We start from the raw sequence: 111,231 nt of genomic DNA, 5'->3' as shown, positions 1-111,231 counted from the left end.
CGATGCGCACTGCAAGAAATCCTTCCTTGCGGCTGCGCTCGCTGACATGTTTGGCGCCGGAGCGCAGATTGTCTTCGGTGAGCACGTTGGCGACGATGCGCTGCATCGCCGCATCGCCTTCTTCGGGCACCAGCGAGCGCCAGCGCGCATAGCCGTCGCGCCGCAAGGCCTTGACCTTGGCCGAGGTCACCCGCAGCTGCAGCGCCACCATCGCGTTGGAACTGTTGCGCGAGATGGCGCCGTCGCGTTCGAGCAGCACGAAGATCAGCAATTCCAGGTCGCGCTTGGTCAGCGATTGGAATCCCTGCAGCAGGGTCAGGCGCAGGAATTCATTGCCAAACGCCGCTGCGTCCTTGAGTTCGATCGGTTGCATTGGGGGAGTTCTCCACGGGTGAACTGCAGGATGCCAGCACGCTGTTGCGCCGCCTGAGAACCGCTGCGATGCGCGCAGCAGTTTCAGTGTCCGGTTTCGCGTCCCGGGCGATCGGACCTGAACGTTTCAACTGCGCCGCGATCCTGCAGGGTCACGAACACCTGTTTTCCATCTTTGCCGCCGAACGCGACATTGCTGGCCTTGCGCCCTTTCAACGCCACCGTGCGCAGCAACTTGCCCTGCGGCGAGACCACCGCGATCTGCCCGGCATCGTAGCGGGCGATGTAGAGATTGCCGTCGGCATCGCAGCGCATGCCGTCCATGCCGAAATCGGGGAACGCGATCAGCAGGCGTTTGTTGCGCAGCCCGCCATCGACGCGGTCGTACACCCACACGTTTCGCGAGACGCTTTCGTTGACGTAGAGATGCTTGCCATCGGGGCTGACGTCCAGGCCGTTGGGCGTGGTCATGCCTGACTCCAGCAACTGCACGGCGCCATCGCCGCTGATGTGCCACAGGCGGCCGCTGTTGTCCTTCCAGTTCGGGTCGCTTGCATAGAAGCTGCCATCGGGTGCGACCGCCAGATCGTTGGGACCATCGGCCTCCGGTAGCGAGGCGAAGGTGCTCACCGCGCGCGTTTGCATGTTGACCTGCAGAATCTTGTGGCCGGTGTAATCGGCCACGTACATCACCCCATTGCGGAAGCGGATGCCGTTGCCGGTGCTGCCTTCTGGCAAGGTCACAAAGACCTCGGCCTTCGCGCTGCCGTCGGCGTGCAGGGCGATCCGTGCGATGGTGCCGTCCTTGCCCAGATTCACCGCGTAGATGGCGCCATCCGGTCCGGCTGCTGGGCCTTCGGCGTTGTGGGTGAATGCGCCATCGCCGATCAGGTCGCGCGCAACGAATGCCGCATCGGCCGCGGTCGCCGGCGAGCTGGACAACAGCAGCGCAAATGACAGCAGGTGCGGGCGGACAACAGCAATCATGCGACATGCTCCAGATGGGGTCGTTCGCAGTGTGCCAGAACGTGCGCACTGCGCATGGCGGCGATCACGCACGATCAAGTAAGGTGCCCGGGCAGCATTGGCCCAGTCCCGCGATGGAGGTTTTGCATGTCCGTGGAATCGATCACACGTCGTCGTTTGCTTACCGCTTTCGGTGGTGCAGGCGTCCTGCTCGCGGCACCTGCCTGGGCATTGCCGAAAAAGAAGCCTGGCAAGCCGCTCAATGTGGCACTGGTCGGACTGGGCAGCTATGCCAGCGAGCAACTCGCACCGGGCCTGGCATTGACCAAGCATTGCAAGCTGGCCGGTATCGTCACCGGCACCCCGGCGAAGATTCCGCAATGGCAGGCCAAGTACGGCATTGCCGATCGCAATGTCTACAACTACGAAACCTTCGATCGCATTGCCGACAACGATGAGATCGATGTGGTGTACATCGTCACCCCGACCTCGCTGCATGCGCCGCTGACCTTGCGCGCGGCGGCTGCCGGCAAGCATGTCTGGTGCGAAAAGCCGATGGCGATGCATGCCGGCGAATGCGAAGCCATGATCGCGGCATGCAAGCGCAACAAGGTGGCGCTGACGATCGGTTACCGCATGCAGCACGAGCCTAATACGCGCCGCCTGATTGCGATGGCAAGCGAAAAACCGTTCGGCGCACTGCAGCGTGTGCGTGCCGAGGCTGGTTACAGGGGATATCAGGGCACCAGCAAGGCCGATCGTCCGTGGCGTCTGCGCTCGCAATTCGGTGGTGGCGCGATGTACGACATGGGCGTGTATCCGCTCAATGCCGCACGCTACACGGTCGGTGCCGAGCCGTTGGCGGTGACCGCCAAGCGGTGGACCGATCGTCCCGACCTGTTCGACGAAGTCGACGAGCATATGGACTTCACCCTGGAATTTCCGAATGCGGTGCGCGCCGCATGCAAGACCAGCTTCGGCAAGAACATGAATGTGCTGCGCGCCGAATGCGAACGCGGCTGGTACGAGCTGGAGCCGTTCCAGAGTTATCAGGGCGTGACTGGCAAGGCCAGCGACGGGCGGTTGTTCGATGTCAAGGTGCAGCACCAGCAAGCGCTGCAAATGGACGAAGACGCGCTGGCAATCATCAACGGCACGCCGCTGCGTGCGCCCGGCGAGGAAGGTCTGCGCGACATCCGCATCGTCGATGCGATCTACCGCTCGGCGCGCGAGGGCAGCAAGCGGATCGTGCTGTGATCTTGGCCCGCTCCGGCGATCAGCGGTGCGGGCCGGCCAAGCGCGGCCAGTAAAACGACTGCGCATCCGTCAGGCAGGCGCAGCCGGCGCTTGGAATCGGTATGTACCACGCGTACACCTTGGTTCCTCGTTACTGCCCGCACCCGCCTGACGACTGCTCGGCCGCCAACCGCTTTAAGCTGAAGGCACAGGCTGACTCAAATCAGCTTGCCGCCATGACGCACGAGCAGCACAACATACGAGCAGAACGTGCAGTCCAATGTCATAGCGGCCCACGCAACTGCGCCGGACGGTCGCTACTGCGCGCCAGCACCCAGATCCTGCCACCGCTCGAGCAGCCGCTTCCCCGATTCCCCAATCCCGATTCCCGACTCCCGATTCCCGATTCCCCGCTCCTTAGAGCGGCTAACAAAACGACTTCGCGTTAGCCTACTGCAGGCCGGCTGATCTGCGGCCTGGCTGCAGGGCCCTTGCCCGCCCAGCGTCGCGGGACACGCTGCAAGTACGTCCTTGTAAGCTCTTACGCGGCATCCATGCCGCGTAAGGTCCCGCGACGCTGGGCGGGCAAGGACCAGTCGAGATGGTCGGCATGCATGGGTTTAAACACAGCAACCAGCGGAGTCTCTGGTGCGGTGTCCTCGCCGCTGGCGGGACCGTGTGGCGGCATGGATGCCGCCACCGAGCCTCCAGGGATGGATTCACGGCGTGTCCCGCGAGCGGTGAGGGCACCGCGCATTCGACCCACTCAGTGTTTGATCTGGACTTCTGACTGCATCCACCAAGATACGGCCGACAAAACCACTGCACTCACTGACAGGCGCTCGCTCGCCAGGTTTTGTTAGCTGCTCTTAATCCCGCATCGCCAGCACGGTGATCTCTTCGCGATCGTGATACAGCTGCTTGGCACGCACGATCAGCGATTTCTCGGCATGCTGTTCGAACAGGTCCAGGCACAAGCGGGTTTCGTCCCAGCGCTTTTTCATCGGCAGCTTGAGGTTGAAGATGGTATGGCGGCACCAGCCTTCGCGGATCCAGGTGGCCATGCGCTCGGCGACGCGGCGCGGTTGCTCGACCATGTCGCACACCATCCAGTCGAGCGGTTGCGCCGGTTTCCAGTGAAAGCCGTCGGCGCGCAGATGTTCGACCAGGCCGGTTTCCAGCACATGCTCGCGTAACGGGCCGTTGTCGACGCTGGTGACGTGCACATGCTGGCGGGTGAGTACCCAGGTCCAGCCGCCCGGTGCGGCACCCAGATCGGCTGCGCGCATGCCGGGCTTGACCAGCGTTTCGCGCTCTTCCGGTGTGAGCAGGGTGAGCAAGGCTTCGTCGAGCTTGAGCGCCGAGCGCGATGGCGCCTCCGGCAACAGCTTCAAACGCGGAATGCCCAACGGCCACGGCGCGCTGTCGGCACTGTCGGCCACTGCCAGCAAGGCATGGTCGCCATCGAGAAAGCAGATATGCAGACGTGCCTGGCGCGGCTGCGGTTTGTCAGTGAGCAGGCCGGCCTTGCGCAAGGCCGGACGCAAGGCGTTGCCGAAACTGCGTGCCAGCCCTGCCAGCGGCTTGCCAGCATCCGAATCCGGGTGCTCCACCCACAGGTCGCCGAAGCGTGGCTGCCCTTCCAGTGCTGCCAGGATCGGCGTGATGCGGTCCTTGGGGTCGATGCCCTTCAGTTCGGCAATCACCACCAATTTTTGCCGTGCAAAAATCAACTCGCGCCAGTGCAGCTTGGCCGCCAGTTGGGCGGCCTCCTCGCAGACGAACAGCACATGGCCGTCGTTGCGCTGCGTGCGTGCATAGCCGGCGATGCCGACGAATGCGGCGCGCGCGCTCAATTCTGCGGCTAGTTCCGGCTCGAAGCCCTGGCGGCAATAACACAGCAGGCCGCTCATTGCAGCGCCTGACGTGCAAGATCGATGCGTTGCAGATCAGTACTGGTCACCGCCGCCCTCGCCATAGTTGCGCAGCACGGCACAGGCCTGCTCGCGCTGCACGTCGCGCACCACCTCGATGCCACGACGGGTGAGTTCGCCCACCCAATCGGCAGGCAACGGGCCTTCGTCGAATTCGGTCAAGGCCATCACGTCTTCGGCGCGCGCGCCGATCAGCAGCCGGTCGATGCCTGCCCACACCGTGGCGCCATAGCATTGGCAACACGGCTGCGCGGAAGTAGCCAATGTGACCGGCGACAGTACGGCGTTCAAACGCGGCGTCTGCAGGCGCTGCTGCGCGAGCATGTAGGCCATGTTTTCCGCATGCGCCAGCGAGGTGGTCTGCGGCACCACGCGATTGACCGCTGCGGAGATGATGCGGTGGTCCGGGCCGAACACCACCGCACCGAACGGGCCGCCGCTGCGCTCCTGCACATTCATCCGCGCCAGCTCGATCGCCAGCGCCACCTTGTCTTCGTCGCTGGGATAGGCGCGGCTGTCGTCGACATGCGCGTGGATCCAGTCGGGCAGGGTGAGGTGGACTTGCGCGTTGAGCATCAGTGGACCATTTCTGTAGAGGGGGGAGCGGGGCGCAGTGTATCGGCCTGGGCGTCCTTTGCGGCACATTGCCCGGCCACGCACTGACAGGCGCTGATCTCGCGGAAGCCGCATACGCTCATCATGCCGCTGGCCTGGCACTGCGCCATCACGCCCTTGGGATCGGTAGCGCTGTCGACGTTGACGCAGGCCGGAAACGCGCCGCAGCAGTTGCCGACGTTCTTCACCGTGCAATCGGCATCGGTGCGACAGGTGGTGGTGACGGTGATCGGCTTGCCCGTCGCCGAGCCGGTCGCCGGAGGCGGCGTGGCCGCTTCGGTTGGTGGCGCGGCCACACAGCCGATCGAGACAAGACACGCCATCACCAACAGGCTGCTCAGACACCAGGACAAAAGACGGGACATGCGGCTGCTCCGATCAGGACATGTGAGCGGCCATGGTAAGCCCCTGATGCGCGGAGTGCGGCGAGGGACGGTGCGGTTATCGATGCTTCGCCTGGATCTCCGCGCTCTGGCTCAGGCACGTGGTGACTGGGCGATTGGGGACGGAGCGGTGGGCGAGTGGCTGGTCCGTGATTTGGCTGCAGTGCTTTTGCCCGTCCACCCTTGCGGGATACGCGATGAATCCATCCATGGGAGGCGCTGATGCGGCATCCATGCCGCATCAGGCCCGGCAACGGTGGGCGGGCAAGTGCCAGCCCGGAGTGTCGGTGTGCAGGGTTGCACGCAAGGCATGACTGGCATTGTTTTGCAGAGCGGTGCATTCGACCAGCTTCCCACCACAACGCGATCAACAGACCGGCTTTCAATGAAGCGACCAGTGGACGTTCTGGTGCGGTGTCCTCGCCCTCGCTACTGCTTCAGGCCAAACGTCTGCGGTTTAGGTGCCGGTCTATGCTCCTCGCCGCCACCGTTGGTGGTTCGGTGGACTGTCTTGCGGTTGTCGTCGCCGAGGTCACTTGGCTTCCGTATGCAGCGCTGCGCACCACAATACGCCGACCAGCAGGCAGGCGATGGCAGCCAACTCCAGCGGCGTGGGCAGGCGCATCTCCCAGGCAAAGCCGTACAGCAGAGCGAAAATCGTTTCGAACACGATCATCTGCCCGACCAGGGTCAGCGGTAGCGCGCGGCTGGCGCGGTTCCACAGCGCGTTGCCGATCACCGAGGCCAGGATGCCCAGTAGCAGTGAAATCCCCCAGAAACCGGCCCATGCGATCGGTGCATGGGTCGCGCTGCCGATCAGCGCGGCCGGCGCCAGCAGCAGCGCCACTGCGCCGGTGACCACGCCGGTCAGCAACGACCAGTCGCCGCCCGACAGGTCCGGGCGCCGCCGGAGCCAGCGTGCATTGGCGATGGAATAGGCCGACCATGACACCAATGCACCGCCCGCACACAGCAAACCGGCGATGCGGGTTAGGCGATCGCTGGCGTGTTGGCCGGTGTCGTGCTGCAAGGTATCCAGCGCGACCAGTACCACGCCGATCACGCACAACAGGCACGGCGGCGCCAGGCGCCGCAATTGCAGCGCGCCTGCGGCACGCGTGCCGATCACGGTGACCACGACCGGCAACAGGCCGATGATCAACGCAGTGGCCGCGCTGCCGGCCCACTGCACCGCACTGCCCAGCAACACGTAATAGATCAGGTTGCCCAGCAGGCTCAGGCGCACCAGCGCCCACCATTCCGCGCGACCCAGCCGCGCCGCGGTCTGGCGTGCACGTGGCGCCAACACCAGTGCGGCCACCGCGCCGTAGGACAGATAGCGCGCAACGGCCAGTTGCAGCGGCGTAAACGTCGCCAGCAACAAGGGTGCCAGGAACACCAGTCCCCATAAGGCGCCTGCGCCGATTCCACAGGCGGCGCCGACCATCAGGCGCTCACGCATCGTGCCGCTCCTTCATGCCGTGCAGCATGCAATGACATGCTGCAGCAGGCTCCGTTGCGTTTATGCATCAACTCCGAAGATATCCTGCTCTGACGTTCCCTGATGCAGTGCGTATCACAGACGCAGTGGCCATCAGCGCGGCGATGGCCGCATGCGCATCACTGCGGCCGTCCCGTAGCCGCAGCCGATGGCCAGCATCGGCTGCATCCCCGAGCTCACTTGGCCCAGGTGTCGCGCAGGGTCACGCTGCGATTGAACACCGGCGTGGCGGCGCTGTGGTCGCGGCGATCGGCGACGAAATAGCCGGTGCGCTCGAACTGGAACGATTGCTCGGGCACGGCCTGCGCTGCGCTCGGCTCCACATAGCCGCGCACGCTGCGCTTGGACTCGGGGTTGAGATAGTCGCGGTAGGTCTTGCCTTCGGACTCATCGTCGGGCTTTTCCACCGAGAACAGGCGGTCATACAGGCGGATTTCCGCTTCCACCGCATGCGCGGCGCTGACCCAGTGGATGGTGCCCTTGACCTTGCGATTGGCGCCTTCCATGCCCGGGCGCGATTCCGGATCCAGCCAGCCACGCAGCTCGACGATCTCGCCCGCAGCGTTCTTGATCACCTCGTCCACGCGCGCAATGCCGGCGCCGCGCAGGCGGATCTCGCCACCGGGCACCAGACGCTTCCAGCCCTTGGGCGGAACCTCGGCAAAATCCTCGCGATCGATCCACAGCTCGCGCGAGAACGGCACCTCGCGCGTCCCGAAGCTCTCGTCCTTGGGATGGTTGGAAAAACTCAGCGTTTCGCGATGGCCTTCCGGCAGATTGGTCAGCACCAGCTTGAGCGGGTCGATCACCGCCATGCGGCGTGCCGCAGCCGCATCCAGATCCTCGCGCAGGCAGCCTTCCAGCACCGAAAAATCGATCAGCGAGTTCTGCTTGCTGATGCCGACGCGGTCCACGAACAAGCGCATTGCCGCCGGCGTGTAGCCGCGCCGGCGCAGGCCCTGCAGCGTGTACATGCGCGGGTCGTCCCAGCCGTCCACCAGCCGCTCTTCCACCAGCGCGGTGAGCTTGCGCTTGCTCATCACCGTGTAGTTGATGTTCAGGCGCGAGAACTCGATCTGGCGCGGCTTGGCGGCCTCGCGTGGCAGGCCTTTGTCCAGCAGCGGCTGCAGCAGCTGCGGATGCCCGGCCAGGTCCACCTTGTCCACGCACCAGTCGTACAGCGGGCGGTGGTCTTCGAATTCCAGCGTGCACAACGAATGGGTGATGCCTTCCACCGCATCGCCCAGCGAATGCGCGAAGTCGTACATCGGGTAGATCGGCCAGGCGTTGCCGGTGTTCTGATGTTCGACATGCTTGATGCGGTACAGCGCCGGGTCGCGCAGGTTGATGTTGCCGCTGGCCATGTCGATCCTGGCGCGCAGCGTACGCGCGCCATCGGGGAATTCGCCGGCACGCATGCGCCGGAACAGATCCAGGTTTTCCTCGACGCTGCGTTCGCGGAACGGCGAATGGCGGCCGGGCTCGGTCAGCGTGCCGCGATACTCGCGTACCTGCTCGGCGGACAGATCGCAGACAAAGGCGTGACCGTCGCGGATCAGTTTCTCCGCAGCCAGGTAATACACCTCGAAATAGTCCGATGCGTGGCGCAGCTGCGCCCATTCAAAGCCCAGCCAGCGGACGTCGTCCTGGATGGCGACCACGAACTCGGGGTCTTCCTTGGCCGGGTTGGTGTCGTCCAGGCGCAGGTTGCACAGCCCGCCGAACTCGGCCGCCAGGCCGAAATCCAGGCAGATCGCCTTGGCGTGGCCGATGTGCAGGTAGCCGTTGGGCTCGGGCGGGAAGCGGGTGCGGATGACCGTGTGCTTGCCGCTGGCCAGATCCTCGCGGACGATCTGGCGGATGAAGTCTTTCTTCTCCGCCGGGGCGGTGGCGTCGGTGGCTAGGGTCTCGGACATGCGCGCATCAGCATTAGGTAAACCGCAAGTTTAGGCGGTGGCGCCGGTTTAGGGGTAGGCGGTGGCGGGCGTTGCGCGCTCGGCTGGTGCTTTTTACTGTGGATTGAAGCACCAGCAGGCCCTTTGGCCAGTGCCACCAACGCCATCCAGTGGTGCCACGGGCATCATCAAGGCAGCGATTGGCTGCAAAGTGTGACTGTCGGTGACGCGGTCGCGGCCTCGGTCGCGCCGGTGGGTGAGGTGGCGCTGTCAGCGCCCGATCGGCCACTGCTGGCGGTCGCCGGCCCCGACGCGTACGCTGCGCCGACCCTCTGCAGCGAGCAGCGCATGCCTTTGCCCCGCCTGGTGATTGGCGACAAGACCCTGTCCTCCTGGTCGTTGCGGCCGTGGCTGCTGCTGCGACACTTCCAGGTGCCGTTCGAAGAGATCGCGCTGCCGTTGGATACGCCGCAATTCCAGGCGCGCATCGCCGGTTATTCGCCGACCCGGCAGGTGCCGGCGCTGTGGGACGACACCCTGCATATCTGGGATTCGCTGGCGATCTGCGAATACGCCAACGAACGCTGGCTCGATGGGCGCGGCTGGCCGGCCGATCCGGCCGTGCGGGCGCAGGCGCGCGCTGCCGCAGCGGAGATGCATTCGGGCTTTGCCGCCCTGCGCAGCCAGCTGCCGATGAACCTGGCCCGTGTGCCCGGCCCCGCGCATTGGGACGCGGCGGCCGAGCGCGATATCACCCGCATCCAGGCGTTGTGGGCCAGCCTGCGTGCCGAGCATGGGCATGCGGGGCAGTTCCTGTGTGGCGATTTCGGCATTGTCGATGCGATGTTCGCCCCGGTTGCGTTGCGCTTTGCCAGCTATGGTGTGCCGTTGTTCGAGGCTGCTGGCGATTACCTGGCCGCACTGGATGCGCTGCCGGCACTGCGGGAGTGGAAGCAGGGCGCCGAGCGCGAACGTCTGGAGCGCGGCTGACATGCAGATCGCTTATCGCGCCAGTCACATCATCGACGCGCACCTGGCCAAACATGCGCTGGAAGATGCCGGCATCACCGCCTTCGTGTTTGGCGAGTCGCTATTGGGCGGTGCGGGGGGAATTGCCCGCGTTCGGCGTGCTGCAGGTCTGCGTGGCCGACCTGCACCTGAGCCGGGCGCAGGCGGTGCTTGCAGAGATCGGATTGTGTGGCGAGGTGACGCGGGCGGTGTGAGGTTTACAGCGGTTATCGGAACGTAGCGAGCGATTGTGTCTTCCGTTTTTGGGCTGCCCTTGGCGTCATCTGGAGAGCTTCTGGGCGCGTTGGTCGAGGGCGCGATGCCCTCACCGCTTGCGGGACACGCGGTGAATCCGTCCATGCGGGCCCCTGTGGCGGCATTCATGCCGCCACAGGGGCCCGCAAGCGGCGAGGACACCGCACCAGAACGTCCGTTGGTCGCTTCATTGAAAGCCGGTCTGTTGACCGCGTTGTGTTGGGAAGCTGGTCGGACGCACCGCTCTCCAACACATGGCATGTCATGTCATGCAATGCGTGCAAGCACAGCGACACGTTTTGCTGCTCCTTGCCCGCCCGCCGTGGCGGAACCTGATGCGGTATGGATGCCGCACAGGAGCCTGCAAGCAGGTACTTGCGGCGTCTCCCGCGGTGGTGGGCGCACAGGAACCCTGCAGCCATATCACGGACCGGCCGTTCGACACCCTAACCTTGCTGACGCCATCCTGGCGGCGCGGCATTCGGCGCGGCCAATGCACGCAGGCGTTTGAACAGGACGGTGGTTTCGGCCACGTTCCAGACCCGCAATGCGACCTCGAAGGTGTCCAGCGGCTTGGTCAAAAAATCCTTGGCGCCCAGGCCTAATGCGCGATGGCGCGCGCTGCGGCTGGGGTCGGCGGTGAGGACGATCACCGGCAGGAAGTGGCCGGGATCGGACAGCCGCGCCAGTTGTTCCAGCAGCGCGTAACCGTCCAGCTCCGGCATCTTCAGATCCAGCAGGATCAGATCCGGCGCGAATGCCGACACCAGCCCCATCACCCGCTGCGGGTCGGTGGTGGCGATGACCTGCTGGAAGCCTTCGCGCTGCAGCAGGTCTTCGAGTAGCCGCACGTTGGCCGGCTCGTCGTCGACGATGAGGATGCGGGAGCCGAGGATATCGTCGCGTGTCATGCCAGCAGCCTGTCGATCACCGTAAAGAATTCCGCCACGTCCAGCGGTTTGGTCAGATACGCGCGCACGCCCTGGTTGCCGACGCGCGCCAGCGTCGCCGTGGTGGCATCGGCGCTGATCACCACCACCGGCACTGAAGCCGTGGCTGGCTGCGCCTGCAACTCACGCAGCAATTCTTCGCCGCTGCCGTCGCTCAGATGCAGATCCAGCAGGATCAGATCCGGCACGCTTTGCTGCAGCGATGCGCGCGCCTGCGCCAGACTGGCCGCTTCCAGCAATTGCCATTGCGGGCGGCGTTCGCTGAGCGTGCGGATCAAGGCCTGGTTGGAGGGGTTGTCTTCGATGCTCAGCAACCGGCACACGCCGCTGCCAGCGTTATGCGGCTGCACGATGGTGCGTGCCGGTTCGCTGCGTTGCGGTTCGCCTTGCGGGAGCTCTATCCAGAAACGAGCGCCTTCAGGGCTGCTGTCCACGCCGATGCGCCCACCCATCGCCTCGATCAGCCGCTTGCTCAGTGCCAGGCCCAGACCGGTGCCTTCCACCGCCGAACGCTCCGCACCCAGTCGCTCGAACGGCGTGAACAGCCGCTCGATCTGCGCGGGCGTCAGGCCCGCGCCCTGGTCTGCCACCGTGATGCGTATCTGCTCGCCATCCGGCAGCGCGCTTACCTGCACCTGGCCGCCGGTGCGATTGAACTTGACCGCGTTCGACAGCAGGTTGAGCAATACCTGACGCAGCCGTTGCACGTCGGCGCGCACCGTCCACGGCCCGTCGATGGCGGCGGGCTGCAGCGCGATACCGTGCTTGTCCGCGTCGGGAGCGATCAGGCCCAAGGCCTCGTGGACGGCCGCACGCACCAGGATCGGTTCCGGGCTCAGATCCAGCTGGTCTGCTTCGATGCGCGCGATGTCCAGCAGCTCGGTGATGAGTCCCAACAAGTGCCGGCCGGCGCCGAGGATGTGCTGCAGATGGCGGCGGGGACCGGGTTCTGGCAGATCCATTTCCAGCACCTGCGCGTAGCCCAGAATCGCGTTGAGCGGCGTGCGGAGTTCGTGGCTGCTGCGCGACAGGAACTCGGTCTTTGCGCGGTTGGCGGTTTCCGCCTCGCGCCGCGCCAATTGCGCTTCGGCGGCACGTGCGGCAAGCAGTTCGCTGGCCTGCGCCAGGCGCTGACCGACCTGGCCCAGCTCATCGCCGGCACGCGGTTGCGGCGCCAACGGCAGGCCTTCGCCCAGCCGATCGGCGTTGGCGGCCAGGGTGCGCAGGCGCCCGGACAATGCCGAGGCGAACCACGCCACCGCAAAGACCGCGCCCAGCCCGCCAAGCATCGCCGCGCTCAAGGTGATGATGAGGTTGCGCTGACGCAATGCCTGCGCCTTGGCGGTACGGACCTGCAATTGCGCGGTTTCGTAATTGCGCAGTTCGCGCAGTTCGGCGCGCAGGATATCGAGCTTGTATTTGCCGTCCCACAGCTGGCGGATCTCTTCTTCGCGGCTCAGGTCCGGCGCCAGCAAACGGCGCCACCCCTGCATCTTTTCGGCGAACAAGGGCTTGATGCGCGCGTAACGCGCCGCCTGCCCGGGATCGGTGATGCGCTGCGACAGCCGGTCTGTCACCTGTTGCAGGCGCGGCTCGGCATCGCGATACGGGGTGAGGAACTCATCGCGGCGTACCAGCCGATAACCGCGCACGCCGGCGGCGGTTTCGGCCAGCAGCGCATGCGCTTCGTACAGATCGCTCAGCACTTCCAGCGTCTGCCGCACATCGTTTTCGGCAGCGATGTTCTGCCGCTCCACGCTGTAGATCGCCATCAGCGCGACCGCCAGCAGCAGCAATGGCAGGGTCACCACCGCCAGGCTCTTGCGGGTGATCGGCCAATCGTTCCAACGCACCGCCAATGCATTCATAACGCGAGTCCGGCTTGCACTGCGTACACCGCAGCCTGGGTGCGATCTTTTACCTCAAGTTTCTGCAGGATTCGCTCCACATGCACTTTCACCGTGCCGGGAGAAATCCCCAGTTCAGCTGCAAGCGTGGCATTGGTCAGCCCGCGCGGCAGCAACGACAGTACCTGTTTTTCGCGTTTGCTCAATGCGTTGAGGCGGTTGTCCTGCAGCGGTTTGCGGCGACGCGAGGCGAGCGGTCTGGCCGGCTCGGCCACCATCGCCGGCAGCAGCAATGCGAAAGCTTGCAGCGCCTGCACATCGTCGTTGCCGGGAGCGGGGCGGTTGTCGTTCCAGGCCACGCACAGCATGCCGTGGGTGCTGCCCAGCGCATGGATCGGCACCCTGGCCTCGCGGATATCGGCCGGGCGCGGTGGCAGCAGCCAGGCCGCTTCGTGGCTGTCGCCGGCCGCGCTGGCGCCAGGTGGCAGCGCCTGGCCTCGGCTGGCCAGCACCTGCACGCGTGGCCCGCGCTGCGCCAGCACCGCGCCATGTTCCAGGCCCAGCAGCAACAGCACGCGTCCCAGCACCGCATCGCAGGCCAGCTCCGGGGTCTGCGTCTGGCGCAGCGCCACCGCCGCTTCCCAGAGCGCCTGCCAGCGCGCGCTGTCGGACGCCTCGCGGCGTAGTGTCAAGCGCCAATCGCCAGCATTGGTAGGGGTTTCCATGGGTTCTATCTACGCCGATCAGCATATTTGAGTATATGCCACTCGGCAGAATTGTTGGGGCTGTCTGATTTCGATACTGAGCTCGCCCGATGAGGCACCCAACAACCACACGGAGATTCCCCATGCGTCGCACCCTCTTCTCTCTGTTCCTGGCCCTGGCCGCCACCCCGGCGCTGGCAGGTGGCGTGATGCACTACACCGACAAGGCCACGCTGCCGCCCAGCGGCGAAGCGCGCGAAGTCGCCGCGCTGTTCGATACCTGGAATGCCGCCCTGGCGACCGGCAACCCGCACAAGGTGGCCGACCTGTACGCCCCGGACGGCGTGTTGCTGCCGACGGTCTCCAACCAGGTGCGCGCCTCGCGCGAGCAGATCGAGCAATACTTCGAGATGTTCTTGACCAAGAAGCCGCAGGGCGTCGTCAACTACCGCACCGTGCGCCTGCTCGATGACGACAGCGCCGTGGACGCCGGCGTCTACACCTTCACGTTGACCGACAAGGACGGCAAGAAGAGCCAGGTGCAGGCGCGCTATTCCTTCGTCTACGAAAAGCGCGACGGCAAGTGGCTGATCATCAACCACCACAGCTCGGCGATGCCGGAAGTGGAGACCGCCACTGCGGCGGTGACCAAGAAGTAATGCGTTATTGGCCATAGCGGCTTGAAAGCCGCTATGGCCGGCGCCATCCAGCAGGCAATCCTCACGATTGCGGAGTTGCACCATGCTGGGAATCGGCGCCTTCAAGCAACGCATGCCACGTCCGGGCGAAGCATTACCGGGACGCGAGCAAGCGCTGCCGCTGCACAACACGCACCTGATCAACGGCCACCCGTTGCGCGGGGAGTTCACCGGGCTGGGCCAGGTGCAATTCGGGCTCGGCTGTTTCTGGGGCGCGGAACGCAAGTTCTGGAACGTGCCCGGGGTGTACACCACGGCGGTGGGCTATGCCGGCGGCGAAACGCCGAACGCCACGTATGGCGAGGTGTGCTCCGGGCAGACCGGTCATACCGAAGCGGTGTTGGTGGTTTTCGACGAACAGTCGGTGTCGTTCGCGCAATTGCTGCGCACGTTCTGGGAAAGCCACGACCCCACCCAGGGCATGCAGCAAGGGAACGACGTCGGCAGCCAATACCGCTCGGCGATCTATTGCACGACACAGGCGCACTACGAGGCTGCGCTCGCCAGCCGCGATGCGTACCAGCAGCAGCTGGATGCGGCCGGATATGGCGCCATCACCACGGAGATCCGTTTTCCGGCACCCACGTTCTACTACGCCGAAGACGAGCACCAGCAATATCTCGCCAAGCATCCCAATGGCTATTGCGGGCTTGGCGGAACGGGAGTGAGCTGCCCGATCGGGCTGGATGCCTGACGGAAAGGCGTGCCGGGTTGATGCGCTGGCATCCACGTGATCGTGGCGGCGCACCAACGGCAGACAGTGACCGGCAGCGTTATCACGATCAGGCAGCGCATGGGAGTGCATGCCAGGCAACTTGAATGGCGACGTTGGAGACAACGTCGCCATCTTTTTTCATGCGGCGTGCGCAACACGCGCCGGCGCTGCCGCGTATGGCTGAGAGACGAACTGGCTCAGCGAATCACTGCCATCGAGTCAGTGCAGCCAATCAGCTCGGCGTGCTTGAATCGGTTGGATCAGACGAACTCGCCAGCGAACATGCCGCGCAACTGGGCGAGCATGTCGGTGCGTTCCGGGTGCAGCACGCGCATGCAGGCCAGCGCAAAACCGACCGGACTGGTGCCGGGTGCGGTGATCACGCAATCGGCGGTCACGACCTTTTCGTGCCGGTATTGCGCAGCGCCCGCGTACGGCACCACGTGTTCCTGCAAGAAGGCCTGCGAGTTGCTGGTGTGCGCGCGTTCGTCCAGCAAGCCGGCATAGGCGAAGGCGATGGTGGCGCCGCAGATCGCTGCGACCGGACGCTGATGTTGCACGCGCTCGACCAACAGACCGCTCAGGCCTGGAATCTCGCCGGCTTGCCAGCGTTCGCTGCCGGGCAGGATCCACAGATCGGCCTCCAATGGCGCCAGATCCGAAAGTGCAAATTCCGGCACGATGCGCAGCCCACCGATCGACTTCACCGGCTGGCCGTCGATGCTGGCAATGGCGACCTGGTCGCCGAACCACTCGCGCGCCGCTGGCAGGACGACGCCAATTTCCCAATCGGCCACGCCGTCCGCCATCACCACTGCAATGTTTGCCATTGTCCGCTACGCCAGTTGAGGAACCCGGATTCTAGGCAGTGCGCGGGCGGCGATTGTGAGCGTATTGTGGAGAACGGTATCGAGCCGTGGGGCGGGAGCTCCACGGCATGCATGTCGGTCGGCAGGGTGATGCCATGCACGGCGCCAGCGCATCAGTGCTGGCGGGTGCCTATGCGCAGCACCGGACACGATGACCAGCGCAATCGTCGTGATGTGGCCTGGCAGCGTCGCGTCTCCATGGCCGCACGCGATGGCTGCGGTCATCGACGGAAACGACAACGCCCGCAGCGATCAGGCTGCAGGCGTTGGGATGACGCAACTGCGGTGTGGCAATCAGCCGGCGAGCTTGTCGGTGATGGTCTTGCGCAGTGCCTGCAGATCCTTGGCGAAGGCATCGATGCCGCTGGCCAGTTTTTCGGTGGCCATCGGATCTGCCGCCAGGTCGGTGGCGAAGCGGTCGCTGTCGATCGGGGTGATCTGCGCGTTGTCGGCTTGCGCGGGCGCCAGCTTGCGCGGCAGCTCGCCGTGTTCTGCGTCGAGCTTCTCCAGCAGGTCCGGCGAGATGGTCAGGCGATCGCAGCCGGCCAGCGCTTCGATCTGCGCGGTGGAGCGGAACGAGGCGCCCATCACCACGGTGGCCGAGCCACGCCGCTTGAACTCGTCGTAGACGGTGCGCACGAACACCACGCCCGGATCTTCGTCGATGCTGGCCGGGGTCTGGCCCTGGGCGACGTAGTAATCCAGGATGCGGCCCACGAACGGGGAAATCAGGAATACGCCGGCCTCTGCACAGGCCAGCGCCTGCGAACGGTTGAAGATCAGCGTGAGGTTGCAGTCGATGCCTTCGCGCTGCAGCTGGCGGGCCGCTTCGATGCCTTCCCAGGTGGCCGCGATCTTGATCAGGATCTTGTCCTTGGACACGCCACGCTCGGCGTACATCGCAATGAACTTGCGCGCCTTGGCGATGGTCGCCTGGGTGTCGTGCGCCAGGTCGGCATCGACCTCGGTGGAGACGCGGCCGGGGACCAGTTCGGCCAGCTTGACGCCCACGCCGATGGTGAGGCGGTCGGCCACTTCGTTGACGGTCGCGGTGCGGTCGTCGCCGCCGTGTTCGCGGCCCCAGGCCAGTTCGCGCTCGATCAGGTCGGCGTAGACCGGCAGGTCCAGCGCCTTCTTGACCAGCGTGGGATTGGTGGTGCAATCGACCGGCTTCAGACGCTTGATGGCGTCGTAGTCGCCGGTGTCGGCAACGACGACAGACAAGTCACGCAACTGGGCAAGTTTGGAAGCGGATGCAGTCATGCGGGTTCTCTCGAATCGTGGAACGGGTCGTGGATAAGACGCAGCGCGCTACGGTAGCGCGCCTGGCGTGGGAAGTCAGTCGGCGGCCAATGCATGTTGATCGTGCACGGCGCTCACGCGCAGACGCAGGTCGCGTCCGTCGGGCGTGCGCCAGTCGATGCTCTGGCCGACCGACAGGCCGAGCAGCGCACTGCCGACCGGTGCCAGCACCGAGATGCGACCATGTTGCACATCGGCCTCATGCGGATACACGAGGGTGAGCGTGTGCCGTTCGCCATGCAGCTCATCTTCGCAATCGATGCGGGAGTACATGGTGACGACATCGCCGGGAATCTGATCGGGCGGCACGACGCGTGCGCGGCCCAGTTCGTCACTCAGCGCGGCGGCAGCCGGGTGCTTGTTGAAGGCGGGGGATTCGAGCAACGCTTCAAGCCGGGCGAGGTCATGGCTGGAAACCAGAATGGACGGCGGCAAGCCGCTGTGGTGTGGCGAGGTCATGGCGATCTCCTTGACGAGTACGGCTCGCCGACATGGTGAGCTTCACTCATCAGATGAGGGCGCCGTTGCTTGATCGCAATGCGTGGCGAGATGACGCAGCGCATGGCATGTGTTGAGCGAGGCTGGCGCGGCACTGCGCGTGAGGGGCCGTGGCCACAGCAGCAGACAGGCGCGGCCATGCGTCAGTCCACTGCCGCGCGCGTCCGCGCTACAAGCGACGGGGTTGCAGTTCCCCTGCAGGCCAATGACGTCGCAGCTGCCGTGTGTTGCCAGATGCATCGCATCGTAACCATCAGCTAAACAAAAAACGACGCTCGCGCGCCGCTTATGTCCAGTAGCAGATGAGAAACACATTGCACGAAGCGACCGCAGCGGTGAAACGATTTCCCGATTCCCGATTCCCGATTCCCGATTCCCGAATCCTCAGGCCGCAACCGCCTTGGGGCCGTTGGTCGGCTGGTCCAGCGTAAACAGGCTGTCCGGCAATTCCTTGAACAGCTGTGACAACTGCTCCAGAAACGCAGTCATGGCCGAGCTGCGGCGCCAGGCCATCGCGATCCGGCGGCTGGGCTGCTTGTCTTCGCGGAAGCGGATCAGACGGATGTTCTCAGAGCGTGCCACCGGCGGCTGGACCGCCAACAGCGGCAACAAGGTCACACCGACATTGGCCGCCACCATCTGGCGCAGGGTTTCCAGGCTGGTGGCCTGAAATTCTGACTTTTCCAGCGCACCGGCGAGATGGCACACGTCCAGCGCCTGTTCGCGCAGGCAATGGCCATCTTCCAGCAACAACAACCGTTGGTCGGTCAGATCGTCCAGCGTCATGCTGTCGTGGCGCGATAGCGGGTGGCCTTCGGGCACCGCCAGCACGAAGGGCTCCTCGAACAGAAATTCGGCATGCAGCTGCTCGTCCTGCAACGGCAGCGCGAGCAGTGCGGCATCCAGGCGACCTTCGCGCAACTGGTGCGTGAGCTGGTCGCTTTTTTCCTCGACCAACAGCAGTTCCAGACGCGGGAAGCGCTCGCGGATACGCGGCACCACATGCGGCAACAGGTACGGCGCCAAGGTGGGAAAAATGCCCAGCCGCACAGTGCCGGCTTCCGGGTCCTGGCTACGCCGCGCGGCTTCCTTCATCTGTTCCACTTCGGCCACGATGCCGCGCGCGCGCATCGCGGCTTCGCGGCCGGCCGGGGTCAACATCACCTTGCGCGGCGCACGTTCCACCAACGGCACGCCGAGCTCGTCTTCCAGCTTCTTGATCTGGGTGGACAGGGTGGGCTGGCTGACGAAACACGCTGTGGCTGCACGACCGAAGTGCTTGTGGTCGGCAAGTGCTACCAGATATTTCAGGTCACGCAGATTCATGTGCAGCAGCCCTCGTTGCGGTGAAGGTTAACCACTGGAGCGTGGTGCGAGCTTGGCGCCCGGGCGTGGCCGTGCGCCGTGCGCTTACGCAGCTTCGGCCACGTTCTCTGCGCTGACCGGTGCGCTGGAGCGGATCAGGAAATCGAATGCGCTCAACGCGGCCTTGGAACCTTCGCCCATTGCGATCACGATCTGCTTGTACGGCACGGTGGTGGCGTCGCCTGCGGCGAACACACCCGGCACATCGGTCTGCCCACGGTCGTCGACGATGATTTCGCCGCGCGGCGACAACGCTACCGTTCCCTTGAGGAATTCGGTGTTGGGCAGCAGGCCGATCTGCACGAACACGCCTTCCAGATCGACGTGCTGGATGTCGCCGCCGGTGCGGTCCTTGTAGACCAGACCGGTGACTTTTTGCCCATCGCCGAGCACTTCGGTGGTCTGCGCGCTGGTGATGATGCGCACGTTGTGCAGGCTACGCAGCTTGCGTTGCAGCACTTCGTCGGCGCGTAGCTTGTCGTCGAATTCCACCAGCGTGACATGCGCCACGATGCCGGCCAGATCGATCGCCGCTTCCACGCCCGAATTGCCGCCGCCGATCACCGCCACGCGCTTGCCCTTGAACAGCGGGCCATCGCAATGCGGGCAATAGGCCACGCCCTTGTTCTTGTACTGATCTTCGCCCGGCACGTTCATCTGCCGCCAGCGGGCGCCGGTGGACAGGATCACGGTCTTGCTCTTGAGCGAGGCGCCATTGGCCAGCTTGATTTCGATCAGGCCATCGGCACCGGCCGGGAGCAGCTGCTCGGCGCGCTGCAGATTCATGATGTCCACTTCGTACTGGCGCACATGCTGTTCCAGTGCGGCGACCATCTTGGGGCCTTCGGTCTCCGGCACCGAAATGAAGTTTTCGATCGACATGGTGTCCAGCACCTGGCCACCGAAACGTTCGGCAGCCACGCCGGTGCGGATGCCCTTGCGTGCGGCATACACTGCCGCCGCCGAACCGGCCGGGCCGCCGCCGACCACCAGCACGTCGAAGGCGTCCTTGGCCGCGATCCTGGCGGCGTCGCGCTTGGTCGCATTGGTGTCGAGCTTGGCGACGATCTGCTCCAGCGTCATGCGGCCCTGGTCGAACAGCTCGCCGTTCAAGTAAACGGTGGGCACCGACATGATCTGGCGGGTTGCGACCTCGTCCTGGAACAGCGCACCGTCGATGGCGACGTGCTTGATGCGCGGGTTGAGCACGGCGGCCAGATTCAGCGCCTGCACCACGTCCGGGCAGTTCTGGCACGACAGCGAGAAATAGGTTTCGAACTGATAGTCGCCATCCAGGTGCTGCACCTGCTCGATCAGCTCGGCGGTGGCCTTGGACGGATGGCCGCCCACCTGCAGTAGCGCCAGCACCAGCGAGGTGAACTCGTGGCCCATCGGCAGGCCGGCAAAGCGCAGCGAGATGTCCTGGCCGGGCGTGGTCAGCGCGAACGACGGCTTGCGCTGGTTGTCGTCGCGGTGGATGTCCAGGCTGATCTTGTCCGACAGCAGCACCAGGTCTTCGAGCAGGTCGAGCATGTCGCGCGAACCGGTGCTCTCGTCGATCGAGGCATTGATCTGGATCGGCCGCGTGACCCGTTCCAGGTAGGCGGTCAGCTGGGTCTTGAGGTTGGCATCCAACATGGAAAACTCCTGGGAATGGGCAAGGGGAGGGCGTGACGTCGCTGCGGGAGGACAGCTCGCCGGGGAAGCGAAGGAGGTGAACCGCAGCCGGCGCGAGGTCGGGATGCGTGCTGGCGATGGCTGGCGTGCAGCCCGGCACCGGCTCCGGTTCACCCCCGGCCCAATGCTGGGCCGGAGATGCGCCGACCTGATGAAAGGTCGGAAGTAACAGTCGGTTTAGATCTTGCCGACCAGGTCCAGCGACGGAGCCAGGGTCTTGGCGCCTTCCTTCCACTTGGCCGGGCAGACCTGGCCAGGGTTGTTGGCGACGAACTGGGCGGCGGTCAGCTTGCGCAGCGTCTCGGTGACGTCGCGGGCGATCGAGTTGTCGTGGATCTCGAGGGTCTTGATGACGCCTTCCGGGTTGATGATGAAGGTGCCGCGCAGGGCCAGGCCTTCTTCTTCGATGTGCACGCCGAAGGCGCGGGTCAGCTGGTGGGTCGGGTCGCCGATCAACGGGAACTGCGACTTGCCGACGGCCGGCGAGGTCTCGTGCCACACCTTGTGCGAGAAGTGCGTATCGGTGGTGACGATGTACACCTCGGCGCCTGCCTTCTGGAACGCGGCATAGTTGTCGGCGGCGTCTTCCACTTCGGTCGGGCAGTTGAAGGTGAAGGCGGCCGGCATGAAGATCAGCACCGACCACTTGCCCTTCAGGCTGGCCTCGGTGACTTCGATGAAGTTGCCGTTGTGGTACGCATTCGCCTTGAACGGCTGGACCTGGGTGTTGATGAGAGACATTGAGTTTCCTCGTGCAATGAAAGGGGGGCGGGGGATGGAGCAGTCGCCATGGTAGGCAGGATCGATAGATTTCTCAAATCGATTGATGGAATTGAATAGATAGGCTTTGACTATCGACATCGTAGGTAGAATCTGCCTCTACGTGCTGGCCGTTCCATCTCCGATAATGGTCAGCCGATGTTTCGCACGAGTGAATGATCCGTATGAGCGACGATTCCGCCGGCATCCCGGCCGATCAGCTGCTGCGACTGGCGGCTACGCGGATCGACCGTCGCGATGCCGAGCCGCTGCTGCTGCACGCGCTGGGCCGCGACCGCGCCTGGTTGTTCGCGCATGGCCGCGATCCGGTCGTCGATTCCGTGGCGCAGGCGTTCGAGGTGCTGGTGCAGCGGCGCCAGGCGGGCGAGCCGGTGGCGTACCTGACCGGCAAGCGGGGGTTCTGGACGCTGGATCTGGCGGTCTCCACGGCCACGCTGATCCCGCGCGCCGATACCGAGGCGCTGGTCGAGTTGGCGCTTGAGCGCATCGATCACACGCCGGGCCGCCGTGTTGCCGATCTGGGGACCGGCAGCGGCGCCATCGCGCTGGCCATCGCCAGCGAGCGGCCGCAAGCGCAGGTGGTCGCCACCGATGCCAGTGCAGCGGCGCTGGCGGTGGCCCTGCACAACGCCCACAGCCATCAGCTGCACAATGTCGCGTGCCGGCTGGGCAGTTGGTTCGCACCCTTGAGCGGCGAGTGTTTCGATCTGATCGCCAGCAATCCGCCGTATATCGCTGCGCACGACCCGCATCTGGGCGAGGGCGATCTACGCTACGAGCCGGCCAGTGCGCTGGCTTCCGGCCCCGATGGATTGGACGACATCCGCCTGATCGTGACCGATGCGCCTGCGCATCTGCTGCCGGGCGGCTGGTTGCTGCTCGAACACGGTTGGGACCAGGGCGCGGCGGTGGCCGAACTGCTGGTGGCACGCGGCTTCGATGCGGTGGCCACGCATCAGGATCTGGAGCAGCGCGACCGGGTGACAGTGGGACGCTGGTCGCCCGCGACGCGCTGAGCGCGGGCGACACACCTGGCAAGCGCTCGCCAGCTGGGTGCGCACTGCGCACTCAGGACAGGGGGCATGCGCGGGATACCTGCCGTTTCCAGCGCCGACCGCACCGGCCAGGCGGAAAGCGCAGGAGTTTTGGTTGGTCGCTCCAAGCCCTCGCGCGTCCCAAGCCGTCGCGCATCGTCGTGCGCGTGCGCTCGGCCGATCACATGGGGTCGGCCGCGTGCGCCAGCTGGCTGCCGATACACTAGCGGTTTCCCGCAGGACCGACGCATGCGCACGCTCTATCCCGAGATCACCCCGTACGACCACGGCACCCTCCAGGTCGACGACCGCCACACCCTGTATTTCGAGCAGTGCGGCAATCCGCAGGGCAAGCCGGTGGTGATACTGCACGGCGGCCCCGGTGGCGGTTGCAACACCAAGATGCGGCGCTTCCACGATCCGGCCAAGTACCGCATCGTGCTGTTCGATCAGCGCGGCGCAGGCCGCTCCACCCCGCACGCCGATCTGGTGAACAACACCACCTGGGATCTGGTCGCCGATATCGAGCGGTTGCGCGCGCACCTGGGTATCGCGCGCTGGCAGGTGTTCGGCGGTAGCTGGGGCTCGACCTTGGCGCTGGCCTACGCGCAGACCCACCCGCAACAGGTCACCGAGCTGGTCCTGCGCGGCATCTTCCTGCTGCGGCGGTTCGAGTTGGAATGGTTCTATCAGCAAGGCGCCAGCCGCTTGTTCCCGGATGCCTGGGAGCATTACATCAGTGCGATTCCGCCGGTGGAACGCGCGGATCTGATGTCTGCCTTCCATCGCCGCCTCACCAGCGACGACGAAGCCACGCGTCTGGCCGCGGCCAAGGCGTGGAGCGTGTGGGAAGGCGCGACCAGCTTCCTGCATGTGGACGATGATTTCGTCACCGGGCATGAAGACGCACACTTCGCACTGGCGTTCGCGCGCATCGAGAACCACTACTTCGTCAACGGCGGTTTCTTCGAGGTCGAAGACCAGCTGCTGCGCGACGCGCACCGCATCGCCGATATCCCCGGTGTGATCGTGCAGGGGCGTTACGACGTGGTGTGCCCGGCGCAAAGCGCCTGGGATCTGCACAAGGCCTGGCCGAAGGCGCAGCTGCAGATCAGCCCGGCCGCCGGTCATTCGGCATTCGAGCCGGAAAACGTCGATGCGCTGGTGCGCGCGACCGACGGGTTTGCCTGAGCGACCACGTCAAGCGCAGCCGGGTCACGCGCCCGGCCGCACCAAGTGCCATGACCCTTGCGAGCGTGCCGGCGTGCGGCCAGGCGTGATCGGTAACGCTCCATCGCACGCCGGCTCGCTCCTGGCGTGATTGCCGTGTGGCTGCGTGTTTCAGTGCGCCAGCAGCGCTTGTGCCAGCGGCGGGAGCATGCGTGCCAATCGCCGGGCCCAGGCCAGCTGTCCTGCGGCATCGGCGATCAGGTCCTGGCGCAGTTCCAGTTCGACATGCAACAGTCCGCGGCCTTCGCCGTGGACCGGGATCGCGTAGTCGCTGGCGTCGCTGACCGCGTAGGGCTGGTTGTCGCCGACCACCAGGTCCGGCTCCTCGCGTAAGGCGTGCAGCAACCGATGCGCCAGCCGCGTGTCGCGGTGATACAGCACGCCGGCATGCCAGGGCCGTGCGTTGCCGGCCATGATCGGTGTGAAGCTGTGCATCGAGAGCAGCAGTGTCGGCTGATGGCGCGCCTGGCGTGCATCGAGTTCTGTAGCGATACGCGCGTGATACGGCGCGAAGATTTCATCGATGCGTTGTTGCCGATCAGTAGCCGTCAGCCCGAGATTGCCGGGAATCGATGTGCCGTCGCTGACCTCGGGCATCAGCGTGGCGGAAGCGTGCGGGCGATTGCAGTCGATCACCAGGCGCGAATAGGTCTGGGCGATGGCGAATGCATCCAGCGCATCGGCCAGCAACCGGGTGACCTCGGCAATGCCGATATCCCAGCCGATATGGCGGTCCAGTGCGTGCTGCGGCAAGCCGAGATTGTCCAGCCGCGCCGGCACGCGTTGACCGGCGTGGTCGGCGATCAGCAGCCACGGCGAGGCGGCCTGCGGGTTGAAGACGGTGAACGGTGCCGGATCGTCGGCGCCGAGCAGGCGCGGCGTGTTCGGTTCAACCACGCGGGGTGCCATCCAGTGCGTGATCGACCAGATACAGCCCGGCCCACAGCTTGGGGTCCATCTGGTAGCCCTCGGCCATCTTCTGCACCAGCCAGGCGCCGACCTGCGCGCGCGGGATTTCGTGCACGGTGATGTCCTCGCTGGCATCGCCGCCGCCTGCGCCCACCTTGCGCAGGCCGGTGGCACGCACGAAGGCGATCTTCTCGCTGCTGGCGCCGGCCGAGGTGGGGCCGATCATCAGCACTTCGGCGTGCTCGGCGGTCCAGCCGGTTTCTTCTTCCAGCTCGCGGATCGCCGACAGTTCGATCGACTCGTCGGCATGCACGTCGCCGACCAGGCCCGCCGGCATTTCGATGGTGCGCGCCTGCAGCGGCACGCGGAACTGTTCGACGAACAGCATCGCATCGTCCGGCGTCACCGCCACGATGATCGCGGCCAGGCCGCCGGCATGCACGCGCTCGGAATATTCCCAGGTGCCGCGCACGACCATGCGCTGGTACTTGCCTTCGTAGACCACGGTGGGTGAAGCGTCGTATCGGTTCATGGATGCAGGCCTTGTTCCAGGGAAACGGGAGTGCGTGGGGCCGGCGCGCCGCTGCACGCAGCCAGCAACCGGCGCCGGGTGAGCGGGCCGAAGCGCAGGCTCTCGCACAAGCCGGTGAGCATGTCCGTATCGGCCTGCGCGCGCGTGAAGCCTGTCGCGGTCAGTGCCAACGGTGCATCCAGCGCGATGGTGGTGAGCCGGCGCCACAGCAGCGCATGCTCGCGTTGTTCGCGTAGCCGCGCCGCCATCTGCGCGGCGCCGCGCAGCCGCAGGAACGGGACTTCATCGATGCGCTCCAGCAAGGCATCCAGGCTACCGAAATGCGCCAGCAACACCGCCGCCGATTTGGCGCCGATGCCGGTGACGCCGGGAATGTTGTCGATCGCATCGCCGCACAGCGCCAGGTAATCGGCGATCTGGTGGGCGTGCACGCCGTGGCGCGCCTTGACCCCGTCCATGCCCCAGCGCAGGTTGCGCGCGTAATCCCATTGCTCGTCGTGCTCGAACAGCAGCTGCGACAGATCCTTGTCGGCCGACACGATCACCCCGCGCAAGCCCTGCGCACGCGCGCCGTGCAGGGCGCTGCCGATCAGATCGTCGGCCTCGTACTCACGGTGGGCCAGCACGCTCAGGCCCAGCGCCGCGCATAGCGCCTTGCAGTGCGCGAACTGGCGCCGCAATGCATCCGGTGCCGGGGTGCGATTGCCCTTGTACGCCGGGTAGATCGCATGCCGAAAGCAGCTGTCCAAAGCCTCGTCGAAGGCGACGGTAATGTGCTGCGGGTCTTCGCGTTCGAGCAGGTCGAGCAGGAAGCGCGCAAAGCCGTGGACGGCATTGGTCGGCCAGCCTTGCGCATCCTGGAATTCGTCCGGGATCGAATGCCACGCGCGGAAGACATACAGGCTGGCATCGACCAGATACAGCGGTGTCGGGCGCTGGACCGGTGCTGCCGCCGTTGCCGACGCGACGCCAGGGCTGGGTGTGGTCACGGTGTCCAGTCGCGCAGCAGCGCTCGCGGATCGGGTCGTTCGCGCTCGGGCACCTGAATACGCGGCGTGCCGATATGGATGAAGCCGGCGATGCGCTCGTTCGGCTCCAGGCCCAGATAGCCGGTCACTGCCGGGTCGTAGGCCATCCAGGCGGTCAACCATTGCGCACCGAAGCCATGCGCCTGCGCCGCCTGCAGCAGCGCAAAACACACGCAGCCGGCGGTGAGCAGCTGCTCCTGCTCCGGTACCTTGTGCCCGGGACGCAGCGAGGCGATGACCACGATCACCAGCGGCGCATCGGCGAAGCGGTGGCGGTCTTTTTCCACCGCCGCCGGTGGGGCCAGCGGGTCGGCCGCCTGGGTCGTGTCGGCCAGGAAATCACCCAGTGCGTGACGTGCGTCGCCGCTGATGCGCAGGAAGCGGAACGGCACCAGTTTGCCGTGGTCGGGCACGCGCACCGCCGAGGTGAGCATGCGCAGCAAGGTGGCGTCGTCCGGCCCGGGTTCGCCGAGCTGTTTGGAAGGAACCGAGCGCCGGGCGTCCAGCGCCTGAAGTGAATACGGTGCGTGCATGATTCCGAATCGTGACGATAGAGAACTGCAATTATAGACGGGCTCTTCCCACGCTCTGAACGCGCTGGCCACGCCGAAGGCTTAACCCGCGCAGGCGTATAACGTGGGTTGGCAAGCTCCACCGCAGTGTTGCGGGCTAGGATGCTCGACTGATGCGCGAACCCTGGGTGGTCACGACAAAAGTGATAAATCCGTCACACTTAACGACTGAGCGAAGCGCCTACCATGCGAGAGCGGAATTTGGGGCCGCGTCTGTTTTTTCTCGTTTGAAAATTTTCACGCCTGCAGAGGCGGGGAGCCTTTGCGCATGACTTCTCAGCCCAGTCCGTCGGGACATCCGGGCCATGATCCACGCTTGCTCGAACAGGCGCACATTGCGTTCGTGCCTGCGATTGCGCAGGTGTTTGCAGCTGCAGTCGCACACTTCGATGATGTGCTGTTTGATCGTGCCGAATCGGCGGGCTCCTCGCAGTTGCTGTTCCTCGATGGCATGCGCGAATTGCGTCGCAAGCGCGACGAGGTGGTGACGCAGTTCCGGCAGCAGCTGGAAGATGGCTGGCAGGCTCTACTGTTGGGCGTGCCGTTATCGGCAGAAGTGGTGCTGGCCGGCGAAATGGGTACCGGTCCGCTGAGTCTGGTGCCCGAACACGTACTCGAATCGCGGCTGGCGGTGCGCAACCTCGCCTCGGTGCTGAAACGCGATTTCAAGCAGGTGCTGGCACGGGTGGATCGCCGCCTCGGCTGGATTGCCGGTGGCCTGGAACTGGTCGCCGACACCAATCCGATCGGACCGGAACATCTGGGTGTGGCGATTCACGAAGCCTTCGCCATCTGTGACCTGGCACCGGAAGTGCGCCTGGTCTTGATCAAGCTGTGCGAACGCGACCTGGCCGAGCCGATCGGCAGGCTGTACGCACGCCTGGACGAAACCCTGGCCAAGGCAGGTGTGATGCCGGAAATCTCGCAACCCAAACGCGCGCCGTCGCGCAGCGAAACGCCCGAGTTGGCCGCACAGGCCGATGCGCGCAGCGCGCACGCGGAGATGGGGGACGACGATCAGAACGATCAGTATGCTCCGGCGTGGGCCAACCGTTTTTTGGATCGTTGGGCGCACAGCCGCGGCCGCATGCAGGCCGCAGCGCAGCGTGGGCATGCCGACGGTGGCGCCAACGCAGAGGGCGATGCCGATCACCCGGGCGGCAGCCAGGGCATGCTGCTCGATGCGCTGCACGAACTGCTGCAGCAGACCCGCAACGTGCGCGACAGCGCAGCGTCTGCCGCGTCGGTGGCGGTTGGCCAGCAACGTCCGTTGAGCCAGCGCGAAATGATGTCGGTGCTGTCGCTGCTGCAGGCCACGCCGAGCACCACGCTGCAGGCGGCCATCGGCGATGACAACGAATCGCTGGCGCATCGGTTGAAGAACGAAGTGCTGTCCAGCGCCACGCGTCTGGGCGTGGATCCGGCCAGTGCGCGCCTGGATCCGATGGACGAGGATGCGATCGACCTGGTCGGCATGCTGTTCGATGTGATGCTGGACGAACGCGATCTGGAAAACCGCTCGCGCGAAACGATCGGCCGGCTGGTGGTGCCGTTCGTCAAGGTGGCGCTGCTGGATCGCAAGATGTTCGTGCAGAAGACCCACCCGGCGCGCAGGCTGCTCAATTCGCTGGCCGAAGCCTGCGAGGGCAACAACGGAGACAGCGCCGCCGAGCGCGTGCTGATGGGCAAGGTCGAAGAAATCGTCGACCGCCTGGTCGCCGAGTTCAACGAGAACCTGGCGATCTTCATGACCCTGGAAGAAGAGTTCCGCGATTTCCTGTCGCAGCATCGGCGTCGGGTGGAAATCGCCGAGCGGCGCGCCACCGAAACCCAGCGCGGCCAGGAAAAGCTCGAACTGGCACGCAGCCGCGCGCTGGCGGAGCTGGAGCAACGCGTGCTGGCCGGTACGCCCTTGCCCAGGGCCGTGGAGGATTTCCTGCGTCAGCCATGGCTGCATCATCTGACCATGGCGATCCTGCGCGATGGCGATGAGGGCCCTGGCACCGTCGAGGCGCTGGCGGTGGCCGACGGCGTGCTGGAAGAGCTGGCCGAGGCGCGTCGTCATATCGTCGGCAAGCCGTGGCTGCAGGTCTGGCAGCCGGCGCTGCACCGCGTGTTCGCCAGCGTCGGCCTGCATGGCGATGCGGTGGTGGTGGCGATCACTGCATTGCACGACACCTTGCAGGCGGTCGCCGAAGCGCGCCCGGAACTGGAAAAGGCCTTGCCGGAATTGCCGCAGGTCAACCTGCCGCCGCCCGCTGCCGAGAGCGTCAGTGTGGTGCTGGGCGCCGATGCGATGGCGCAGAGCATCGACAGTGCCGACACCGAACGCTTCCGCGCGATGGACATCGGCACCTGGCTGGATTTCGTCGACAAGGACGGCAAGGTGCAGGCCGGCAAGCTGTCGTGGGTGAGCCCGATCTCGCAGCGCCTGCTGTTCGTGAACCGACGCGGTGTGCGCTTCTGCGTCGCCTCGCCGGAAGAGCTGGCGGTGATGGTGCGTCTGGGCCGCCTGCGCGAGCACATCAACGATGGTGCCTTCGACAGCGCGATGCAGGGCGTGATCGACCGCCTGGATCCGCTGCACAACAGCACCGTGCATTAGCGGCTGTCGGGCGATGCGCTCGACGCATCGCCGCGCGCTCAGGCCTGCGCCGGTCCGATAAAGCGCAGTGCTGCCTCGATCACCGAGGCATGGTCGACCATGCGGTTGTGCCCCAGGCCTTCGGTGGTCACCAATTGCGCCTTTGGCCAAAGCGCCGCGAAGCGCGCGCCTTCTTCCCAGGGCGTCTCGCGGTCGCGGCGGTCGTGGATGATCAGGGCCGGGCGCTGGAGGCGCGGCAGATGCGTGGACGCATCGAAATCGGCAAAGGTTTTGCCGGTGATCGTGTGCAGCAGATTCTCGAACGGAACGAAGGTCTTGGCCGCGATGCCGACGGCGCGGAACTGGCGGTGCGCGGCGGCTGCCGGTGCCAGCAATGGCGCGATCAGGACGTAGCGCGTTGGCTGCCACGCGGCTTCTTCGGCGAACACGATCGACGTCGAACCCAGCGAATGGCCGATGAAGACGGCCGGTCGGCCGAACCGCCGACCGACCTGGCGCAACACCTCGACAAAGTGCGGCATGCTGCTGATGCGTCCACCGCTCAACCCGTGCCCGGCCTGGTCGAAGGCCACCACCGCATAGCCCAGCGCCTGCAGGCGCGGCACCCAGGCGGCAAAGCGCAGGCCATAGCTGGACCAGCCGTGGGAGAGCAGCACATACGGTTGCTGCGCCGGATCGCCCCAGACATACACCGCGATGTCGAGCGCGAGGCCATCGATGCGGAGGCTGTCGCGACCGGCGTCGGACAGCGTAGCCAGGGCGGAGGTGGCATGCCGGCGCGATGCCGCCTCCGGCGTCACGAAGCGTCGTGCCAGCAGGCGGCCGGTCGGGCCGGGGGCCAGACGGCTGGCCAGCCCCAACAGCGTGCGGGTCAGGCGCATGCGCCAACGGGAGGAAGCCTTGGCCATGGAGAGAGCTCTCTGGGGAGGGGCGGCATCCGCCGTCAAATCTTGACGCTGGCAAGATGCGGGCCGAGTCTGCAGCGCCGATCTTGTCAACGTCAAGATTAGTTGCTCCAATGACATCCCGAATTGCGAAGCCGCCATGTCCCAACGGCCCAAGTCAGCGACTTACCACCACGGCGATCTGCATGCCGCCCTGCGCCGGGCCGCCTGGGAGATCGTCGGCGAATCGGGGCCGCGTGGGTTGAGCCTGCGCGAGTGCGCCCGCCGTGCGGGTGTCTCGCACGCCGCGCCGGCACATCATTTCGGCTCGTTGGAAGGCCTGGTGGTGGAACTGGTCGCGGACGGTTACGAGTGCATGGTCGAATGGATCGTCCGGGCCCAGCGCGAGGTGGACCCATTGCTGGGCGGCGGCCTGGGCTACGTCCGGTTCGCCATCGCCTACCCGCAGCAGTTTCGCCTGATGCAGAGCCTGCAGCCGCAGCGGCGCAGCCTGCCGCGCCTGCAGGCGGCCACCGATGCGGCGATGGCCTGCCTGCGCGATGCCTTGCATGCGGCCTGGCTGGCCCGGCACGGCAGCGCGCCGGCTGCGCAACTGTTGCATCAACGGGTGCTGCTGGCCTGGAGCGCGGCGCATGGTTATGCGTGTCTGGCCATCGACCACCGCACCGATGCGGTCGCGCTGGCGCCGCCCGAGCAGTTGCTCGCACCGATGCTGCCGGCCTTGCTGACGCCCTGAGCGTGGCAGCCGCGTGCTCTGCTAGCATCGCCGCGACTGAGGCGCGCGACCGGAGCAACGCATGGCTGTGCAGGTGCTGGTGCTGAGAGAACATGCGGCAGGCGAGCGGCGTGTCGCCGCGACGCCGGAAACGGTCAAGAAACTGGTCGCGCTCGGCGCCAGCGTGTGGATCGAGCCAGGCGCCGGTTGCGCCAGCAGCATGGCCGACGCGGCGTATGTGCAGGCCGGCGCGCAGCTTGCCACGGCACAGACGCTGGCCCAGGCCGAGGTGCTGCTGAGCGTGCAGGCACCGCCCACCGAGGTGCTGCAGCAGTGCAAGTCCCGCACGGTGCTGATCGGCATGCTGGCGCCGGACGCCGACCCGGCACGTGCGCAGGCGATTGCCACCGGTGAGCTGCTTGCGTTTCCGCTGGAGCGCCTGCCGCGCACCACGCGCGCGCAATCGATGGACGTATTGAGTTCGCAGGCCGGCATGGCTGGCTACAAGGCGGTGCTGATCGCCGCGCAACTGGCGCCGCGTTTCTTCCCGATGCTGACCACGGCCGCCGGCACCATGCGCCCGTGCAAGGTGCTGGTGATCGGTGCCGGCGTCGCCGGGCTGCAGGCGATTGCCACTGCCAAGCGACTCGGCGCACAGGTCGAAGGATTCGATGTGCGCCCGGAAACGCGCGAGCAGATTGCGTCCCTGGGCGCACGCTTTCTGGATCTGGGCGTGAGCGCAGTCGGCGAAGGCGGCTATGCACGGCCGCTCACCGACGACGAACGTGCCGAACAACAGCGCCGTCTGGCCGACCACCTCAAGGGGGTGGATGTGGTGGTCTGCACTGCCGCCGTGCCCGGCCGCCCGGCACCGAAGATCGTGACGGCGGAGATGGCGCGCGGTATGCGCGCCGGCAGCGTGATCGTGGACCTGGCCGCAGAAACCGGCGGCAATTGCGCTGCGACCCGGCCCGGCGAAACCTATGAGCTCGATGGCGTGGTGATCGCCGGCCCGCTCAATCTGGCCAGCCAGGGCGCGGTGCACGCCAGCGAGATGTTTGCGCGCAACGTCTACGCCTTTGCGGCCTTGCTGATCAAGGACGGCGCATTGTCACTGGACTGGGACGACGAGCTGCTGGCCAAGACCCGTTGGTCGCCGGTGCCTGCGGCGTAGTGCGGGCGCCCATGTGCGGTGCCAGTGTGGGCTTGGCACATCTGTTTGGCTGATGCAGTGGCAAGACCTCACGCCTGATGCCCGGATACGCGCCGAGCAATGGCGCGTGCTGAGCCGTTGCCGGGAGTGCGTGCTCGCGCGCAAGCCGAATGCCAGACCTGTCACCCGCCGATGGCCTGTCGCCATCGGCGGGTGCAGCTGCCTCAGTCGTCCACTGGCGGATTGTCGCGCAGCCACGCGCTGCGCTCGGCCGGGGTCATCTTCTGCCAGCGTTGTTGCAGCGCGTTGCGCTGCTGCTGGTTGAGCGTGCGCATGCGTTCGAACAAGGCCTTGGCTTCGCGACGCTGCTCCGGGCTCATGTTGCGGAAGCGGTCCATGCCGGCCTTGGCCTGCGCGCGTTGTTCCGGCGTCATGTCCAGCCAACGGCGTGCGTGCCGGTACATGCGCGGGCGTTCTTCGGGCGCACCGTTCCAGCGCTCGCGCAGCGCATCGATCAGCACCTGACGCTGCGGCTGGGTCAGCTGGTCCCACGCGGGCATCGGGCTGTCGTCGCGCGATCCTGCGCTTCCCGGTCCGCGACCTTCCTGTGGTTGAGGTCCGGGCGGGTGGTTCTGTGCCGACAACACTGCGCAGGGTGCGGCGCATAGCAGCAGGGTCAACAGCAGGCGGGTCGTGCGGGTCATCGTGTTCATTCCATGGCCAGTGCGGTGTCGGACCCGAGCCAGACATACAGGTCCGGGTTCTGGGTCAGCATGTCGTCGGTATCAGGCGTGGCGGCGCTGCTGGCGATCGCCTGGGTCGGTGCGGTAACGGTCGGCGCGGTGTCGCCGGGGCGCAGTTGCAGGCCGATGCCGATCGCCAGCAATCCCGAACATGCCATCGCCAGTAACCAGTAACCGCGCCGTGGACGCGTGGTTGCCGAGGCGTGGCGGGCCTGCCGCAGCCGCGCGAGCGTTTGCGGCGGCAGGCTGGTCAGTGCGGTGGCATGCAGCTGGCGCAGGTGCGCGTCCAGTTGGGCCGGATCGTGGGAGCGGTTCACAGGAAATCCTCGAACTGTTTTTGCAACGCGTCGCGCGCACGCGACAAATGAGTTTTGACCGAGCCTTCGGAGCAGCCCATCGCCTTGGCGGTGGTGGCCACGTCCAGGTCTTCCAGCACGCGCAGCGTGAACGCTTCGCGCTGGCGCGCCGGCAGCTTGCGCAGCGCCTCGACCAGCCGTTGGTAGGCCTGTTGATGCTGTTGTTCGTCCACCGGCCCGGTGCCAGGGTCGGCCCAATCGATGGTGCCTTCGTCATCGGCGCGCTCGGCCGGTGCCCAGAACTTCAGGCGAAAGCTGCGCCGGCGCTGCAGGTCGATGATGCGGCTGCGCAAGATGCTCCAGAACAACGGCGTCCATTCGGCGGCCGGCCGCTCGCGGTAGCCGAGCAACTTCACCATGGCGTCCTGCACGGCATCCAGTGCGTCTTCGCGGTGGCGCAGACCGGCCTCGGCAAAGCGAAACGCACGCGGACCGATGCCGGCCAGGAAGGCGTCCAGCGAGACGGGCGCGGTCGCGGCCGGTGCGGCAGGTTGCGGATCGAAAGGGGTTCCCACCAGCACAGCGTAGCTTCCATGGAGACGATACGACGTCAACGGGCGAACGCAGATTCGGTTGACATGGCTACGCGCGGGCGTGGCGTGGGTATGATCGGCGGGCCGCACCGGCCAGTGGAGCGAAAGACGATGAGCGACGGATTCGTAGCGCTGTACATCTTCATGCTGGCGGCCATCGCCGGCCACGTCATCATCTCGCGGGTGCCGGTGATCCTGCATACCCCATTGATGTCCGGCTCCAATTTCATCCATGGCATCGTGCTGATCGGCGCGATGGTGGTGCTCGGTCATGCAGACACCACGCTGGAAAAAGCGCTGGGATTCGTGGCAGTGATGCTGGGTGCGGGCAACGCGGCCGGTGGCTACGTGGTGACCGAGCGGATGCTGGACATGTTCAAGTCCAGCAAGAAGCCGCCGAGCGGGGATGCGCCATGAACGTGTCCACCGCCGAATTGCTGTCGTGGCTGGTGAAGTCCAGCTATCTGGTGGCCGCAACGTTGTTCCTGCTCGGCCTGCAGCGCATGGCCTCCCCACTGACTGCGCGCAGCGGCATCCGTTGGGCCGGGCTGGGCATGTTGATCGCCACGCTGGCGACATTCTTTTTGCCCGAATTGCACAACGTGCCGCTGATCCTGGCCGCGCTGGCGATCGGCACCGGGGTGGCGTGGTGGTCGGCCAGGAAGGTCGCCATCACCGACATGCCGCAGATGGTGGCGCTGTACAACGGCATGGGCGGCGGGTCGGCGGCGGCGATCGGGGCGGTGGAGTTGCTGCGCTTTGCCTTTTTCGCTAACCGCGATACTGCGCACTGGAGCGCCCAGGCGATCGCCGAGCTGGCGGCACGGCGGCCGGACACCACCACGGTGATACTGGCGGTGATCGGTTCGGCGATCGGTGCGGTGTCGCTGTCCGGCTCGATCATCGCCTGGGCCAAGCTCGACGGCCGGCTCGACCGGCGGGTGACCTTCCCCGGCCAGCAGGCCTTCAACCTGGTGGTGGCGCTGGCGCTGCTGGCGCTCGGCATCTGGGCGGCCAGCAGCCTGCAGCCGCTGGCGATCATCGGCTTCTTCGTGGTGGCGCTAGCGCTGGGCGTGCTGATGACGCTGCCGATCGGCGGTGCCGATATGCCGGTGGTGATTTCGCTCTACAACGCTTTCACCGGCCTGGCGGTGGCCTTCGAAGGCTATGTGCTGGGCAACGAGGCGCTGATCATCGCCGGCATGATGGTCGGCGCGGCCGGTATCCTGCTGACGCGTTTGATGGCCAAGGCGATGAACCGGCCGATCAGCGGCGTGCTGTTTTCCAACTTCGGCGGCGGCGGGCAGGCGCAGGAGATCAGCGGTGCGCAGAAGCCGATCGAGGCCGGCGACGTGGCGGCGATGATGGCGTTCGCCGAGCGGGTGGTGATCGTGCCTGGCTATGGCATGGCGGTGGCGCAGGCGCAGCACAAGATCTGGGAGCTGGCGCAGCGGCTGATCGCGCGCGGGGTCAAGGTGAAGTTTGCGATCCATCCGGTTGCCGGGCGCATGCCCGGGCACATGAACGTGCTGCTGGCCGAAGCGGGTGTGCCGTACGACCTGATCGCCGACATGGACGACATCAATCCCGAGTTCGCCAGCACCGATGTGTCGCTGGTGATCGGCGCCAACGACGTGGTCAACCCGGTGGCCAAGACCGACCCGGCCAGCCCGATCTACGGCATGCCGATCCTGGAGGTGGTCAATTCGAAGAACACGGTGGTGATCAAGCGCGGCAAGGGCACCGGGTTTGCCGGCATCGAGAATGCGCTGTTCTATGCCGACAACACGCGCATGTTGTACGGCGATGGTGCGGAGGCGGCCGGTGCGTTGGTCAGCGAGCTGAAGGCGCTGGACGGGGGCGGGCACTGAGGCGTCGTGCGACCGGTTTAGCGGATGAATTCGTGCAGTCGCTTGGTCGAGGGGGTGTTCTCTCTCACTACCAAGGACCTTGTAGTGGAGCTGCAGAACAGCCGCTCCTAAGTTGATCTATTCGTGATTTGTCCGGCCAGTCGTAAACAAGCCAAGGAGTTTCAAGAAAATACCGGGCTTTGTGGGGCGTAGCGGTGTTTAAAGACATTCAAAAGTTCGGCTCGTCGAGTGCGCGGTGCCCTCACCGCTTGCGGGACACGCCGTGAATCCATCCGTGGAAGCTCCTTGGCGGCATCCATGCCGCCAAGGGTCCGGCAACCGGTGAGGACACCGCACCAGGAAGTTGGTTGGTGGCCAGTTGAGAAACTGCCTGTTGCGGTTGCGAGTCTTGCGTTGGGACGCTGAAAAGTTTGTAGGTTGCTTTGTTGAGCCGCTGCCGGTTATTTGGCTTGCGCTTGGGAAGCCGATCGAACGCACGGTGATCCGAACAACGCACACCATGCATTGCTTGCACCAGCGCACCGACCATCTCGCGTGGTCCTTGTCCGCCCACCGTCGCGGGACCTTACGCGGCATGGATGCCGCTACAAGGACGTACTTGCGGCGTGTCCTGCGAGGTGGGCGGGCAAGGGCCTTGCAGCCAAGTCGCAGAGCTCTCCCAGACATGGCTGCGTCAGGAAAATAAAGCGCTAGCGCTAAGCAGGAGCGGCATGACTTGAGCTGTGCAGATGAAGCATCAGCTTCAACGAATGCCTATCGGTAGCCGGTGCGAACGCGCCTGACTCAGCGCGCCGCCCACCAGGCCAGCACCAGTGCTGCGACGTAGCAGGCAAGGTCGAAGCCGTTATTGGCCAATTGCAGCAGGGTCCAGGCCAGGCCGGTGCCCATCTTCTGCGCCGAGGTCCACGGGTCCAGCCCCAGCGGGCCGCCGACTTGCGCGGAGGCAATGCCCCAGTTGGCACCGGCGATCACGAGCGCCGTGGCCACCAGGGTGATGCCGGTGCGCAGGGCGCCGGCGCGCAGCGTTCCCAGCCGCAGCATCCAGGCCACTTCCAGCGCGACCAGCAGCGCCATCCAGCCGGATTGATGGCCGAGCATCAGGGCAACCAGTATCCAGGCAATCAGGGCAGTGACGCATCCCAGTAGCAGGAGCGGGGGCCAGAGCCAGTGTGCGGTTCTGGCGGACGCGGACGTGGGCGGCATTGGAGCTCCTGACAGTGCGCACATGATAAGGCGCGTGAGCCGCTTTGCGCTGTGATGCGTGCGCCGATGGAATGCAGCGTCGTCGCTGGTTCCCTTCCAGACCGGCAGCGGCCTTGCCGTGGTCGGCTAGAATGACGGACTTGCGCGCATCCGGCGCGGCCCCATATCCAGCCCATGTACTCCCGTAGCAGCGAACCCGTCCAGTTCGAACGCGATTGCGATGCCGTCATGGTGCCGCAGGGCGATTCGGTGACCCTGCCCGCAGGCAGTTATGGCTACATCACCCAGGCGCTGGGGGGCAGCTATACCGTCTTCGTCGAAGGCAACCTGTTCCGCATTGCCGGCAAGGACGGCGATGCGATCGGCAAGGAGGCCCCGCCGGGGCTGGAACTGCCCGCCAACGCCAGCGACGAAGAAGTGGAAGCGCTGGTGTGGCAGCAGCTGCGTACCTGCTTCGACCCGGAAATTCCGTTCAATATCGTCGATCTGGGCCTGGTCTACGAGGCGGTGGTCAGCCATCGCGAGGAAGACGACCAGCGCCGGGTGGACGTCAAGATGACGCTCACCGCGCCCGGTTGCGGCATGGGCGAGATCCTGGTCGATGACGTGCGCAGCAAGGTGGAAATGATCCCGACCATTGCCGAGGCCGACGTCGAGCTGGTGTTCGACCCGCCGTGGGGCCGGCATATGATGTCCGAAGCGGCCCGTCTCGAAACCGGCATGCTCTGATCGTCAGGCGCCATGTCGAGCATGTGGCGCGTTCTTCCGTCCGCCATACAGGAAACTTCCGGTGTCCGTGTCCTTCGCTTCCAATCGTTCTCCGTCGCCGCGCAGTGCCGACGAACTGTCCGTGATCCTGGCCGCGCCCGGTTTCGGGCTGCATTTCACCGACCATATGGTCGCCATTTCCTGGAACAACGCGCAGGGCTGGCACGACGCACAAGTGCGCGCCTATGGTCCGCTGCAGCTGGATCCGGCCGCCTCGGTGCTGCATTACGGCCAGGAGATCTTCGAAGGCATCAAGGCCTACCGGCATGCCGATGGCTCGATCTGGACCTTCCGCCCGCAGGCCAATGGCGAGCGCCTGCAGCGCTCGGCGCGGCGCCTGGCACTGCCGGAATTGCCGGTGGACCTGTTCGTCGAATCGTTGCGCCAGCTGGTGGCCGTGGATGCCGGCTGGGTTCCGTCGGCACCTGAGACCAGCCTGTATTTCCGCCCGTTCATGATTGCCGACGAGGCATTCCTGGGCGTGCGCGCCGCGCACAAGGCCTCGTATTACGTGATCGCCAGTCCCGCCGGCCCGTACTTCGCCAAGGGCGTGGCGCCGGTGTCGATCTGGTTGTCCACCGAATATGCGCGTGCGGCCAAGGGCGGTACCGGCGCGGCCAAGTGCGGCGGCAACTACGCCGCCTCGCTGCTGCCGCAGCAGAAAGCCTTCGCGCAGGGCTGCTCGCAGGTGTTGTTCCTGGACCCGGTGGAAGGCAAGTACATCGAAGAACTGGGCGGCATGAATGTGTTCCTGGTCTACAAGGACGGCAGCCTGCTGACGCCGGAATTGTCCGGCAGCATCCTGGAAGGCATCACCCGCGACAGCATCCTGCAACTGGCCCGCGATCGCGGCATGCGCGTGATCGAGCGCAAGGTGTCCATCGACGAATGGAAGCAGGGCGTGGCATCGGGCGAGATTGCCGAGGTCTTCGCCTGCGGCACGGCTGCCGTGGTCACCCCGATCGGCGAGTTGAAGGGCGACGGCTTTGCGGTCGGCGACCTGTCCGCACCGGCGGGCGAAGTCACCATGTCGCTGCGCCAGGAGTTGACCGATATCCAGTACGGGCGCCTCCCGGACCGTCACGGCTGGCTGGTACGTCTGTTCTGACGCGATACGTCGCCTCGCGTCAAAAAATCGGCCCTTGCGCGCCCGCGCAGGGCCTTTTTTTTGACCTGCAGCAGCGCGGGGAGGTCATGGCAAGGTCAAAAATGGCGTAGATCAATCTGAATGCAGTTGTTGTGCGTCACAAAATTGACTTTTTAATTTTAAAAAGTGGGCATTTCGTATTGTCCAGTTTGGTTTGATTGAGATAGGTTCGATGAACGGATCGATAACAGGGGATCGATCCGGGGACCTCGGTGCTGGCCTAGGAAGGCGGCACCAGATAACACCGCTACGGCGGTTCTCTTTGATCTAGAAGGGAATTCGATGTCGAACGAGTCTTTCCGCAAGCGTCCTCGCATGCTCACCATCCTGAGCGTGACCGCGCTGACCTCATTGCTGCTGGCAACCCCGGCGTTCGCCGGCGAGGTCTACCTGGATGGTCTTGCCACTGCTCAGACCCACCAGAAATTCATCGTGACCTACAAGGACGGCAGCACCGCGCTGGCCAGCCCGACCGCGCTGAGCACCTCGTTGCGCACGGCTGCACGTGCCGTCCCGGCCAAGGCCGGCAAGGCGCTGGGCCTGAACTCGGTGCGCCGCCTGGCGTTGGGGCCGGAGCTGGTCAAGGCCGACCGCGCGCTGGATCGCACCGAAGCGGAAACCCTGATGCGTCAACTGGCCTCCGACCCGAATGTGCAAAGCGTCGAAGTCGACCAGATCCTGCGTGCGACCCTGACCCCGAACGATGCCCGCCTGTCCGAGCAGTGGGGCTTCGGCACCACCAACGCCGGTCTCAATATCCGCCCGGCCTGGGACAAGGCCACCGGCGCCAATGTGGTGGTCGCCGTGATCGACACCGGCATCACCAACCATGCCGATCTCAACGCCAACATCCTGCCGGGCTATGACTTCATCAGCGATGCGAGCAGCGCGCGCGACGGCAACGGGCGCGACAGCAACGCTGCCGACGAAGGCGATTGGTATGCAGCCAACGAGTGCGGCTCCGGCGTTCCGGCGTCCAATTCCAGCTGGCACGGCACCCACGTGGCCGGCACCGTCGCGGCAGTGACCAACAACAGCACCGGCGTGGCAGGGACTGCCTACAACGCCAAGGTCGTTCCGGTGCGGGTGCTCGGCAAGTGCGGCGGTTCGCTGTCGGACATTTCCGACGCCATTGTCTGGGCCTCGGGCGGCAGCGTCAGCGGCGTTCCGGCCAATGCCAACCCTGCCGAAGTGATCAACATGTCGCTCGGCGGCGGCGGTTCGTGTTCGTCCACCCTGCAGAACGCGATCAACGGCGCGGTGTCGCGCGGCACCACCGTGGTGGTGGCGGCCGGCAACAGCGCGGCCAACGTGTCCGGCTCGCTGCCGGCCAACTGCGCCAACGTGATTGCGGTGGCGGCCACCACTTCGGCGGGTGCCAAGGCCAGCTATTCCAACTTCGGCGCCGGCATCGATGTGTCCGCGCCGGGCTCGGCGATCCTGTCCACGCTCAACAGCGGCACCACCACCCCGGGCAGTGCCAGCTACGCGTCCTACAACGGCACCTCGATGGCGGCGCCGCATGTGGCCGGCGTGGTCGCGCTGGTGCAGTCGGTGGCGCCGGCCGTGCTCACTCCTGCAGCGGTGGAGACCCTGTTGAAGAACACCGCGCGTGCCTTGCCGGGCGCCTGCTCGGGCGGCTGCGGTGCCGGCCTCGTCGATGCCAATGCGGCCGTCACCGCCGCGATCGATGGCAGTGACGGCGGTGGCGGTGATCCCGGCAATACGTTGACCAACGGCACTCCCGTGACCGGCCTGGGTGCTTCCAGCGGTGGGGAGCTCAACTACACCATCGCCGTTCCTTCCGGCAGCGGCACCTTGACGGTGGCGATCAGCGGCGGCAGCGGCGATGCGGATCTGTACGTAGGTGCCGGCAGTGCGCCGACCGACACCAGCTACATCTGCCGTCCGTATCGCGACGGCAATTCCGAAACCTGCACCATCAGCGCGCCGTCGGGTACCTACTACATACGCGTCAAGGCCTACAGCACGTTCTCCGGTGTGACCCTGACCGCCAGTTACTGAGGCGGTTCAACGGTGGTCTGCGCTCCCTGGCCACGCCGTCAGGGGGCGCTGATTCTCCAGCTTCACCCCATGCGATGTCTTGCCCACGTCTGCCCGCTCGGCAGGCGCTGGCGGCGCATGGCCGCTTGGTCGGAACGGCACCGGCCAGGTTCTTCCTGTCGGGCACGTCGCCCGCGCAGTTTCCGGCCCGATCCGCAGTGCGCGGTGAAGCGTCGGTCTTGTCGCCGCAGCTGCGGCACCTCTCAATAAGGAACGATCGATGTCCAATGTGTCGCAACGTCGTGCGCCTTCGCGCACGCTGGTGGTCCTGGGGGTCTGCGCGCTGACCTCGTTGCTGGCGGTGCCGGCGTTCGCCGGGCAGGTCAACCTTTCCGGGCTTGACTCGCAACCCACGCTGGACCGCTTCATCGTCAAGTACAGGGATGGCTCCAGCGCCGCAGTGAGCCCGACCTCGCTGCGTGCATCGCTCACCTCCGTCGCCACCGCAGTGCCGGCACGCGCCGGGCGCGCGCTGGGCCTGAACCACGTGCGGCGTACCGCGCTGGGGTCGGAAGTGCTCAAGACCGACCGTGGCCTGGACCGTGCGGAAGCCGAAACGCTGATGCGCCGGCTCGCTGCCGACCCCAGCGTGGAGTACGTGGAGATCGACCAGATCATGTACCCGACGCTGACCCCGAACGACCCGCGCCTGTCCGAGCAATGGGGCTTCGGCACCACCGCAGCGAGCATCAACGTGCGCCCGGCGTGGGATACCGCCACCGGTACCGGTGTGGTCGTTGCGGTGATCGACACCGGCATCACCAGCCACCCGGACCTCAATGCCAACGTGCTGCCGGGCTACGACTTCATCAGCGATGCGGCGCGCGCACGCGACAACAACGGGCGCGACAACAATCCGGCCGACCAGGGCGACTGGCGCGCCGCCAACCAATGTGGCTCTGGTGTGGGGGCCGCCAACTCCAGCTGGCACGGCACCCACGTGGCCGGCACCATCGCTGCGGTCACCAACAACAGCACCGGCGTGGCCGGCACCGCGTTCAACGCGCGCATCGTGCCGATCCGTGCGTTGGGGCTGTGCGGCGGGACCACCTCCGATATCGCCGATGCAATCGTCTGGGCCTCCGGCGGCAGCGTCTCCGGCGTGCCGGCCAATGCCAACCCGGCCGAAGTGATCAACATGTCGCTGGGCGGCAGCGGCAGCTGTTCGAGCACCTATCAAAACGCCATCAACGGCGCGGTGTCGCGCGGCACCACCGTGGTGGTGGCGGCCGGCAACAGCAACGCCAACGTGGCCAACTTCACCCCGGCCAGCTGCGCCAACGTGATCTCGGTGGCGTCCATCACCTCGGACGGTGCGCGTTCGAGCTTCTCCAACTTCGGCAGCACCATCGACATCTCCGGACCGGGCTCGGCGATCCTGTCAACGCTCAACAGCGGCACGACCACCCCGGGCAGCGCCAGCTACGCGTCCTATAACGGCACCTCGATGGCGGCCCCACATGTGGCCGGTGTGGTCGCGCTGGTGCAGTCGGCAGCGACACGCCCGCTGACTCCTGCGGCGGTGGAGACCTTGTTGAAGAACACGGCGCGTCCGCTGCCGGGCGCCTGCTCGGGCGGTTGCGGTGCCGGCATCGTCAACGCGGCCGGCGCGGTGAGCCAGACTCCGTAAGTGCCTCGTGGTGCCAGCGGGCAAGCCGCTGGCACTGCGGAAACCTGCGATGCCGTGCGCAGCAACACGCCCGGTATTCCCACTGCCCCGCTTCGGCGGGGCAGTGGCGTTTCAGCGGATGCCGCCGTGCCGGCGCCCAGCCCCTTTGGCCGGGGGGGGGGGGGGGCAGGCCATCGTCGGTCGGTGGACGTGCCCTACGACAGCATGCGTCGGCATCGTGCGGCTTCGGCTGCGCCACGCACGCCTTGGGAACGATCGTTGGGGCGTTGACACCCGCTAATCGCAAAGGTTGCCCAGCCGCGCCTGCAATGCGGCGGCGATGCCATCGCCTGGCAATTCCAGCAGCAACCCGCGTTGCCCGGCGTTGATCCACAGCGACGGGGCATCCAGTGCACTGGCTTCGATCAGCACCGGCGCCTGGCGTTGTTGACCGACCGGACTGATGCCGCCGACCTTGTAGCCGGTGCGACGTTCCGCATCGGTCACCTCCATCATGCGCGCCGATTTGCCGCTGCAGGCGCTGGCCAGTTTCTTCAGCGACACCCGGCGGTCGCACGGGATCACCACGCAGACGGCCTGGTCATCGACCCAGGCCATCAAGGTTTTCAGCACCGTGTGCGGCGCCAGTCCCAGCGCGTGCGCGGCCTGCAAGCCCTTGGCGTCGGCATCGGCCTGGTATGGGTAGGGGTGCAGCACATACGCCACGCCGGCCGCGTCCAATGCCTTGGTCGCGCGGGTGGCCTTGCTCATGGCGTCAGAGCGACTCGAAGCGGTTGGCGGCGACGTTCTTGCGGACCTTTTCCGGGTTCCAGATGCGCCCGTTCATGGCGATGTAGACGCCGGCCGGCAACGACTGCACCGCACCGACCGCGCAGCCGATGTTGAACTCGGCATCCGAGCCGCGGAAGCGCGCCGGATTCAGGGCGCCGGTCATCACGATGGTCTTGTCGGTAATCGACTGCAGTACCTTGCCGGTGTCCACCATCGAGTCGGTGCCGTGGGTGATCAGCACGTGGCGCGTCGGCTGGGCGGCGATGGTGGCGCGCACCAGTTCGCGGTCGGCATCGGTGATGTGCAGCGAGTCCTTGCGGATGATCGGAATCACCGAGAACCGGAAGGTCACGCCCAGTTCCTTGAGGATCTGGCCGATCTGCGGGTCGCCGATCTGGTAGTCCGATTTGTCGTCGAAGTAGATCTTGTCGATCGTGCCACCGGTAGTGACGATCAGGAGGTCTTCCATTGCTGCGAGTCCTTCAAGCGGGCGCGGTGCAGGCCGCGCAAGGGCCGCCATGATACAGCCCGGCCAAGAGGCCGGCTGTACGTCCGCTACCGCGGCCGGGTCGGGCTGGTCAAAACATGCGTGCGTGCAGTGGCGAAATATGCAACAACGGTACATGCGCTTGGGGGAGCCGGCGCAAGCGTGCTGCAGGCAGAAGATGAGCGGGGGGTACGTTCAATCCGCAGCGATCGTTGCACATGGTCCTGGCATCGAGCACGCAGCATTCACCGCTACCGGCATCGGAACCGTGTGGATGTTCCAACTCGCGTGTGCATGGCTGCTACATGCGGCAGTGCAAAACACCGCGTGATCCACGCAATGCTCCAGCACGCCATGTGCGTGTCCTGCGTCACGGACGCGAGAATAAGCGGCGGCAGACATTGATTTTTCATCTTGTCGGTCAATAGTGGGCGTGCCTTGAGCACTGCGGTGCCGCCATCGTCCCGTTCCCGGAGAAACGTATGAAAAAAGTCTTGTCGATGCTGCGCGCGCTGACGTGCGCGATGGGCGTTCTGCTGGCGAGTCAGGCAGCTGCGCAGACGGTGACGATCACGCCAGGTCAGACCTACCAGACAGTGCGCGGCTTCGGCGGCATGAATGGTGCCGGCTGGATCGATGACCTGACACCCGCGCAGGTGGATCTGGCGTATGGCAGCGGTAGTGGGCAGATCGGGCTGTCGATCCTGCGCATGCGCATCGACCCGTCCAGCGCCGGCTGGGCGGCCCAGGTGCCCACGGCGACCCGCGTGCGTGCGCTGGGTGGGCTGGTATTCGCAAGCCCGTGGTCGCCACCGGCTTACATGAAGTCCAACAACAGCCTGATCAACGGCGGCAAATTGCTGCCCCGCTATTACGCCGCCTACACCACGCACCTACTCGATTTCGCCAACTACATGGCTGGCAAGGGGGTGCCGTTGTATGCCATTTCCCTGCAAAACGAGCCCGATTGGCATCCGGCATACGAGTCGGCTGACTGGAGCGGTAGCGACTTCGTCAACTATCTCGGCAGCGAAGGCAGCAAGTTCGGCGACCTCAAGGTCATCGTCGGCGAGTCGGTGGGCTTCACTTTCTCCATCACCGACCCCGTTCTCAACAACGCCACTGCGAATCAGGCCACCGACATCGTGGCCGGTCATCTGTACGGCGCGACGCCGCGCGACTACGCGTTGGCGCGCAGCAAGGGCAAACAGGTGTGGATGACCGAACATTACACCGACAACACCGATGCCAACGCCTGGCCGTCCGCGCTGGGTGTGGCCAGCGAGCTGCACGCCAGCATGGCGGCTAATTTCAATGCGTATGTCTGGTGGTACATCCGGCGCAGCTACGGGCTGATCGGCGAAAACGGCGCAGTGAGCAAGCGCGGCTACGTCATGTCGCAATTTGCACGCTTCGTGCGACCCGGCTCGGTGCGCATCGGCGCCACCGAACACCCGTATGCGGATGTCTCCGTCACCGCGTACCGCCGGCCGGACAACACGTTGGTGCTGGTGGCGGTCAATACCGGCAGCAACCATCAGCGACTGGATCTGGTGCTACCGGCCGGCGCTGCCGCGCAGTTCGCCAAATACAGCACCTCGAGCACACTCAATGTCGGCCCCGGCGGCACGTATGCGGTGGTCGGCGGCAAGACCTCGCTGTATCTCGACCCGCAGAGCGTGACCACACTGGTCGGTCAATGAGTGGCAGTAGCCTGAGGGCTGCAACCGGACGCGCCGGTACAACCTGCGTCGCGCAACTTGACATGCCTCATCGTGGATGGCGCTTCTTGCCCAAGCGCGCCGCCATGCCGGGGCCGCCGACCAGCGCCACCACCAGCAGGGCCAGCAGCAGTTCGAGCCAGGCCAGCCCACGTACCCCGGGCTGGCTCCAGGCTGCCATCACGCCGTGACTGAACCAGCCCAGCGCAAACACGCCGGCCCAGAATCGCGCGCGCGCGCTGTGCAAGGCCAGCGCAGCCATCAGCGCAGGCGGCAGTGCGAAGACCAGCAACGACGCTAGCTGGTGGCGGTCGTCGCGAAACCAGATCACGAACAGCAGCGTCAGCGCGACCAGCGCGGCGGTCAGCAACCAATGGATGGCGCGCAGGCTCATGGGTTGGCCAGCCGCCGCGCGATATCGGCAACCCGGCGGCCCAGCGCACGTGCCAGCAGGGCTTCGTCGTCGCTGGGCTGCGGGTCGCCGCCGGCGCCGGAGACGTGGCTGGCGCCATACGGCGTGCCGCCGCTGGTGGTGTGGCTCAACGCGGCCTCGGTGAAAGGAATGCCGACGATCAGGCAGCCGTGATGCAGTAGCGGCAGGTGCATCGACAGCAGGGTGGATTCCTGGCCGCCGTGCATCGAGGCGGTAGAGGTGAATACGCCTGCGGGTTTGCCGGCCAGGGTGCCGCTGGCCCACTCGGCGCCCAGGCTGTCGAGAAAATGCTTCATCGGCGCGGCCATGTTGCCGAAGCGGGTCGGGCTGCCCAGCAGCAGACCGCTGCAGTCGGCCAGATCGGCCTTGTCCACATAGGGCGCGCCCTCGTCCGGCACCGGCGGGGCGCTGGTCTGAGTCACGGCCGCCACCGGCGGCACCGTGCGCAGGCGCGCGCTCATGCCCGGCACTTCGCCGATACCGCGCGCGATCTGCCGCGCCAGCCGCGCTACCGAACCGCCACGGCTGTAATACAGCACCAGAATCTCCGCCATCGCGCATCTACCGCCTGTGTGAGTTGCCGCAGTATCGGCCAAGCCAGCATGTTGCTGCACGCCGCACCTGCGTGAGCGCGGGTTAGGCACTGCGAGATGAGAAGCGCTGCTCGTCGGCGCCGCGTGCCGGGTTGGCTTGTAGGCAAGGCAAGGCAGGCCAGTCCGGCACCGCTCCACCGCTGACGGTCGACCCAACCGAGCCTGTGGCGCGGCGAAACAAGGCTTGCGCTGCAGCCCAGGCTCGCGGCCGTCTGGATACGGCGCGCAACGCGATAGCGCCGCGCCCCGGGCTACTTCGCACTCACTTCGGCGGACATGACACGCGCTGCGGCCGCGACGACGGCGCATCGGGTACCCTTGCGCGATGTTGCGTGTGAACAAACTCGATCAATGGAAAGAGCGCCTGCGCGATCGCGCGCGGACGGTGAGCTTCGGGCGCTTCCTGTGGCGCCGCTTTCTCGATGACCGCCTGTTCCAGGCGGCGGCTTCGCTCGCCTACACCACGGTGTTCGCACTGGTCCCGCTGGCGATCGTGGTGTTCGGCGTGTTGTCGGCGTTCCCGGCCTTCAATGAGTGGAAGGACGCGCTGACCGACTTCATCTTCAACAACTTCGTGCCCGGCGCGGCACGTTCGGTGCAGAACTACCTCAACCGTTCGCTGGAAGACCTGGGCAAGTTCACCGTGGCCGGTATGGTGGCGCTGGTGGCCTCGTTGCTGATCACCTTGCACAGCATCGAGCAGACCTTCAACAGCATCTGGCGTGTGGCCGCCGCACGGCCCAAGGTGACGCGCTTTCTGATCTATTGGACCGTGCTGACCCTGGGCACGATGTTGGCCGCTGCCTCGATGGCGATGGCCGCCTACGTGTTCGCGTTGCCGCTGTTCCGCACCACCGAAGGCCAGTGGCTGGCCGAATTCGCCTGGCGGCTGGCACCGATGGCGGTGGAGTTCGTCTGCATCGTGCTGATCTACCGCGTGGTGCCGCAGCATGTGGTGCGGTTGCGGCATGCACTGCCGGGCGCGCTGCTGGCGGTGATCCTGATGGAGATCGTCAAATGGGGCTTCGGCTTCTATCTCGGCAATTTCCAGACCTATCAACGTATTTATGGCGCACTGTCGGCATTGCCGATCCTGCTGCTGTGGATCTATCTGAGCTGGGTATCGGTATTGCTGGGCGCCTCGCTGGCGTCGTCGATGGCGGCATTCCGCTATCAGCCCGAAGCGATGCGGCTGCCGCCGGGCTTTGAAATCTATGGGCTGTTGCGGTTGCTCGGTCGTTTCCGGCAGGCGCGGCTCCACGGCAACGGGCTCGACGAAGACCGCATCCTGGCGCTGGAACCCATGCTCACCGACACGCTGATGCAGGAGCTGCTATGCGAGCTCAAGCGCATCCGCCTGCTGCGCCGCGACGAACGCGGCCAATGGCTGCTGGCGCGCGATCTGGACGTGGTGCCGCTGGCCGAGCTCTACGACAACTGCCAGCTGCGCGTGCCGATCGAAGACCGCCCGTTGCCGTGTCGCGACGATGCCTATGGCCAGGTTGCAGCGGCAGCGCTGGAACAACTGCGTCAACCCTTGCGCAGCGTGCTGTCGCGACCGGTCGGCGACCTTTACACCCACCTCCCCGGAGATCCTCCATGACCGTGCGCCTTGTGCGCGGCGCCTGTGCGCTGCTGTTGCCGCTGTTGTTGCTGACCGCCTGCAAGCCCGCCAGCGAGAGCGCCTCTCCCGCCGGCACGGTCGCCGCGCCGGCAACGACCACCCAGGAACCGGGCAAGCCGGCCGCTGCCGCCGACCCCGCCAGCGCGGCCAACACCTCGGTGGTGCAGCAGACCGCCGACATGCCCAAGCTCTCGCTACCGACCGTGACCGGGCAGACCTATGACCTGGCCGCGCACCGTGGCAAGTGGGTGGTGGTCAATTTCTGGGCCACCTGGTGCGCGCCGTGCCTGAAGGAAATGCCCGAGCTGTCGGCGCTGCACACCATGCGCGACACCATCGAAGTGGTGGGCCTGGCCTACGAGGACATCACCACCGCCGACATGCAGGCTTTCCTGAAGGACCATCCGGTGTCATATCCGGTGGCCATCCTCGACCCGTACCAGCCGCCGCAGGACTTCGCCACGCCACGGGGTCTGCCGATGACCTATCTGATCGGACCGGACGGCAAGGTGGCCAAGCAATTTCTCGGCCCGGTCACCGCACACGACATCGAAACGGTGGTCGGCATCACCGGCAAGGCCGGCTGATGCAGGCGGCGCGCTTCGTCATTACCGGGGTGGTGCAGGGCGTGTGGTATCGCGCCTCCACCCGCGAGCGCGCCGTTGCATTGGGCTTGCGTGGACACGCCCGCAATCTGGTCGACGGCAGCGTGGAAGTCGTCGCTGCCGGTAGCGATGCCGCCCTGGACGCACTGGAAACCTGGTTGTGGCAAGGCCCGCCGGCGGCAAAGGTCGCGGCGGTGACACACACGCCCTGCACGATTGCGCCGACTGAAGAATTTGTAACTGGCTGAGTAACCGCCACCGGAGCGGGCCAACAGACTTGCGATGCATCGCCGATAACCTTCTCAACGCGATCAGGCGTGCAGGGGGAATGTATGGCCGCTCCATCTCAAGATCACCATGACGGACACGAACTGCTTGTGCACCGTCGCAATCGGCAACTGACCGAGCTCGCGCCTTGGCTGTATCTGGGCGTCCTGGCGGGCAGTGGCTGGTTGTTGTTTCTGCAGCCGCAAACCCGCCTGTTGCAGCCAGATCAGGCGGCCACCAGCTGGCTGCTGGCCTGGATCTTCGGCGGCATCGTGATCGGTGCGGTGTTGTGGAGCCTGCAGCTTGCACGTCACGGCCTGGGCCAGCCCACGGCCAGCTATCCCCCATCGGCACGCCTGCCGGATTCCTGGACCGACGCCTACGCCGCGCTGTTGCGCCCGACCACCACTGCGCCGGTTGCAGCGTCCAGGCTCGATCCGTCCGGTTCCCAGCGTGGCGCGGCCTGGCACCGCTTCGGCGCCGGCATGCTCAGCGTGGAAACCTTCGACCCCAATGACGCCACGCGCGCACCGTGGGATGGGCTCGATGCCCAGACCTGCATCGCCCGCCTGGACGAGCTGCGCCCTGTATGGCAGAACGCTGCCGCCAATCGCACCCTGCATCAGGAGCGTCGCTACTGGCTGGACGTGGTGCTGTCCCTGCTCGATCACGGGGTGATACGCCCGCTGCAGGACGGCTATCTGCCCGACACCGCCGCACTGCGTACCGAGCGCTTTCTGCTCGGTGCCGACGCCGGCCCGATCGTGCTGACCGATGTACCGGGGCTGTTCGCGCGCCGCCTGGCGCTTGCCATCGAGACGATGCCGAGCCAGCAACGCGAGGCGGCCGGCGTGCAATGGCGTTTGCTGCAGCAACTGCATGCACTGGTCGCAGAAAGTCGCGTGCTGGACGAGCGTTCGCAGGTCATCCAGGTGTTGGCCTGGAACCCGGATGTGGACCTGGAGCAGGTCGAAGTGGCCTACATCCTGGCCGCCGAGTACCGCCAGGGCATGCGCGATTGGTTGCGCCGCGCCGCATTGGTGCGTTTGCCCGACAGCGCGCTACGTCTGGACGAAGTGTTGCTGTCCTCGTGCAGCCCGCTCGACGCGCAGGCCGACGACGTGGATTACATCGAAGCGATGCGTCCGCTGCACCGTGGCTTCATGCAGTTGTTCAGTCAGCGCCTGAGCCAGCTGGTGTTGCAGGCCGAACAGGCCGAACGTCAGGCCGGGCTGTATCCGTTGCCGCGTACCACCGCCGCCAGCGACGAGATTTCTCAGGACTGGCCGGCGTAATCGTCGATCGGCTCCAGCACCCCGTAACGTTCCTTGTGTGGCTTGCCGTCCAACGGCGGCAGCTGCACTTTTTCTTCAGGCACCGTCGTGTCCGGGAGCCGGTCCAGCAGATTGCGGATCAGGCTCAATCGGCCCAGTTTCTGGTCGTTGAAGTCCACCAGCGTCCATGGTGCGTCCGGCGTATGCGTCACCTCAAGCATGCGCTCGCGCGCAGCGGTGTAGTCGTCATACTTGCTGCGTGACTGCAGGTCCACCGGCGACAGCTTCCAGCCCTTGAGTGGGTCGTGGTGGCGTTCGGCAAAGCGCTCTTCCTGTTTGGCCTGATCCACGCACAGCCAATACTTGAACAGCAAGATGCCATCGTCCACCAGCAGCTGTTCGAAGCGCGGTGCCTGCTCAAGAAACGCGTTGTACTGCGCATCGGTGCAATAGCCCATCACCCGTTCCACGCCGGCGCGGTTGTACCAGCTGCGATCCATCAGCACCAACTCGCCGGCCGCAGGCAGATGCGCCGCGTAGCGCTGAAAATACCACTGCGTGCTTTCCCGGTCATTGGGCGTTGGCAGCGCCACCACCCGGCACTGGCGCGGGTTGAGATGGCTGGCGATGGCCTGGATGACACCGCCCTTGCCGGCAGTGTCGCGGCCTTCCACCAGCACCAATGCGCGTTGATTGGTGTGACGCAACCAGCGCGCCATGTTCACCAGTTCCAGTTGCAGCGGTGCCAGCAACGTCTTGTACGCCTTGCGTTTCATGTGCGACATGCGCGTTCCGACAGCGGTGGAGCGCGCAGGCTATTCGCCCAGGCGTGGACGCAGTGTCGCCAGATTGCAGGGTTTGGTACGTGCATCCAGTTGCGCACGCACGATCTTTTCCCAGGCCGTGCGGCAGGCCGAGGTGGAGCCGGGCAGGCAGAACACGAAACTGTGATTGGCCAGGCCAGCGAACGCGCGCGATTGCAGCGACGAGGTGCCGATTTCTTCCACGCTGATCGCACGGAACAACTCGCCGAACCCGGGCATGGTCTTGTCCAGCAGCGGCGTGATCGCTTCCGGGGTACTGTCACGCCCGGTGAAGCCGGTGCCGCCGGTGATCAGGATGCCATCGACCTGCGCATCGGCGATCCAGCCGGAGACGATCGCCCGCATGCGGTAGCGATCGTCCGGACACAGCGCACGTTCGTGCAGCACATGGCCGTCGTGGGTGAGGGCAGCGACCAGATAATCGCCGGAGCGGTCATCGGCCAGGGTGCGGCTGTCGGAGACCGTCAGCACGCACAGATGCAAGGGAATGAAGTCGAGATGGGAAGGCATGCGCGCAGCCTAGCGAGCCCGGACGCTCCGGTACAGCGCCACGGTGTGAAGCCGCACATGATCCGCTGAGGTAGAGCGTTTGGCGGGCATGGGCAGTGGCAACGGACAGTGCGCCCGAAGCCGATAAAACCCTTGCACTCACAGCAGAAGGATTGCGGTGAGGGTATATCCAGGCGCCGCCGGTCAGTTGCTGGCTTCGGTGGTGCCAAGCGTGGCCGCAGATCGACTCGTCGGCGCGGTCAGGCATCCGGTCTGGTCGGCGCAGGCGCGACACATCCGTGTGCTGCTCTGCGTCGACCCCCAGCCCCGCTGTTGCCGCGTTATGCCGCTGCCATGACCCGCCAGCCGACAGGTGCGGCATCGACGCGCGTCATTTCGTTTTTCCGCGAGTGAAGACATCGGGCGCTACCGATCTTCGAACCCGGCAACGTCCTGTTCCAGTAGCTCAGCCGGGATGTCAATCGCGGTCCACGCGCTGCCATCAAATGTTTGAATGCCGTGCTTTGAATCGAAATAGAACAGGATCTCGTCCACCGCCTGTACTTTCACAGGGTTGGGGATGCCATCGTTGATCGTCGGGTCAAGAGCAGGGGCGAGTGACGAAAGCATGTGCCCATCGAACCAGTGCAGCGCGTAATCCGATGCGATGACCATTCTGTCCTTGAATTTTGTTATCGATCTCAAGCCATCGCGGTTGTCTTTGAACGACACATCCTGAAAGCCATCGTCTGCATTGCCGATCAGGATCACCCCGTTGTCGCCAACGGCCCAGACCTTGTCCTTGGTTTCAATGAAGATATCCGACAGCGTTGCTGGCTCGGGATAATATTTCCCCGAGCGAGGTGTTGCCACGATGCGCCACGCGTTGCCGTTCCAATGATACAGACGGCCTTCGTAGACGCGCGACGGGCCTTGTGATGCTTCGCGGATCGCGATTGCCTCGTCGTTGCGACCTTGCTGGAAAAGTTCCCTCATCAGGTCCTCTTCCTCTTCTGTCAGAGCTCTGTTTGTGCTTGTTGGAGAATAGATGACACTCATGTAAATGTCGGTTTCGGACGTTGCGCTCAGATCGCCGAAGATCAGGGAATCGTAGCTCGCCGGAGTCTTCGGGAGCCTGTCCTTGTGAAACCAGTCGACGCTCGTCTCGGTCAGTCGATATAGCTGCGAGTGGTAGCCTGTAACGAACAAGGCGCTACCCACCTGGGCAATCGAATTGACATATCCAAGATCGGTTGCGTCATCGGAGTAGACGCCTGCTCCTTCGATCTTTTGATGGGTGGGCGCGGTTCCCATCTGTAGCGTGTAGAGATCGCCTTCATCGCTCAAGGCGTGGATGATGGGTCTGCCGTCTTCCCCCATTCTGCCGGTCAGTCCGTCGATCTTGCACGGTACATCCGAGCGGGTCCATGGCTGCTCCAACCGTCGCTCATAGGTGATGATATGGGAATGCATATCTTCATAATCCTTGCCGCTGAACACGACGCAGAAGGTGTCCTTGTCCAGCACGAACGCTCTGTCCAGGCGCAATCGATCGTCTGATTTCATACTTCCTCGCTTTAGAGTGGCTAAAGAGCGTGTTGAGCGGTCATCAGGTGCGGGCGGACGGCGCGCGCTCAGAACCGCAGTGTAGGAGGGGGATATGCCGATTCCGAGCAGCGTCAGCGCTGCCTGACGTCTGCGCAGTTGTTTTGCGCGCCACCCTTAAGTGGAAAGCCAGCGCTGACGACCTAAATCAACCATGTCGCCGCGCCAGTGTCTGTAGTAACTGCGCAAACCCGTCCGCAAATCCATCCATATCAAATAGCCCCGAATCCCGTCGGCACGCGGCCACCCGCGCGTGCAAAGCGATCAGGGTTGCCGGGTCGGTCGCCAGTGCCACCGCCTTGGCTACAAACGCAGCGTCATCGGCTACATTCATTTCATCCAGCCCCAGGTGATGATTCAAGCTGCCGGCCACGCGCGCGGAAAATGTCTCGCCGGGCGTCGTCAGCACCGGGCAACCGGCCCATAACGCATCCGATGCCGTGGTGTGCGCGTTGTACGGATGCGTATCCAGGAACAGGTCGGCATGCCGGTAGCGCGCCAGATACTGCGCGTGCGGCAGCTTCGGCATGAAGACCAGGCGCTGCGCTTCCACGCCTTGCGCCTGGGCCACCGCACGCAGGCGCGCGTCGGCCTCGCCCGGCCCGGACAACAGCCACAGCACGCTGTCCGGTACCGCGCGCAGCACCGCCAGCATGCGCGCCATGCTGCGTGGATTGAGCTTGTAGCTATTGTTGAAGCAGCACAGCACCACGCCATGCTCGGGCAAGCCGCATTGCGTCCGCGACGGCGGTTCGGCGACCACGCGTGAGGTGTCCGACGGCTGAAACGCACGGTTCAAGCGCAACACCCGCTCGCTATAGAACGGCTCCAGTGACGGCGGCAGCGCAAACGCATCGCCCAGCACATAGTCCATCCACGGCGCGCCCGACGTGCCCGGATACGCCAGCCAGTTGATCTGCACCGGCGCCGGCCGTAATGCAAAGACCTCCGGTCGTCCGCCGCCGCCCCAGCCGCGCAGATCGAACAACAGGTCGATGCCTTGGTCGCGGATGTGATGCGCGGTGGCCAGGTGCCCGAGCTCGGTGACATCGTGCAGCGTGGTGGCGTGCGCCAGGCGTGCGCGAATCTCGCTGCGGTCGTCATGGCTGGTGGCGAACAGGTGCAGCTGCAAGTCCGGTTGCCGCCGCTGCAGTGCCTCGCATAGCGCCACCGTCAGCAAACCGGTGGGGTGCGCGCCAAATCCATTGGAGACCAAGCCCACCCGCAACGCACCCTGGCCGCGCACGGCAGTCGGCGGCAGGGGGCGCAACACCGAAGCGATCGCCTGCGCGCGCGTCCGTGCACACGCCAGCTGTTCGGCAGCGCTGGCGTCCTCGCTCAGGAAGGCGAACGGTTCCACTGCAGCTGCGCCCTGCGCCACCGCGGTGCGTACCTGCGCAGCGAGTGCATCCAGCGCACGCCAATCGCACAGACGGCGGCGCCAGTTGAGCAATTGCGCGGTGATGTAAGGCTCGTCGGGCAGCAACTGATGCGCGCGCGCGTAGGCAGCTGCCGCAGCTTCGGCCTGGCCTGCATCTTCCAATGCATGCCCAAGCCACAACGCAATGCCCGGATGCTGCGGCACCTGGTCCGATGCCTGTTGCAACAAGGTCGCCGCGTCGGCATGCCGCTGCTGCGACCAGCGCACCCGGCCAAGTCGCGCCACCGCTTCCGGATGACCCGGATGCAGCAGCAGTGCGCGTTGCACTGCCGCCTCGCCGGCAGCGATGGCGCCCATGCCGAGTTCGGCATCTGCCAGCATCAGCCAGGCGATGAAATCGCCGGGCTGGCGTTGCACCGCCTCGCGCAGCTGCAGCAACTCGCGTGGTACCTGCGCATTCAAGGACTATCGCTCAATCGTGCCAGTTCGTCGGCTTGATGCTCGTGCAGCAGGCGTGCGATCAGTGCATCCAGATCGCCCTCGATGATGTTGGGCAGGTCGTACAGCGTGAGGCCTTCGACACGGTGGTCGGTGATGCGGCCCTGCGGGAAGCTGTAGGTGCGGATACGCTGACTACGGTCGCCGCTGCCGACCTGCAACTTGCGCGTCTGCGCTTCGGCGGCGGCCGCCTTGCTGCGTTCGGCTTCCACCAATTGCGCCTTCAGCCGCTTCATCGCCTTGTCGCGATTGGCGTGCTGGCTGCGCTCGGTCTGGCATTCCACCACCACCCCGCTGGGCAGATGGGTGATACGGATCGCCGACTCGGTCTTGTTGACGTGCTGGCCGCCGGCACCGGAGGAGCGGAACGTATCCACTTTCAGGTCGGCCGGATTGATGACGATCTCTTCCACATCGTCGGCTTCGGGGATGATCGCCACCGTGGCCGCCGAGGTATGGATGCGGCCCTGCGACTCTGTCGCAGGCACGCGCTGCACACGGTGGGTACCGGATTCGAACTTCAACCGCGAATACGCGCCGCGTCCGACCACCCGGGCCACCACTTCCTTGTAGCCGCCGTGCTCGCCGGGGCTGTCGGATTCGATTTCGACTTTCCAGCCCTGACGCTCGGCATAGCGGGCATACATGCGGAACAGGTCGCCGGCAAAGATCGCCGCTTCGTCGCCGCCGGTGCCGGCGCGCACTTCCAGGAACAGGTTGCCGTCATCGCGCGGGTCGCGCGGCACCAGCAGCAACGCCAGCTGGGCGTCCAGTTCTTGCAGGCGCGCCTGTGCGGCGGCGATCTCCTCTTCGGCCAGTTCGCGCATTTCCGGATCGTTGCGCATCGCTTCGGCCGCGCTCAGGTCGGCTTTGGCGCGCGCTTCGTCTTCCAGGGCCACGGCCACCGGCTCCAGCTGCGACAGTTCGCGCGACAGCGTGCGGAACTTGTCGTTGTTGTTGACCACGTCGGGGTCGGAGAGCAGGTGCTGCAGTTCTTCGCGGCGCTCGGCCAGCGCTTCGAGCTTACGGCGCAGGGTCGGCGTCATCGGTCCTCACGATCGGGGTAGTGACAGGGGGATGGTGGTAGCCAGGTTTTTCCGGAAACAGCCGCTCGGCCGCGCTGGTCAGTTCCAGGTCGTTGTTGAGCGCCGCATCGCGCAAGGCGGCGGTCGGCGGATGCAGCAACCTGTTGGTCAACGCGTGCGCCAATTGCTCCAGCACTTCGTCGGCCGGCTTGCCGTTGTGCAATTGCTGGCGCGCCTTGGCCAACAGTTCGTCGCGGGTGCTGTCGCCGAAGGCGCGCAATCGCTTCAGCGGTGCCTGGCGCGCGTTGGCCTGCGAGGTCTCGACATAGCGCGCCACCTGTAGGTCGATGATGGCTTCGGCCTGGTCGGCGGCTTCGCGGCGGCTGCGGCGATTGTCTTCGACCGCGCGTTCCAGGTCGTCCACCGTGTACAGGTAGGCATCGCGCAGTTCGGCCACCGATGCCTCGATATCGCGCGGCACCGCGAGGTCGAACAACAACATCGGCTTGCGCTTGCGCGCGCGCAACGCCTGTTCCACCTGCAGCCGTGTCAGCACCGGCTCGCGCGCGGCGGTGGCCGAGAAGACCACGTCGGCCTCGGCGAGATGGCGGTCCAGATCAGTCAACGGCAATGCATAACCGCCGTGCTGGCTGGCCAGCGTCTGCGCGTGCGCAAGCGTGCGATTGGCGATCAGCAAGCGGCGCACGCGGCCTTCGCTCACATGCTTGGCGGCCAGTTCGATGGTCTCGCCCGCACCGATCAGCAGCACCGTGGATTCGTTGAGCCGGGCGAAGGATTCCTGTGCAAGGCGCACTGCGGTGGAGGCCACCGATACCGGGTTGGCGCCTACGCGGGTGTCGGTACGTGCGCGCTTGGCCACCGAGAAGGTCTGCTGAAACAAGCGGTCCAGCCCGCTGCCCAGGGCGCCATGCGCGCGAGCCACCGCCCAGGCGTCCTTCACCTGGCCCAGGATCTGCGGCTCGCCCAGCACCATCGAATCCAGTCCGGTGGCGACGCGGAACAGGTGACGCACGGCCTCGGCTTCCTGATGCTGGTACAGATAACCGCTCAAGCCGGGTGCATGGGTATCGAGCCAGGTCACCAGGCTGTGCGGGTCGTCGGTCATCGCATACAGCTCGGTGCGATTGCAGGTGGACAGCAACGCGGCCTCGCGCACCTGCGGCAATGCACGTAACGATTCGAGCGCGCGCGGTAACGCCTCACCTGCGAACGCCGCGCGTTCGCGCAGGTCCACAGGTGCGGTCTGGTGATTCAGTCCGAGCACCCACAACGTCATTGTTCAGTTGCTTGCGATAAGCTGGCGGCCATTCAGGGCCCCATTTTACGGCCCGGTTGCCCCCGATGCCTGTACCGATTCGCATCCTGAGTGTTCTTTTGCTGGCAGCAGTCTCCGCCAGTGCCACTGCAGCACCCAAGAAAGCACCGCCCGCGCCGCCGCCCAGCAGCGCCGGCACTACCTCGCTGGAGCCGGTGCTCGCCGGCGAATTCGCCTTGCAGGCCGGGCAGTTGGACGATGCCGCCCGCGCCTATCTGGACGCCGCCAAGGCCGAAGCCGGCGACGCCGGGCTGGCCGAGCGCGCCGCCCGCATCGCCATGCTGGCCAACGACGATACGCGTGCGGTCGAAGCGCTGGCGTTATGGCGCGCGCGCGCGCCGTCGTCGATGGCGATGCGCAGCACCGAGGCTTCGCTGGCCTTGCGCCGCAACGATCTGCGGACCGCGCGCCGCGATCTGCTTGGACTGCTCAAGGAATCGGACCCGCGCGGTTGGCGCTTCGCCCTGATCGCCCTGGCCAACGGGGGGCGTGAGCCGGAAGCCTCGGCCGACGTGCTCGAAGACCTGGTCAAGGCCGGCGCGATCCCCAACCAGATCGAAGCCTGGCAAGAGTTCGGCCGGCTCGCGCTGCGGATGGAACGTCCGGCGCTGGCCAAGCGCATTGTCGATGAAGTGGTGCGCCGTTTCCCCGAAGAACCGCGCGTGGCCTTGTTGCACGCCACCCAGCTGCAGCAGGAAGGCAAGAACGACGAGGCGCTGGCGCTGCTGAAGAACATCGAGCCGCAGGCGGTCAAGGATTCCGAGTTGCGCGGCGCGCTGGCGTTCGCCTACGACGCGATGGGCCAGACCGAAGCGGCCGCACGGGTGCTGGCGACCGGGCCGCAGGACACCCAGACCTACGGGCTGCGCGCCTCCATGCTGGCCAAGCAGAAGGACAACACCGCGCTGGTCGCGCTGTACGGCGAGCTCAAGCGCAATGCCGCCAAGCCCGACCCGGATCGCCGGTTGTTGCTCGGCAAGATCGCCGAGTTCCTCAAGCGCTACGACGAGGCGGTGGAGTGGTATCGCGGCGTGCCGGGTGGCCCGCAGCTGAGCGAAGCGCGCCTGCGCGCCGCCAGTGCGCTATACGAACTTGGCCGCAAGCCCGAGGCGCTTGCCGAAGCCCGCGCATTGCAGGGCGATGCCACTGCCGACGACGACGCCCGCCGCGATGCCTACGTACTCGAAGCCGAGCTGCACCAGCGCGCCGACGATGCTGCAGGCGAACTCGATGCCTTCGAGCGCGGCCTGGCTGCCTATCCGGACGACGGTGCGTTGCTGTACGCCCGCGGTCTGGCCTGGGAGCGACGCGACGATGTGCCGCGTGCCGAGGCCGACCTGCGCAAGATCCTGGTTGCCGAACCGGAAAATGTCGCCGCACTCAACGCGCTGGGCTACACCCTGGCCGACCGCACCACCCGCTTCAAGGAGGCGCTGGCGCTGATCGATCGCGCCCGCACCGCCGACCCGGACAATCCGGCCATCGTCGACAGCTATGGCTGGGTGCTGTATCGCATGGGCCGTACCAAGGAAGCGCTGGTGCAGTTGCGTCGCGCCTGGGCCCTGGTCAAAGATCCGGAAATCGCCGCACACGTGGGCGAGGTGCTCTGGGTCAGCGGCAAGCAGGACGAGGCGCGGCGTTATTTCGACGAGGCGCGCCGGATCGACCCCGACAACCGCGCGCTGCAACGCGCGGTGGAAAAGTTCGGCCTATGAGCAGCGTGATCCGAACACTGGCCCTGAGCGGGCTGGTGCTCGCCGGGCTGCCCGGTTGCGTCAGCGTGCCGCGCGCGCAGGGCGATGGTGCGGCAGTGGTCGATCAGGTGTCCGATGCTGCGCGCCGCGCCGAAGTCGCACGCCAGGCCTGGCTGCAGGCGCATCCGAACTGGTCGTTCCAGGGCCGGGTGGCGATCAGCAAGGACCGCAACGGTGGCAGCGGCCGTATCGACTGGCAGCAGGACGGCCCGCGCTACCACGTGCAACTCAGTGCGCCGGTGACCCGGCAAAGCTGGGTGCTCACCGGCGACACCACCACGGGCGCCGGTCGGCTGGAAGGATTGGAAGGCGGCCCGCGCAGTGGCCCCGATGCCGAACAGGTGCTGCGGGACGCCACCGGCTGGACCATCCCGGTCAACCAGATGCCCGACTGGGTGCGTGCGCTGCGGATCGCCGGCACGGGCGCCGAGCGCGTGGATCTGGACGCGGCAGGTCGCCCGCGCACCGTGCAGCAAGACGGCTGGACCATCGACTTTCTCGCCTGGTCGCCAGCCAGCGATGCCCAGCCCGAGCTGCCGCAGCGCATCGAAGCCCGCAACGGCGACGCCAAGGTGCGCCTGCTGGTCGACCAATGGACGGTCTCGCCCTGATGCCGGGGTGGGAGCTGGGCTGGTCGGCGTGGCCTGCGCCGGCCAAGCTCAATCTGTTTTTGCAGATCGTCGGGCGTCGCGCCGACGGCTACCACCTGCTGCAGACCGTGTTCCGGCTGCTGGACTGGGGCGACACCATTCATCTTCGTCTGCGCAGTGACGGCCAGATCCGGCGCATCGGCGATAGTTTGCCCGGCGTCGCCGAGGACGACGATCTGGTGATCCGCGCCGCGCGCCTGTTGCAATCCAGCGCCGGCACTCGGGCTGGCGCCGACATCCGCGTGGAGAAGCGCATCCCTGCCGGTGGCGGCTTCGGTGGCGGATCGTCGGACGCGGCCACCGTTCTGGTTGCGCTCAATGCCTTGTGGGGCTTGGGTTTGCCGGTCGATGCGCTGGCTGGGCTGGGTCTGCAGCTGGGCGCCGACGTGCCGGTGTTCGTGCGCGGCCATAACGCCTGGGCCGAGGGCATCGGCGAACAATTGACCCCGTTGACCCTGCCCGACGCGGCCTATGTGCTGGTCGATCCGGGCGTTCACGTGCCCACGCCGGCCTTATTTCGATCACAGGAATTGACGCGGGATGCTGCGCCCGTGAAAATAGCGGACTTCGCTTCCGGTTCTCTGCTCGACAATGCGTTCGAGCCGGTCCTGAGACGCCGTGAGCCCGCCGTCGAAGCGGTGTTCCAGGCGCTTTCCAGGGTCGGTGTACCGCGTTTGACCGGGTCGGGAAGTGGGTGTTTCGTCCAATTCGCCACGCGCGCTGCTGCAGAGCAGGCCATGGCGCAGTTGCCGGATAACCTGCGGGCGTGGGTGGTGGAGGGTGCAGCGCACTCGCCATTGCTCGACGCACTGGACGCACGACAGGTTTGATGCAGGGGCGTCGCCAAGAGGCCCAAGGCACCAGGTTTTGATCCTGGCATTCGTAGGTTCGAATCCTACCGCCCCTGCCAGTTTTTGATGCAGATCCCTCTGCAACAGTCGTACATGCAGATCCCTCTGCAACAGCCCGCACATCCATGTGCGGGGATTCAAAGAAAAGCCCGGCATTAGGTCGGCTTTCCTGCTCTACCATCGCCCCCACGCGCTTTGCCGCCGCCGAGAGATCTCATGCAAGACCAACGTAATCTGCTGGTGTTCTCCGGCAATGCCAACAAACCGCTTGCCCTGAGTATCTGCAAGGAGCTCGGCGTCCGGATGGGCAAGGCCCTGGTCACGCGCTTCTCCGATGGCGAAGTGCAGGTCGAGATCGAAGAAAGCGTGCGCCGGCAGGAAGTGTTCGTGATCCAGCCGACCTGCGCGCCGAGCGCGGAAAACCTGATGGAGCTGCTGGTGCTGATCGACGCGCTCAAGCGCGCCAGCGCCGCCTCCGTCACCGCGGTGATCCCGTACTTCGGCTATTCGCGCCAGGACCGCCGCATGCGTTCCTCGCGCGTGCCGATCACCGCCAAGGTCGCTGCCAAGATGATCTGCGCGATGGAAGCCGACCGCGTGCTCACGGTCGATCTGCATGCCGATCAGATTCAGGGCTTTTTCGATGTGCCGGTCGATAACGTCTATGCCTCGCCGCTGTTGCTGGCCGACATCTGGCGCGCCTACGGCACCGACAACCTGATCGTGGTCTCGCCGGACGTGGGCGGTGTGGTGCGCGCGCGCGCCGTCGCCAAGCGTCTGGACGACGCGGATTTGGCCATCATCGACAAGCGCCGTCCGCGCGCCAACGTCGCCACGGTGATGAACATCATCGGCGACGTGCAGGGCAAGACCTGCGTGCTGGTCGACGACCTGGTCGATACCGCCGGCACCTTGTGCGCCGCCGCCGCAGCACTGAAGCAGCGCGGTGCGCTCAAGGTCGTGGCCTACATCACTCACCCGGTGCTGTCCGGCCCGGCGGTGGACAACATCAACAATTCGCAGCTCGACGAGCTGGTGGTCACCGACACGATTCCGTTGAACGAAGCCGCGCGCACCTGCGCCAAGATTCGTCAGCTGAGCGTGGCCGAATTGCTGGCCGAGACCATTCGCCGTATCGCCTTCGGCGAGTCGGTGAGTTCGCTTTACGTCGACTGATTCCGCATTCGGTGCCCGGATGTCCGGGTGCTGCAATCCGTCTCGCCTGGTCGCGGGTGAGACGCTTCATCGCCGCGAGGCGATATTCCAAACCAGGTAGTGAAATTCAATGGCAAAGACACATGAAATCAAGGTCGAGCGCCGCGCGAACGAGGGGAAGGGTGCGAGCCGCCGCCTACGTCACGCTGGCGTCATTCCGGCCATCGTTTACGGTGGCGAACTCGAGCCGGTCAGTATCCAGCTCAACCACGAGCAGATCTGGCTCGCCCAGCAGAACGAGTGGTTCTACTCGTCGATCCTCGACCTGAACCTCAATGGCGACGTGCAGCAGGTGCTGCTGCGTGACATGCAGCGCCATCCGTTCAAGCAGCTGATCATGCACATCGACTTCCAGCGCGTCAGCGCCAACGAGAAGCTCAGTGCTGCGGTTCCGCTGCATTTCATCAACGAGGCAACCTCGCCGGCCGGTAAGTCCAGCGACGTGGTCGTCACCCATGAACTCAACGAAGTTCAGGTGGTCTGCCTGCCGAAGGATCTGCCGGAGTTCATCGAAGTCGACCTCGGTGCGCTGGAAGTGGGCAACGTGGTCCATCTGTCCGAAATCAAGCTGCCGGCCGGTGTGGAAATTCCGGAACTGAAGCTGGGCAAGGAACACGACGTGGCGGTGGTTGCTGCCAAGCACGTGCGTGTCGAAGAAGAAGACGCTGCCGATGAAGAAGGCGGCGAAGGCACCGAGACCAAGTAATCCGTTGGCCGATCCCTCGCCCTGCGCGAGGGACTGGCTGCGGTGACCGGCATGTCTGCACTTCGCCTGATTGTTGGACTGGGCAATCCCGGTCCGGAACACGCGCAAACCCGGCACAACGCCGGGTTTCGTTTCGTCGATGCCCTCGTCGAACGGTGCGGCGCCCGCTGGGCGCTGGAGAGTAAATTGTTCGGCGAGACCGCCAGGGTCGATATCGCAGGGCAAACGGTCTGGCTGCTCAAGCCGGCCACCTTTATGAATCTCAGTGGCAAATCGATCACCGCCGCGTTGCGGTTCTGGAAGATCGAGCCGGACCAGCTGCTGGTTGCGCACGACGAACTGGACCTGGCGCCGGGCACCGCACGGCTCAAGTTCGATGGCGGCCACGGCGGCCAGAACGGCCTGCGCGACACCATCCGCCTGCTCGGACACGGTAAATTTCATCGCCTGCGCGTGGGTATCGGTCATCCTGGCCACAAGGATCGCGTGGTGCCATGGGTGTTGGGACGGGCAGGGCGCGACGACGATGCGGCGATCGGTGCCGCGGTAGATGCCGCCATCGACGTGCTGCCGCTGGCGATGCAAGGTAATTTCAACGAGGCGATGAAGCGGCTGCACACGAGCAGAGATGCGTGATTGGGGATTGGGGATTTGCAGCCGTGCGGCCTTGCGAATCTCCAATCCCGAATCCCAAATCCCGGATGTGACCCATGGGTATCAAATGCGGCATCGTCGGCCTGCCCAACGTCGGCAAGTCGACCCTGTTCAATGCGCTGACCAAGGCCGGCATCGCTGCGGCCAATTTTCCGTTCTGCACGATCGAGCCGAATGTCGGCATCGTGCCGGTGCCGGATCCGCGTCTCAATCAGCTGGCCGAGATCGTCAAGCCGCAGAAGCTGATTCCGACGGCGGTCGAGTTCGTCGATATCGCCGGCCTGGTCGCCGGTGCGGCGAGCGGCGAAGGCCTGGGCAACAAGTTCCTGGCGCATATCCGCGAAGTCGATGCGATCACCCACGTGGTGCGCTGCTTCGAAAACGACGACATCATCCATGTGAACAACAAGATCGACCCGATCGCCGATATCGAAACCATCGATACCGAATTGGCGCTGGCCGATCTGGATAGCGTGGAAAAGGCGCTCAACCGTGCCGAACGCAGCGCCAAGGGCGGCGACAAGGAGGCCGCGGCGCGCAAGCCGGTGCTGGCCAAACTGCAGGCCGCGCTGGCCGACGGCAAGGCAGGGCGTGCAGCCGGCCTGGACGACGATGAAAAGGCGCTGGTGCGCGATCTGTTCCTGTTGACGCTCAAGCCGGTGATGTACATCGCCAACGTGCTCGAGGACGGCTTCGACAACAATCCGCATCTGGATGCGGTGCGCGCACATGCTGCCGCCGAAGGCGCGGAAGTGGTGCCGGTCTCGGCGGCGATCGAAGAAGAGCTGTCTCAGCTCGACGACGCCGATCGCGATACTTTCCTGGCCGACCTGGGTCTGAACGAGCCGGGTTTGAATCGCGTCATTCGTGCCGCCTATACCTTGCTCGGCCTGCAGACCTACTTCACTGCAGGCGTCAAGGAAGTGCGTGCGTGGACGGTCAAGGCCGGCTCGACCGCGCCGCAGGCTGCGGCGGTGATTCATACCGATTTCGAAAAAGGCTTCATCCGTGCCGAGACGATCGGCTTCGACGACTTCATCAAGTACCGCGGCGAAGCGGGCGCGCGCGACGCGGGGCGTCTGCGTCTGGAAGGTAAGGAATACCGGGTCCAGGAAGGCGACGTGCTGCACTTCCGTTTCAACGTCTGATCGGCTGCGCGCGGCCTCGATGGTCGCGCGTATTCAGTTGCGACGACGGGCTCAAAATTTTTGTTGACACTGGGTGCATCCCACAACAAAATAACGGGCTGCTTCACCCCGAACCGAAATGCTTCATTGCGCATCGGTCCGGTCGTAAAAGCTGGAGGGATACCCAAGCGGCCAACGGGGGCAGACTGTAAATCTGCTGGCTTACGCCTTCGGTGGTTCGAATCCACCTCCCTCCACCAGTTTCATGTTGTGACATGCAGTTCCCGGCGCGGGAGTAGTTCAACGGTAGAACCTCAGCCTTCCAAGCTGATGGTGCGGGTTCGATTCCCGTCTCCCGCTCCATTGAACGCAAATGCATGGCATAATACAAAACTCGCTCACGTAGCTCAGTCGGTAGAGCACCTCCTTGGTAAGGAGGAGGTCGAAGGTTCGATTCCTTTCGTGAGCACCACTACTCAATCGTCTTCAACTCCAAACGATTACCGAGACTCGCACCCATGGCAAAAGCTAAATTTGAGCGCAAGAAGCCGCACGTGAACGTCGGCACCATTGGTCACGTTGACCATGGCAAGACCACGTTGACCGCCGCGCTGACCAAGATCGGTGCAGAGCGTTTCGGTGGCGAGTTCAAGGCGTACGACGCGATCGACGCGGCACCGGAAGAGAAGGCGCGCGGCATCACGATCTCGACCGCACACGTCGAATACGAATCCGAGAACCGTCACTACGCGCACGTCGATTGCCCCGGCCACGCCGACTACGTCAAGAACATGATCACCGGTGCAGCGCAGATGGACGGCGCGATCCTGGTGTGTTCGGCCGCTGACGGCCCGATGCCGCAGACCCGCGAGCACATCCTGCTGTCGCGCCAGGTCGGCGTGCCGCACATCGTGGTGTTCCTGAACAAGGCTGACATGGTCGACGACGCCGAGCTGCTCGAGCTGGTCGAAATGGAAGTGCGCGAGCTGCTGAGCAAGTACGACTTCCCGGGCGATGACACCCCGATCATCCATGGTTCGGCGCGTCTGGCGCTGGATGGCGATCAAAGCGACATCGGCGTGCCGGCGATCCTGAAGCTGGTCGAAGCGCTCGACACCTTCATCCCGGAGCCGACCCGCGACGTCGATCGTCCGTTCCTGATGCCGGTCGAAGACGTGTTCTCGATCTCCGGCCGCGGCACCGTGGTGACCGGTCGTATCGAGCGCGGCATCATCAAGGTCGGCGACGAAATCGAAATCGTCGGTATCCGCGACACGCAGAAGACCACGGTCACCGGCGTGGAAATGTTCCGCAAGCTGCTGGACCAGGGCCAGGCAGGCGACAACGCCGGTCTGCTGCTGCGCGGCACCAAGCGTGACGACGTGGAGCGTGGCCAGGTGCTGTGCAAGCCGGGTTCGATCAAGCCGCATACCGAGTTCGAAGCCGAAGTCTATGTGCTGTCGAAGGACGAGGGTGGCCGTCATACGCCGTTCTTCAAGGGCTACCGTCCGCAGTTCTACTTCCGTACCACCGACATCACTGGCGCTTGCCAGTTGCCGGAAGGCGTGGAGATGGTGATGCCGGGCGACAACGTGAAGATGGTCGTGACCCTGATCAATCCGGTCGCGATGGATGAAGGTCTGCGCTTCGCCATCCGTGAAGGCGGTCGTACCGTCGGCGCCGGCGTGGTTGCCAAGATCATCAAGTAAGTAGTGCCTGCATCCGGTTGCCTTCGGGCAACTGGATTCAAACGAATGGCGGGCCGGCTGAAACTCGGTCCGCCTTCGTTGTCTTGGGGTTTGCGGTAAACGAGTACATACGCCAGTAGCTCAATTGGCAGAGCAGCGGTCTCCAAAACCGCAGGTTGGGGGTTCGAGTCCCTCCTGGCGTGCCACTCCTCTTTCCGGCCCAGCGATTCGGGTCAGATCGGTAACTAGAGCCGGATGAATAGCAAAATCGAGCCTTCCAAAAGCGCGTCTGCTGCCAGCGCTGATATCGTGAAATACGCCCTCTCCGCGATCCTGGTGGTTGCGGGGTTATTTGTGTGGTTCTGGTTTTCTGCGCCCGAGCGCGCAACCCAGCTTGGCGCCTGGACGCCGCAATTGCGCGCGTTGGCGGTGATTGTCGGGTTGGCCGCCGGTGCGTTTGTGTTTCTGGGAACCGGCAAGGGCCGGGAAACCCGCGAATTCATGTCCGAATCCAGGTTCGAGCTGCGCAAGGTGGTCTGGCCGACGCGCCAGGAAGCCATTCGCACCACCTGGGTCGTCATTGTTGTTGTGATCATTCTGAGTTTGCTGTTGGGCGGCTTCGACTTCGTCATCCAGAAGCTCACGCAGTGGTTCCTGGCTCGTTAAGGAGAATCAAGCAGTGAAGCGTTGGTATGTCGTTCACGCCTATTCAGGCTTCGAAAAATCCGTTGCGCAGGCCTTGCGCGACCGCATCGTGCGCGCCGAAATGGAAGATCGTTTCGGTGATGTGCTGGTGCCGACCGAAGAGGTCATCGAAATGCGCGCCGGCCAGAAGCGTCGGTCCGAGCGCAAGTTCTTCCCCGGCTATGTGCTGGTGCAGATCGAAACACATGAAGAAGCCGGTATCCCGCGCATCGACAATGAAAGCTGGCACTTGGTGAAGGAGACGTCCAAGGTGATGGGCTTCATTGGCGGTACCGCCGATCGCCCGCTGCCGATTCGTGACGAAGAGGCCGATGCGATCCTGCAGCGTGTGCAGGACGGTGTCGAAAAGCCGCGTCCGAAGGTGTTGTTCGAGCCGGGTCAGATGGTGCGCGTCACCGATGGTCCGTTCAACGACTTCAATGGCGTCGTCGAAGAAGTCAACTACGAGAAGAGCAGGCTGCGGGTTGCCGTGCTCATCTTTGGTCGGTCCACGCCGGTCGAGCTCGAATTCGGTCAGGTCGAGAAGGGCTGACCCCGGTTGGGCGTCGTCTAGGCGCCCGCTCCAAATACTGCTATAGTGCGCGGCTCGCTCACCTGGCGAACCGCCGGGAAACAATGGCTGCCGCATGGCGGCCATCTGCGTGTGGTCAAAGCGCGAAGCCGGGACGCGTGATTTTCCCGGTCCGATGGGGAGCCTGTAGTTAAGGCGCTAGCACCCGGAGAGTATTGAAATGGCTAAGAAAGTAGTTGCTTACATCAAGCTGCAGGTCAAGGCCGGTCAGGCCAATCCTGCGCCGCCGGTCGGCCCTGCGCTGGGTCAGCGCGGTCTGAACATCATGGAATTCTGCAAGGCGTTCAATGCCGCCACGCAGAAGCTGGAGCCGGGTCTGCCGACGCCGGTGATCATCACCGCGTATTCCGACCGTACCTTCACCTTCGTCACCAAGAGCACCCCGGCCAGCGTGCTGCTCAAGAAGGCCGCAGGTGTGACCTCCGGTTCCAAGCGCCCCAACACCGACAAGGTGGGCAAGGTGACGCGCAAGCAGCTGGAAGAGATCGCCAAGGTCAAGGAAGCCGATCTGACGGCGGCCGAGCTGGAAGCGGCGGTGCGGACGATTGCGGGTTCTGCCCGCAGCATGGGTTTGACGGTGGAGGGCTAAGACATGGCACAGAGCAAGCGCGTGAAGGCCATTGCGGCCGCTGTCGTTCCGGGCAAGACCTATGCCTTCGAAGACGCAATCAAGATCCTGAAGACCGTGACCAAGGCGAAGTTCGTCGAATCCATCGACGTTGCTGTGCGCCTGGGCGTGGACGCCAAGAAGTCCGACCAGCAGGTGCGCGGTTCGACCGTGCTGCCGGCAGGTACCGGTAAGAGCGTGCGTGTTGCCGTGTTCGCCCCGGCCGGCGCCAAGGCTGACGAAGCCCTGGCTGCAGGCGCCGAGGCGGTGGGTATGGACGATCTGGCCGAGAAGATGCAGGCCGGCGATCTGAACTACGACGTGGTCATTGCCACCCCGGACGCGATGCGCGTCGTCGGTAAGCTCGGTACGCTGCTGGGCCCGCGCGGCCTGATGCCGAACCCGAAGGTCGGCACCGTGTCGGCGAACCCGGGCGAAGCGGTCAAGAATGCCAAGTCGGGTCAGGTGCGTTACCGCACCGACAAGGCCGGCATCATCCACTGCACCATCGGCAAGGCCAGCTTCGACGACGAAGCGCTGAAGTCGAACCTGCAGGCGCTGTTGCTCGACTTGATCAAGGCCAAGCCGGCCACCTCCAAGGGGACCTACCTGCAGAAGGTGTCGGTCAGCTCGACGATGGGCCCTGGCGTCACCGTCGATCAGTCCAGCCTTGCGCTGAAGTGATGTGATGGGGCAGGCCTGTCATGGGCCTGACCCGTCGCTGTAGTAAAGCATTGTTTTTCCGGCCCGGTTTACCGTGTGCTGGGAGTCCGTTCCCTCCTTTGGGGTAACGGACATTTTGAAGGCGATCGCCGGCATGTCCGGCGGTAGCCGTCAAAGACCGCAGGCGCGGTCAGCGCAGATCGACGACGGGCACGGATGCTCGCACTGGCATGGAGTCGCCGTCGATGCAGCGGGATCGCTTAATTGGTTCGTTGCGAACTGGCCGGCGTAGATGGTGTCGCCCTTCTGGAGTTTTCTGGTTTACGCGCGTCTGGGACATCCCGGATCGAGTCCACTCCAGGTCTAGAACGGCCACCAAAGGAACATCGGTCGATGTTCCCGGCTTCCAGGATGGAGGCTGCCCTGGACCGCAACCGGCAGGAGCCGCGAGCGGAGTAGTTTGAAGCTGGGATTGGAGATTCGGCATTGGGGATTGGCAGAAGCGGCTTCATCAGCTCTGGCGAATCCCGAATCGCTAATCCCGAATCCCGGCTTTAACGGAGGAGTGCAATGGCTCTCAATCTGTCCCAGAAGCAAGAAGTAGTCGCCGAGCTGGCAGACATCGCCGCCAAGGCTCACTCCCTGATCGCCGCCGAATACGCTGGCACCACGGTCTCCCAGATGACCGCGATGCGCAAGCAGGCCCGCGAAACCGGTGTGTTCTTGAAAGTTGTCAAGAACACCCTGGCTGCGCGTGCCGTCGAAGGTACTGATTTCGCTGTCGCTGCTGACAAGCTGGTCGGTCCTTTGCTGTATGCGTTTTCGATGGAGGAGCCCGGCGCAGCCGGTCGCCTGATCAAGGAATTTGCCAAGAGCAACGACAAGCTGCAGGCCAAGGTCGTGTCCATCGGCGGGGAACTGTTCCCGGTTGGTCACGTCGACGTGTTGGCATCGCTGCCGACCCGTGACCAGGCTCTGGCCATGCTGGCCCGCGTGCTGTCCGAACCTGCTGCCATGTTTGCCCGTGCCGTCAAGGCCGTGGGCGACAAGCAGGGTGGTGGCGACGAAGCCGCCGCGCCGGTCGCCGAGACTGCCGAAGCTTGATGTCCTAGCGTTCGCTAGAACCCCAATCCAGAAAATCATTTAAAGGTAATCACAATGTCCCTTACCAACGAACAGATCGTCGAAGCCATCGCCGAGAAGTCCCTGATGGAAGTGATGGAGCTGGTCAAGGCCATCGAAGAGAAGTTCGGCGTCTCCGCTGCCGCTCCGGTCGCCGCTGCTGCAGCTGGCCCGGCCGCTGCTGTGGAAGAGCAGACCGAGTTCAACGTGGTGCTGACCAACTGCGGCACCAACAAGGTCGGCGTCATTAAGGCCGTCCGTGCCGTGACCGGCCTGGGTCTGAAGGAAGCCAAGGACCTGACCGAAGCCGGTGGCGTCCTGAAGGAAGGTGCTTCGAAGGAAGAAGCCGAAAAGATCAAGAAGGAACTGACCGAAGCCGGCGCGACCGTCGAAGTCAAGTAAGCAGCACTTGCATCGCCAGCGTTTCATGGTGATGCACTGAAGGCTGGGAGCGTAAAGCTCCCGGCCTTTGGCCGTTTCGGACGTGAGTCGGAAATGGGGATTGGAGGATCGCAACTTGAAGGTTGCGCGCTCTTCCGATTCCCGATTCCCGAATCCCCACTCCCGATTCCCGGCCTCACCGAGTTGGTAGTTGGAAGTAGCGGGAGAAGGCGTGCTGGTGCCGGCAATACCAGCGACTTCCAACTGACAATTTTGTTATTTCAGGGCCGCCGCGACGCGGCCCCCGCAGCCTAGGGTGAAGACCTCATGACGTCTTATTCGTTCACCGAAAAAAAGCGTATCCGCAAGGATTTCGGTAAGCAGCGCTCGATCCTCGAAGTGCCGTTCCTGCTTGCCATCCAGGTGGATTCCTATCGTGAGTTCCTGCAGGAAGACGTGGAGCCGACCAAGCGCAAGGACCTCGGTCTGCATGCCGCTTTGAAGTCGGTGTTCCCGATCTCCAGCTACAGCGGCAATGCTGCGCTGGAGTACGTGGGCTACAAGCTGGGTCAGCCGGTGTTTGACGAGCGCGAGTGCCGTCAGCGTGGCATGAGCTATGGCGCGCCGCTGCGCGTGACCGTGCGCCTGGTGATCTACGACCGTGAGTCGTCGACCAAGGCCATCAAGTACGTGAAGGAGCAGGAGGTCTACCTCGGCGAAATTCCGCTGATGACCGGCAACGGTACCTTCATCGTCAACGGCACCGAGCGCGTGATCGTGTCGCAGCTGCACCGCTCGCCGGGCGTGTTCTTCGACCACGACCGTGGCAAGACCCACAGCTCGGGCAAGCTGCTGTACAGCGCCCGCATCATTCCGTACCGCGGTTCCTGGCTGGACTTCGAGTTCGACCCGAAGGACGCGCTGTTCACCCGTATCGACCGTCGCCGCAAGCTGCCGGTGTCGATCCTGCTGCGCGCGCTTGGCTACAGCAACGAAGAGATGCTGGCCGAGTTCTTCGAGATCAACACGTTCCACATCAACCCGGACGAAGGCGTGCAGCTGGAGCTGGTGCCGGAGCGTCTGCGTGGTGAAACGCTGAACTTCGACCTGGCCGATGGCGACAAGGTCATCGTGGAAGCGGGCAAGCGCATCACTGCGCGTCACGTCAAGCAGCTCGAAGCTGCTGGCGTCGCTGCGCTGGCCGTGCCGGACGATTACCTGATCGGCCGCATCCTGTCGCACGACGTGGTCGATGGGTCGACCGGCGAACTGCTGGCCAATGCCAACGACGAGATCAGCGAAGACCAACTGACCGCGTTCCGCAAGGCCGGCGTCGATGCAGTCGGCACCCTGTGGGTGAACGATCTGGATCGTGGTCCGTACCTGTCCAATACGCTGCGTATCGATCCGACCAAGACCCAGCTGGAAGCGCTGGTCGAGATCTACCGCATGATGCGTCCGGGCGAGCCGCCGACCAAGGAAGCCGCGCAGAACCTGTTCCACAACCTGTTCTTCACCTTCGAGCGCTACGACCTGTCCACGGTCGGCCGCATGAAGTTCAACCGTCGCGTCGGCCGCAAGGAAGTGCTGGGCGAGTCGGTGCTGTACGACAAGAAGTACTTTGCCGAGCGCAACGACGAAGAATCCAAGCGCCTGGTCGCCGAGCACACCGACACCTCCGATATCCTGGAAGTGATCAAGGTGCTCACCGAGATCCGTAACGGTCGCGGCGTGGTCGATGACATCGATCACCTGGGCAACCGTCGCGTGCGTTCGGTCGGCGAAATGGCCGAGAACGTGTTCCGCGTGGGCCTGGTCCGCGTCGAGCGCGCGGTCAAGGAGCGTCTGTCGATGGCGGAGTCGGAAGGTCTGACCCCGCAGGAATTGATCAACGCCAAGCCGGTGGCTGCGGCGATCAAGGAATTCTTCGGCTCCTCGCAGCTGTCGCAGTTCATGGACCAGAACAACCCGCTGTCGGAAGTGACGCACAAGCGTCGCGTCTCCGCGCTGGGCCCGGGCGGTCTGACCCGCGAGCGCGCCGGCTTCGAAGTGCGCGACGTGCATCCGACTCATTATGGCCGCGTCTGCACCATCGAAACCCCGGAAGGCCCGAATATCGGCCTGATCAACTCGCTGGCCGTGTTCGCCCGCACCAACCAGTACGGCTTCCTCGAGACGCCGTACCGCAAGGTGCTGGACGGCAAGGTGTCCGACGACGTCGAGTATCTGTCGGCGATCGAAGAAAACGAGTACGTGATCGCCCAGGCGAACGCGCTGACTGATGCCAAGAACATGCTCACCGAGCAGTTCGTGCCGTGCCGGTTCCAGGGCGAGTCGCTGCTGAAGCCGCCGGCCGAAGTGCACTTCATGGACGTCTCGCCGATGCAGACCGTGTCGGTCGCCGCGGCGCTGGTTCCGTTCCTGGAACACGACGACGCCAACCGCGCACTGATGGGCGCCAACATGCAGCGCCAGGCCGTGCCGACGCTGCGTTCGCAGAAGCCGCTGGTCGGTACCGGCATCGAGCGTGCGGTTGCGCGCGACTCGGGCGTGACCGTGAATGCGCTGCGTGGTGGCGTGATCGAGCAGATCGACGCAGCCCGTATCGTGGTCAAGGTCAACGAGGCAGAAATCGGCGGCGGCACCGATGCCGGCGTGGATATCTACAACCTGATCAAGTACACCCGCTCCAACCAGAACACCTGCATCAACCAGCGTCCGTTGGTGAATGTGGGTGACGTGATCGCGCGCGGCGACGTGCTGGCCGACGGCCCGTCCACCGATATCGGTGAACTGGCGCTGGGTCAGAACATGCTGATCGCCTTCATGCCGTGGAACGGCTACAACTTCGAAGACTCCATCCTGCTCTCCGAGCGCGTGGTGGAAGAGGATCGTTACACCACGATCCACATCGAGGAACTGACCTGCGTTGCACGCGACACCAAGCTGGGGCCGGAGGAAATTTCCGCCGACATCCCGAACGTGTCCGAGCAGGCCTTGAACCGTCTGGACGAAAGCGGCGTGGTGTACATCGGTGCGGAAGTGCGCGCCGGCGACATCATGGTCGGCAAGGTCACGCCGAAGGGCGAAAGCCAGCTGACCCCGGAAGAAAAGCTGCTGCGTGCGATCTTCGGTGAGAAGGCGTCCGACGTGAAGGACAGCTCGCTGCGCGTGCCGCCGGGCATGGACGGCACCGTCATCGACGTGCAGGTCTTCACCCGCGACGGCATCGAGAAGGACAAGCGTGCGCGCCAGATCGAAGAATCCGAGATCAAGCGCGTCAAGAAGGACTTCGACGACCAGTTCCGTATCCTGGAAGCGGCCATCTACGCACGTCTGCGCTCGCAGATCGTCGGCAAGGTCGCCAATGGCGGTCCGAACCTGAAGAAGGGCGATAACGTCACCGACGCGTACCTGGATGGGCTGAAGAAGTCCGATTGGTTCCAGCTGCGCATGAAGGACGACGACGCAGCCGATGCGATCGAACGCGCACAGAAGCAGATCCAGGCGCACGAGAAGGAATTCGAAGCACGCTTCGCCGACAAGCGCGGCAAGATCACCCAGGGCGACGACCTCGCACCGGGCGTGCTGAAGATGGTCAAGGTGTTCCTGGCAGTGAAGCGCCGCATCCAGCCGGGCGACAAGATGGCAGGCCGCCACGGCAACAAGGGTGTGGTCTCCAACGTCGTGCCGGTCGAGGACATGCCGTACATGGCCACCGGCGAGCCGGTCGACATCGTGCTGAACCCGCTCGGCGTGCCGTCGCGTATGAACATTGGCCAGATTCTGGAAGTGCATCTGGGCTGGGCCGCCAAGGGCCTGGGTCGCAAGATCCAGCGCATGCTGGAAGCCCAGACTGCGGTCAGCGAGCTGCGCAAGTTCCTGGACGACATCTACAACCACGACAGCGCGATCAATGCACAGCGCGTGGATCTGTCGCAGTTCAGCGATGAGGAATTGCTCAACCTGGGCAAGAACCTGATCGACGGCGTGCCGATGGCCACCCCGGTGTTCGACGGCGCCAGCGAAGCGGAAATCAAGCGCATGCTGGAACTGGCCGAACTGCCGCAGAGCGGTCAGACCCAGTTGTACGACGGGCGTACCGGCGAAGCCTTCGATCGCAAGACCACGGTCGGCTACATGCACTACCTGAAGTTGAACCACTTGGTCGACGACAAGATGCATGCACGTTCGACTGGTCCGTACTCGCTCGTCACCCAGCAGCCGCTGGGCGGCAAGGCGCAGTTCGGTGGTCAGCGCTTCGGTGAGATGGAAGTCTGGGCGCTGGAAGCCTACGGCGCGGCCTACACCCTGCAGGAAATGCTGACGGTGAAGTCCGATGACGTGCAGGGCCGCAACCAGATGTACAAGAACATCGTCGATGGTGAGCACGAGATGGTCGCGGGCATGCCGGAATCCTTCAACGTGTTGGTGAAGGAAATCCGCTCGCTGGCGATCAACATGGAACTGGAAGAGTGATCGAGCCGGATCCCGGCGCCGTAACGCGGTGCCGGGATCCGGAACGTAATGCCCTCGGTTTCATCTCAGATACGAAATTCCTCCGACCCGGAGATATCCAATGAAAGACCTGCTCAACCTCTTCAATCAACAGCGCCAGACGCTGGATTTCGACGCGATCAAGATCGCGCTGGCCTCGCCTGACCTGATCCGTTCGTGGTCCTACGGCGAAGTGAAGAAGCCCGAAACCATCAACTACCGGACCTTCAAGCCCGAGCGTGACGGCCTGTTCTGCGCCGCGATCTTCGGACCGATCAAGGATTACGAGTGCCTGTGCGGCAAGTACAAGCGCATGAAGCACCGTGGCGTGGTCTGCGAAAAGTGCGGCACCGAGGTCACGCTGGCCAAGGTGCGTCGCGAGCGCATGGGTCACATCGACCTGGCCTCGCCGGTCGCGCACATCTGGTTCCTCAAGTCGCTGCCTTCGCGCATCGGCCTGATGCTGGACATGACCCTGCGTGATATCGAGCGCGTGCTGTACTTCGAAGCCTACGTGGTCACCGAGCCGGGTCTGACCCCGCTCGAGCGCCGCCAGCTGCTGACCGAAGAGCAGTACCTGACCGCACGCCAGGAATACAACGACGACTTCGACGCCGCCATGGGCGCCGAGGCCGTGTACGAGCTGCTGCGCACGATCGACCTGCAGTCGGAAATGACCCGCCTGCGCGAAGAAATCGCCAGCACCGGTTCGGAAACCAAGCTCAAGCGTCTGACCAAGCGCATCAAGTTGATCGAAGCCTTCCTGGAATCGGGTAACCGTCCGGAGTGGATGGTGATGACCGTGCTTCCCGTGCTGCCGCCGGACCTGCGTCCGCTGGTGCCGCTGGATGGTGGCCGCTTCGCGACCTCGGATCTGAACGATCTGTATCGCCGCGTGATCAACCGCAACAACCGCCTGCGTCGCCTGCTCGAGCTCAATGCGCCGGACATCATCGTGCGCAACGAAAAGCGCATGCTGCAGGAATCGGTCGATGCGCTGCTGGACAACGGCCGTCGCGGCCGTGCCATCACCGGCACCAACAAGCGTCCGCTGAAGTCGCTGGCCGACATGATCAAGGGCAAGCAGGGCCGGTTCCGTCAGAACCTGCTCGGCAAGCGCGTGGACTACTCCGGTCGTTCGGTCATCACCGTCGGTCCGTACCTCAAGCTGCACCAGTGCGGCCTGCCGAAGAAGATGGCGCTGGAGCTGTTCAAGCCGTTCGTGTTCGCCAAGCTGCAGCGTCGTGGCCTGGCCACCACCATCAAGGCCGCCAAGAAGCTGGTCGAGCGCGAAGAAGCCGAAGTCTGGGACATCCTGGAAGAAGTCATCCGCGAGCATCCGGTGCTGTTGAACCGTGCGCCGACCCTGCACCGTCTGGGCATCCAGGCGTTCGAGCCGGTGTTGATCGAAGGCAAGGCCATCCAGCTGCATCCGCTGGTGTGTACCGCCTTCAACGCCGACTTCGACGGTGACCAGATGGCCGTCCACGTGCCGCTCTCGCTGGAAGCCCAGCTGGAAGCGCGTGCGCTGATGATGTCCACCAACAACATCCTGTCGCCGGCCAACGGCGAGCCGATCATCGTGCCGTCGCAGGACGTGGTGTTGGGTCTGTACTACATGAGCCGCGCCCTGGAGAACAAGAAGGGCGAGGGCATGGTGTTTGCGAACACCAGCGAAGTGAAGCGCGCCTACGACAACCGCGTGGTGGAACTGCACGCCAAGGTCAAGGTCCGTATCACCCAGGTGGACGTCGACGCCGTCGATGGCAAGCGCACCAGCGGTACCTCGATCGTGGACACCACGGTCGGTCGTGCACTGCTGAGCGAAATCCTGCCCGAAGGCCTGCCGTTCCAGCTGGCCAACACCGAGATGACCAAGAAGAACATCTCGCGTCTGATCAACTCCAGCTACCGTCTGCTGGGCTTGAAGGACACCGTCGTGTTCGCCGACAAGCTGATGTACACCGGCTACGCCTACGCCACCCGCGCAGGCGTGTCGATCGGCATCGACGACATGCTGATCCCGGACGAGAAGAAGGGCATCCTCACCGAGGCCGAAGCCGAAGTGCTGGAAATCCAGGAGCAGTACCAGTCGGGCCTGGTCACCGCCGGCGAGCGCTACAACAAGGTCGTGGACATCTGGTCGCGCACCAGCGAGCGCATCGCCAAGGCGATGATGGACACCATCGGTACCGAGAAGGTCGAAAATGCCAAGGGCGAGACCATCGACCAGAAGTCGATGAATTCGCTCTACATCATGGCCGACTCCGGTGCGCGTGGTAGCCAGGCGCAGATCCGTCAGCTGGCCGGTATGCGCGGCCTGATGGCGCGTCCGGATGGCTCGATCATCGAGACGCCGATCAAGGCGAACTTCCGCGAAGGCCTGAACGTGCAGGAGTACTTCAACTCCACCCACGGTGCCCGTAAGGGTCTGGCCGATACCGCGTTGAAGACCGCGAACTCGGGTTACCTGACCCGTCGTCTGGTCGACGTCGCGCAGGACGTGGTGATCACCGAAGTCGATTGCGGCACCACCGAGGGGCTGATCATGACCCCGATCGTGGAAGGCGGCGATGTCGTGGAGCCGTTGAGGGAGCGCGTGCTGGGCCGTGTGGTGGCCGAGGACGTCTATCTGCCGGGCAACGACGAAGAGCCGATCGTCACCCGCAACACGCTGCTGGACGAAGCGTGGGTTGCCAAGCTGGAAGACGCCAGCGTGCAGTCGGTGAAGGTGCGTTCGACCATCAGCTGCGAATCCTCGTTCGGCGTGTGCGCACGTTGCTACGGTCGTGATCTCGCACGCGGTCACCAGGTCAACATCGGCGAAGCGGTCGGCGTCATCGCCGCGCAGTCGATCGGTGAGCCGGGTACCCAGCTGACCATGCGTACGTTCCACATCGGTGGTGCGGCATCGCGTGCGGCGGCAGTGGACAACATCACCGTCAAGACCACCGGTTCGGTGAAGTTCAACAACCTCAAGTCGGTGGCGCACGCCAGCGGCGCGTTGGTCGCTGTCTCGCGTTCGGGCGAACTGTCCGTGCTCGACGGCCATGGCCGCGAGCGCGAGCGTTACAAGCTGCCCTACGGTGCCACCATCACCGCCAAGGACGGCGATGCGGTCAAGGCTGGCCAGGGCGTGGCCAACTGGGATCCGCATAACCACCCGATCGTGTCGGAAGTGGCCGGTTTCATCCGCTTCATCGACTTCGTCGACGGCGTCACCGTCATCGAGAAGACCGACGAACTGACCGGTCTGGCCTCGCGCGAAATCACCGACCCGAAGCGTCGTGGTGCACAGGCCAAGGAACTGCGTCCGATCGTGCGCATCGTCGATGGCAAGGGCAATGACCTGACGATCCCGAACACGGATCTGCCGGCGCAGTACCTGCTGCCGCCGCGCTCCATCGTCAACCTGCAGGACGGCGCCGCCGTCGGCGTGGGCGACGTGGTTGCGAAGATCCCGCAGGAAGCGTCCAAGACCCGCGACATCACCGGTGGTCTGCCGCGCGTTGCCGACTTGTTCGAAGCACGCAAGCCGAAGGATCCTGCGATCCTGGCCGAGCGCTCGGGCATCATCAGCTTCGGTAAGGACACCAAGGGCAAGCAGCGCCTGATCATCAAGGACACCGACGGTTCGGAACACGAAGAGCTGATCCCGAAGTACCGCCAGATCATCGTGTTCGAAGGCGAGCACGTGACCAAGGGCGAGACCGTGGTGGACGGCGAGCCGAGCCCGCAGGACATCCTGCGTCTGCTGGGCGTCGAGCCGTTGGCCGCATATCTGGTCAAGGAAATCCAGGACGTGTATCGCTTGCAGGGCGTGAAGATCAACGACAAGCACATCGAAGTGATCACCCGTCAGATGCTGCGCAAGGTCGAGATCACCGACCAGGGCAACAGCAAGTTCCTCAACGGCGAGCAGGTCGAGCGCCAGCGCGTCATCGAGGAAAATGCACGTCTGACCACGCGTAGCGAGCTGCCGGCCAAGTACGATCCGGTGCTGCTGGGTATCACCAAGGCCTCGTTGGCGACCGAGTCGTTCATCTCGGCGGCCTCGTTCCAGGAGACCACCCGCGTGTTGACCGAGGCTGCCGTGCGCGGCACCCGCGACAACCTGCGCGGTCTGAAGGAAAACGTGATCGTGGGTCGTCTGATCCCGGCCGGTACCGGTCTGGCGTATCACGCCGGACGTCGCAAGTCCTCGGGTCTGACCGACTCGGAAATGGAAACGCTGTCGGGCAAGCCGACGGTGGCCGAACCGGTCGCAGCCGTGGCCGACGCTGGCGCGGACGAGGAGTAAGCGCTCCGACGGCGGTCGCAAGGCCGCCGTAAGCCAAGCGAAAAGGAGGGCAGGAGGCCCTCCGTTTTCCGGCCTTTGGATGGGCCAGCGGGTTAGATTTCCGTGAAGTTGACGGAGTTTTGTCCTGCCAGCTATACTTCCCTGTCTCGGCGGGCCGTTTTTCGGCCTGCCTTTGTTTTCGTGCAAGGCCGTCTGGCCTCCTATCAGAAGAATCAACTGATGACGACGATCAATCAGCTGGTCCGCAAGCCTCGGCAAGCGACCACCTACAAGAGTGCCTCCCCGGCACTGGACAAGTGTCCGCAGCGCCGCGGCGTCTGCACACGCGTCTATACCACTACCCCGAAGAAGCCGAACTCGGCCCTGCGTAAGGTTGCCAAAGTGCGCCTGACGAACCAGGAAGAGGTCATCAGCTACATCGGTGGTGAAGGCCACAACCTGCAGGAGCACTCCGTGGTCCTGATTCGCGGTGGCCGCGTCAAGGATCTTCCCGGTGTGCGTTATCACACCGTCCGTGGTTCGCTGGACGCCGCCGGCGTCGCAAAGCGCCGTCAAGGTCGTTCCAAGTACGGCGCCAAGCGCCCGAAGAGCTAAGGAAATACTCTAATGTCCCGTAAAGGTTCTACTCCGCAGCGCACCGTCCTGCCTGATCCAAAGCATGGCAGCGAAACCATTGCCCGCTTCATCAATATGGTGATGCAAAGTGGCAAGAAGTCGGTTGCTGAGAAAATTGTCTATGGCGCGATGGACGTCATTGGCGAAAAGAATCCGAATGCCGTCGAGCTGGTGCAGAAAGCACTGGACAACGTGGCCCCGGCTGTCGAAGTCAAATCGCGTCGCGTCGGTGGTGCTACCTATCAGGTGCCCGTCGAAGTGCGCTCCTCCCGTCGCATGGCGCTGGCAATGCGCTGGTTGATCGATTCCGCGCGTAAGCGTGGCGAGAACACCATGCCGCGCAAGCTGGCTGCAGAACTGTTGGACGCCTCGGAAAGCCGTGGCGGCGCGATCAAGAAGCGCGAAGAGACGCACCGTATGGCGGAGGCGAACAAGGCGTTCGCACACTACCGCTGGTGACCTCGGGGGCCTTGGTAACGGGGCCCTTCAGCACCATTTGAGTGCTGTTTGCGACGCGTTTTCGCGTCGCATCCAAATCCGAAGGCCGCCGAAAGGCGGCGTTCGGCCATCCGAAATCCAAGAAATTGAGAGGCTCCCCGTGGCCCGCACCACCCCTATCGAGCGTTACCGCAACTTCGGCATCATGGCCCACATCGATGCTGGCAAGACCACCACTTCCGAACGCATCCTGTTCTACACCGGTGTCAGTCACAAGATCGGCGAAGTCCATGACGGCGCTGCAGTGATGGACTGGATGGAGCAGGAGCAGGAGCGTGGGATCACCATTACCTCCGCTGCCACCACTGCGTTCTGGTCGGGCATGGACAAGTCCATGCAGCAGCACCGCTTCAACATCATCGACACCCCCGGGCACGTCGACTTCACCATCGAAGTGGAGCGCTCCTTGCGCGTGCTCGATGGTGCGGTGTTCGTGCTGTGTGCCGTCGGTGGCGTGCAGCCGCAGTCCGAGACCGTGTGGCGCCAGGCCAACAAGTATTCCGTGCCGCGCATGGCCTTCGTCAACAAGATGGACCGTACCGGTGCCAACTTCGACAAGGTCGTTGAGCAGCTGAAGGCCCGTCTGGGTGCCTACGCCGTGCCGATGCAGGTGCCGATCGGCGCCGAAGACGGTTTCGAGGGCGTGGTCGACCTGCTCAAGATGAAGGCGATCCATTGGGATACCGCCTCGCAGGGCACCACCTTCGAATACCGCGACATCCCGGCCGATCTGGTCGAGATCGCGACCGAGGCGCGTTCGTTCATGGTGGAAGCGGCTGCAGAAGCCAGCGAAGACCTGATGGACAAGTACCTCAACGAAGGCGACCTGAGCGAAGAAGAGATCCTGGTGGGTCTGCGCGAGCGCACCCTGAAGGTCGAGATCGTGCCGGTGTTCTGTGGCTCGGCGTTCAAGAACAAGGGCGTGCAGGCCATGCTCGACGGCGTCGTGCACCTGCTGCCGTCGCCGGCCGACCGTCCGCCGGTCGCGGGTATCGACGAAGACGAGAAGGAAGACACTCGCGCTGCGACCGACACCGCACCGTTCTCGGCGCTGGCGTTCAAGATCATGACCGACCCGTTCGTGGGTTCGCTGACGTTCTTCCGTGTCTATTCGGGCACGTTGAACTCCGGCGACCAGGTCTACAACCCGGTCAAGTCGAAGAAAGAGCGCGTGGGCCGCATCCTGCAGATGCACTCCAACAATCGCGAAGAGATCAAGGAAGTGCGCGCTGGCGACATCGCCGCTGCCGTGGGTCTGAAGGACGTCACCACCGGTGACACGCTGTGTGCGCAGGACAAGATCATCACCCTGGAGCGCATGATCTTCCCGGAACCGGTGATCTCGATGGCGGTGGAGCCGAAGACCAAGTCGGACCAGGAAAAGATGGGCATGGCCCTGGGTCGTCTGGCGCAGGAAGATCCCTCGTTCCGCGTCAAGACCGACGAAGAATCCGGCCAGACCATCATCTCGGGCATGGGCGAGTTGCACCTGGACATCATCGTCGACCGCATGCGTCGCGAGTTCAATGTCGAGGCCAACGTCGGCAAGCCGCAGGTGGCCTACCGCGAAACGATCCGCAAGTCCGACGTCAAGTCCGACTACAAGCACGCCAAGCAGTCCGGTGGTAAGGGTCAGTACGGTCACGTGGTGATCGAGCTGTCGCCGATGAGCGAAGAAGATCGCAAGAGCGACAACGTCAAGGACGATTTCCTCTTCATCAACGACATCACCGGCGGCATCATCCCGAAGGAATTCATCCCCTCGGTCGAAAAGGGTCTGCGCGAAACGATCACCAGTGGTCCGATCGCCGGCTTCCCGGTGGTGGGCGTGAAGGTCAAGCTGGTGTTCGGTTCGTACCACGACGTCGACTCCTCGGAAATGGCGTTCAAGCTGGCCGCGTCGATGGCGTTCAAGCAGGGCTTTGCGAAAGCCAGCCCGGTGTTGCTGGAGCCGATCATGAAGGTCGAGATCGTCAGCCCGGAGGATTACCTGGGTGACGTGATGGGCGACGTAAGCCGCCGTCGTGGCGTGTTGCAGGGTCAGGACGACAGCCCGTCGGGCAAGATCATCAACGCGATGATCCCGCTGGGCGAAATGTTCGGTTACGCGACCTCGCTGCGCTCGATGAGCCAGGGCCGTGCGACGTTCTCGATGGAATTCGACCATTACGAAGAGGCACCGGCCAACATCGCCGACGCCGTCACCAAGAAGGGCTGAGTTCGCTCAGTCGCTTCTCACAAAATTTTTCAATTAGAGGTAGTTAGTCATGGCGAAAGCTAAATTTGAGCGCAAGAAGCCGCACGTGAACGTCGGCACCATTGGTCACGTTGACCATGGCAAGACCACGTTGACCGCCGCGCTGACCAAGATCGGTGCAGAGCGTTTCGGTGGCGAGTTCAAGGCGTACGACGCGATCGACGCGGCGCCGGAAGAGAAGGCGCGCGGCATCACGATCTCGACCGCACACGTCGAATACGAATCCGAGAACCGTCACTACGCGCACGTTGACTGCCCCGGCCACGCCGACTACGTCAAGAACATGATCACCGGTGCAGCGCAGATGGACGGCGCGATCCTGGTGTGTTCGGCCGCTGACGGCCCGATGCCGCAGACCCGCGAGCACATCCTGCTGTCGCGCCAGGTCGGCGTGCCGCACATCGTGGTGTTCCTGAACAAGGCTGACATGGTCGACGACGCCGAGCTGCTCGAGCTGGTCGAAATGGAAGTGCGCGAGCTGCTGAGCAAGTACGACTTCCCGGGCGATGACACCCCGATCATCCATGGTTCGGCCCGTCTGGCGCTGGATGGCGATCAGAGTGACATCGGTGTGCCGGCGATCCTGAAGCTGGTCGAAGCGCTCGACACCTTCATCCCGGAGCCGACCCGCGACGTCGATCGTCCGTTCCTGATGCCGGTCGAAGACGTGTTCTCGATCTCCGGCCGCGGCACCGTGGTGACCGGTCGTATCGAGCGCGGCATCATCAAGGTCGGCGACGAAATCGAAATCGTCGGTATTCGCGACACGCAGAAGACCACGGTCACCGGCGTGGAAATGTTCCGCAAGCTGCTGGACCAGGGCCAGGCAGGCGACAACGCCGGTCTGCTGCTGCGCGGCACCAAGCGTGACGACGTGGAGCGTGGCCAGGTGCTGTGCAAGCCGGGTTCGATCAAGCCGCATACCGAGTTCGAAGCCGAAGTCTATGTGCTGTCGAAGGACGAGGGTGGCCGTCATACCCCGTTCTTCAAGGGCTACCGTCCGCAGTTCTACTTCCGTACCACCGACATCACTGGCGCTTGCCAGTTGCCGGAAGGCGTGGAGATGGTGATGCCGGGCGACAACGTGAAGATGGTCGTGACCCTGATCAACCCGGTCGCGATGGACGAAGGTCTGCGCTTCGCCATCCGTGAAGGCGGTCGTACCGTCGGCGCCGGCGTGGTTGCCAAGATCATCAAGTAAGTAGCCTGCAGTTCGGCGACTTCGGTCGTCGACGCGGCAACAAGGGTCGGCGCAAGCCGGCCCTTTTTTTATGGAAGTCTTCATTGCGCTGCAGTGTTTCTGTGCGATGGGATTGATGGGTCAGGGTGCTTGCGCAGGGAAAACACCCTCGCTATAATGCGCGGCTCGGTGTCCCTGGGTAGGGCGCTGAGTTACAGCGAAAAGAACGGCAGGATGCCGCTCGTGTTCGCCAGACCGGGAAGGTCGCGTTGCTTGGAGCACTCAACAACTCATGCGTTGTTGACCGTGCTCTTGTTGCGCACTATACTTTTCCGTCTGGGCAGACCGGTTTACCGGTCTGCCTCAGTTTTTGGGCGGAGGAAGTGCCCTCGTCGGCAGGATGCGCGGCGATTTCATCTACGCAGGAATATCGGGGCAGGTATCCCAGAGGCCTTGCCCGTCGCTCTTTTAACGAAGGAAGCTTCCGTCATGTCGGAACAAAAGATCCGGATTCGGCTGAAGGCGTTCGATCATCGTTTGATCGACCGTTCGGCCAGCGAGATCGTCGAGACAGCCAAGCGGACCGGCGCGCAAGTGCGTGGCCCGATCCCACTGCCGACCAAGATTGAACGTTACACCATCCTCGTCTCCCCGCATGCCGACAAGGATGCGCGTGACCAGTATGAAACCCGCACGCACAAGCGTGTGCTCGATATCGTCGATCCCAACGACAAGACCGTGGACGCGCTGATGAAGCTCGAGCTCGCGGCTGGCGTCGACGTTCAGATCAAGTTGACCTGAGGACTACGACCATGACGAAGAAATATTCGTTGGGCTTCGTGGGCCGCAAGGCTGGTATGAGCCGCGTCTTCACTGAAGACGGCCGTGCAATACCAGTCACGCTGATCGAAGCAACTCCAAACCGCATCGCGCAGATCAAGACCGTCGAAGCCGACGGCTACAGCGCCGTGCAGATTACCGTTGGCGCGCGTCGCGCCGCACTGGTCAACAAGCCGGCCGCCGGTCACTTCGCCAAGGCGAAGGTCGAAGCGGGTCGTGGCTTGTGGGAATTCCGCGTTGAAGATGCGCAGCTCGGCGATTTCGCCGTCGGCGGCGAAATCAAGGCGGACATCTTCGAGGTCGGCCAGAAGGTCGACGTCCAGGGCGTCACCAAGGGTAAGGGTTTCCAGGGCACCATCAAGCGCTACAACTTCCGTATGGGCGATGCAACTCACGGTAACTCGCTGTCGCATCGCGCGCCGGGTTCGTTGGGTCAGCGCCAGACCCCGGGTCGCGTTTTCCCGGGTAAGAAGATGTCGGGCCACATGGGCGCCGTGCAGCAAAGCACGCAGAACCTGGAAGTGGTCAAGGTCGACGTCGAGCGTGGTCTGATTGCTATCCGCGGCGCCGTGCCTGGCGCAGCTGGTGGCGACGTGATCGTCCGTCCGGCGAGCAAGGCATAAGGGAGAGATGACGATGGAACTCGTTATCACGGGTAGCAACAACAAGGTCTCGGTCTCCGATGCCGTGTTCGGTCGCGAATTCAGCGAAGATCTGGTTCACCAGGTCGTCGTCGCTTATCGCAATGCCGGTCGCGCTGGTACCAAGGCACAGAAGACGCGTTCGGAAGTTGCGGGCACGACCAAGAAGTCGAAGAAGCAGAAGGGCGGCGGTGCGCGTCACGGCGCGCTGACGGCTCCGATCTTCGTCGGCGGCGGCGTGACCTTCGCGGCCAAGCCGCGCAGCTTCGAACAGAAAGTCAACCGCAAGATGTACCGTGCGGCCATCTGCGCGATCTTCTCTGAGCTTAATCGCCAGGGTCGCCTGATGATCGTCGATGCGTTCGACGTCGAAACCACCAAGACCCAGGGTCTGATCGAGAAGCTGAAGGGACTGGATGTGGGCAAGCGCCCGCTGATCGTCACCGAAGAAGCCTCCGAGCACCTGTATCTGTCCGCTCGCAATCTGCCGTATGTGCAGGTGCGTGATGTGCAGGGTCTGGATCCGGTCGCTCTGGTCGGGGCCGATACGGTCGTGATCACCGCCGATGCGGTCAAGAAGGTCGAGGAGTGGCTGGCATGAGCAGCAACGAAAAAATCTTCAGCGTGCTGCGTGCTCCGCGAGTCTCCGAAAAGACCGCGCGCCTGCAGGAAATCTCCAACCAGTATGTCTTCGAAGTTTCGAACGAAGCCACCAAGGCCGATGTAAAGGCCGCGGTTGAGCAGCTGTTCGACGTCAAGGTCAAGGCAGTCAACGTGGTCAACGTCAAGGGCAAGAGCAAGTCCTTCCGTAACCGTGCTGGCAGCCGTGGCAATTGGCGCAAGGCGTACGTCCGCCTGGTTGATGGTCAGTCCATCGACGTAACGGCCAAGGCCTGAGGTCCATCCCATGCCATTGATGAAGTTCAAACCCACCTCTCCCGGCCGTCGTTCCGCCGTGCGCGTGGTTACTCCCGATCTGCACAAGGGCGCACCGCACGCGGCGCTGCTCGATTCGCAGAGCAAGTCCGGTGGTCGTAACCACCATGGCCGCATCACCGTGCGTCACGTCGGTGGTGGCCACAAGCAGCACTACCGCATCATCGACTTCAAGCGCAACAAGGAAGGCATTCCGGCGCGTGTGGAGCGGATCGAATACGATCCGAACCGTACCGCCCATATCGCCCTGCTGTGCTACGTCGACGGCGAGCGTCGCTACATCATCGCCCCCAAGGGCCTGAAGGCTGGCGACCAGGTCATTGCCGGTGCCAACGCACCGATCAAGACCGGTAACACGCTGCCGCTGCGCAACATCCCGGTCGGTACGACGGTTCACGGTATCGAGCTGAAGCCGGGTAAGGGCGCTCAGATCGCACGTGCTGCCGGTGCAGCCGTCCAGCTGGTCGCTCGCGAAGGCATCTACGCCACGCTGCGTCTGCGCTCGGGCGAAATGCGCAAGGTGCCGGTCGAGTGCCGCGCCACCATCGGCGAAGTCGGCAACGACGAGCACAACCTCGAGAAGTTGGGCAAGGCCGGCGCCAAGCGCTGGCGCGGTGTTCGCCCGACCGTTCGCGGTGCGGCCATGAACCCGGTCGATCACCCGCACGGTGGTGGTGAAGCGAAGGCTGGTCAGGGTAATCCGCATCCGGTCACCCCGTGGGGTGTTCCGACCAAGGGTTACAAGACGCGCAAGAACAAGCGCACCCAGCAATTCATCGTCCGCGATCGTAGGGGCTAATCGACCATGGCACGTTCACTCAAGAAGGGCCCGTTCGTCGATCACCACCTTGCAAAGAAGGTGGAGTCCGCTGCGGGTAGCAAGAAGCCGATCAAGACCTGGTCGCGCCGTTCGATGATCCTGCCGGAAATGGTAGGCATCACCATCGCCGTGCATAACGGCAAGAACCACATTCCGGTGCTCGTCAACGAGAATATGGTCGGCCACAAGCTCGGCGAATTTGCCGTCACCCGGACCTTCAAGGGTCACGGTGGCGACAAGAAGTCGAGCAGGTAAGGAGAGATGACGATGGAAGCGAAAGCAATCCTGCGCACCGCGCGCATCTCCCCGCAGAAGGCCCGCCTGGTCGCTGACCAGGTGCGTGGTTTGTCCGCCGAGCGTGCGGTCAATCTGCTGAAGTTCTCGGACAAGAAGGCTGCACACCTGATCAAAAAGGTTGTGGAGTCGGCTATTGCCAATGCCGAGAACAATCAGGGCGCGGATGTCGACGAGCTGAAGGTCAAGACCATCATGGTTGATGAAGGTCCGTCCCTGAAGCGTTTCATGGCGCGGGCGAAAGGCCGCGGTACCCGCATCCTCAAGCGCACCAGTCACATCACTGTGATTGTTGGCGCCGCCAAGTAAGCGGAAAGGAAAAGACCATGGGTCATAAAGTTCATCCGACTGGAATCCGTCTTGGCATCGCCAAGGACTGGAATTCCAAGTGGTACGCAAACAAGGCCGACTTCGCCGGTTATCTGGCAGCCGACCTGAAAGTGCGTGAAATGCTGCGCAAGAAGCTCGCGCAGGCAGGTATCAGCAAGATCTTGATCGAGCGCCCTGCCAAAACCGCCCGCGTGACGATCCACACTGCCCGTCCGGGCGTTGTGATCGGCAAGCGTGGTGAGGACATCGAAAAGCTGCGCAAGGAAGTGAGCGAGATGATGGGCGTTCCCGCCCACATCAACGTCACCGAAGTGCGCAAGCCGGAGCTGGATGCGCAGCTGGTCGCCGAGTCGATCGCGCAGCAGCTCGAGCGTCGCATCATGTTCCGCCGTGCAATGAAGCGCTCGGTCGGCAACGCGATGCGCCTGGGTGCCCTGGGCATCAAGGTCAACGTGGCTGGCCGCCTCAACGGTGCAGAAATCGCCCGTTCGGAGTGGTACCGCGAAGGTCGCGTGCCGCTGCACACGCTACGTGCCGACATCGATTACGGTTTTGCCGAAGCGTCCACGACGTACGGCATCATCGGTATCAAGGTTTGGATCTATAAGGGCGAGGTCTTCGACTTCTCCCAGGTTGGCCAGGAGAAGCAGGACGACAGCCCGCGCAACGATCGTAACGATCGCGGCGACCGTGGTGACCGTCCTTCGCGCCCGGCTCGTGAAGCGAGGTAACGGCAATGTTGCAACCCAAGCGAACCAAATATCGCAAGATGCACAAGGGCCGCAATGACGGCCTGGCATGGAGCGGAAACGCCGTCAGCTTCGGCGAGTACGGTCTCAAGGCAACCGCGCACGGTCAGCTGACCGCGCGTCAGATTGAAGCAGCACGTCGCACGATCAGTCGCGTCGCCAAGAAGGGCGGCAAGATGTGGATCCGTGTGTTCCCCGACAAGCCGATCACCAAGAAGCCGATCGAAGTCCGCATGGGCTCCGGTAAGGGCAACGTGGAGTACTGGGTCGCGCAGATTCAGCCGGGCCGCATGATCTATGAAATCGAGGGTGTTCCCGAAGATGTCGCACGTGAGGCCTTCCGCCTTGCCGCCGCCAAGCTGTCGGTGACCACCACTTTCGTGACCCGGACGGTGCGCTGATGGATATCAAACAACTCCGCGAGAAGTCGGCTGACGAACTGAAGGCCCACCTGACCGATCTGCGTAAGGAGCAGTTCTCGCTCCGCATGCAGCAGGTCACCGGCCAGCTGCCGAAGACCCACGAAACCCGCCGGGTGCGCCGCGAGATTGCTCGCGTCAAGCACCTGCTCGGCAGCACCAAGTAAGGACGGCCGCGATGAGCGACAACAACGAAAAGCAAACGCTGCGCACGGTCGAAGGCCGTGTCGTCAGCAACAAGATGGACAAGACGGTCACCGTGTTGGTGGAGCGCCAGGTCAAGCACCCGTTGTACGGTAAGTACATCAAGCGCTCGTCCAAGCTCCACGCACACGATGCCGACAATGCCTGCAACGAAGGCGACGTCGTGCGTGTGACCGAGATTGCTCCGATGTCCAAGACCAAGAACTGGCGGGTGGTCGAAATCGTCACCCGTTCGGCCGAATAAGGGAGATCTGAATCATGATCCAGATGCAGAGCTACCTCGATGTCGCCGACAATTCGGGTGCCAAGGAAGTGATGTGCATCAAGGTGCTGGGCGGCTCAAAGCGCCGCTACGCACACATTGGCGACATCATCAAGGTGACCGTCAAGGACGCCATTCCGCGCGGTAAGGTCAAGAAAGGCGAAGTCTACGACGCCGTCGTGGTGCGTACCCGCAAGGGTGTGCGCCGTCCCGACGGTTCGCTGATCCGCTTCGACGGCAACGCCGCTGTGCTGTTGAACAATAAGCAGGAGCCGATCGGGACCCGCATCTTCGGGCCGGTGACGCGCGAGCTGCGTTCCGAGAAGTTCATGAAGATCGTCTCGCTCGCTCCCGAAGTGCTGTGAGCGGAGGACATACACATGGCTAACCGTATCAAGAAGGGCGACCAGGTCGTCATCAACACCGGCAAGGACAAGGGTAAGCAGGGTGAAGTGGTGCGTGTGGACGGCGATCGGGTGATCGTTTCCAACGCCAACATCATCAAGCGCCATACCAAGCCGAACCCGCAGGCGGGTGTCGCCGGCGGCGTGGTCGAGCGTGAAGCGTCGATCCATATCTCCAACGTCAATATCGTCAACCCGGCAACGGGCAAGGGCGAGCGCGTTGGCTTCAAGGTGCTGGAGGATGGACGCAAATTGCGTGTGTTCCGCTCCAGCGGTGAGGCGCTCGACGCCTGAGGAATGAGATCATGAACACTCGTCTCGAAAAGTTTTACAAGGAAAACGTGGTGCCGGCCCTGATGAAGGAATTCGGCTACACCAATCCGATGGAAGTGCCGAAGCTGGTCAAGGTCACGCTCAACATGGGCGTGGGCGAGGCGGCTACCAACAAGAAGATTCTGGAAAATGCGGTCGCCGACATGTCCAAGATCTCCGGCCAGAAGCCGGTGGTCACCAAGTCGCGCGTTTCGGTCGCATCGTTCAAGATTCGTGACGGTTGGCCGATCGGCTGCAAGACCACGTTGCGTCGCGCCAAGATGTACGAGTTTATGGATCGTCTGATCAACATCTCGTTGCCGCGCGTGCGCGACTTCCGTGGTGTTTCCGGTCGTTCCTTTGACGGTCGTGGCAACTTCAACATGGGTGTGAAGGAACAGATCATCTTCCCGGAAATCGATTTCGACGCTGTCGACGCGATCCGCGGTATGGATATCGCCATCACCACCACCGCCAAGACGGATGCGGAAGCGAAGGCGCTGCTGGCAGCGTTCAAGTTCCCGTTCCGTAACTGACCGTCGAGGACATCCGAAATGGCAAAGACCTCCATGATCCACCGCGACATCAAGCGTGCAAAGCTGGCGAAGAAATTCGCCGGCAAGCGTGATGCGCTGAAGAAGATCCTCTCCAGTCAGGATGCGTCCTACGAAGAGAAGATCGATGCATCGACCAAGTTGCAGAAGTTGCCGCGCGATTCGTCGCCGAGCCGTCACCGCAACCGTTGCGAGTTGTCCGGTCGTCCGCGCGGTGTCTACCGCAAGTTCGGTCTGGGTCGCAACATGCTGCGCAAGGCCACGATGAACGGCGACGTTCCGGGTCTGCGCAAGGCAAGCTGGTAACAGCATTGCCGGCCGTTCGCGGCCGGCTTGAACAGGATTGTTCTGTTCAACAAGGGAGTCCGACGCAAGTCGGGCTCTTTTGTCGTATACTTCCGCTTCTGTCTTGCCCGTACGGGCTCGGCATGGCGTCAAGGGTCCTGGCCCGTCCCCAGGAAAACACAAGATTTTCGCGAAAGCGGATATCGGTGCACTCAAAGGTACTCATATGAGCATGACTGATCCCATCGCCGACCTGCTGGTACGCATCAAGAATGCGGCCGCGGTTGGTAAGCAGACGGTGAAATTGCCGTCGTCCAAGATCAAGGTTGCGATCGCCCAAGTCCTGAAGGACGAGGGTTACATCACCGACCTGCGCGTTACGGCCACCGAAAACAACAAGTCGGAGCTGGAAATCGTGCTGAAGTATTTCGAAGGCCGTCCGGTCATCGAGACCCTGAAGCGTTTCTCGCGCTCGGGTCTGCGTCAGTACCGCGGCAAGACCGAGCTGCCCAAGGTCCTGGGTGGCCTGGGTATCGCCATCATCTCCACGTCGAAGGGCATCATGACCGATGCGCAGGCTCGCGAAGCCGGCGTTGGTGGTGAAGTTCTGTGCTTCGTGGCCTAAGGGAAGGAATCGAACATGTCCCGTGTAGCCAAGAAGCCTGTGTCCCTCCCGAAGGGTGTTGAGGTCAACGTCCAGCCCGAGCTGGTCAGCGTCAAGGGCCCGAAAGGCACCCTGACCCTGCCCAAGCCGGTTGGCGTCGAAATCGCCGTCGATGGCGGCGTCGCCACCCTGTCGGCCAACGATCCGTCGCAGATCGCCATCACCGGTACCGTGCGCGCCATCCTGGCCAATATGGTCAAGGGTGTCTCCGAAGGCTTCGAGCGCAAGCTGGAGCTGGTCGGCGTCGGTTACCGCGCTGCCATGCAGGGCAAGGATCTGAGCCTGGCGCTCGGTTTCTCGCACCCGCTGGTGTTCGTGGCGCCGGAAGGCATCACGCTGTCGACCCCGACCCAGACCGAAATCCTGGTGCAGGGTGCAGACAAACAGCGCGTCGGCGAAGTTGCCGCCAAGATTCGCGGTTTCCGTCCGCCGGAGCCCTACAAGGGCAAGGGTGTGAAGTACGCCGGTGAAGTCATCATTCGCAAGGAAGCCAAGAAGGCGTAAGGCAGGTCCCTCTGCTAGGAGCCCGGCCATCCATGGCCGGACTTTTCAATGCAAAAGCCTGTTTTCCTTCAGCTTTCGTAGGATAAATATCATGAGCATCAACAAGAACATTGCCCGTCTGCGTCGCGCCAAGTCCACCCGTGCGCACATCCGCGAACTGGGTGTCGCCCGTCTGTCGGTGCTGCGCACCGGCCAGCATCTGTATGCGCAGGTGTTCACTGCCGACGGCTCCAAGGTGATCGCTGCGGCGAACACGCTGCAGGCCGACGTCAAGGACGGCCTGAAGAACGGCAAGAACAGCGATGCGGCCGTCAAGGTCGGCAAGCTGATCGCCGAGCGCGCCAAGGCTGCGGGCATCGAGAAGGTCGCATTCGACCGCTCGGGCTACCGCTACCACGGCCGTATCAAGGCGCTGGCCGACGCAGCTCGCGAAGGCGGCCTGCAGTTCTAAGCACTGCTGCGGATGTGGCCTTCGGCCGCATCCGCAATCCCGCCGGCAGGGAGATGCCGGGCCGTCCCGTTCTTTTGCAACGGAGCCGGGAACACAGCGTGACTTCCCAACCATAAGCGGCTTCGAGCCGTACATACTCAATCAATCAAGGATTCAAAATGGCAGAAGAACGTGCACCGCGGGGTCGTGATCGCGACCGTAACCGCGAAGAGAAAGTCGACGATGGCATGATCGAAAAGCTGGTCGCGGTCAATCGCGTCAGCAAGACGGTCAAGGGCGGTCGCCAGTTCACCTTCACCGCGCTGACCGTGGTCGGCGATGGCTTGGGCAAGGTTGGTTTCGGGTATGGCAAGGCGCGCGAAGTGCCGGTCGCCATCCAGAAGTCGATGGAGCAGGCGCGCAAGAACCTGGCCACTGTCGATCTGAACAACGGCACCTTGTGGCATGCCGTCAAGTCGGGTCATGGCGCAGCACGCGTCTACATGCAGCCTGCGTCGGAAGGTACGGGCGTCATCGCAGGCGGCGCCATGCGCGCTGTGCTGGAAGCGGTTGGCGTGAAGAACGTGCTGGCCAAGGCCGTCGGTTCGCGTAACCCGATCAACCTGGTCCGTGCAACCCTGAAGGGTCTGTCGGAAGTGCAGTCGCCGTCGCGTGTTGCGGCCAAGCGCGGCAAGAAGGTGGAGGAGCTCAACCATGGCTAAGGACACTGGCAAGACTGTGAAGGTGCGCCTGGTGCGTGGCCTGCGTGGTACCCAGTCGCGTCACCGCCTGTCGGTGCATGCGTTGGGCCTGAATAAGATCAACGATGTGCGTGAACTCAAGGACAGCCCGCAGGTGCGTGGCCTGATCAATACGGTTCACTACCTCGTCAAGGTTGAGGACTAATCCCATGACTATGCATCTCAATGACCTCAAGCCCGCCGACGGCGCCCGTACCGAGCGCACCCGCGTCGGTCGTGGCATCGGCTCAGGCCTTGGCAAGACCTGCGGCCGCGGCCACAAGGGTTCGTTCGCGCGTAAGGGTGGCGGCAAGATCAAGGCCGGCTTCGAAGGCGGCCAGACCCCGATGCAGCGTCGTCTGCCGAAGATCGGTTTCCGTTCCAAGATGGCGCGTGACAGCGCAGAAGTGTTGTCCTACCAGCTGGACAAGCTGGAAGCCGGTGAGATCGACTTTGCAGCGCTGCGTGCGGCCAATCTGGTCCCGAGCCGCGCCAAGAAGGCGAAGATCGTGCTGAAGGGCGAGCTGAGCAAGAAGTTTGTGCTGAAGGGTGTCGCTGCAACTGCAGGCGCCAAGGCGGCAATCGAAGCTGCCGGCGGCAGCGTAGAGGAGTAATCGGCAGATGGCGCAGGCTGGCATTGGTAACCTCGGTGGCGGGCTCGGCAAGTTCACGGAACTTCGCCAGCGGCTACTGTTCGTCCTCGGGGCATTGATCGTCTACCGCATCGGCTGCTATGTGCCGGTGCCAGGCGTCAATCCCGATGCCATGCTTTCGTTGATGCAGGCGCAGGGCGGCGGCATCGTGGACATGTTCAACATGTTCTCGGGCGGCGCCCTGCACCGTTTCAGTATTTTTGCGTTGAATGTGATGCCGTATATCTCGGCGTCGATCGTGATCCAGTTGGCCACGCATATCTTTCCCGCCCTCAAGGCGATGCAGAAGGAAGGCGAGTCCGGCCGACGCAAGATCACCCAGTATTCGCGCATTGGTGCGGTGTTGTTGGCAGTGGTGCAGGGCGGCAGTATCGCGCTGGCACTGCAGAATCAGACCGCTCCGGGTGGCGCTCCGGTGGTGTATGCGCCGGGCATGGGCTTTGTGCTCACCGCAGTGATTGCATTGACCGCCGGCACCATCTTCTTGATGTGGGTGGGCGAGCAGGTCACCGAGCGCGGCATCGGTAACGGTGTGTCGCTGATCATCTTTGCAGGCATCGTGGCGGGTTTGCCGTCGGCGGCGATCCAGACCGTGGAGGCCTTCCGCGAAGGCAACCTGAGCTTCATTTCGCTATTGCTGATCGTCATCACCATCCTGGCGTTTACGCTGTTTGTGGTGTTTGTCGAGCGCGGGCAGCGGCGGATTACGGTCAACTACGCGCGCCGCCAGGGCGGTCGCAACGCGTACATGAACCAGACCTCGTTCCTGCCATTGAAGCTCAATATGGCCGGTGTGATTCCGCCGATCTTCGCCTCGAGCATCCTGGCCTTCCCGGCGACGTTGTCGATGTGGTCGGGTCAGGCAGCATCGGGCAGCGGCGTGGGGTCGTGGCTGCAGAAGATCGCCAATGCGCTTGGGCCGGGTGAGCCGGTGCACATGTTGGTGTTCGCGGCGCTGATTATCGGGTTTGCGTTCTTCTATACCGCGTTGGTCTTCAATTCGCAGGAAACAGCCGACAACCTCAAGAAGTCCGGGGCGCTGATCCCAGGCATCCGTCCGGGCAAGGCGACCGCCGATTACGTCGATGGCGTGCTGACGCGTCTGACGGCGGCCGGTTCGTTGTACCTGGTGATCGTCTGCCTGCTGCCGGAAATCATGCGTACGCAGCTGGGCACTTCGTTCCACTTCGGTGGTACGTCGCTGCTGATCGCCGTGGTGGTGGTGATGGACTTCATCGCGCAGATCCAGGCGCATCTGATGTCGCACCAGTATGAGAGCCTGCTGAAGAAGGCCAACCTGAAGGGCGGCTCGCGCGGCGGTCTCGCCCGCAGTTAAGTGGTACACTAGAGCTTCATTACGTGAAGACGGCCTGGTTCCCGGGCCACGATCTTCCGATCAGAAGGGCGGCTCGCGCGACGTCTCGCGCGCGGGTGTGACGAGGTGGTCCTGTGCGGGAGTAGTACAGGCGATTCGGAGAAGTTTTCTGGATCAACATCGTCCGGCGCCGGAGCGAGGGCACACTCCCCACGCCGGGTCCATGGAACTTTTTGGTTCCACGGGCTTCAAAGCAATCCGAGGCCTTGCTACAATTCCGAGTTCACTTTTGATCCATCCTGCCGGATGGCGCCTGGGCGCTGTCGGGCCATCACTCAGTTGGAGAATCGCGTCATGGCGCGTATTGCAGGCGTCAACCTGCCAGCCCAGAAGCACGTCTGGGTCGGGTTGCAAAGCATCTACGGCATCGGCCGTACCCGTTCGAAGAAGCTCTGCGAATCCGCAGGCGTTACCTCGACCACGAAGATTCGTGATCTGTCCGAACCCGAAATCGAGCGCCTGCGCGCCGAAGTCGGCAAGTATGTCGTCGAAGGCGACCTGCGCCGCGAAATCGGTATCGCGATCAAGCGACTGATGGACCTGGGCTGCTATCGCGGTCTGCGTCATCGCCGTGGTCTCCCGCTGCGTGGTCAGCGCACCCGTACCAACGCCCGCACCCGTAAGGGTCCGCGCAAGGCGATCAGGAAGTAAGGGATAGATCATGGCAAAGCCAGCAGAAAAGAAAACGAAGAAGAAGATCAAGCGCGTCATCACTGACGGCGTCGCCCACGTCCACGCTTCGTTCAACAACACCATCGTCACCATCACCGATCGCCAGGGCAATGCACTGTCGTGGGCTACGTCCGGCGGCGCCGGTTTCCGTGGTTCGCGTAAGTCGACCCCGTTCGCTGCTCAGGTTGCCGCCGAAAAGGCCGGCCGCGCTGCGCTCGACTACGGCGTGAAGTCGCTGGAAGTACGTATCAAGGGTCCGGGTCCGGGCCGTGAGTCGGCCGTGCGTTCGTTGAACAACGTGGGCTACAAGATCACCAACATCATCGACGTGACGCCAATCCCGCACAACGGGTGCCGTCCGCCGAAGAAGCGTCGCGTCTAAAGGGAGCGATAAGAAATGGCTCGTTATATCGGTCCTACCTGTAAGCTCGCCCGCCGCGAAGGCGCCGATCTTTCCCTCAAGAGCCCGGCGCGTGCGCTGGACTCCAAGTGCAAGCTTGAGCAGAAGCCCGGCCAACACGGCGCGGCGCGCAAAGGCAAGCTCTCCGACTATGCTACCCAGCTGCGTGAAAAGCAGAAGGTCAAGCGTATCTATGGTTTGCTGGAGCGTCAGTTCCGCAACTACTACAAGAAGGCCTCGACCAAGAAGGGCAACACCGGCGAGAACCTGCTGCAGTTGCTGGAAACCCGTCTGGACAACGTCTGCTATCGCATGGGCTTTGCGGTCACCCGTCCGGCCGCGCGCCAGCTGGTGTCGCACCGTGGCGTGCTGGTCAACGGCAAGTCGGTGAATCTGGCTTCGTACCAGATCAAGGCTGGCGATGCGATCACGCTGTCGGAAAAAGCACAGAAGCAGCTCCGCGTGCAGGAAGCCCTGACCGTGGCTGAGCAGCACGACATGACGCCGTCGTGGGTTGAAGTCGATTCGAAGAAGTTCAGCGGCGTGTTCAAGGCCGTGCCGGATCGCGCTGACCTGCCTTCGGATATCAACGAAGCGCTGATCGTCGAGTTGTATTCGAAGTAATTCACATTGGAGAGCCTCCGGCACCGCCGGAGGTTCGCAGGAGACCCCGCAACATGACGGTTACCGCCAACCAGGTTCTGCGCCCCCGTGGTCCGCAGATCGAACGTCTTACCGACAATCGCGCAAAGGTCGTGATCGAGCCCTTGGAGCGCGGTTACGGGCACACGCTGGGCAATGCCCTGCGTCGTGTGCTGTTGTCGTCGATCCCGGGTTTTGCGATCACCGAGGTCGAGATCGACGGCGTGCTGCACGAGTACACCACGGTCGAAGGGCTGCAGGAAGACGTGCTTGACGTCCTGCTCAACCTCAAAGACGTGGCGATTCGTATGCACAGTGGCGACAGCGCAACGCTGTCGTTGTCCAAGCAGGGTCCGGGGACGGTCACTGCGGCCGACATCAGGACCGATCACAACGTTGAGATCATCAACGGCGACCATGTGATCTGCCACCTGACCAAGGACACGGCGCTGAACATGCGCCTGAAGATCGAGCGTGGCTTCGGCTATCAGCCGGCTGCCGCACGTCGTCGTCCGGACGAAGAGACCCGTACCATCGGTCGTCTGATGCTGGATGCGTCGTTCTCGCCGGTGCGTCGCGTTGCCTACGCCGTGGAAGCTGCACGCGTTGAACAGCGTACCGACCTCGACAAGCTCGTCATCGACATCGAAACCAACGGCACGATCGATGCCGAGGAAGCCGTGCGCACCGCCGCCGACATCCTCAGCGATCAGCTGTCGGTGTTCGGCGATTTCACCCACCGCGATCGCGGTGCGGCCAAGCCGGCTGCCAGCGGCGTGGATCCGGTGCTGCTGCGCCCGATCGACGACCTCGAGCTGACCGTGCGTTCGGCCAACTGCCTCAAGGCCGAGAGCATCTACTACATCGGCGATCTGATCCAGAAGACCGAAGTGGAGCTGCTCAAGACCCCGAATCTTGGCAAGAAGTCGCTGACCGAAATCAAGGAAGTGCTGGCACAGCGCGGCCTTGCGCTGGGCATGAAGCTGGAGAACTGGCCGCCGGCCGGTGTCGCCCAGCACGGCATGCTTGGTTAATGTGTCAAGACATGGGCGTCTTCGGGCGCCCATGTTTGTTTTTTCTACATCGACGGGCCAAAGCCCGCGGTGACACCCGGTCAAAGGACGGCCGGCTCGGACCAACCGCAGTCCATTCAACAGCGCCAGGATGGCGACAACGTCTCTCAAGCAGTCTCAATATTCTTAGGAAATCACACTCATGCGTCACCAGAAATCCGGTCGTAAATTCAACCGCACCAGCGCGCACCGCGAAGCGATGTTCCGCAATATGGCCGCGTCGCTGTTCAAGCACGAGCTGATCAAGACCACCTTGCCGAAGGCCAAGGAACTGCGTCGCGTCGCCGAGCCGCTGATCACCATCGGCAAGGTCGATGGCGTGGCAAATCGTCGTCTGGCGTTCGCTCGCCTGCGCGACAAGGAAGCGGTGGGTAAGCTGTTCGTCGAACTGGGCCCGCGTTATGCGACCCGTCCCGGCGGCTACCTGCGCATCCTGAAGGCCGGCTTCCGTGCCGGCGACAATGCGCCGATGGCGTATGTCGAACTGGTCGACCGTCCGGTCGTCGCCGAGGAAGTGGCCGAGTAATCGGATCGCTCTTCGCAAAGATTCTTGAAAAGCCCGGCTTGCGCCGGGCTTTTTCATTGGCGGACGGAGCGAAGCGTGTCGAAGCAATCAGATAGCTACTGTGGCGTTGCAGGCCGACCACGTGAGACGTTTTGGCCGGCTGTTTCGTTCCGGGTTTTTTGCTGCGGAGCATCGCGAAGACACTGCCGATAGGCGCCGGACCTGGTGTGCTACGTGGTGTGCGACACCGCATCCACCGCATCCGTGGTCATGGCGACGGCAATGGCTGATAATCGGCCAATGATCCTAGGCAAGCAGTGGCGATGAATCCATTCCGTTGGAGCTTTCGGGCGCAGTTTCTGCTGGGCTTTCTTGCATGCGCGGGTCTGCTCGGCTACGCCATCTATGTGCAGTTGCACCTTGGGCTGGAACCTTGTCCGCTGTGCATTTTCCAGCGGATCGCGTTTGCTGCGTTGGCGCTATTGTTCCTGCTCGGTGCGCTGCATGGGCCACGCGCGGCAGGCGCGCGCAAGATCCACGGCGTCCTGAGCTTCATCGCTGCCGGGGTGGGCATGGGCATCGCGGCGCGGCACGTCTGGGTGCAGATCCGTCCCAAGGACATGATGTCCTCGTGCGGGCCGCCGTTGAGCTTTTTGAGCGAGACGATGGGGCCGTTCGAAGTGTTCCGCACCGTACTGACCGGCACCGGCGACTGCGGCACTATCGACTGGCGTTTTCTGGGCTTGAGCATGCCGATGTGGAGCATGGTGTGGTTCGTGGCGCTGGCGCTTTGGGCGCTATATGCCGGCTTCAAGGCACGGCGGAGTTCGGTCCATCACTGATCGGTGATGCGTTGTGCGGATGCAGAAGATACTTGCGTGCCGTGAGCGTTGGTGTCGATCGGTGGGGATTCGCGTTACAGGGTGAGTTGGCCAAGGTTGTCGCCCTGACCTCGATCGTTCGAGGGATCGACAGCCTCGCGTCGTTCATGCATTCGTCGTTGAATGCACGAAGAACGCCGCCGTTGAGGGACTGTACGCCTAGGATTGCATCAATGCGTGCAGAGCGCATCGAGCGATGGGCGTAAGCGCCAACGAGCCAGCCTGGCAAACGAGCTTTTCCGCTGGCGGGCTGAGCGGTTGACGGTAAGGCAATCGCCACGCCAATCGATCCAGCCGGCGCGCCGGGTCCTGCAGTCTGACGGACCTGCTTCTGTCAGGTCCGTCCGCTGTTCCTGCTCGGCGGTCAGAAGTCCTGCTGCAGACTCAGATAGACCCCGCGGCGTGGTGCCCATTGCGGCGCGAACACGCCGATGCCACCGCCATCGCGGAGCTGGTAGCTGCGATCTAGCACGTTGAGCACCGCCAGCTGTGCGTGCAGCGGATGCGCACTGACGGCGAAGTCGTGGCCGGCACTGAGGTTCAACTGGAAGTACGACGGCAACGCAGCGCCGTTGGGTACGGTGTCGGTATCGGTGCGTAGGCCGCTGCCGTACAGGTAGTTGGCGCCGATCCTGCTGCTGTCGTCGATGGCGTAATTGATGCCGCCGGAGGACGTCAGCTTCTGGTCGTGATCCAGATGGATCCAGTTGTTGTAAGCGTAGGCCAGTGCATCCGGGTCGAAGTTGTACAGGCTGGTCATGACCCGCTTGCCCATCGCCTTGCTGTAGGCAACGTTGAAATACGCCGTCACCGGGCCGTTGCTGTAGTCGGCGCTGAACTCGGCGCCACGGATACGGCCGTAGCGGTAGTTGAAGGTGGAATAGACGTAGGCTGCGCCAAACTGGCCCTCGTCCTGCAGCCGGTCGGCTTTGCGATAGTAGGTATCCAGGCCCAGGGTCAGATGCTCGCCGACCGCTTGCGAGATGCCCAGATCGTAGTAATCGCTGCGTTCGCTCAGTGGCGTGGTCGAGCCGCCATCGGTGGATTGCTGATTGGTGGTGCCGTCGTACAGCGCGATGTCGCTGGTGGAGATCAACTCGCTGGCCGGCGGGGTGAAGTAGCGTGCGTAGCCGGCATGCACGGTGGTGCTGTCACTGGCGCGCCAGACCACGCCCAAGCGAGGGCTGAGCTGGCCTTCGGTGTTGCCGAAGGCCTTGTACTTGTCGCCACGGACGCCGTAATTGACGGTCCAGTCGTCGCCGATTTTCCATTCGTCCTGCAGGTACAGCGCGTAGGTGCTGGCATGAAAGCGACTGCCATCGGGAATGAACAGCGGCGTGTTGCTGGTCTGGTTGCCGTCTTCGTCGGCGGGGAAGGCATAGGAATCGTTGCTGGCGCTGGCGTGTTCGAAGTTGCCGTACAGGCCATAGCGCAAGGTGTGCGCGCCGCCGCCCCAGGGGGTGGAGAAATCGGCTTGCACCGTATTGGAGCGGTTGCTGCGAGCTACCTGCGAGGCCACTCCGTTGAAGATCAGGTCGCCGGCAACGTCGGGCGAGAACGCCACGCTGCTGTACCGCTGGCCGGCAGAGAGCTGGTAGCTGGTGTCGCCGAGCATGCCTTGCAGGGCCAAGGTGCCGAAGCGGGTGTTCTCGCGTTGGTTTTCGTCAAGGGCAGATGAGTCGAAGTCGGTGGTGCCCAGATAGTCGAAGGCGGGTGTCTGGCCGGGATTGTTGGGGATCTGGAAGCGGTTGTTGGCGTAACCGACCAACAGGCTGAGACGGGTGTTTTCGTCGATCAGATAGCTCAGGTCGGCAAAGCCCTTGCCTTGGTGGGTGGTGTCGTGATCCGGCGAGCGGCTGTCGACCGGGTTCTCCAGGCCGTGCTTGTTCTGTTCGTAGTCGCCGGTGACGAACCAGCTCCAGCGCCCGTTGCTGCCCCACAGCGAGGCATTCGGGTTGACCGTGCCGAAGGAGCCGCCGGTGATCCCCACGCTTCCGCCATTGCCCAACTCGGCGCCATTCTTGGTGGTGATGTCGACCACGGCGGCGGTACGGTCGCCGAACTGAGCCGGCAGTGCGCCGTCGAGCAGTTTGATGTTCTTGATGATGCGCGGCTCCAGACTCTGGCCGAAGCCGGAGATGGATTCGGGAATCATCACGCCATTGATGCGGTATTGCAGATTGGCGTGGTCGCCGCGCACGTGGATGCTGCCATACGAATCCTGCACCACGCCGGGCGCCTGCAGCAGCACCTGATTGAGCGGTGTGGAGGCGCCGAGCGGCAGGCGATCGATGTCCTCGGCGGTGATGACGTATTGGCTGCTGCCGATATCCGGCGACAGCGCATTGCGCGCGGCTTCGAGCTTGGCGATGACGTTGACGGTGTCCAGATCGGTGGTGCGTTCAGGCGCGACGTCGGCGGCAAGTGCGGCGCCGGTCGGGGTGGCCAGCAGAACGGAGACGATGGCGGCGGAGAGGAGGCGAGGAGTCATGGCAGTGGCGAGGCGGCGTGGGGAGATGTGTTACTTCATAACACTCCGCTTCCGCGCGCACGCTGGCGTAGGCCGAAAGTCATGCCGGGCCGTGAGGCTTTGCTTGCCGTTCAGTCGCGTCCGCCTTGCCACGCCTGCATGGGCGGTACATGGCGGCGCAGCGCTGCCGGAATCGGATGCGCCGATGCTTTGCGTGGCGGTCAGGCTCTGCCACCATCGCAGGCTGTCCAGGAGCATTGCCATGAATCTTTCCGCCCCCTCTCCCGTTTCCGACTCCGCTGCCGCATCGTGGTCGCCGGACAGCTGGCGTGGCAAACCTGCGCTGCAACTGCCGGTTTACCCGGACCAGGCTGCATTGCAGGCGGCCATGGACGAGTTGGGGCAGTTGCCGCCGCTGGTGACCTCGTGGGAGATCTTCGCGCTCAAACGCCAGCTGGCCGAAGCGCAGGAGGGCAAGCGCTTCCTGCTGCAAGGTGGCGACTGCGCAGAAAATTTCAGTGATTGCGAATCGGGCACGATCTCCAATCGCCTGAAGGTGCTGCTGCAAATGAGCCTGGTGCTGGTGCACGGCTTGCGCCTGCCGGTGGTGCGCGTGGGCCGTTTTGCCGGCCAGTACGCCAAGCCGCGCTCGGCCGATACCGAAACCCGCGATGGAGTGACCTTGCCGAGCTACCGCGGCGATGTGATCAACGCGCCGGCCTTTACCGAAGCGGCGCGCGTGCCGGATCCGCGCCGCATGATCACTGCGCATTCGCGCTCGGCGATGACGATGAACTTCGTGCGCGCCTTGATCGATGGCGGCTTCGCCGACCTGCATCACCCCGAATACTGGAATCTGGACTGGGTGGGCTATTCGCCGCTGGCGGCGGACTACCAGAAGATGGTGTCTTCGATCGGCGATGCGGTGCGTTTCATGGAAACCCTGTCCGGGTCGGAGGTGTACAACCTCAATCGCATCGATTTCTACACCTCGCACGAAGCGCTGTTGCTGCCCTACGAAGAAGGCCTGACCCGTCAGGTGCCGCGCCAGTGGGGCTGGTTCAACCTGAGCACGCATTACCCGTGGATCGGCATGCGCACCGCCGCGCTCGATGGTGCGCATGTGGAATATCTGCGTGGCGTACGCAATCCGATTGCGATCAAGGTGGGGCCGTCGGTGCAGCCGGATCAGCTGCTGCGCCTGATCGACGTGCTCAATCCGGAAGACGAACCCGGCCGATTGAGCTTTATCCATCGGATGGGGGCGGCGCAGATCGCCGAGAAGTTGCCGCCGTTGCTGGATGCGGTCAAGCGCGACGGGCGGCGGGTGTTGTGGGTGTGCGATGCGATGCACGGCAATACCGAAAGCACCGGAAATGGCTACAAAACACGGCGTTTCGACAACATCCGCAGCGAGGTCGAGTTGTCGTTCGACCTGCATGCGGCGGCCGGCACGCGGCTGGGCGGCGTGCATCTGGAACTCACCGGCGAAGACGTCACCGAATGCACCGGTGGTGCGCGCGAATTAACCGAGCGCGATCTGGAACGTGCCTATCGCTCCAGTGTGGATCCACGCCTGAATTACGAGCAGTCGCTGGAGATTGCGATGGCGATCGTGCGCAAGCAGCAACAGGTGGCTGCGCAGCCGTTGGGTGCATGATGCGTCTGTGCGCATGACGTGATGCTCATGCCGCGTGCGGCATGATGTTGCAGCCATCCCTCTTTTCCCCCACAGGAGGAACGGTTTGACTGCCGATTGGAACGTCATCCGCGAATACGCAATCCCGCTTGGCGCCGCGCTACTGGCGGGCGTTGTCACCTGGTCGTTGATGCTGTGGCTGTTTCGCCGCATGCAGGGCCGCGATTACCGCCGCGCGCGCATCATTCGCGTGGTCACCTTGCCAGCGGCATTCATCCTGCCGTTGCTGTTCCTGTCTGCAGCCACCGAGGCAACGCCGCTGGCCGACAAGGCGCTGTCGGCGGTGCAACATCTGCTGCATGTCGGCATTGTCGGGTGCGTGACCTGGTTGCTGGTGCGTGCAGTGGCTGCCGGCGAGGCGGCGATCCTGCGCAGCAACCCGATCGAAGTGTCCGACAACCTCACCGCACGGCGCATCCAGACCCAGACGCGCGTGTTGAGCCGGGTGGTGATGGGGACAATGATCCTGCTCGGCATCTCGGTGGTGTTGCTGACGTTTCCGCAGGTACGCCAGATCGGCAAGACCTTGCTGGCGTCGGCCGGCATCATCGGCCTGGTGGCCGGTATTGCGGCCAAGCCAGTGTTCGGCAACCTGATCGCCGGTCTGCAGATTGCCTTGACCCAACCGATCCGGCTGGACGATGTGGTGATCGTCGAAGGCGAGTGGGGGCGCATCGAAGAGATCGGCAGTTCCTATGTCGTGGTGCGCATCTGGGACGAGCGGCGCATGGTGGTGCCGTTGACCTGGTTCATCGAAAATCCCTTTCAGAACTGGACACGCAGCAGCGCCGATCTGCTCGGCACCGCGTTTCTATGGCTGGATTACCGCACTCCGATCGCCGCGGTACGCGCCGAGCTGGAACGCATCTGCCAGAGCGAGCCGCTGTGGGACGGGCGTGTCTGCGTGACCCAGATTACCGACACCAGCGACAACACCATCCAGGTGCGCCTGTTGGTGAGCGCGCGCAATTCCGGCGACGCATTCGATCTGCGCTGCCTGGTGCGCGAGCGCATGATCGACTTCCTGACCCGCGAGCATGCCTACGCATTGCCGCGCATCCGCGCCGAAATCGCTGCGCAGGAAAAACCGCTGGCGCACGCGGCCGAGCCGATCGCCCAGGAGAGCGTGCGTTCGCCCGGTGCCGAAGACGGCGAGCCTGCGGCTACGGTTTAGACGCGGGCGTCGCGGCCGGCACGCTTGCTGCGTAGCTGGGTGCGAAACGCGCACGGCTACGTTGCTCGTACGCGTAGGCAAGCTCGATCAGGCGCGGCTCGCTCCAGGCCGTGCCGATGAACAACAGGCCGAGCGGCAGGCCCTGGGTCTGCCCCATCGGCACGCTGAGGCTGGGATAGCCGGCCACGGCTGGCGCACCGTAGCCGGCACCCGGGAAGGTGTCGCCCTTGACCAGGTCGGTGATCCAGGCCGCGCCGGTGGTGGGCACGATCAACGCGTCCAGGCGATGGGCCTGCAATGCGGCGTCGATGCCGTCCGTGCCTGCCAGTCGTTTGGCCAGGGCGCGCGCGTGCAGATAGCCCGCATCGTCGAGACCGCGTGCAGCTTGCGCCTGCTCGAACAACTCCTGCGCGAAGTAGGGCATCTCGCGCTGGGCATGCGCGCGGTTGAAGGCGATCAGCTGGTCCAGGCTCGACACCGGTGCGGTGCGGCTGCGCAGATACGCGTTCAAGCCGGCCTTGAATTCGACCAATAAGACCGTTTGCTCGGCCGCGTCCCATTGGCCATCGGTTGCCAGGCTGGTTTCGATCACCGTGGCGCCTGCCGCGCGCAGGGTCTGTACGGCGCGATCCAATGTGGCGGCGATCGCGGGATCCTCGCGCAGGGGATTGCGCAGCAGGCCCAGGCGTGCACCGCGCAGGCCATCGGGTTTGAGGTGGGCAAGATAGTTCGGTATGGACGTGGGCGCATTGCGCGTGGCCGGATCCTGCGGATCGGGTGCGGCAATCGCCTGCAGCAGCGCGGCGGCATCGGCGACGCTGCGCGTCATCGGGCCGGCGGTGTCCTGGCTGGCAGAGATCGGAACGATGCCGTCGCGGCTGACCAGGCCCACGGTCGGTTTGAGCCCGACCAAGCCGTTCACCGAGGCCGGGCAGGTGATGCTGCCATCGGTTTCGGTGCCGATGCCCACCGTGGCCAGGCTGGCGGCAATCGCCGCGCCGGTGCCGGCGCTGGAGCCGCAGGGGTTGCGATCCAGCGCGTACGGATTGCGGGTCAGGCCGCCGCGCGCGCTCCAGCCGGAGCTGGATTGGGTGGAGCGAAAGTTGGCCCATTCGCTCAGGTTGGTCTTGCCCAGGATCACCGCGCCGGCGTTGCGCAGGCGCTGCACCAGAAATGCGTCGCGCGCGGGGCGAAACTCGGCCAGGGCCAGCGAGCCTGCGCTGTTGACCATCGGCAGCGCATCGATGTTGTCCTTGAGCAGCATCGGGATGCCGTGCAACGGCCCGCGCACATGGCCGCGACGGCGTTCGGCGTCGAGCGCACGGGCCTCGGCTTCGGCCTGCGGATTGAGTTCGATCACCGCGTTGAGCGTGGGGCCGGCCCGATCGATGGTCGCGATGCGTTGCAGGTAGGCGCGCGTCAGTTCCAGGCTGCTGCCCTGGCCGGCGCTCATGCGTGCCTGCAGGCTGGCGACGTCGGCTTCGATCAGATCGGGTTGGCGGGCCGTCGGTGCCGACGTAGGCGCGGGGCCATCGGCATGCGCACAGCCGCACAGCGCAAACAGCAGCGCGAAGGACAAGGTGGTGCATCGCATTGGCGGTCATCCCCGGAGGCGTGTTCGCAGGCTAATGGCGCTGCGTCGGGGTGACAACGTCTTTGAGCTGCCCGCAACGGGCAAGTGCGTCAGCGACGTCGGCGCTTGATCAGATCGCGTGCCAGCACGCCGACAACGATCAGATTGATCGCCAGGACGCCCCAGGCGGTCCAGCCGGGATGACGGACGATGGCGTAGATATCGAACGGCAGGTAGATGGCCGCCGACAGGCAGCCCAGCAGCGAGGCCCATGCCTTGGCACGCCACAGACCCCAGGCTTCCACCACATGCAGCAGGCCGTAGGCCAGCATGGCGGCGGCGGCCAGATGCACCGCATCGGGGCTGATGGTCTTGAGCAACGACGGCAGTGCGCCGTGGTCGGGATCCAGACTGAAACGGCGGATCAGCGTGCTGACCGCGTGTTGCAGCGGGAGCGGGCCCAGAAGTTCCAGGCCCGTCGCCGCCAACAGCGCAAGCGCCCCCTTGACCGCCTCTAGCAAGGCGATCACATGCAGCCCCGGATGCGCGCGCGGATCCGGGCTGTAGGGCTTATCGCTCACGCGTGTCGGCCTGACAACTCAGCCGGAACGGCCAGCGCGCTTACGGTCGCTTTCGGTCAGGAACTTCTTGCGCAGGCGGATTTCCTTCGGGGTGACTTCGACCAGCTCGTCGTCCTCGATGAAGTCCAGGGCCTGTTCCAGCGTGTACTTGATCGCCGGGGTCAGCTTGATCGCATCGTCCTTGCCCGAAGCGCGCATGTTGGTCAGCGGCTTGGTCTTGATCGCGTTGACGGTCAGATCGTTGTCCTTGGAGTGGATACCGATCAGCTGGCCTTCGTACACGTTGTCGCCTTCAGCGGCGAACAGACGGCCACGCTCTTCCAACGGTCCCAGCGCGTAGGCCGGCGTCGCGCCCGGTGCGTTGGCAATCATCACGCCGTTCTGGCGCTTGGCGATCGCGCCCTGTTCCTTCGGGCCGTAATGGTCGAACACGTGGAACAGCAGGCCCGACCCCTGGGTCAGGGTGCGGAATTCGTTCTGGAAGCCGATCAGGCCACGCGCCGGGATCATGTAATCCAGACGCACGCGGCCCTTGCCGTCCGGCTCCATGTTCTTCAGCTGGCCCTTGCGGGTGCCCAGCTTTTCCATCACGCCGCCCTGGTGCTGTTCTTCGATGTCCACCACCAGCTGTTCGATCGGCTCCATCTGCTTGCCGTCGATTTCCTTGATGATGACTTCGGGGCGCGACACGGCCAGCTCATAGCCTTCGCGACGCATGTTTTCGATCAGCACCGACAGATGCAGTTCGCCACGGCCGGAGACCAGGAACTTGTCGGCGTCGGAACCTTCCTCGACCTTCAGCGCTACGTTGTGCACCTTCTCGCGGTCCAGACGGTCGCGCAGCTGGCGGCTGGTCAGGAACTTGCCACCGGACAGGTCCTTGTTGCCGGCGAACGGCGAGTTGTTGACCTGGAAGGTCATCGAGATGGTCGGCTCGTCCACGGTCAGCGGCGGCAGGCCTTCCGGCGCGTCGAGCGCGCACACGGTGTCGGAAATGGTCAGCTCGGCCACGCCGGAGATGGCGACGATGTCGCCGGCCTCGGCGGTGTCCTGCTCGATCCGCTCCAGGCCCAGGAAGCCGAGCACCTGCAGTACCTTGCCCTGGCGCTTCTTGCCTTCGCGGTCGATCACGCTGACCGGCATGTTCTTCTTCAGCACGCCGCGCTGGATGCGGCCGATGCCGATCACGCCGACGAAGTTGTTGTAATCGAGCTGGCTGATGCGCATCTGGAACGGGCCGTCCGGATCCACGTCCGGTGCCGACACGTGCTGCATGATCGCTTCGTACAGCGGGGTCATGTCGCCGTCGCGCACGTCCGAATCCAGGCTGGCGTAGCCGTTCAACGCGGAGGTGTAGACGATCGGGAAGTCCAGCTGCTCGTCGGTTGCGCCGAGCTTGTCGAACAGGTCGAACACCTGGTCGATCACCCAATCCGGGCGTGCGCCGGGACGGTCGATCTTGTTGACCACCACGATCGGCTTGAAGCCCATCGCGAACGCCTTCTGGGTCACGAAGCGGGTCTGCGGCATCGGGCCGTCCATCGCGTCGACCAGGATCAGCACCGAGTCCACCATCGACAGCACGCGCTCGACTTCGCCACCGAAGTCGGCGTGTCCTGGGGTGTCGACGATGTTGATGCGGTTGCCGTTCCAGGTGATGGCCGTGTTCTTGGCCAGGATCGTGATGCCACGTTCCTTTTCCTGATCATTGCTGTCCATCACGCGCTCAGCCAACACGGTGCGTTCGGACAGGGTGCCGGACTGCTTCAGCAGGCAGTCGACGAGGGTGGTCTTGCCGTGGTCGACGTGCGCGACGATGGCGATATTGCGGAGTTTTTCAATGGACATGCGGAAAGGGCCCCTGTCTGGCGCCAGTCTTGAGATGAGGTAAGCCCAACATTATAGCGGTTTCATTGCCGTGCCGTTGCGTCCGGCGTCGATGTGCTCCGGGATGCCTATTCAGCTTTCCCTGCCACCCCCCGACGATGGTCTCAAGCTGCACGGACGCCTGCGCGCCCGGGTGTATCCTAATGGACTGTCGTACACCCTGAAACCTGCAAGGATTTCCATGTCCCTGATTGCCCATTTCGACACCTCCCGTGGCCCGATCGTGGTCGAGCTGTTCGCCGACAAGGCGCCGCTGACCGTTGCCAACTTCGTCAACCTGGTCCAGCGCGGCTTCTATGACGGCCTGAGCTTCCACCGCGTCATTGCCGACTTCATGATTCAGGGCGGTTGCCCGGAAGGTTCCGGTCGCGGTGGCCCGGGCTACCGTTTCGAAGACGAAGCCAACAACGGCATCGGGCACGACCGCGGCGTGCTGTCCATGGCCAATGCCGGCCCGAACACCAACGGCAGCCAGTTCTTCATCACCCATGTCGCCACCAACTGGCTGGACGGCAAGCACACCGTGTTCGGCAAGGTCACCCAGGGTCTGGACGTGGTCGATGCCGTCGCCCAGGGCGATGTGATCAACAAGGTGACCATCGAAGGCGATACCGACGCCGTGCTGGCCGCCAAGGCCGACCGCGTTGCGGAGTGGAACAAGATCCTCGCCGCCTGATGTCTTCTCCGAACGGCCGCCATGTGCGGCCGTTTGTTTGTCACTGCGCGCCGCCAGGCCTTGCGCCCCGCCAGCGTGCATCTTCACCCATGTTTTTTAGCAGAGGAAACTCCCCATGAAAGCACCCGTTCGTGTTGCTGTGACCGGCGCTGCCGGCCAGATCGGCTATGCCCTGCTGTTCCGCATCGCCTCCGGCGAAATGCTGGGCAAGGATCAGCCGGTGATCCTGCAATTGCTGGAACTGTCCAACGAAAAGGCCCAGGCCGCGCTCAAGGGCGTGATCATGGAGCTGGAAGACTGCGCATTCCCGCTGCTGGCCGGCGTGGTCGGCACCGACGACGCCGAAGTGGCGTTCAAGGACATCGACGTCGCCCTGCTGGTCGGTGCGCGTCCGCGCGGCCCGGGCATGGAGCGCAAGGACCTGCTGCTGGAGAACGCCAAGATCTTCACCGCGCAGGGCGCTGCCCTGAACAAGGTCGCCAAGCGTGACGTCAAGGTGCTGGTGGTCGGCAACCCGGCCAACACCAACGCCTATATCGCGATGAAGTCGGCCCCGGATCTGAACCCGAAGAACTTCACCGCCATGCTGCGTCTGGACCACAACCGTGCGCTGAGCCAGCTGTCGCAAAAGCTCGGCAAGCCGGTCGGTGGCATCGAGAAGCTGGTGGTGTGGGGCAACCACAGCCCGACCATGTACCCGGACTACCGTTTCGCCACCGCCGATGGCGCGTCCATCGGCGATGCGATCAACGACCAGGAATGGAACGCGTCCACCTTCATCCCGACCGTGGGCAAGCGCGGCGCGGCGATCATCGAAGCGCGCGGCCTGTCCTCGGCGGCGTCGGCCGCCAATGCCGCCATCGATCACGTGCGTGATTGGGTGCTGGGCAGCAATGGCAAGTGGGTGACGATGGGTGTGCCGTCCGACGGCTCCTACGGCATTCCGGAAGGCGTGATCTTCGGCTTCCCGGTGACCACCGAGAACGGCCAGTACACCCTGGTCAAGGATCTGCCGATCGACGACTTCAGCCAGAAGTACATCGACAAGACCCTGGCCGAACTGGAAGAAGAGCGCAGCGGCGTGTCGCACCTGCTGGGCTGAGTCTGTGCAGTAGATGAAATGAAAACGCCGGGCATTGCCCGGCGTTTTCATTTGTGCCTCACCTGTTCGGTGCGGTGCAGATGGTGCCTGCGCAGGCTGGCGGCCGCGCGATGCGATACCGGTGCGTTGCGATGCAATGCAGCCTCTCCTGCATCGCGTGTGGCGATCGGCTCAGGCCAGGCCTTCGGCCTGCAATGCGGCTTGCACGTCGACATCGGCCAGCATGCGCTGCACAAATGCCTCCAGTGCATCCAGGCCACTCAGATCCACGCCAACCTTCTTCGCCCACAGCAAGGTCACGAACAGATACGCGTCGGCGCCGGTATGGGCGTCGCTGGCCAGCCAGGTGCGTCCCTGCAGATGCGTATCGACGCGTGCATACAAGGTGCGCAGCTTGGCGCGTGCATCTTCGTGACTGCGTGTAATCAGCGCCTCGTCCTGCAGATACGCGGTGCTGCCGAAGATCGGCTTGAAGGTCGGATGCACGTCGGCATTGGCGAAGGCGATCCAGCGATTGATTTCTGCACGGCTGCGCGCGGTGCCGTCGCCGGACAAGCCGGTGAGCGGGGCGATGTCGGCGATGTAGTTCAGGATGGCGGCGTTCTGGGTCAGCGCCCAGTCGTCGACCACCAGTAACGGAACCGCGCCGGCTGGATTGAGGCGCAAATAGTCGGGCGATTTCATCGTTGCCGCATCGACCACGGTCAGCTCGAACGGCAGGCCGGACCAACGCAACACGATGTGATCTGCCAGCGAACACGCGCCGGGCTTGGTGTAGAGCTTCATGGACAGTCCACGCAGGGATGAAGCTGCAAGCTTAGAGCAGCTAACAAAACCTGGCGAGCGAGCGCCTGTCAGTGAGTGCAGTGGTTTGTCGGCCGTATCTTGGTGGATGCCGTCAGAAGTCCAGATCAAACACTGAGTGGGTCGAATGCGCG

Annotated in this window: 112 protein-coding genes, 5 tRNA genes and 1 pseudogene (1 of these 118 only partly in view); 78 read left to right on the top strand and 40 right to left on the bottom strand. The window is 64.1% G+C overall.

Annotated elements, in window-relative coordinates; all coding sequences use genetic code 11:
• Positions 1-373, bottom strand: partial view of a hypothetical protein gene (locus tag GGR61_RS10405; RefSeq protein ID WP_184407286.1) — the 5' portion only. Its footprint begins 350 nt before the window's first position; the window shows 373 of its 723 coding nt (coding positions 1-373); it begins with the start codon at positions 371-373; the stop codon falls past the left edge of the window.
• Positions 374-456: 83 nt separating this feature from the next.
• Positions 457-1,359, bottom strand: a complete 903-nt coding sequence (locus tag GGR61_RS10400; RefSeq protein WP_184621323.1) for an SMP-30/gluconolactonase/LRE family protein — start codon at positions 1,357-1,359, stop codon at positions 457-459.
• A 126-nt stretch (positions 1,360-1,485) separates the two neighbouring features.
• Between GGR61_RS10400 and GGR61_RS10395 the strand changes: the two genes are divergently transcribed.
• Positions 1,486-2,595, top strand: a complete 1,110-nt coding sequence (locus tag GGR61_RS10395) for a Gfo/Idh/MocA family oxidoreductase (protein WP_184621322.1) — start codon at positions 1,486-1,488, stop codon at positions 2,593-2,595.
• An 848-nt stretch (positions 2,596-3,443) separates the two neighbouring features.
• Here the strand turns inward: GGR61_RS10395 and rlmM are convergent.
• The 5 genes from rlmM to GGR61_RS10370 all read right to left on the bottom strand — a co-directional run bounded on the left by rlmM (position 3,444) and on the right by GGR61_RS10370 (position 8,923).
• Entirely contained in the window at positions 3,444-4,487 is a 1,044-nt protein-coding gene (gene rlmM, locus GGR61_RS10390) for a 23S rRNA (cytidine(2498)-2'-O)-methyltransferase RlmM (protein WP_184407284.1), read from the bottom strand.
• Between the two features lie 36 nt (positions 4,488-4,523).
• Positions 4,524-5,084: a nucleoside deaminase gene (locus GGR61_RS10385; protein ID WP_184407283.1), complete on the bottom strand. Its 561-nt coding sequence runs from the start codon at positions 5,082-5,084 to the stop codon at positions 4,524-4,526.
• A complete protein-coding gene (locus tag GGR61_RS10380; RefSeq protein WP_184621321.1) occupies positions 5,084-5,488 on the bottom strand; it encodes a hypothetical protein in 405 nt (134 codons plus the stop codon). The genes GGR61_RS10385 and GGR61_RS10380 overlap by 1 nt, the downstream gene beginning before the upstream one ends.
• A gap of 550 nt (positions 5,489-6,038) precedes the next feature.
• Positions 6,039-6,968, bottom strand: a complete 930-nt coding sequence (locus GGR61_RS10375; protein WP_184621320.1) for a DMT family transporter — start codon at positions 6,966-6,968, stop codon at positions 6,039-6,041.
• A gap of 215 nt (positions 6,969-7,183) precedes the next feature.
• Complete coding sequence (locus GGR61_RS10370; RefSeq protein WP_184621319.1) at positions 7,184-8,923, bottom strand: glutamine--tRNA ligase/YqeY domain fusion protein; 1,740 nt, start codon at positions 8,921-8,923, stop codon at positions 7,184-7,186.
• A gap of 327 nt (positions 8,924-9,250) precedes the next feature.
• Here GGR61_RS10370 and GGR61_RS10365 point away from each other — a divergent pair, with 327 nt between their 5' ends.
• Together GGR61_RS10365 and GGR61_RS10360 are read left to right on the top strand one after the other, a co-directional pair.
• Positions 9,251-9,892, top strand: coding sequence for a glutathione S-transferase family protein (locus GGR61_RS10365; protein WP_184621318.1), 642 nt, complete (start codon positions 9,251-9,253; stop codon positions 9,890-9,892).
• 1 nt (position 9,893) lies between these two features.
• Positions 9,894-10,125 (top strand): annotated as a pseudogene (locus tag GGR61_RS10360) (DUF2007 domain-containing protein).
• Between the two features lie 486 nt (positions 10,126-10,611).
• On the opposite strand, the gene GGR61_RS10355 reads toward GGR61_RS10360, so the two are convergent.
• From GGR61_RS10355 to GGR61_RS10345, 3 genes are read right to left on the bottom strand one after another with little or no spacing between them, the layout of a single operon-like run.
• Positions 10,612-11,076: a response regulator gene (locus tag GGR61_RS10355; protein WP_184621317.1), complete on the bottom strand. Its 465-nt coding sequence runs from the start codon at positions 11,074-11,076 to the stop codon at positions 10,612-10,614.
• Positions 11,073-12,983 (bottom strand): ATP-binding protein, encoded by a 1,911-nt coding sequence (locus tag GGR61_RS10350; RefSeq protein ID WP_184621316.1) that lies wholly within the window; start codon positions 12,981-12,983, stop codon positions 11,073-11,075. Before GGR61_RS10350 ends, GGR61_RS10355 begins: the two co-directional genes overlap by 4 nt.
• Entirely contained in the window at positions 12,980-13,687 is a 708-nt protein-coding gene (locus GGR61_RS10345) for a response regulator transcription factor (protein WP_184621315.1), read from the bottom strand. Before GGR61_RS10345 ends, GGR61_RS10350 begins: the two co-directional genes overlap by 4 nt.
• Before the next feature lie 122 nt (positions 13,688-13,809).
• Here GGR61_RS10345 and GGR61_RS10340 point away from each other — a divergent pair, with 122 nt between their 5' ends.
• Positions 13,810-14,325, top strand: coding sequence for an SgcJ/EcaC family oxidoreductase (locus GGR61_RS10340; protein ID WP_184407274.1), 516 nt, complete (start codon positions 13,810-13,812; stop codon positions 14,323-14,325).
• An 82-nt stretch (positions 14,326-14,407) separates the two neighbouring features.
• Positions 14,408-15,058, top strand: a complete 651-nt coding sequence (gene msrA / locus GGR61_RS10335) for a peptide-methionine (S)-S-oxide reductase MsrA (RefSeq protein WP_184407273.1) — start codon at positions 14,408-14,410, stop codon at positions 15,056-15,058.
• Positions 15,059-15,339: 281 nt separating this feature from the next.
• On the opposite strand, the gene GGR61_RS10330 is transcribed toward msrA, so the two are convergent.
• From GGR61_RS10330 to ahpC, 6 genes are all read right to left on the bottom strand, one after another.
• A complete protein-coding gene (locus tag GGR61_RS10330; protein WP_184407272.1) occupies positions 15,340-15,909 on the bottom strand; it encodes a type 1 glutamine amidotransferase family protein in 570 nt (189 codons plus the stop codon).
• 333 nt (positions 15,910-16,242) lie between these two features.
• Positions 16,243-17,211, bottom strand: a complete 969-nt coding sequence (gene tal, locus GGR61_RS10325; protein ID WP_184407271.1) for a transaldolase — start codon at positions 17,209-17,211, stop codon at positions 16,243-16,245.
• 75 nt (positions 17,212-17,286) lie between these two features.
• Positions 17,287-17,709, bottom strand: coding sequence for a nucleoside diphosphate kinase regulator (rnk, locus tag GGR61_RS10320; RefSeq protein WP_184407270.1), 423 nt, complete (start codon positions 17,707-17,709; stop codon positions 17,287-17,289).
• A 423-nt stretch (positions 17,710-18,132) separates the two neighbouring features.
• Positions 18,133-19,074 (bottom strand): LysR substrate-binding domain-containing protein, encoded by a 942-nt coding sequence (locus tag GGR61_RS10315; protein ID WP_184407269.1) that lies wholly within the window; start codon positions 19,072-19,074, stop codon positions 18,133-18,135.
• An 84-nt stretch (positions 19,075-19,158) separates the two neighbouring features.
• The gene (gene ahpF, locus GGR61_RS10310; RefSeq protein ID WP_184407268.1) at positions 19,159-20,751 is read right to left on the bottom strand and encodes an alkyl hydroperoxide reductase subunit F; all 1,593 of its coding nucleotides are present in this window, start codon (positions 20,749-20,751) and stop codon (positions 19,159-19,161) included.
• A gap of 216 nt (positions 20,752-20,967) precedes the next feature.
• A complete protein-coding gene (gene ahpC, locus GGR61_RS10305; protein ID WP_184407267.1) occupies positions 20,968-21,531 on the bottom strand; it encodes an alkyl hydroperoxide reductase subunit C in 564 nt (187 codons plus the stop codon).
• 203 nt (positions 21,532-21,734) lie between these two features.
• Between ahpC and prmC the strand changes: the two genes are divergently transcribed.
• Both prmC and pip read left to right on the top strand, forming a co-directional pair.
• On the top strand, positions 21,735-22,586 hold the full coding sequence (gene prmC, locus GGR61_RS10300; protein ID WP_184621314.1) for a peptide chain release factor N(5)-glutamine methyltransferase: 852 nt from the start codon (positions 21,735-21,737) through the stop codon (positions 22,584-22,586).
• A 267-nt stretch (positions 22,587-22,853) separates the two neighbouring features.
• On the top strand, positions 22,854-23,795 hold the full coding sequence (gene pip, locus GGR61_RS10295; RefSeq protein WP_184407265.1) for a prolyl aminopeptidase: 942 nt from the start codon (positions 22,854-22,856) through the stop codon (positions 23,793-23,795).
• Positions 23,796-23,945: 150 nt separating this feature from the next.
• Here pip and GGR61_RS10290 read toward each other — a convergent pair whose 3' ends face one another.
• Genes GGR61_RS10290 through GGR61_RS10275 form a run of 4 tightly spaced genes read right to left on the bottom strand, consistent with a single transcriptional unit; the run spans position 23,946 to position 26,836 of the window.
• Positions 23,946-24,743, bottom strand: coding sequence for an N-formylglutamate amidohydrolase (locus GGR61_RS10290; protein WP_184621313.1), 798 nt, complete (start codon positions 24,741-24,743; stop codon positions 23,946-23,948).
• Entirely contained in the window at positions 24,724-25,275 is a 552-nt protein-coding gene (locus GGR61_RS10285; RefSeq protein ID WP_184621312.1) for an NUDIX hydrolase, read from the bottom strand. Before GGR61_RS10285 ends, GGR61_RS10290 begins: the two co-directional genes overlap by 20 nt.
• Positions 25,272-26,264, bottom strand: coding sequence for a 5'-3' exonuclease H3TH domain-containing protein (locus tag GGR61_RS10280; RefSeq protein ID WP_184407262.1), 993 nt, complete (start codon positions 26,262-26,264; stop codon positions 25,272-25,274). The genes GGR61_RS10285 and GGR61_RS10280 overlap by 4 nt, the downstream gene beginning before the upstream one ends.
• The gene (locus GGR61_RS10275) at positions 26,261-26,836 is read right to left on the bottom strand and encodes a nitroreductase (protein WP_184407261.1); all 576 of its coding nucleotides are present in this window, start codon (positions 26,834-26,836) and stop codon (positions 26,261-26,263) included. Before GGR61_RS10275 ends, GGR61_RS10280 begins: the two co-directional genes overlap by 4 nt.
• A 307-nt stretch (positions 26,837-27,143) precedes the next feature.
• On the opposite strand from GGR61_RS10275, the gene GGR61_RS10270 reads away from it, so the two are divergent.
• Positions 27,144-29,480: a DUF1631 domain-containing protein gene (locus tag GGR61_RS10270; protein WP_184621311.1), complete on the top strand. Its 2,337-nt coding sequence runs from the start codon at positions 27,144-27,146 to the stop codon at positions 29,478-29,480.
• Between the two features lie 38 nt (positions 29,481-29,518).
• Here GGR61_RS10270 and GGR61_RS10265 read toward each other — a convergent pair whose 3' ends face one another.
• Positions 29,519-30,388, bottom strand: coding sequence for an alpha/beta hydrolase (locus GGR61_RS10265; RefSeq protein WP_184621310.1), 870 nt, complete (start codon positions 30,386-30,388; stop codon positions 29,519-29,521).
• Positions 30,389-30,524: 136 nt separating this feature from the next.
• On the opposite strand from GGR61_RS10265, the gene GGR61_RS10260 reads away from it, so the two are divergent.
• Both GGR61_RS10260 and GGR61_RS10255 read left to right on the top strand, forming a co-directional pair.
• Positions 30,525-31,121: a TetR/AcrR family transcriptional regulator gene (locus tag GGR61_RS10260; protein WP_184621309.1), complete on the top strand. Its 597-nt coding sequence runs from the start codon at positions 30,525-30,527 to the stop codon at positions 31,119-31,121.
• A gap of 61 nt (positions 31,122-31,182) precedes the next feature.
• Positions 31,183-32,274, top strand: coding sequence for an NAD(P) transhydrogenase subunit alpha (locus tag GGR61_RS10255; protein ID WP_184621308.1), 1,092 nt, complete (start codon positions 31,183-31,185; stop codon positions 32,272-32,274).
• A gap of 203 nt (positions 32,275-32,477) precedes the next feature.
• Here the strand turns inward: GGR61_RS10255 and GGR61_RS10250 are convergent, their stop codons facing one another.
• The 3 genes from GGR61_RS10250 to GGR61_RS10240 are packed head-to-tail and all read right to left on the bottom strand — an operon-like array spanning position 32,478 to position 33,873.
• Positions 32,478-32,957, bottom strand: a complete 480-nt coding sequence (locus tag GGR61_RS10250) for a DUF3106 domain-containing protein (RefSeq protein ID WP_184621307.1) — start codon at positions 32,955-32,957, stop codon at positions 32,478-32,480.
• A gap of 5 nt (positions 32,958-32,962) precedes the next feature.
• Complete coding sequence (locus tag GGR61_RS10245; RefSeq protein ID WP_184621306.1) at positions 32,963-33,313, bottom strand: hypothetical protein; 351 nt, start codon at positions 33,311-33,313, stop codon at positions 32,963-32,965.
• On the bottom strand, positions 33,310-33,873 hold the full coding sequence (locus GGR61_RS10240; RefSeq protein ID WP_184407255.1) for an RNA polymerase sigma factor: 564 nt from the start codon (positions 33,871-33,873) through the stop codon (positions 33,310-33,312). The genes GGR61_RS10245 and GGR61_RS10240 overlap by 4 nt, the downstream gene beginning before the upstream one ends.
• 123 nt (positions 33,874-33,996) lie before the next feature.
• On the opposite strand from GGR61_RS10240, the gene GGR61_RS10235 reads away from it, so the two are divergent.
• Both GGR61_RS10235 and GGR61_RS10230 read left to right on the top strand, forming a co-directional pair.
• Positions 33,997-34,302: an NAD(P) transhydrogenase subunit alpha gene (locus tag GGR61_RS10235; protein WP_184407254.1), complete on the top strand. Its 306-nt coding sequence runs from the start codon at positions 33,997-33,999 to the stop codon at positions 34,300-34,302.
• Positions 34,299-35,756: an NAD(P)(+) transhydrogenase (Re/Si-specific) subunit beta gene (locus GGR61_RS10230; protein WP_184621305.1), complete on the top strand. Its 1,458-nt coding sequence runs from the start codon at positions 34,299-34,301 to the stop codon at positions 35,754-35,756. The genes GGR61_RS10235 and GGR61_RS10230 overlap by 4 nt, the downstream gene beginning before the upstream one ends.
• Positions 35,757-36,539: 783 nt before the next feature.
• Here GGR61_RS10230 and GGR61_RS10225 read toward each other — a convergent pair.
• Positions 36,540-36,959 (bottom strand): hypothetical protein, encoded by a 420-nt coding sequence (locus GGR61_RS10225; protein ID WP_184407252.1) that lies wholly within the window; start codon positions 36,957-36,959, stop codon positions 36,540-36,542.
• Positions 36,960-37,133: 174 nt separating this feature from the next.
• Here GGR61_RS10225 and sufT point away from each other — a divergent pair, with 174 nt between their 5' ends.
• The 4 genes from sufT (at position 37,134) to GGR61_RS10205 (ending at position 42,568) form a co-directional block, all read left to right on the top strand.
• Positions 37,134-37,688, top strand: coding sequence for a putative Fe-S cluster assembly protein SufT (gene sufT, locus GGR61_RS10220; protein WP_017156958.1), 555 nt, complete (start codon positions 37,134-37,136; stop codon positions 37,686-37,688).
• A 61-nt stretch (positions 37,689-37,749) separates the two neighbouring features.
• Positions 37,750-38,835: a branched-chain amino acid aminotransferase gene (locus tag GGR61_RS10215; protein ID WP_184621304.1), complete on the top strand. Its 1,086-nt coding sequence runs from the start codon at positions 37,750-37,752 to the stop codon at positions 38,833-38,835.
• 321 nt (positions 38,836-39,156) lie between these two features.
• A complete protein-coding gene (locus GGR61_RS10210) occupies positions 39,157-40,899 on the top strand; it encodes a S8 family peptidase (protein WP_184621303.1) in 1,743 nt (580 codons plus the stop codon).
• 259 nt (positions 40,900-41,158) lie between these two features.
• Complete coding sequence (locus GGR61_RS10205) at positions 41,159-42,568, top strand: S8 family peptidase (protein ID WP_184407249.1); 1,410 nt, start codon at positions 41,159-41,161, stop codon at positions 42,566-42,568.
• A gap of 276 nt (positions 42,569-42,844) precedes the next feature.
• Here the strand turns inward: GGR61_RS10205 and ybaK are convergent, their stop codons facing one another.
• Positions 42,845-43,318, bottom strand: coding sequence for a Cys-tRNA(Pro) deacylase (ybaK, locus tag GGR61_RS10200; protein WP_184621302.1), 474 nt, complete (start codon positions 43,316-43,318; stop codon positions 42,845-42,847).
• A 4-nt stretch (positions 43,319-43,322) separates the two neighbouring features.
• Positions 43,323-43,808 (bottom strand): asparaginase domain-containing protein, encoded by a 486-nt coding sequence (locus tag GGR61_RS10195; RefSeq protein WP_184407247.1) that lies wholly within the window; start codon positions 43,806-43,808, stop codon positions 43,323-43,325.
• A 500-nt stretch (positions 43,809-44,308) separates the two neighbouring features.
• Between GGR61_RS10195 and GGR61_RS10190 the strand changes: the two genes are divergently transcribed.
• Positions 44,309-45,529: a glycoside hydrolase family 30 beta sandwich domain-containing protein gene (locus tag GGR61_RS10190; RefSeq protein WP_184407246.1), complete on the top strand. Its 1,221-nt coding sequence runs from the start codon at positions 44,309-44,311 to the stop codon at positions 45,527-45,529.
• Between the two features lie 67 nt (positions 45,530-45,596).
• Here GGR61_RS10190 and GGR61_RS10185 read toward each other — a convergent pair whose 3' ends face one another.
• Entirely contained in the window at positions 45,597-45,941 is a 345-nt protein-coding gene (locus GGR61_RS10185; protein ID WP_184621301.1) for a DUF2069 domain-containing protein, read from the bottom strand.
• On the bottom strand, positions 45,938-46,534 hold the full coding sequence (gene wrbA / locus GGR61_RS10180) for an NAD(P)H:quinone oxidoreductase (protein WP_184407244.1): 597 nt from the start codon (positions 46,532-46,534) through the stop codon (positions 45,938-45,940). The genes GGR61_RS10185 and wrbA overlap by 4 nt, the downstream gene beginning before the upstream one ends.
• 364 nt (positions 46,535-46,898) lie before the next feature.
• Between wrbA and GGR61_RS10175 the strand changes: the two genes are divergently transcribed.
• The 4 genes from GGR61_RS10175 (at position 46,899) to GGR61_RS10160 (ending at position 50,364) form a co-directional block, all read left to right on the top strand.
• Positions 46,899-48,176 carry a YihY family inner membrane protein gene (locus GGR61_RS10175; protein ID WP_184407243.1) on the top strand — a complete coding sequence of 426 codons (1,278 nt, stop codon included), beginning with the start codon at positions 46,899-46,901 and terminating at the stop codon, positions 48,174-48,176.
• Positions 48,173-48,784 carry a TlpA disulfide reductase family protein gene (locus tag GGR61_RS10170; RefSeq protein WP_184621300.1) on the top strand — a complete coding sequence of 204 codons (612 nt, stop codon included), beginning with the start codon at positions 48,173-48,175 and terminating at the stop codon, positions 48,782-48,784. The genes GGR61_RS10175 and GGR61_RS10170 overlap by 4 nt, the downstream gene beginning before the upstream one ends.
• Complete coding sequence (locus tag GGR61_RS10165; RefSeq protein ID WP_184621299.1) at positions 48,784-49,050, top strand: acylphosphatase; 267 nt, start codon at positions 48,784-48,786, stop codon at positions 49,048-49,050. The genes GGR61_RS10170 and GGR61_RS10165 overlap by 1 nt, the downstream gene beginning before the upstream one ends.
• Before the next feature lie 84 nt (positions 49,051-49,134).
• A complete protein-coding gene (locus GGR61_RS10160) occupies positions 49,135-50,364 on the top strand; it encodes a hypothetical protein (protein WP_184407240.1) in 1,230 nt (409 codons plus the stop codon).
• On the opposite strand, the gene ppk2 is transcribed toward GGR61_RS10160, so the two are convergent.
• The 6 genes from ppk2 to hemA form a co-directional block, all read right to left on the bottom strand.
• The gene (gene ppk2, locus GGR61_RS10155) at positions 50,346-51,128 is read right to left on the bottom strand and encodes a polyphosphate kinase 2 (protein ID WP_184407239.1); all 783 of its coding nucleotides are present in this window, start codon (positions 51,126-51,128) and stop codon (positions 50,346-50,348) included. The two genes, GGR61_RS10160 and ppk2, sit on opposite strands and share 19 nt — an antisense overlap.
• A gap of 30 nt (positions 51,129-51,158) precedes the next feature.
• On the bottom strand, positions 51,159-51,677 hold the full coding sequence (moaB, locus tag GGR61_RS10150) for a molybdenum cofactor biosynthesis protein B (RefSeq protein ID WP_184621298.1): 519 nt from the start codon (positions 51,675-51,677) through the stop codon (positions 51,159-51,161).
• Between the two features lie 405 nt (positions 51,678-52,082).
• Positions 52,083-53,222: a hypothetical protein gene (locus GGR61_RS10145; protein ID WP_184621297.1), complete on the bottom strand. Its 1,140-nt coding sequence runs from the start codon at positions 53,220-53,222 to the stop codon at positions 52,083-52,085.
• Between the two features lie 187 nt (positions 53,223-53,409).
• Positions 53,410-55,104 (bottom strand): tetratricopeptide repeat protein, encoded by a 1,695-nt coding sequence (locus GGR61_RS10140; protein WP_184621296.1) that lies wholly within the window; start codon positions 55,102-55,104, stop codon positions 53,410-53,412.
• Complete coding sequence (prfA, locus tag GGR61_RS10135) at positions 55,101-56,186, bottom strand: peptide chain release factor 1 (protein ID WP_184407235.1); 1,086 nt, start codon at positions 56,184-56,186, stop codon at positions 55,101-55,103. The genes GGR61_RS10140 and prfA overlap by 4 nt, the downstream gene beginning before the upstream one ends.
• Complete coding sequence (gene hemA, locus GGR61_RS10130; protein WP_184621295.1) at positions 56,164-57,462, bottom strand: glutamyl-tRNA reductase; 1,299 nt, start codon at positions 57,460-57,462, stop codon at positions 56,164-56,166. The genes prfA and hemA overlap by 23 nt, the downstream gene beginning before the upstream one ends.
• A 65-nt stretch (positions 57,463-57,527) precedes the next feature.
• Here hemA and GGR61_RS10125 point away from each other — a divergent pair, with 65 nt between their 5' ends.
• The 53 genes from GGR61_RS10125 to GGR61_RS09865 all read left to right on the top strand — a co-directional run bounded on the left by GGR61_RS10125 (position 57,528) and on the right by GGR61_RS09865 (position 99,092).
• Complete coding sequence (locus GGR61_RS10125) at positions 57,528-59,216, top strand: tetratricopeptide repeat protein (RefSeq protein ID WP_184621294.1); 1,689 nt, start codon at positions 57,528-57,530, stop codon at positions 59,214-59,216.
• A complete protein-coding gene (gene lolB / locus GGR61_RS10120) occupies positions 59,213-59,866 on the top strand; it encodes a lipoprotein insertase outer membrane protein LolB (protein ID WP_184621293.1) in 654 nt (217 codons plus the stop codon). The genes GGR61_RS10125 and lolB overlap by 4 nt, the downstream gene beginning before the upstream one ends.
• Positions 59,848-60,735, top strand: coding sequence for a 4-(cytidine 5'-diphospho)-2-C-methyl-D-erythritol kinase (gene ispE / locus GGR61_RS10115; RefSeq protein WP_184621292.1), 888 nt, complete (start codon positions 59,848-59,850; stop codon positions 60,733-60,735). Before lolB ends, ispE begins: the two co-directional genes overlap by 19 nt.
• Before the next feature lie 3 nt (positions 60,736-60,738).
• Positions 60,739-60,815 (top strand) — tRNA-Gln (locus GGR61_RS10110).
• 157 nt (positions 60,816-60,972) lie between these two features.
• The gene (locus GGR61_RS10105; RefSeq protein WP_002811729.1) at positions 60,973-61,932 is read left to right on the top strand and encodes a ribose-phosphate diphosphokinase; all 960 of its coding nucleotides are present in this window, start codon (positions 60,973-60,975) and stop codon (positions 61,930-61,932) included.
• Positions 61,933-62,041: 109 nt separating this feature from the next.
• On the top strand, positions 62,042-62,677 hold the full coding sequence (locus GGR61_RS10100; RefSeq protein ID WP_184621291.1) for a 50S ribosomal protein L25/general stress protein Ctc: 636 nt from the start codon (positions 62,042-62,044) through the stop codon (positions 62,675-62,677).
• Positions 62,678-62,728: 51 nt separating this feature from the next.
• Positions 62,729-63,313, top strand: a complete 585-nt coding sequence (gene pth / locus GGR61_RS10095) for an aminoacyl-tRNA hydrolase (protein ID WP_184621290.1) — start codon at positions 62,729-62,731, stop codon at positions 63,311-63,313.
• A gap of 74 nt (positions 63,314-63,387) precedes the next feature.
• Entirely contained in the window at positions 63,388-64,479 is a 1,092-nt protein-coding gene (gene ychF / locus GGR61_RS10090; protein ID WP_184407228.1) for a redox-regulated ATPase YchF, read from the top strand.
• A gap of 153 nt (positions 64,480-64,632) precedes the next feature.
• Positions 64,633-64,718: transfer RNA gene (locus tag GGR61_RS10085), tRNA-Tyr, on the top strand.
• Positions 64,719-64,747: 29 nt separating this feature from the next.
• Positions 64,748-64,821: transfer RNA gene (locus GGR61_RS10080), tRNA-Gly, on the top strand.
• Between the two features lie 33 nt (positions 64,822-64,854).
• Positions 64,855-64,930 (top strand) — tRNA-Thr (locus GGR61_RS10075).
• 46 nt (positions 64,931-64,976) lie between these two features.
• Positions 64,977-66,167, top strand: a complete 1,191-nt coding sequence (tuf, locus tag GGR61_RS10070; protein ID WP_184621288.1) for an elongation factor Tu — start codon at positions 64,977-64,979, stop codon at positions 66,165-66,167.
• Positions 66,168-66,276: 109 nt separating this feature from the next.
• Positions 66,277-66,352, top strand: a tRNA-Trp gene (locus GGR61_RS10065).
• A gap of 49 nt (positions 66,353-66,401) precedes the next feature.
• Complete coding sequence (secE, locus tag GGR61_RS10060; RefSeq protein ID WP_184409644.1) at positions 66,402-66,812, top strand: preprotein translocase subunit SecE; 411 nt, start codon at positions 66,402-66,404, stop codon at positions 66,810-66,812.
• A gap of 13 nt (positions 66,813-66,825) precedes the next feature.
• On the top strand, positions 66,826-67,383 hold the full coding sequence (gene nusG, locus GGR61_RS10055; protein ID WP_023902816.1) for a transcription termination/antitermination protein NusG: 558 nt from the start codon (positions 66,826-66,828) through the stop codon (positions 67,381-67,383).
• Between the two features lie 199 nt (positions 67,384-67,582).
• Positions 67,583-68,011: a 50S ribosomal protein L11 gene (gene rplK, locus GGR61_RS10050; protein WP_184409645.1), complete on the top strand. Its 429-nt coding sequence runs from the start codon at positions 67,583-67,585 to the stop codon at positions 68,009-68,011.
• 3 nt (positions 68,012-68,014) lie between these two features.
• The gene (rplA, locus tag GGR61_RS10045) at positions 68,015-68,713 is read left to right on the top strand and encodes a 50S ribosomal protein L1 (protein ID WP_184409646.1); all 699 of its coding nucleotides are present in this window, start codon (positions 68,015-68,017) and stop codon (positions 68,711-68,713) included.
• A gap of 549 nt (positions 68,714-69,262) precedes the next feature.
• Positions 69,263-69,796 carry a 50S ribosomal protein L10 gene (gene rplJ / locus GGR61_RS10040; protein ID WP_184409647.1) on the top strand — a complete coding sequence of 178 codons (534 nt, stop codon included), beginning with the start codon at positions 69,263-69,265 and terminating at the stop codon, positions 69,794-69,796.
• Positions 69,797-69,850: 54 nt separating this feature from the next.
• Positions 69,851-70,216, top strand: coding sequence for a 50S ribosomal protein L7/L12 (gene rplL, locus GGR61_RS10035; RefSeq protein WP_184409648.1), 366 nt, complete (start codon positions 69,851-69,853; stop codon positions 70,214-70,216).
• 306 nt (positions 70,217-70,522) lie between these two features.
• A complete protein-coding gene (gene rpoB / locus GGR61_RS10030) occupies positions 70,523-74,674 on the top strand; it encodes a DNA-directed RNA polymerase subunit beta (RefSeq protein WP_184409649.1) in 4,152 nt (1,383 codons plus the stop codon).
• A 100-nt stretch (positions 74,675-74,774) separates the two neighbouring features.
• Positions 74,775-78,992, top strand: coding sequence for a DNA-directed RNA polymerase subunit beta' (rpoC, locus tag GGR61_RS10025; protein ID WP_184409650.1), 4,218 nt, complete (start codon positions 74,775-74,777; stop codon positions 78,990-78,992).
• A 219-nt stretch (positions 78,993-79,211) separates the two neighbouring features.
• Entirely contained in the window at positions 79,212-79,586 is a 375-nt protein-coding gene (rpsL, locus tag GGR61_RS10020) for a 30S ribosomal protein S12 (protein ID WP_002811712.1), read from the top strand.
• Between the two features lie 12 nt (positions 79,587-79,598).
• Positions 79,599-80,066: a 30S ribosomal protein S7 gene (gene rpsG, locus GGR61_RS10015; RefSeq protein WP_005993356.1), complete on the top strand. Its 468-nt coding sequence runs from the start codon at positions 79,599-79,601 to the stop codon at positions 80,064-80,066.
• Between the two features lie 139 nt (positions 80,067-80,205).
• Entirely contained in the window at positions 80,206-82,323 is a 2,118-nt protein-coding gene (gene fusA / locus GGR61_RS10010; protein ID WP_184621289.1) for an elongation factor G, read from the top strand.
• 49 nt (positions 82,324-82,372) lie between these two features.
• Entirely contained in the window at positions 82,373-83,563 is a 1,191-nt protein-coding gene (tuf, locus tag GGR61_RS10005; RefSeq protein ID WP_184621288.1) for an elongation factor Tu, read from the top strand.
• A gap of 468 nt (positions 83,564-84,031) precedes the next feature.
• Positions 84,032-84,343, top strand: coding sequence for a 30S ribosomal protein S10 (rpsJ, locus tag GGR61_RS10000; protein WP_003486723.1), 312 nt, complete (start codon positions 84,032-84,034; stop codon positions 84,341-84,343).
• Between the two features lie 11 nt (positions 84,344-84,354).
• On the top strand, positions 84,355-85,005 hold the full coding sequence (rplC, locus tag GGR61_RS09995; RefSeq protein WP_184406854.1) for a 50S ribosomal protein L3: 651 nt from the start codon (positions 84,355-84,357) through the stop codon (positions 85,003-85,005).
• Between the two features lie 13 nt (positions 85,006-85,018).
• Positions 85,019-85,624, top strand: coding sequence for a 50S ribosomal protein L4 (rplD, locus tag GGR61_RS09990; protein ID WP_016900669.1), 606 nt, complete (start codon positions 85,019-85,021; stop codon positions 85,622-85,624).
• Positions 85,621-85,920, top strand: a complete 300-nt coding sequence (gene rplW, locus GGR61_RS09985; protein WP_002811694.1) for a 50S ribosomal protein L23 — start codon at positions 85,621-85,623, stop codon at positions 85,918-85,920. Before rplD ends, rplW begins: the two co-directional genes overlap by 4 nt.
• Before the next feature lie 10 nt (positions 85,921-85,930).
• Positions 85,931-86,758, top strand: coding sequence for a 50S ribosomal protein L2 (gene rplB, locus GGR61_RS09980; RefSeq protein ID WP_003486715.1), 828 nt, complete (start codon positions 85,931-85,933; stop codon positions 86,756-86,758).
• 6 nt (positions 86,759-86,764) lie between these two features.
• Positions 86,765-87,034, top strand: a complete 270-nt coding sequence (rpsS, locus tag GGR61_RS09975; protein ID WP_005993369.1) for a 30S ribosomal protein S19 — start codon at positions 86,765-86,767, stop codon at positions 87,032-87,034.
• A 12-nt stretch (positions 87,035-87,046) separates the two neighbouring features.
• A complete protein-coding gene (gene rplV / locus GGR61_RS09970) occupies positions 87,047-87,382 on the top strand; it encodes a 50S ribosomal protein L22 (protein ID WP_002811686.1) in 336 nt (111 codons plus the stop codon).
• A gap of 17 nt (positions 87,383-87,399) precedes the next feature.
• Positions 87,400-88,134, top strand: a complete 735-nt coding sequence (gene rpsC / locus GGR61_RS09965) for a 30S ribosomal protein S3 (RefSeq protein WP_184406855.1) — start codon at positions 87,400-87,402, stop codon at positions 88,132-88,134.
• A 5-nt stretch (positions 88,135-88,139) separates the two neighbouring features.
• Positions 88,140-88,553 carry a 50S ribosomal protein L16 gene (gene rplP, locus GGR61_RS09960; protein WP_184406856.1) on the top strand — a complete coding sequence of 138 codons (414 nt, stop codon included), beginning with the start codon at positions 88,140-88,142 and terminating at the stop codon, positions 88,551-88,553.
• On the top strand, positions 88,553-88,738 hold the full coding sequence (rpmC, locus tag GGR61_RS09955; protein ID WP_003486703.1) for a 50S ribosomal protein L29: 186 nt from the start codon (positions 88,553-88,555) through the stop codon (positions 88,736-88,738). The genes rplP and rpmC overlap by 1 nt, the downstream gene beginning before the upstream one ends.
• A gap of 11 nt (positions 88,739-88,749) precedes the next feature.
• Positions 88,750-89,019: a 30S ribosomal protein S17 gene (rpsQ, locus tag GGR61_RS09950; protein WP_102252624.1), complete on the top strand. Its 270-nt coding sequence runs from the start codon at positions 88,750-88,752 to the stop codon at positions 89,017-89,019.
• 14 nt (positions 89,020-89,033) lie between these two features.
• Entirely contained in the window at positions 89,034-89,402 is a 369-nt protein-coding gene (rplN, locus tag GGR61_RS09945; protein WP_003486699.1) for a 50S ribosomal protein L14, read from the top strand.
• 15 nt (positions 89,403-89,417) lie between these two features.
• Positions 89,418-89,735: a 50S ribosomal protein L24 gene (gene rplX, locus GGR61_RS09940; protein WP_006450639.1), complete on the top strand. Its 318-nt coding sequence runs from the start codon at positions 89,418-89,420 to the stop codon at positions 89,733-89,735.
• Positions 89,736-89,746: 11 nt separating this feature from the next.
• Positions 89,747-90,289 carry a 50S ribosomal protein L5 gene (gene rplE, locus GGR61_RS09935; protein ID WP_184406857.1) on the top strand — a complete coding sequence of 181 codons (543 nt, stop codon included), beginning with the start codon at positions 89,747-89,749 and terminating at the stop codon, positions 90,287-90,289.
• An 18-nt stretch (positions 90,290-90,307) separates the two neighbouring features.
• Positions 90,308-90,613 carry a 30S ribosomal protein S14 gene (rpsN, locus tag GGR61_RS09930; protein ID WP_005917137.1) on the top strand — a complete coding sequence of 102 codons (306 nt, stop codon included), beginning with the start codon at positions 90,308-90,310 and terminating at the stop codon, positions 90,611-90,613.
• Between the two features lie 205 nt (positions 90,614-90,818).
• Complete coding sequence (gene rpsH / locus GGR61_RS09925; protein WP_010371096.1) at positions 90,819-91,217, top strand: 30S ribosomal protein S8; 399 nt, start codon at positions 90,819-90,821, stop codon at positions 91,215-91,217.
• 15 nt (positions 91,218-91,232) lie between these two features.
• Entirely contained in the window at positions 91,233-91,760 is a 528-nt protein-coding gene (rplF, locus tag GGR61_RS09920; protein ID WP_184621287.1) for a 50S ribosomal protein L6, read from the top strand.
• 91 nt (positions 91,761-91,851) lie between these two features.
• Entirely contained in the window at positions 91,852-92,211 is a 360-nt protein-coding gene (gene rplR, locus GGR61_RS09915; RefSeq protein ID WP_005993383.1) for a 50S ribosomal protein L18, read from the top strand.
• A 158-nt stretch (positions 92,212-92,369) separates the two neighbouring features.
• Complete coding sequence (rpsE, locus tag GGR61_RS09910; RefSeq protein WP_184406859.1) at positions 92,370-92,912, top strand: 30S ribosomal protein S5; 543 nt, start codon at positions 92,370-92,372, stop codon at positions 92,910-92,912.
• Positions 92,905-93,096 (top strand): 50S ribosomal protein L30, encoded by a 192-nt coding sequence (gene rpmD, locus GGR61_RS09905; RefSeq protein ID WP_006450646.1) that lies wholly within the window; start codon positions 92,905-92,907, stop codon positions 93,094-93,096. The genes rpsE and rpmD overlap by 8 nt, the downstream gene beginning before the upstream one ends.
• 4 nt (positions 93,097-93,100) lie before the next feature.
• Positions 93,101-93,544: a 50S ribosomal protein L15 gene (rplO, locus tag GGR61_RS09900; RefSeq protein WP_012439114.1), complete on the top strand. Its 444-nt coding sequence runs from the start codon at positions 93,101-93,103 to the stop codon at positions 93,542-93,544.
• Between the two features lie 7 nt (positions 93,545-93,551).
• On the top strand, positions 93,552-94,919 hold the full coding sequence (gene secY / locus GGR61_RS09895) for a preprotein translocase subunit SecY (RefSeq protein ID WP_016900648.1): 1,368 nt from the start codon (positions 93,552-93,554) through the stop codon (positions 94,917-94,919).
• Between the two features lie 333 nt (positions 94,920-95,252).
• The gene (gene rpsM, locus GGR61_RS09890) at positions 95,253-95,609 is read left to right on the top strand and encodes a 30S ribosomal protein S13 (RefSeq protein ID WP_003486672.1); all 357 of its coding nucleotides are present in this window, start codon (positions 95,253-95,255) and stop codon (positions 95,607-95,609) included.
• Positions 95,610-95,619: 10 nt separating this feature from the next.
• Positions 95,620-96,012: a 30S ribosomal protein S11 gene (gene rpsK / locus GGR61_RS09885; protein WP_003486671.1), complete on the top strand. Its 393-nt coding sequence runs from the start codon at positions 95,620-95,622 to the stop codon at positions 96,010-96,012.
• 15 nt (positions 96,013-96,027) lie between these two features.
• Entirely contained in the window at positions 96,028-96,654 is a 627-nt protein-coding gene (gene rpsD, locus GGR61_RS09880; protein ID WP_002811641.1) for a 30S ribosomal protein S4, read from the top strand.
• Between the two features lie 53 nt (positions 96,655-96,707).
• On the top strand, positions 96,708-97,706 hold the full coding sequence (rpoA, locus tag GGR61_RS09875) for a DNA-directed RNA polymerase subunit alpha (protein ID WP_002811635.1): 999 nt from the start codon (positions 96,708-96,710) through the stop codon (positions 97,704-97,706).
• A gap of 181 nt (positions 97,707-97,887) precedes the next feature.
• Positions 97,888-98,271 carry a 50S ribosomal protein L17 gene (gene rplQ, locus GGR61_RS09870; RefSeq protein WP_003486665.1) on the top strand — a complete coding sequence of 128 codons (384 nt, stop codon included), beginning with the start codon at positions 97,888-97,890 and terminating at the stop codon, positions 98,269-98,271.
• Positions 98,272-98,573: 302 nt separating this feature from the next.
• Complete coding sequence (locus tag GGR61_RS09865) at positions 98,574-99,092, top strand: disulfide bond formation protein B (protein WP_184621286.1); 519 nt, start codon at positions 98,574-98,576, stop codon at positions 99,090-99,092.
• 403 nt (positions 99,093-99,495) lie between these two features.
• Here the strand turns inward: GGR61_RS09865 and GGR61_RS09860 are convergent, their stop codons facing one another.
• Entirely contained in the window at positions 99,496-101,622 is a 2,127-nt protein-coding gene (locus GGR61_RS09860) for a TonB-dependent receptor (RefSeq protein WP_184621285.1), read from the bottom strand.
• A gap of 241 nt (positions 101,623-101,863) precedes the next feature.
• On the opposite strand from GGR61_RS09860, the gene GGR61_RS09855 reads away from it, so the two are divergent.
• Together GGR61_RS09855 and GGR61_RS09850 are read left to right on the top strand one after the other, a co-directional pair.
• Positions 101,864-103,261, top strand: coding sequence for a 3-deoxy-7-phosphoheptulonate synthase class II (locus tag GGR61_RS09855; RefSeq protein ID WP_184621284.1), 1,398 nt, complete (start codon positions 101,864-101,866; stop codon positions 103,259-103,261).
• Between the two features lie 85 nt (positions 103,262-103,346).
• A complete protein-coding gene (locus tag GGR61_RS09850) occupies positions 103,347-104,474 on the top strand; it encodes a mechanosensitive ion channel domain-containing protein (protein ID WP_184621283.1) in 1,128 nt (375 codons plus the stop codon).
• On the opposite strand, the gene GGR61_RS09845 is transcribed toward GGR61_RS09850, so the two are convergent.
• The 3 genes from GGR61_RS09845 to typA form a co-directional block, all read right to left on the bottom strand.
• Positions 104,464-106,053, bottom strand: a complete 1,590-nt coding sequence (locus tag GGR61_RS09845; protein WP_184621387.1) for an amidase — start codon at positions 106,051-106,053, stop codon at positions 104,464-104,466. The two genes, GGR61_RS09850 and GGR61_RS09845, sit on opposite strands and share 11 nt — an antisense overlap.
• Positions 106,054-106,157: 104 nt before the next feature.
• The gene (locus GGR61_RS09840) at positions 106,158-106,577 is read right to left on the bottom strand and encodes a DUF2127 domain-containing protein (protein ID WP_184621386.1); all 420 of its coding nucleotides are present in this window, start codon (positions 106,575-106,577) and stop codon (positions 106,158-106,160) included.
• Between the two features lie 69 nt (positions 106,578-106,646).
• The gene (typA, locus tag GGR61_RS09835; protein WP_184406865.1) at positions 106,647-108,476 is read right to left on the bottom strand and encodes a translational GTPase TypA; all 1,830 of its coding nucleotides are present in this window, start codon (positions 108,474-108,476) and stop codon (positions 106,647-106,649) included.
• A gap of 220 nt (positions 108,477-108,696) precedes the next feature.
• Here typA and GGR61_RS09830 point away from each other — a divergent pair, with 220 nt between their 5' ends.
• Both GGR61_RS09830 and GGR61_RS09825 read left to right on the top strand, forming a co-directional pair.
• Positions 108,697-109,191 carry a peptidylprolyl isomerase gene (locus tag GGR61_RS09830; protein ID WP_184621282.1) on the top strand — a complete coding sequence of 165 codons (495 nt, stop codon included), beginning with the start codon at positions 108,697-108,699 and terminating at the stop codon, positions 109,189-109,191.
• 115 nt (positions 109,192-109,306) lie between these two features.
• The gene (locus tag GGR61_RS09825; RefSeq protein WP_184621281.1) at positions 109,307-110,293 is read left to right on the top strand and encodes a malate dehydrogenase; all 987 of its coding nucleotides are present in this window, start codon (positions 109,307-109,309) and stop codon (positions 110,291-110,293) included.
• A gap of 171 nt (positions 110,294-110,464) precedes the next feature.
• Here GGR61_RS09825 and GGR61_RS09820 read toward each other — a convergent pair whose 3' ends face one another.
• On the bottom strand, positions 110,465-111,079 hold the full coding sequence (locus tag GGR61_RS09820) for a glutathione binding-like protein (RefSeq protein ID WP_184621280.1): 615 nt from the start codon (positions 111,077-111,079) through the stop codon (positions 110,465-110,467).
• Positions 111,080-111,231 lie beyond the last annotated feature (152 nt).

The organism is Xanthomonas sp. 3058, assembly GCF_014199765.1.
Classification (GTDB): Bacteria; Pseudomonadota; Gammaproteobacteria; order Xanthomonadales; family Xanthomonadaceae; genus Xanthomonas; species Xanthomonas campestris_B.
This window is presented reverse-complemented; position numbering and strand designations above follow the sequence as displayed.

Excerpts from the sequence above, each read along its gene's own strand:
- rplR (WP_005993383.1), top strand. The coding sequence starts at position 91,852 with ATGAGCATCAACAAGAACATTGCCCGTCTGCGTCGCGCCAAGTCCACC.
- rplD (WP_016900669.1), top strand. The coding sequence starts at position 85,019 with ATGGAACTCGTTATCACGGGTAGCAACAACAAGGTCTCGGTCTCCGAT.
- GGR61_RS10385 (WP_184407283.1), bottom strand. The coding sequence starts at position 5,084 with ATGCTCAACGCGCAAGTCCACCTCACCCTGCCCGACTGGATCCACGCG.
- GGR61_RS10395 (WP_184621322.1), top strand. The coding sequence starts at position 1,486 with ATGTCCGTGGAATCGATCACACGTCGTCGTTTGCTTACCGCTTTCGGT.
- rpsL (WP_002811712.1), top strand. The coding sequence starts at position 79,212 with ATGACGACGATCAATCAGCTGGTCCGCAAGCCTCGGCAAGCGACCACC.
- rplA (WP_184409646.1), top strand. The coding sequence starts at position 68,015 with ATGGCACAGAGCAAGCGCGTGAAGGCCATTGCGGCCGCTGTCGTTCCG.
- GGR61_RS10260 (WP_184621309.1), top strand. The coding sequence starts at position 30,525 with ATGTCCCAACGGCCCAAGTCAGCGACTTACCACCACGGCGATCTGCAT.
- GGR61_RS10125 (WP_184621294.1), top strand. The coding sequence starts at position 57,528 with ATGCCTGTACCGATTCGCATCCTGAGTGTTCTTTTGCTGGCAGCAGTC.
- GGR61_RS10225 (WP_184407252.1), bottom strand. The coding sequence starts at position 36,959 with ATGCCGCCCACGTCCGCGTCCGCCAGAACCGCACACTGGCTCTGGCCC.
- rpsG (WP_005993356.1), top strand. The coding sequence starts at position 79,599 with ATGTCCCGTAAAGGTTCTACTCCGCAGCGCACCGTCCTGCCTGATCCA.
- rplX (WP_006450639.1), top strand. The coding sequence starts at position 89,418 with ATGGCTAACCGTATCAAGAAGGGCGACCAGGTCGTCATCAACACCGGC.
- GGR61_RS10375 (WP_184621320.1), bottom strand. The coding sequence starts at position 6,968 with ATGCGTGAGCGCCTGATGGTCGGCGCCGCCTGTGGAATCGGCGCAGGC.
- secY (WP_016900648.1), top strand. The coding sequence starts at position 93,552 with ATGGCGCAGGCTGGCATTGGTAACCTCGGTGGCGGGCTCGGCAAGTTC.
- GGR61_RS10345 (WP_184621315.1), bottom strand. The coding sequence starts at position 13,687 with ATGGAAACCCCTACCAATGCTGGCGATTGGCGCTTGACACTACGCCGC.
- ybaK (WP_184621302.1), bottom strand. The coding sequence starts at position 43,318 with ATGAGCAAGGCCACCCGCGCGACCAAGGCATTGGACGCGGCCGGCGTG.
- rplQ (WP_003486665.1), top strand. The coding sequence starts at position 97,888 with ATGCGTCACCAGAAATCCGGTCGTAAATTCAACCGCACCAGCGCGCAC.
- pip (WP_184407265.1), top strand. The coding sequence starts at position 22,854 with ATGCGCACGCTCTATCCCGAGATCACCCCGTACGACCACGGCACCCTC.
- rpsE (WP_184406859.1), top strand. The coding sequence starts at position 92,370 with ATGGCAGAAGAACGTGCACCGCGGGGTCGTGATCGCGACCGTAACCGC.
- GGR61_RS10195 (WP_184407247.1), bottom strand. The coding sequence starts at position 43,808 with ATGGAAGACCTCCTGATCGTCACTACCGGTGGCACGATCGACAAGATC.
- rpsN (WP_005917137.1), top strand. The coding sequence starts at position 90,308 with ATGGCAAAGACCTCCATGATCCACCGCGACATCAAGCGTGCAAAGCTG.
- GGR61_RS09830 (WP_184621282.1), top strand. The coding sequence starts at position 108,697 with ATGTCCCTGATTGCCCATTTCGACACCTCCCGTGGCCCGATCGTGGTC.
- GGR61_RS10365 (WP_184621318.1), top strand. The coding sequence starts at position 9,251 with ATGCCTTTGCCCCGCCTGGTGATTGGCGACAAGACCCTGTCCTCCTGG.
- GGR61_RS10160 (WP_184407240.1), top strand. The coding sequence starts at position 49,135 with ATGGCCGCTCCATCTCAAGATCACCATGACGGACACGAACTGCTTGTG.
- rplB (WP_003486715.1), top strand. The coding sequence starts at position 85,931 with ATGCCATTGATGAAGTTCAAACCCACCTCTCCCGGCCGTCGTTCCGCC.
- GGR61_RS10370 (WP_184621319.1), bottom strand. The coding sequence starts at position 8,923 with ATGTCCGAGACCCTAGCCACCGACGCCACCGCCCCGGCGGAGAAGAAA.
- GGR61_RS10100 (WP_184621291.1), top strand. The coding sequence starts at position 62,042 with ATGGCAAAGACACATGAAATCAAGGTCGAGCGCCGCGCGAACGAGGGG.
- GGR61_RS10235 (WP_184407254.1), top strand. The coding sequence starts at position 33,997 with ATGAGCGACGGATTCGTAGCGCTGTACATCTTCATGCTGGCGGCCATC.
- typA (WP_184406865.1), bottom strand. The coding sequence starts at position 108,476 with ATGTCCATTGAAAAACTCCGCAATATCGCCATCGTCGCGCACGTCGAC.
- rplF (WP_184621287.1), top strand. The coding sequence starts at position 91,233 with ATGTCCCGTGTAGCCAAGAAGCCTGTGTCCCTCCCGAAGGGTGTTGAG.
- GGR61_RS09825 (WP_184621281.1), top strand. The coding sequence starts at position 109,307 with ATGAAAGCACCCGTTCGTGTTGCTGTGACCGGCGCTGCCGGCCAGATC.
- rpoA (WP_002811635.1), top strand. The coding sequence starts at position 96,708 with ATGACGGTTACCGCCAACCAGGTTCTGCGCCCCCGTGGTCCGCAGATC.
- GGR61_RS10255 (WP_184621308.1), top strand. The coding sequence starts at position 31,183 with ATGGCTGTGCAGGTGCTGGTGCTGAGAGAACATGCGGCAGGCGAGCGG.
- GGR61_RS10290 (WP_184621313.1), bottom strand. The coding sequence starts at position 24,743 with ATGGCACCCCGCGTGGTTGAACCGAACACGCCGCGCCTGCTCGGCGCC.
- rpmC (WP_003486703.1), top strand. The coding sequence starts at position 88,553 with ATGGATATCAAACAACTCCGCGAGAAGTCGGCTGACGAACTGAAGGCC.
- GGR61_RS09820 (WP_184621280.1), bottom strand. The coding sequence starts at position 111,079 with ATGAAGCTCTACACCAAGCCCGGCGCGTGTTCGCTGGCAGATCACATC.
- ispE (WP_184621292.1), top strand. The coding sequence starts at position 59,848 with ATGGACGGTCTCGCCCTGATGCCGGGGTGGGAGCTGGGCTGGTCGGCG.
- rplJ (WP_184409647.1), top strand. The coding sequence starts at position 69,263 with ATGGCTCTCAATCTGTCCCAGAAGCAAGAAGTAGTCGCCGAGCTGGCA.
- rpoC (WP_184409650.1), top strand. The coding sequence starts at position 74,775 with ATGAAAGACCTGCTCAACCTCTTCAATCAACAGCGCCAGACGCTGGAT.
- GGR61_RS10170 (WP_184621300.1), top strand. The coding sequence starts at position 48,173 with ATGACCGTGCGCCTTGTGCGCGGCGCCTGTGCGCTGCTGTTGCCGCTG.
- rplN (WP_003486699.1), top strand. The coding sequence starts at position 89,034 with ATGATCCAGATGCAGAGCTACCTCGATGTCGCCGACAATTCGGGTGCC.
- rplO (WP_012439114.1), top strand. The coding sequence starts at position 93,101 with ATGACTATGCATCTCAATGACCTCAAGCCCGCCGACGGCGCCCGTACC.
- GGR61_RS10285 (WP_184621312.1), bottom strand. The coding sequence starts at position 25,275 with ATGAACCGATACGACGCTTCACCCACCGTGGTCTACGAAGGCAAGTAC.
- GGR61_RS10190 (WP_184407246.1), top strand. The coding sequence starts at position 44,309 with ATGAAAAAAGTCTTGTCGATGCTGCGCGCGCTGACGTGCGCGATGGGC.
- GGR61_RS10175 (WP_184407243.1), top strand. The coding sequence starts at position 46,899 with ATGTTGCGTGTGAACAAACTCGATCAATGGAAAGAGCGCCTGCGCGAT.
- prfA (WP_184407235.1), bottom strand. The coding sequence starts at position 56,186 with ATGACGCCGACCCTGCGCCGTAAGCTCGAAGCGCTGGCCGAGCGCCGC.
- rplL (WP_184409648.1), top strand. The coding sequence starts at position 69,851 with ATGTCCCTTACCAACGAACAGATCGTCGAAGCCATCGCCGAGAAGTCC.
- GGR61_RS10105 (WP_002811729.1), top strand. The coding sequence starts at position 60,973 with ATGCAAGACCAACGTAATCTGCTGGTGTTCTCCGGCAATGCCAACAAA.
- rpsJ (WP_003486723.1), top strand. The coding sequence starts at position 84,032 with ATGTCGGAACAAAAGATCCGGATTCGGCTGAAGGCGTTCGATCATCGT.
- tuf (WP_184621288.1), top strand. The coding sequence starts at position 82,373 with ATGGCGAAAGCTAAATTTGAGCGCAAGAAGCCGCACGTGAACGTCGGC.
- rnk (WP_184407270.1), bottom strand. The coding sequence starts at position 17,709 with ATGACCTCGCCACACCACAGCGGCTTGCCGCCGTCCATTCTGGTTTCC.
- rplC (WP_184406854.1), top strand. The coding sequence starts at position 84,355 with ATGACGAAGAAATATTCGTTGGGCTTCGTGGGCCGCAAGGCTGGTATG.
- rplK (WP_184409645.1), top strand. The coding sequence starts at position 67,583 with ATGGCTAAGAAAGTAGTTGCTTACATCAAGCTGCAGGTCAAGGCCGGT.
- GGR61_RS09865 (WP_184621286.1), top strand. The coding sequence starts at position 98,574 with ATGAATCCATTCCGTTGGAGCTTTCGGGCGCAGTTTCTGCTGGGCTTT.
- rpoB (WP_184409649.1), top strand. The coding sequence starts at position 70,523 with ATGACGTCTTATTCGTTCACCGAAAAAAAGCGTATCCGCAAGGATTTC.
- rpsC (WP_184406855.1), top strand. The coding sequence starts at position 87,400 with ATGGGTCATAAAGTTCATCCGACTGGAATCCGTCTTGGCATCGCCAAG.
- ppk2 (WP_184407239.1), bottom strand. The coding sequence starts at position 51,128 with ATGTCGCACATGAAACGCAAGGCGTACAAGACGTTGCTGGCACCGCTG.
- rpsD (WP_002811641.1), top strand. The coding sequence starts at position 96,028 with ATGGCTCGTTATATCGGTCCTACCTGTAAGCTCGCCCGCCGCGAAGGC.
- rplV (WP_002811686.1), top strand. The coding sequence starts at position 87,047 with ATGGAAGCGAAAGCAATCCTGCGCACCGCGCGCATCTCCCCGCAGAAG.
- lolB (WP_184621293.1), top strand. The coding sequence starts at position 59,213 with ATGAGCAGCGTGATCCGAACACTGGCCCTGAGCGGGCTGGTGCTCGCC.
- pth (WP_184621290.1), top strand. The coding sequence starts at position 62,729 with ATGTCTGCACTTCGCCTGATTGTTGGACTGGGCAATCCCGGTCCGGAA.
- GGR61_RS10185 (WP_184621301.1), bottom strand. The coding sequence starts at position 45,941 with ATGAGCCTGCGCGCCATCCATTGGTTGCTGACCGCCGCGCTGGTCGCG.
- GGR61_RS10330 (WP_184407272.1), bottom strand. The coding sequence starts at position 15,909 with ATGGCAAACATTGCAGTGGTGATGGCGGACGGCGTGGCCGATTGGGAA.
- GGR61_RS09855 (WP_184621284.1), top strand. The coding sequence starts at position 101,864 with ATGAATCTTTCCGCCCCCTCTCCCGTTTCCGACTCCGCTGCCGCATCG.
- secE (WP_184409644.1), top strand. The coding sequence starts at position 66,402 with ATGAATAGCAAAATCGAGCCTTCCAAAAGCGCGTCTGCTGCCAGCGCT.
- GGR61_RS10250 (WP_184621307.1), bottom strand. The coding sequence starts at position 32,957 with ATGACCCGCACGACCCGCCTGCTGTTGACCCTGCTGCTATGCGCCGCA.
- GGR61_RS10145 (WP_184621297.1), bottom strand. The coding sequence starts at position 53,222 with ATGAAATCAGACGATCGATTGCGCCTGGACAGAGCGTTCGTGCTGGAC.
- rpsK (WP_003486671.1), top strand. The coding sequence starts at position 95,620 with ATGGCAAAGCCAGCAGAAAAGAAAACGAAGAAGAAGATCAAGCGCGTC.
- rplW (WP_002811694.1), top strand. The coding sequence starts at position 85,621 with ATGAGCAGCAACGAAAAAATCTTCAGCGTGCTGCGTGCTCCGCGAGTC.
- GGR61_RS09860 (WP_184621285.1), bottom strand. The coding sequence starts at position 101,622 with ATGACTCCTCGCCTCCTCTCCGCCGCCATCGTCTCCGTTCTGCTGGCC.
- msrA (WP_184407273.1), top strand. The coding sequence starts at position 14,408 with ATGCTGGGAATCGGCGCCTTCAAGCAACGCATGCCACGTCCGGGCGAA.
- GGR61_RS10315 (WP_184407269.1), bottom strand. The coding sequence starts at position 19,074 with ATGAATCTGCGTGACCTGAAATATCTGGTAGCACTTGCCGACCACAAG.
- GGR61_RS10400 (WP_184621323.1), bottom strand. The coding sequence starts at position 1,359 with ATGATTGCTGTTGTCCGCCCGCACCTGCTGTCATTTGCGCTGCTGTTG.
- rpsM (WP_003486672.1), top strand. The coding sequence starts at position 95,253 with ATGGCGCGTATTGCAGGCGTCAACCTGCCAGCCCAGAAGCACGTCTGG.
- rpsH (WP_010371096.1), top strand. The coding sequence starts at position 90,819 with ATGAGCATGACTGATCCCATCGCCGACCTGCTGGTACGCATCAAGAAT.
- GGR61_RS10165 (WP_184621299.1), top strand. The coding sequence starts at position 48,784 with ATGCAGGCGGCGCGCTTCGTCATTACCGGGGTGGTGCAGGGCGTGTGG.
- rpsQ (WP_102252624.1), top strand. The coding sequence starts at position 88,750 with ATGAGCGACAACAACGAAAAGCAAACGCTGCGCACGGTCGAAGGCCGT.
- GGR61_RS10205 (WP_184407249.1), top strand. The coding sequence starts at position 41,159 with ATGTCCAATGTGTCGCAACGTCGTGCGCCTTCGCGCACGCTGGTGGTC.
- ahpF (WP_184407268.1), bottom strand. The coding sequence starts at position 20,751 with ATGTTGGATGCCAACCTCAAGACCCAGCTGACCGCCTACCTGGAACGG.
- GGR61_RS10275 (WP_184407261.1), bottom strand. The coding sequence starts at position 26,836 with ATGCACGCACCGTATTCACTTCAGGCGCTGGACGCCCGGCGCTCGGTT.
- sufT (WP_017156958.1), top strand. The coding sequence starts at position 37,134 with ATGTACTCCCGTAGCAGCGAACCCGTCCAGTTCGAACGCGATTGCGAT.
- GGR61_RS10270 (WP_184621311.1), top strand. The coding sequence starts at position 27,144 with ATGACTTCTCAGCCCAGTCCGTCGGGACATCCGGGCCATGATCCACGC.
- GGR61_RS10350 (WP_184621316.1), bottom strand. The coding sequence starts at position 12,983 with ATGAATGCATTGGCGGTGCGTTGGAACGATTGGCCGATCACCCGCAAG.
- wrbA (WP_184407244.1), bottom strand. The coding sequence starts at position 46,534 with ATGGCGGAGATTCTGGTGCTGTATTACAGCCGTGGCGGTTCGGTAGCG.
- rplP (WP_184406856.1), top strand. The coding sequence starts at position 88,140 with ATGTTGCAACCCAAGCGAACCAAATATCGCAAGATGCACAAGGGCCGC.
- hemA (WP_184621295.1), bottom strand. The coding sequence starts at position 57,462 with ATGACGTTGTGGGTGCTCGGACTGAATCACCAGACCGCACCTGTGGAC.
- GGR61_RS10210 (WP_184621303.1), top strand. The coding sequence starts at position 39,157 with ATGTCGAACGAGTCTTTCCGCAAGCGTCCTCGCATGCTCACCATCCTG.
- ychF (WP_184407228.1), top strand. The coding sequence starts at position 63,388 with ATGGGTATCAAATGCGGCATCGTCGGCCTGCCCAACGTCGGCAAGTCG.
- GGR61_RS10355 (WP_184621317.1), bottom strand. The coding sequence starts at position 11,076 with ATGACACGCGACGATATCCTCGGCTCCCGCATCCTCATCGTCGACGAC.
- GGR61_RS10265 (WP_184621310.1), bottom strand. The coding sequence starts at position 30,388 with ATGGCCAAGGCTTCCTCCCGTTGGCGCATGCGCCTGACCCGCACGCTG.
- tal (WP_184407271.1), bottom strand. The coding sequence starts at position 17,211 with ATGACTGCATCCGCTTCCAAACTTGCCCAGTTGCGTGACTTGTCTGTC.
- rpsS (WP_005993369.1), top strand. The coding sequence starts at position 86,765 with ATGGCACGTTCACTCAAGAAGGGCCCGTTCGTCGATCACCACCTTGCA.
- GGR61_RS10340 (WP_184407274.1), top strand. The coding sequence starts at position 13,810 with ATGCGTCGCACCCTCTTCTCTCTGTTCCTGGCCCTGGCCGCCACCCCG.
- ahpC (WP_184407267.1), bottom strand. The coding sequence starts at position 21,531 with ATGTCTCTCATCAACACCCAGGTCCAGCCGTTCAAGGCGAATGCGTAC.
- GGR61_RS10380 (WP_184621321.1), bottom strand. The coding sequence starts at position 5,488 with ATGTCCCGTCTTTTGTCCTGGTGTCTGAGCAGCCTGTTGGTGATGGCG.
- GGR61_RS10230 (WP_184621305.1), top strand. The coding sequence starts at position 34,299 with ATGAACGTGTCCACCGCCGAATTGCTGTCGTGGCTGGTGAAGTCCAGC.
- rlmM (WP_184407284.1), bottom strand. The coding sequence starts at position 4,487 with ATGAGCGGCCTGCTGTGTTATTGCCGCCAGGGCTTCGAGCCGGAACTA.
- prmC (WP_184621314.1), top strand. The coding sequence starts at position 21,735 with ATGAGCGACGATTCCGCCGGCATCCCGGCCGATCAGCTGCTGCGACTG.
- rpmD (WP_006450646.1), top strand. The coding sequence starts at position 92,905 with ATGGCTAAGGACACTGGCAAGACTGTGAAGGTGCGCCTGGTGCGTGGC.
- tuf (WP_184621288.1), top strand. The coding sequence starts at position 64,977 with ATGGCAAAAGCTAAATTTGAGCGCAAGAAGCCGCACGTGAACGTCGGC.
- rplE (WP_184406857.1), top strand. The coding sequence starts at position 89,747 with ATGAACACTCGTCTCGAAAAGTTTTACAAGGAAAACGTGGTGCCGGCC.
- moaB (WP_184621298.1), bottom strand. The coding sequence starts at position 51,677 with ATGCCTTCCCATCTCGACTTCATTCCCTTGCATCTGTGCGTGCTGACG.